Origin of the sequence: Alcaligenes sp. SDU_A2 (assembly GCF_038237375.1) — a bacterium.
Lineage (GTDB): Bacteria > Pseudomonadota > Gammaproteobacteria > Burkholderiales > Burkholderiaceae_B > Alcaligenes.
In genome coordinates, this window is record NZ_CP151273.1 from 1,824,435 (window position 1) to 1,937,890 (window position 113,456).

The 113,456-nt window shown below is 59.6% G+C and carries 106 protein-coding genes, 2 tRNA genes, 1 pseudogene and 4 riboswitches (2 of these 113 cut by a window edge); of the genes and pseudogenes, 60 read left to right on the forward strand and 49 right to left on the reverse strand.

Going from position 1 to position 113,456, the window contains the following annotated elements; genetic code table 11:
• Nucleotides 1–469: the 5' portion of a YggS family pyridoxal phosphate-dependent enzyme gene (locus AADW57_RS08550; protein ID WP_341669677.1), read on the reverse strand. The gene continues 332 nt to the left of window position 1, outside the view; the window shows 469 of its 801 coding nt (coding positions 1–469); its start codon is at nt 467–469; its stop codon lies beyond the left edge, outside the window.
• Between the two features lie 73 nt (nt 470–542).
• On the opposite strand from AADW57_RS08550, the gene AADW57_RS08555 reads away from it, so the two are divergent.
• The 3 genes and pseudogenes from AADW57_RS08555 to AADW57_RS08565 all read left to right on the forward strand — a co-directional run.
• A complete protein-coding gene (locus tag AADW57_RS08555; RefSeq protein ID WP_341669626.1) occupies nt 543–1,850 on the forward strand; it encodes an aminotransferase class I/II-fold pyridoxal phosphate-dependent enzyme in 1,308 nt (435 codons plus the stop codon).
• A 148-nt stretch (nt 1,851–1,998) separates the two neighbouring features.
• On the forward strand, nt 1,999–3,672 hold the full coding sequence (locus AADW57_RS08560; RefSeq protein ID WP_341666475.1) for a VRR-NUC domain-containing protein: 1,674 nt from the start codon (nt 1,999–2,001) through the stop codon (nt 3,670–3,672).
• Between the two features lie 731 nt (nt 3,673–4,403).
• A pseudogene (locus AADW57_RS08565) lies at nt 4,404–5,843 on the forward strand (ATP-dependent DNA helicase); the annotation flags it as partial.
• On the opposite strand, the gene AADW57_RS08570 reads toward AADW57_RS08565, so the two are convergent.
• From AADW57_RS08570 to AADW57_RS08595, 6 genes are all read right to left on the reverse strand, one after another.
• Nucleotides 5,788–7,149: a D-amino acid dehydrogenase gene (locus AADW57_RS08570; protein WP_341666476.1), complete on the reverse strand. Its 1,362-nt coding sequence runs from the start codon at nt 7,147–7,149 to the stop codon at nt 5,788–5,790. The pseudogene AADW57_RS08565 and the gene AADW57_RS08570 sit on opposite strands and share 56 nt — an antisense overlap.
• A gap of 45 nt (nt 7,150–7,194) precedes the next feature.
• Nucleotides 7,195–7,281: riboswitch (glycine riboswitch) on the reverse strand.
• A 1-nt stretch (nt 7,282) separates the two neighbouring features.
• Nucleotides 7,283–7,370, reverse strand: a riboswitch (glycine riboswitch).
• 82 nt (nt 7,371–7,452) lie between these two features.
• Entirely contained in the window at nt 7,453–8,928 is a 1,476-nt protein-coding gene (gene nadB, locus AADW57_RS08575) for an L-aspartate oxidase (RefSeq protein WP_341666477.1), read from the reverse strand.
• Entirely contained in the window at nt 8,928–10,070 is a 1,143-nt protein-coding gene (gene nadA / locus AADW57_RS08580) for a quinolinate synthase NadA (protein ID WP_341666478.1), read from the reverse strand. The genes nadB and nadA overlap by 1 nt, the downstream gene beginning before the upstream one ends.
• A gap of 128 nt (nt 10,071–10,198) precedes the next feature.
• On the reverse strand, nt 10,199–10,357 hold the full coding sequence (locus tag AADW57_RS08585; protein ID WP_341666479.1) for a hypothetical protein: 159 nt from the start codon (nt 10,355–10,357) through the stop codon (nt 10,199–10,201).
• Nucleotides 10,358–10,527: 170 nt separating this feature from the next.
• The gene (locus AADW57_RS08590) at nt 10,528–11,574 is read right to left on the reverse strand and encodes an NADP(H)-dependent aldo-keto reductase (RefSeq protein ID WP_341666480.1); all 1,047 of its coding nucleotides are present in this window, start codon (nt 11,572–11,574) and stop codon (nt 10,528–10,530) included.
• A 923-nt stretch (nt 11,575–12,497) separates the two neighbouring features.
• Entirely contained in the window at nt 12,498–12,992 is a 495-nt protein-coding gene (locus AADW57_RS08595; RefSeq protein ID WP_341666481.1) for a YkgJ family cysteine cluster protein, read from the reverse strand.
• Nucleotides 12,993–13,363: 371 nt separating this feature from the next.
• Here AADW57_RS08595 and AADW57_RS08600 point away from each other — a divergent pair.
• The 3 genes from AADW57_RS08600 (at nt 13,364) to AADW57_RS08610 (ending at nt 14,915) form a co-directional block, all read left to right on the forward strand.
• A tRNA-Val gene (locus AADW57_RS08600) sits at nt 13,364–13,440 on the forward strand.
• A 497-nt stretch (nt 13,441–13,937) separates the two neighbouring features.
• The gene (locus tag AADW57_RS08605; RefSeq protein ID WP_341666482.1) at nt 13,938–14,486 is read left to right on the forward strand and encodes a hypothetical protein; all 549 of its coding nucleotides are present in this window, start codon (nt 13,938–13,940) and stop codon (nt 14,484–14,486) included.
• A 135-nt stretch (nt 14,487–14,621) separates the two neighbouring features.
• Nucleotides 14,622–14,915: a hypothetical protein gene (locus tag AADW57_RS08610; RefSeq protein WP_341666483.1), complete on the forward strand. Its 294-nt coding sequence runs from the start codon at nt 14,622–14,624 to the stop codon at nt 14,913–14,915.
• Between the two features lie 272 nt (nt 14,916–15,187).
• On the opposite strand, the gene AADW57_RS08615 is transcribed toward AADW57_RS08610, so the two are convergent.
• The 5 genes from AADW57_RS08615 to gcvA all read right to left on the reverse strand — a co-directional run bounded on the left by AADW57_RS08615 (nt 15,188) and on the right by gcvA (nt 19,221).
• Entirely contained in the window at nt 15,188–15,370 is a 183-nt protein-coding gene (locus AADW57_RS08615; RefSeq protein ID WP_341666484.1) for a hypothetical protein, read from the reverse strand.
• 176 nt (nt 15,371–15,546) lie between these two features.
• Nucleotides 15,547–15,864, reverse strand: a complete 318-nt coding sequence (locus AADW57_RS08620; protein WP_341666485.1) for a hypothetical protein — start codon at nt 15,862–15,864, stop codon at nt 15,547–15,549.
• A 192-nt stretch (nt 15,865–16,056) separates the two neighbouring features.
• On the reverse strand, nt 16,057–16,635 hold the full coding sequence (locus AADW57_RS08625; RefSeq protein ID WP_341666486.1) for a tetratricopeptide repeat protein: 579 nt from the start codon (nt 16,633–16,635) through the stop codon (nt 16,057–16,059).
• A gap of 138 nt (nt 16,636–16,773) precedes the next feature.
• Entirely contained in the window at nt 16,774–18,186 is a 1,413-nt protein-coding gene (locus AADW57_RS08630) for a hypothetical protein (protein WP_341666487.1), read from the reverse strand.
• 156 nt (nt 18,187–18,342) lie between these two features.
• The gene (gene gcvA / locus AADW57_RS08635; protein ID WP_341666488.1) at nt 18,343–19,221 is read right to left on the reverse strand and encodes a transcriptional regulator GcvA; all 879 of its coding nucleotides are present in this window, start codon (nt 19,219–19,221) and stop codon (nt 18,343–18,345) included.
• Between the two features lie 109 nt (nt 19,222–19,330).
• On the opposite strand from gcvA, the gene AADW57_RS08640 reads away from it, so the two are divergent.
• From AADW57_RS08640 to AADW57_RS08655, 4 genes are read left to right on the forward strand one after another with little or no spacing between them, the layout of a single operon-like run.
• Nucleotides 19,331–20,308 (forward strand): tripartite tricarboxylate transporter substrate binding protein, encoded by a 978-nt coding sequence (locus AADW57_RS08640; RefSeq protein WP_341666489.1) that lies wholly within the window; start codon nt 19,331–19,333, stop codon nt 20,306–20,308.
• 30 nt (nt 20,309–20,338) lie between these two features.
• The gene (locus AADW57_RS08645; protein ID WP_341666490.1) at nt 20,339–20,635 is read left to right on the forward strand and encodes a UxaA family hydrolase; all 297 of its coding nucleotides are present in this window, start codon (nt 20,339–20,341) and stop codon (nt 20,633–20,635) included.
• A complete protein-coding gene (locus AADW57_RS08650; RefSeq protein ID WP_341666491.1) occupies nt 20,632–21,816 on the forward strand; it encodes a UxaA family hydrolase in 1,185 nt (394 codons plus the stop codon). The genes AADW57_RS08645 and AADW57_RS08650 overlap by 4 nt, the downstream gene beginning before the upstream one ends.
• Nucleotides 21,813–22,871 carry an Ldh family oxidoreductase gene (locus tag AADW57_RS08655; RefSeq protein ID WP_341666492.1) on the forward strand — a complete coding sequence of 353 codons (1,059 nt, stop codon included), beginning with the start codon at nt 21,813–21,815 and terminating at the stop codon, nt 22,869–22,871. The genes AADW57_RS08650 and AADW57_RS08655 overlap by 4 nt, the downstream gene beginning before the upstream one ends.
• On the opposite strand, the gene AADW57_RS08660 is transcribed toward AADW57_RS08655, so the two are convergent.
• Nucleotides 22,868–23,128, reverse strand: a complete 261-nt coding sequence (locus tag AADW57_RS08660) for a hypothetical protein (RefSeq protein WP_341666493.1) — start codon at nt 23,126–23,128, stop codon at nt 22,868–22,870. The genes AADW57_RS08655 and AADW57_RS08660 overlap by 4 nt on opposite strands.
• A 199-nt stretch (nt 23,129–23,327) precedes the next feature.
• Here AADW57_RS08660 and AADW57_RS08665 point away from each other — a divergent pair, with 199 nt between their 5' ends.
• From AADW57_RS08665 to AADW57_RS08675, 3 genes are read left to right on the forward strand one after another with little or no spacing between them, the layout of a single operon-like run.
• Nucleotides 23,328–24,251, forward strand: a complete 924-nt coding sequence (locus tag AADW57_RS08665) for an SPFH domain-containing protein (RefSeq protein ID WP_341666494.1) — start codon at nt 23,328–23,330, stop codon at nt 24,249–24,251.
• Nucleotides 24,252–24,274: 23 nt separating this feature from the next.
• Nucleotides 24,275–24,718 carry an NfeD family protein gene (locus AADW57_RS08670; protein WP_341666495.1) on the forward strand — a complete coding sequence of 148 codons (444 nt, stop codon included), beginning with the start codon at nt 24,275–24,277 and terminating at the stop codon, nt 24,716–24,718.
• Nucleotides 24,719–24,776: 58 nt separating this feature from the next.
• Nucleotides 24,777–25,532, forward strand: coding sequence for a class I SAM-dependent methyltransferase (locus AADW57_RS08675; protein WP_341666496.1), 756 nt, complete (start codon nt 24,777–24,779; stop codon nt 25,530–25,532).
• A gap of 9 nt (nt 25,533–25,541) precedes the next feature.
• On the opposite strand, the gene AADW57_RS08680 is transcribed toward AADW57_RS08675, so the two are convergent.
• Entirely contained in the window at nt 25,542–26,297 is a 756-nt protein-coding gene (locus AADW57_RS08680; protein WP_341666497.1) for an SDR family NAD(P)-dependent oxidoreductase, read from the reverse strand.
• A 173-nt stretch (nt 26,298–26,470) separates the two neighbouring features.
• Here AADW57_RS08680 and AADW57_RS08685 point away from each other — a divergent pair, with 173 nt between their 5' ends.
• A complete protein-coding gene (locus AADW57_RS08685; protein ID WP_445819136.1) occupies nt 26,471–27,796 on the forward strand; it encodes a serine hydrolase domain-containing protein in 1,326 nt (441 codons plus the stop codon).
• 275 nt (nt 27,797–28,071) lie between these two features.
• Here the strand turns inward: AADW57_RS08685 and AADW57_RS08690 are convergent, their stop codons facing one another.
• On the reverse strand, nt 28,072–28,365 hold the full coding sequence (locus AADW57_RS08690; protein WP_341666498.1) for a hypothetical protein: 294 nt from the start codon (nt 28,363–28,365) through the stop codon (nt 28,072–28,074).
• Nucleotides 28,366–28,508: 143 nt separating this feature from the next.
• On the opposite strand from AADW57_RS08690, the gene AADW57_RS08695 reads away from it, so the two are divergent.
• Both AADW57_RS08695 and AADW57_RS08700 read left to right on the forward strand, forming a co-directional pair.
• Nucleotides 28,509–29,444, forward strand: a complete 936-nt coding sequence (locus tag AADW57_RS08695) for a carbohydrate kinase family protein (RefSeq protein ID WP_341666499.1) — start codon at nt 28,509–28,511, stop codon at nt 29,442–29,444.
• A gap of 23 nt (nt 29,445–29,467) precedes the next feature.
• A complete protein-coding gene (locus tag AADW57_RS08700) occupies nt 29,468–29,638 on the forward strand; it encodes a hypothetical protein (RefSeq protein ID WP_341666500.1) in 171 nt (56 codons plus the stop codon).
• A 9-nt stretch (nt 29,639–29,647) separates the two neighbouring features.
• On the opposite strand, the gene AADW57_RS08705 is transcribed toward AADW57_RS08700, so the two are convergent.
• Nucleotides 29,648–29,920 carry a hypothetical protein gene (locus AADW57_RS08705; RefSeq protein ID WP_341666501.1) on the reverse strand — a complete coding sequence of 91 codons (273 nt, stop codon included), beginning with the start codon at nt 29,918–29,920 and terminating at the stop codon, nt 29,648–29,650.
• A 620-nt stretch (nt 29,921–30,540) separates the two neighbouring features.
• Between AADW57_RS08705 and AADW57_RS08710 the strand changes: the two genes are divergently transcribed.
• From AADW57_RS08710 to AADW57_RS08825, 24 genes are all read left to right on the forward strand, one after another.
• Nucleotides 30,541–30,783 (forward strand): putative hemolysin, encoded by a 243-nt coding sequence (locus AADW57_RS08710; RefSeq protein WP_341666502.1) that lies wholly within the window; start codon nt 30,541–30,543, stop codon nt 30,781–30,783.
• 228 nt (nt 30,784–31,011) lie between these two features.
• A complete protein-coding gene (gene thrS, locus AADW57_RS08715) occupies nt 31,012–32,934 on the forward strand; it encodes a threonine--tRNA ligase (protein ID WP_341666503.1) in 1,923 nt (640 codons plus the stop codon).
• 47 nt (nt 32,935–32,981) lie between these two features.
• The gene (gene infC, locus AADW57_RS08720; RefSeq protein WP_341669679.1) at nt 32,982–33,506 is read left to right on the forward strand and encodes a translation initiation factor IF-3; all 525 of its coding nucleotides are present in this window, start codon (nt 32,982–32,984) and stop codon (nt 33,504–33,506) included.
• 129 nt (nt 33,507–33,635) lie between these two features.
• Nucleotides 33,636–34,598, forward strand: coding sequence for a glutathione synthase (gene gshB, locus AADW57_RS08725; protein WP_341666504.1), 963 nt, complete (start codon nt 33,636–33,638; stop codon nt 34,596–34,598).
• Nucleotides 34,595–34,996, forward strand: coding sequence for a PTS sugar transporter subunit IIA (locus tag AADW57_RS08730; RefSeq protein ID WP_341666505.1), 402 nt, complete (start codon nt 34,595–34,597; stop codon nt 34,994–34,996). Before gshB ends, AADW57_RS08730 begins: the two co-directional genes overlap by 4 nt.
• Before the next feature lie 36 nt (nt 34,997–35,032).
• A complete protein-coding gene (locus AADW57_RS08735) occupies nt 35,033–35,302 on the forward strand; it encodes an HPr family phosphocarrier protein (RefSeq protein WP_341666506.1) in 270 nt (89 codons plus the stop codon).
• Between the two features lie 81 nt (nt 35,303–35,383).
• Complete coding sequence (gene ptsP, locus AADW57_RS08740) at nt 35,384–37,072, forward strand: phosphoenolpyruvate--protein phosphotransferase (protein ID WP_341669680.1); 1,689 nt, start codon at nt 35,384–35,386, stop codon at nt 37,070–37,072.
• A 320-nt stretch (nt 37,073–37,392) separates the two neighbouring features.
• On the forward strand, nt 37,393–37,836 hold the full coding sequence (locus AADW57_RS08745; RefSeq protein ID WP_341666507.1) for a hypothetical protein: 444 nt from the start codon (nt 37,393–37,395) through the stop codon (nt 37,834–37,836).
• A 106-nt stretch (nt 37,837–37,942) separates the two neighbouring features.
• Nucleotides 37,943–38,233, forward strand: coding sequence for an accessory factor UbiK family protein (locus AADW57_RS08750; RefSeq protein ID WP_341666508.1), 291 nt, complete (start codon nt 37,943–37,945; stop codon nt 38,231–38,233).
• A gap of 19 nt (nt 38,234–38,252) precedes the next feature.
• Nucleotides 38,253–39,479, forward strand: coding sequence for an MFS transporter (locus AADW57_RS08755; RefSeq protein WP_341666509.1), 1,227 nt, complete (start codon nt 38,253–38,255; stop codon nt 39,477–39,479).
• Complete coding sequence (chrA, locus tag AADW57_RS08760; RefSeq protein WP_341666510.1) at nt 39,472–40,677, forward strand: chromate efflux transporter; 1,206 nt, start codon at nt 39,472–39,474, stop codon at nt 40,675–40,677. Before AADW57_RS08755 ends, chrA begins: the two co-directional genes overlap by 8 nt.
• Nucleotides 40,678–40,697: 20 nt before the next feature.
• Entirely contained in the window at nt 40,698–41,405 is a 708-nt protein-coding gene (locus tag AADW57_RS08765) for a pentapeptide repeat-containing protein (protein WP_341666511.1), read from the forward strand.
• Between the two features lie 107 nt (nt 41,406–41,512).
• Nucleotides 41,513–43,033: a YifB family Mg chelatase-like AAA ATPase gene (locus AADW57_RS08770; protein WP_341666512.1), complete on the forward strand. Its 1,521-nt coding sequence runs from the start codon at nt 41,513–41,515 to the stop codon at nt 43,031–43,033.
• A 126-nt stretch (nt 43,034–43,159) separates the two neighbouring features.
• Nucleotides 43,160–43,699 (forward strand): iron transporter, encoded by a 540-nt coding sequence (locus AADW57_RS08775; RefSeq protein ID WP_341666513.1) that lies wholly within the window; start codon nt 43,160–43,162, stop codon nt 43,697–43,699.
• The gene (locus tag AADW57_RS08780) at nt 43,699–44,040 is read left to right on the forward strand and encodes a cupredoxin domain-containing protein (RefSeq protein ID WP_341666514.1); all 342 of its coding nucleotides are present in this window, start codon (nt 43,699–43,701) and stop codon (nt 44,038–44,040) included. The genes AADW57_RS08775 and AADW57_RS08780 overlap by 1 nt, the downstream gene beginning before the upstream one ends.
• A gap of 9 nt (nt 44,041–44,049) precedes the next feature.
• A complete protein-coding gene (locus tag AADW57_RS08785) occupies nt 44,050–44,886 on the forward strand; it encodes an FTR1 family iron permease (protein ID WP_341666515.1) in 837 nt (278 codons plus the stop codon).
• Nucleotides 44,883–46,274 carry a 4Fe-4S binding protein gene (locus AADW57_RS08790; RefSeq protein ID WP_341666516.1) on the forward strand — a complete coding sequence of 464 codons (1,392 nt, stop codon included), beginning with the start codon at nt 44,883–44,885 and terminating at the stop codon, nt 46,272–46,274. Before AADW57_RS08785 ends, AADW57_RS08790 begins: the two co-directional genes overlap by 4 nt.
• 179 nt (nt 46,275–46,453) lie before the next feature.
• Entirely contained in the window at nt 46,454–46,651 is a 198-nt protein-coding gene (rpmI, locus tag AADW57_RS08795) for a 50S ribosomal protein L35 (protein WP_341666517.1), read from the forward strand.
• Between the two features lie 16 nt (nt 46,652–46,667).
• Nucleotides 46,668–47,027: a 50S ribosomal protein L20 gene (gene rplT, locus AADW57_RS08800; protein WP_341666518.1), complete on the forward strand. Its 360-nt coding sequence runs from the start codon at nt 46,668–46,670 to the stop codon at nt 47,025–47,027.
• A 69-nt stretch (nt 47,028–47,096) separates the two neighbouring features.
• On the forward strand, nt 47,097–48,119 hold the full coding sequence (gene pheS / locus AADW57_RS08805) for a phenylalanine--tRNA ligase subunit alpha (RefSeq protein WP_341666519.1): 1,023 nt from the start codon (nt 47,097–47,099) through the stop codon (nt 48,117–48,119).
• A gap of 77 nt (nt 48,120–48,196) precedes the next feature.
• On the forward strand, nt 48,197–50,602 hold the full coding sequence (gene pheT / locus AADW57_RS08810; RefSeq protein ID WP_341666520.1) for a phenylalanine--tRNA ligase subunit beta: 2,406 nt from the start codon (nt 48,197–48,199) through the stop codon (nt 50,600–50,602).
• A gap of 9 nt (nt 50,603–50,611) precedes the next feature.
• Nucleotides 50,612–50,935, forward strand: a complete 324-nt coding sequence (locus tag AADW57_RS08815) for an integration host factor subunit alpha (protein ID WP_341666521.1) — start codon at nt 50,612–50,614, stop codon at nt 50,933–50,935.
• A gap of 76 nt (nt 50,936–51,011) precedes the next feature.
• Nucleotides 51,012–51,416 carry a MerR family transcriptional regulator gene (locus AADW57_RS08820; RefSeq protein WP_341666522.1) on the forward strand — a complete coding sequence of 135 codons (405 nt, stop codon included), beginning with the start codon at nt 51,012–51,014 and terminating at the stop codon, nt 51,414–51,416.
• Nucleotides 51,417–51,483: 67 nt separating this feature from the next.
• Complete coding sequence (locus tag AADW57_RS08825) at nt 51,484–52,293, forward strand: ferritin-like domain-containing protein (RefSeq protein WP_341666523.1); 810 nt, start codon at nt 51,484–51,486, stop codon at nt 52,291–52,293.
• Here AADW57_RS08825 and AADW57_RS08830 read toward each other — a convergent pair.
• The gene (locus AADW57_RS08830) at nt 52,271–53,950 is read right to left on the reverse strand and encodes an anti-sigma factor domain-containing protein (protein WP_341666524.1); all 1,680 of its coding nucleotides are present in this window, start codon (nt 53,948–53,950) and stop codon (nt 52,271–52,273) included. The genes AADW57_RS08825 and AADW57_RS08830 overlap by 23 nt on opposite strands.
• A 199-nt stretch (nt 53,951–54,149) precedes the next feature.
• Between AADW57_RS08830 and kynU the strand changes: the two genes are divergently transcribed.
• From kynU to sufT, 9 genes are all read left to right on the forward strand, one after another.
• Entirely contained in the window at nt 54,150–55,388 is a 1,239-nt protein-coding gene (gene kynU, locus AADW57_RS08835) for a kynureninase (protein WP_341666525.1), read from the forward strand.
• A 57-nt stretch (nt 55,389–55,445) separates the two neighbouring features.
• Nucleotides 55,446–57,215, forward strand: a complete 1,770-nt coding sequence (locus tag AADW57_RS08840; protein ID WP_341666526.1) for an ABCB family ABC transporter ATP-binding protein/permease — start codon at nt 55,446–55,448, stop codon at nt 57,213–57,215.
• Nucleotides 57,216–57,282: 67 nt separating this feature from the next.
• Complete coding sequence (locus AADW57_RS08845) at nt 57,283–57,777, forward strand: SUF system Fe-S cluster assembly regulator (protein WP_341666527.1); 495 nt, start codon at nt 57,283–57,285, stop codon at nt 57,775–57,777.
• Nucleotides 57,774–59,222, forward strand: coding sequence for a Fe-S cluster assembly protein SufB (gene sufB, locus AADW57_RS08850; RefSeq protein WP_341666528.1), 1,449 nt, complete (start codon nt 57,774–57,776; stop codon nt 59,220–59,222). Before AADW57_RS08845 ends, sufB begins: the two co-directional genes overlap by 4 nt.
• 13 nt (nt 59,223–59,235) lie before the next feature.
• On the forward strand, nt 59,236–60,015 hold the full coding sequence (sufC, locus tag AADW57_RS08855; RefSeq protein ID WP_341666529.1) for a Fe-S cluster assembly ATPase SufC: 780 nt from the start codon (nt 59,236–59,238) through the stop codon (nt 60,013–60,015).
• On the forward strand, nt 60,012–61,319 hold the full coding sequence (gene sufD, locus AADW57_RS08860; RefSeq protein WP_341666530.1) for a Fe-S cluster assembly protein SufD: 1,308 nt from the start codon (nt 60,012–60,014) through the stop codon (nt 61,317–61,319). The genes sufC and sufD overlap by 4 nt, the downstream gene beginning before the upstream one ends.
• A complete protein-coding gene (locus AADW57_RS08865; protein ID WP_341666531.1) occupies nt 61,316–62,563 on the forward strand; it encodes a cysteine desulfurase in 1,248 nt (415 codons plus the stop codon). The genes sufD and AADW57_RS08865 overlap by 4 nt, the downstream gene beginning before the upstream one ends.
• Nucleotides 62,564–63,016 carry a Fe-S cluster assembly sulfur transfer protein SufU gene (gene sufU, locus AADW57_RS08870; protein WP_341666532.1) on the forward strand — a complete coding sequence of 151 codons (453 nt, stop codon included), beginning with the start codon at nt 62,564–62,566 and terminating at the stop codon, nt 63,014–63,016. It begins immediately after the preceding gene.
• An 11-nt stretch (nt 63,017–63,027) separates the two neighbouring features.
• Nucleotides 63,028–63,588, forward strand: coding sequence for a putative Fe-S cluster assembly protein SufT (gene sufT, locus AADW57_RS08875; RefSeq protein ID WP_341666533.1), 561 nt, complete (start codon nt 63,028–63,030; stop codon nt 63,586–63,588).
• A gap of 18 nt (nt 63,589–63,606) precedes the next feature.
• On the opposite strand, the gene AADW57_RS08880 is transcribed toward sufT, so the two are convergent.
• The 9 genes from AADW57_RS08880 to pgaA form a co-directional block, all read right to left on the reverse strand.
• Nucleotides 63,607–64,371: a response regulator transcription factor gene (locus AADW57_RS08880; RefSeq protein WP_341666534.1), complete on the reverse strand. Its 765-nt coding sequence runs from the start codon at nt 64,369–64,371 to the stop codon at nt 63,607–63,609.
• A 394-nt stretch (nt 64,372–64,765) separates the two neighbouring features.
• The gene (locus AADW57_RS08885) at nt 64,766–65,875 is read right to left on the reverse strand and encodes a curlin-associated protein (RefSeq protein WP_341666535.1); all 1,110 of its coding nucleotides are present in this window, start codon (nt 65,873–65,875) and stop codon (nt 64,766–64,768) included.
• 89 nt (nt 65,876–65,964) lie between these two features.
• A complete protein-coding gene (locus AADW57_RS08890) occupies nt 65,965–66,933 on the reverse strand; it encodes a CsgG/HfaB family protein (protein ID WP_341666536.1) in 969 nt (322 codons plus the stop codon).
• A complete protein-coding gene (locus AADW57_RS08895; RefSeq protein ID WP_341666537.1) occupies nt 66,930–67,364 on the reverse strand; it encodes a curli assembly protein CsgF in 435 nt (144 codons plus the stop codon). Before AADW57_RS08895 ends, AADW57_RS08890 begins: the two co-directional genes overlap by 4 nt.
• 15 nt (nt 67,365–67,379) lie before the next feature.
• On the reverse strand, nt 67,380–67,865 hold the full coding sequence (locus tag AADW57_RS08900; protein WP_341666538.1) for a curli production assembly/transport protein CsgE: 486 nt from the start codon (nt 67,863–67,865) through the stop codon (nt 67,380–67,382).
• Between the two features lie 136 nt (nt 67,866–68,001).
• Nucleotides 68,002–68,535 carry a poly-beta-1,6-N-acetyl-D-glucosamine biosynthesis protein PgaD gene (gene pgaD, locus AADW57_RS08905; protein WP_341666539.1) on the reverse strand — a complete coding sequence of 178 codons (534 nt, stop codon included), beginning with the start codon at nt 68,533–68,535 and terminating at the stop codon, nt 68,002–68,004.
• The gene (pgaC, locus tag AADW57_RS08910; protein ID WP_341666540.1) at nt 68,532–69,860 is read right to left on the reverse strand and encodes a poly-beta-1,6-N-acetyl-D-glucosamine synthase; all 1,329 of its coding nucleotides are present in this window, start codon (nt 69,858–69,860) and stop codon (nt 68,532–68,534) included. Before pgaC ends, pgaD begins: the two co-directional genes overlap by 4 nt.
• A complete protein-coding gene (gene pgaB / locus AADW57_RS08915; RefSeq protein WP_341666541.1) occupies nt 69,857–71,875 on the reverse strand; it encodes a poly-beta-1,6-N-acetyl-D-glucosamine N-deacetylase PgaB in 2,019 nt (672 codons plus the stop codon). The genes pgaC and pgaB overlap by 4 nt, the downstream gene beginning before the upstream one ends.
• A 12-nt stretch (nt 71,876–71,887) precedes the next feature.
• Nucleotides 71,888–74,371, reverse strand: coding sequence for a poly-beta-1,6 N-acetyl-D-glucosamine export porin PgaA (gene pgaA / locus AADW57_RS08920; protein WP_341666542.1), 2,484 nt, complete (start codon nt 74,369–74,371; stop codon nt 71,888–71,890).
• A 220-nt stretch (nt 74,372–74,591) separates the two neighbouring features.
• Here pgaA and AADW57_RS08925 point away from each other — a divergent pair.
• A tRNA-Pro gene (locus AADW57_RS08925) sits at nt 74,592–74,668 on the forward strand.
• A gap of 429 nt (nt 74,669–75,097) precedes the next feature.
• Nucleotides 75,098–75,331 (forward strand): hypothetical protein, encoded by a 234-nt coding sequence (locus AADW57_RS08930; RefSeq protein WP_341666543.1) that lies wholly within the window; start codon nt 75,098–75,100, stop codon nt 75,329–75,331.
• A gap of 88 nt (nt 75,332–75,419) precedes the next feature.
• Here the strand turns inward: AADW57_RS08930 and AADW57_RS08935 are convergent, their stop codons facing one another.
• From AADW57_RS08935 to AADW57_RS08960, 6 genes are all read right to left on the reverse strand, one after another.
• A complete protein-coding gene (locus AADW57_RS08935; RefSeq protein ID WP_341666544.1) occupies nt 75,420–76,319 on the reverse strand; it encodes a spermidine synthase in 900 nt (299 codons plus the stop codon).
• The gene (locus AADW57_RS08940; protein WP_341666545.1) at nt 76,306–77,271 is read right to left on the reverse strand and encodes a formylglycine-generating enzyme family protein; all 966 of its coding nucleotides are present in this window, start codon (nt 77,269–77,271) and stop codon (nt 76,306–76,308) included. The genes AADW57_RS08935 and AADW57_RS08940 overlap by 14 nt, the downstream gene beginning before the upstream one ends.
• A gap of 101 nt (nt 77,272–77,372) precedes the next feature.
• The gene (locus AADW57_RS08945) at nt 77,373–77,576 is read right to left on the reverse strand and encodes a hypothetical protein (protein WP_341666546.1); all 204 of its coding nucleotides are present in this window, start codon (nt 77,574–77,576) and stop codon (nt 77,373–77,375) included.
• 183 nt (nt 77,577–77,759) lie between these two features.
• Nucleotides 77,760–77,951 (reverse strand): hypothetical protein, encoded by a 192-nt coding sequence (locus AADW57_RS08950; RefSeq protein ID WP_341666547.1) that lies wholly within the window; start codon nt 77,949–77,951, stop codon nt 77,760–77,762.
• A gap of 130 nt (nt 77,952–78,081) precedes the next feature.
• Nucleotides 78,082–79,449, reverse strand: a complete 1,368-nt coding sequence (locus AADW57_RS08955) for a TrkH family potassium uptake protein (RefSeq protein ID WP_341666548.1) — start codon at nt 79,447–79,449, stop codon at nt 78,082–78,084.
• Between the two features lie 2 nt (nt 79,450–79,451).
• Nucleotides 79,452–80,105: a potassium channel family protein gene (locus AADW57_RS08960; protein WP_341666549.1), complete on the reverse strand. Its 654-nt coding sequence runs from the start codon at nt 80,103–80,105 to the stop codon at nt 79,452–79,454.
• Nucleotides 80,106–80,258: 153 nt separating this feature from the next.
• On the opposite strand from AADW57_RS08960, the gene AADW57_RS08965 reads away from it, so the two are divergent.
• On the forward strand, nt 80,259–81,359 hold the full coding sequence (locus tag AADW57_RS08965; RefSeq protein WP_341666550.1) for an alkene reductase: 1,101 nt from the start codon (nt 80,259–80,261) through the stop codon (nt 81,357–81,359).
• Nucleotides 81,360–81,446: 87 nt separating this feature from the next.
• Here the strand turns inward: AADW57_RS08965 and AADW57_RS08970 are convergent, their stop codons facing one another.
• Genes AADW57_RS08970 through AADW57_RS08990 form a run of 5 tightly spaced genes read right to left on the reverse strand, consistent with a single transcriptional unit; the run spans nt 81,447 to nt 87,579 of the window.
• Nucleotides 81,447–81,866 (reverse strand): PaaI family thioesterase, encoded by a 420-nt coding sequence (locus AADW57_RS08970; protein ID WP_341666551.1) that lies wholly within the window; start codon nt 81,864–81,866, stop codon nt 81,447–81,449.
• Nucleotides 81,863–82,324 (reverse strand): GatB/YqeY domain-containing protein, encoded by a 462-nt coding sequence (locus AADW57_RS08975; RefSeq protein ID WP_341666552.1) that lies wholly within the window; start codon nt 82,322–82,324, stop codon nt 81,863–81,865. Before AADW57_RS08975 ends, AADW57_RS08970 begins: the two co-directional genes overlap by 4 nt.
• A gap of 53 nt (nt 82,325–82,377) precedes the next feature.
• Nucleotides 82,378–85,578, reverse strand: coding sequence for an error-prone DNA polymerase (locus AADW57_RS08980; RefSeq protein WP_341666553.1), 3,201 nt, complete (start codon nt 85,576–85,578; stop codon nt 82,378–82,380).
• A complete protein-coding gene (locus AADW57_RS08985) occupies nt 85,575–86,867 on the reverse strand; it encodes a DNA polymerase Y family protein (RefSeq protein WP_341666554.1) in 1,293 nt (430 codons plus the stop codon). The genes AADW57_RS08980 and AADW57_RS08985 overlap by 4 nt, the downstream gene beginning before the upstream one ends.
• Complete coding sequence (locus tag AADW57_RS08990) at nt 86,818–87,579, reverse strand: hypothetical protein (protein ID WP_341666555.1); 762 nt, start codon at nt 87,577–87,579, stop codon at nt 86,818–86,820. Before AADW57_RS08990 ends, AADW57_RS08985 begins: the two co-directional genes overlap by 50 nt.
• A 182-nt stretch (nt 87,580–87,761) precedes the next feature.
• On the opposite strand from AADW57_RS08990, the gene AADW57_RS08995 reads away from it, so the two are divergent.
• On the forward strand, nt 87,762–88,442 hold the full coding sequence (locus tag AADW57_RS08995) for a tRNA-uridine aminocarboxypropyltransferase (protein ID WP_341666556.1): 681 nt from the start codon (nt 87,762–87,764) through the stop codon (nt 88,440–88,442).
• On the opposite strand, the gene AADW57_RS09000 is transcribed toward AADW57_RS08995, so the two are convergent.
• The 3 genes from AADW57_RS09000 to AADW57_RS09010 form a co-directional block, all read right to left on the reverse strand.
• Complete coding sequence (locus AADW57_RS09000; RefSeq protein ID WP_341666557.1) at nt 88,429–88,848, reverse strand: carboxypeptidase regulatory-like domain-containing protein; 420 nt, start codon at nt 88,846–88,848, stop codon at nt 88,429–88,431. The genes AADW57_RS08995 and AADW57_RS09000 overlap by 14 nt on opposite strands.
• The gene (locus tag AADW57_RS09005) at nt 88,845–89,753 is read right to left on the reverse strand and encodes an NRDE family protein (RefSeq protein ID WP_341666558.1); all 909 of its coding nucleotides are present in this window, start codon (nt 89,751–89,753) and stop codon (nt 88,845–88,847) included. Before AADW57_RS09005 ends, AADW57_RS09000 begins: the two co-directional genes overlap by 4 nt.
• 184 nt (nt 89,754–89,937) lie before the next feature.
• On the reverse strand, nt 89,938–91,110 hold the full coding sequence (locus AADW57_RS09010) for a zinc-dependent alcohol dehydrogenase family protein (protein ID WP_341666559.1): 1,173 nt from the start codon (nt 91,108–91,110) through the stop codon (nt 89,938–89,940).
• Nucleotides 91,111–91,293: 183 nt separating this feature from the next.
• Here AADW57_RS09010 and AADW57_RS09015 point away from each other — a divergent pair, with 183 nt between their 5' ends.
• Nucleotides 91,294–92,211 (forward strand): LysR family transcriptional regulator, encoded by a 918-nt coding sequence (locus tag AADW57_RS09015; RefSeq protein ID WP_341666560.1) that lies wholly within the window; start codon nt 91,294–91,296, stop codon nt 92,209–92,211.
• A gap of 129 nt (nt 92,212–92,340) precedes the next feature.
• Here AADW57_RS09015 and pbpG read toward each other — a convergent pair whose 3' ends face one another.
• Entirely contained in the window at nt 92,341–93,345 is a 1,005-nt protein-coding gene (pbpG, locus tag AADW57_RS09020; protein ID WP_341666561.1) for a D-alanyl-D-alanine endopeptidase, read from the reverse strand.
• 277 nt (nt 93,346–93,622) lie between these two features.
• Here pbpG and AADW57_RS09025 point away from each other — a divergent pair, with 277 nt between their 5' ends.
• The 3 genes from AADW57_RS09025 (at nt 93,623) to AADW57_RS09035 (ending at nt 95,794) form a co-directional block, all read left to right on the forward strand.
• On the forward strand, nt 93,623–93,973 hold the full coding sequence (locus AADW57_RS09025; protein WP_341666562.1) for a hypothetical protein: 351 nt from the start codon (nt 93,623–93,625) through the stop codon (nt 93,971–93,973).
• 139 nt (nt 93,974–94,112) lie between these two features.
• On the forward strand, nt 94,113–94,928 hold the full coding sequence (locus AADW57_RS09030; protein WP_341666563.1) for a motility protein A: 816 nt from the start codon (nt 94,113–94,115) through the stop codon (nt 94,926–94,928).
• A 5-nt stretch (nt 94,929–94,933) separates the two neighbouring features.
• Nucleotides 94,934–95,794: an OmpA/MotB family protein gene (locus tag AADW57_RS09035; protein ID WP_341666564.1), complete on the forward strand. Its 861-nt coding sequence runs from the start codon at nt 94,934–94,936 to the stop codon at nt 95,792–95,794.
• A 125-nt stretch (nt 95,795–95,919) separates the two neighbouring features.
• Here the strand turns inward: AADW57_RS09035 and AADW57_RS09040 are convergent, their stop codons facing one another.
• Nucleotides 95,920–97,365 (reverse strand): sodium:solute symporter family protein, encoded by a 1,446-nt coding sequence (locus AADW57_RS09040; RefSeq protein WP_341666565.1) that lies wholly within the window; start codon nt 97,363–97,365, stop codon nt 95,920–95,922.
• Between the two features lie 132 nt (nt 97,366–97,497).
• A riboswitch (TPP riboswitch) is annotated at nt 97,498–97,641 on the reverse strand.
• A gap of 68 nt (nt 97,642–97,709) precedes the next feature.
• Nucleotides 97,710–97,807, forward strand: a riboswitch (TPP riboswitch).
• Between the two features lie 48 nt (nt 97,808–97,855).
• Between AADW57_RS09040 and AADW57_RS09045 the strand changes: the two genes are divergently transcribed.
• The 3 genes from AADW57_RS09045 (at nt 97,856) to AADW57_RS09055 (ending at nt 100,766) form a co-directional block, all read left to right on the forward strand.
• Nucleotides 97,856–98,638: a 3-oxoacyl-ACP reductase gene (locus AADW57_RS09045; RefSeq protein WP_341666566.1), complete on the forward strand. Its 783-nt coding sequence runs from the start codon at nt 97,856–97,858 to the stop codon at nt 98,636–98,638.
• A complete protein-coding gene (locus tag AADW57_RS09050) occupies nt 98,635–99,930 on the forward strand; it encodes an LLM class flavin-dependent oxidoreductase (protein WP_341666567.1) in 1,296 nt (431 codons plus the stop codon). The genes AADW57_RS09045 and AADW57_RS09050 overlap by 4 nt, the downstream gene beginning before the upstream one ends.
• A gap of 86 nt (nt 99,931–100,016) precedes the next feature.
• Nucleotides 100,017–100,766: an SDR family NAD(P)-dependent oxidoreductase gene (locus tag AADW57_RS09055; protein ID WP_341666568.1), complete on the forward strand. Its 750-nt coding sequence runs from the start codon at nt 100,017–100,019 to the stop codon at nt 100,764–100,766.
• 558 nt (nt 100,767–101,324) lie between these two features.
• Here AADW57_RS09055 and AADW57_RS09060 read toward each other — a convergent pair.
• The 7 genes from AADW57_RS09060 to AADW57_RS09090 all read right to left on the reverse strand — a co-directional run.
• Nucleotides 101,325–104,450 (reverse strand): tetrathionate reductase subunit A, encoded by a 3,126-nt coding sequence (locus AADW57_RS09060; protein WP_341666569.1) that lies wholly within the window; start codon nt 104,448–104,450, stop codon nt 101,325–101,327.
• A 35-nt stretch (nt 104,451–104,485) separates the two neighbouring features.
• Entirely contained in the window at nt 104,486–105,517 is a 1,032-nt protein-coding gene (gene nrfD / locus AADW57_RS09065) for an NrfD/PsrC family molybdoenzyme membrane anchor subunit (RefSeq protein ID WP_341666570.1), read from the reverse strand.
• 9 nt (nt 105,518–105,526) lie between these two features.
• Nucleotides 105,527–106,285 carry a sulfate reduction electron transfer complex DsrMKJOP subunit DsrO gene (gene dsrO / locus AADW57_RS09070; RefSeq protein WP_341666571.1) on the reverse strand — a complete coding sequence of 253 codons (759 nt, stop codon included), beginning with the start codon at nt 106,283–106,285 and terminating at the stop codon, nt 105,527–105,529.
• 175 nt (nt 106,286–106,460) lie between these two features.
• Nucleotides 106,461–106,673 (reverse strand): hypothetical protein, encoded by a 213-nt coding sequence (locus tag AADW57_RS09075; RefSeq protein WP_341666572.1) that lies wholly within the window; start codon nt 106,671–106,673, stop codon nt 106,461–106,463.
• A gap of 45 nt (nt 106,674–106,718) precedes the next feature.
• Nucleotides 106,719–108,257: a type VI lipase adapter Tla3 domain-containing protein gene (locus tag AADW57_RS09080; protein ID WP_341666573.1), complete on the reverse strand. Its 1,539-nt coding sequence runs from the start codon at nt 108,255–108,257 to the stop codon at nt 106,719–106,721.
• 107 nt (nt 108,258–108,364) lie between these two features.
• Nucleotides 108,365–110,548 (reverse strand): T6SS effector phospholipase Tle3 domain-containing protein, encoded by a 2,184-nt coding sequence (locus AADW57_RS09085; protein WP_341666574.1) that lies wholly within the window; start codon nt 110,546–110,548, stop codon nt 108,365–108,367.
• Nucleotides 110,549–111,248: 700 nt separating this feature from the next.
• A protein-coding gene (locus AADW57_RS09090; RefSeq protein ID WP_341666575.1) for a TonB-dependent siderophore receptor crosses the window boundary here: on the reverse strand, nt 111,249–113,456 show its 3' portion. 84 nt of this gene lie beyond the right edge of the window; 2,208 of the gene's 2,292 nt are visible here — the last part of the coding sequence; its start codon lies off the right edge, out of view — the gene reads right to left on this strand; the stop codon is at nt 111,249–111,251.

Here is a 113,456-nt window from a genome sequence, read left to right on the forward strand (position 1 = left end):
CGAATTTGCTGGCTTCCCCGGACGTATTCACTTGCACGAAAACATCCAGGCTGCGTCCTTCGATCTGTAGGCGTCGATCCAGGGTTTCGGCTGTTTTGAGCTTGTCCAGTGCCTGGAACTCGGCCGCGAAACGCGCCACCGATTTGGCCTTGTTGCTTTGCAAGTGTCCGATGACGGACCACTGCAGGTCCGGCAATTCTTCGTGCAGTTCTTCGTATTTGCGTTCGGCTTCTTGGACTTTGTTTTCGCCCAGCAGGCGGCACCCGGCCTGATAGGCCAGGCGAATACGGTCGGTGCCGAAGGTTTTGCTGACCACCAGCAGCCGCACATCGCCGCTGGCTCGGCCGTTGCGCAGGCAGGCTTGGTCGATTCGCTGTTGTACCAGGGCAATACGATGACGAAATGCATCTACACTGGTAGAGGTGGGATAATGTTCGTTATGCAGCAGTACAGGAGCGGATTCGGACATGGCGCACCAGAAGGGAAAAGTGAAATCGGGCGCGACCTTGATGGCCGCATTAACCATTATGTCATAGGTCAAAATGAATATCCAGGGAAGCAATGCGAAGGAACTGTTCGACGATATCCGCCAGCAAGTGGCCTTGGGGCAGATTGCGCCGGGGCAGGCTTTGCCGCCCGTGCGGGAGTTGGCGCAGACACTGGGCCTGAACCGCAATACGGTGGCGTTGGCGTATAAGCGGCTGGTATCGGCCGGCGTGGCCGATGCGCAGGGTCGGCGCGGCACGCGCATACGCGAGTCCATTCATCAACTGGCCCGCGAAGGGCACGGGGTCAGCTCGGTGTTGCAGGATCTGGCCAGCGGCAATCCGTCGGCCCAGTTGCTGCCTTCGCCGGCGCAACTGATACAGGGCGTGCGCGGTAGCGTGCAATCGCTGTATGGGGTCGATCCCTTGATGCCGGAGCTGCGCGCGGTTTGCCGGCAGGTTTTTCATAAGGACACGCCGGTCAATACGGCCTATCACGTCAGCTACGGCGCGGTCGATGCCATCGAGCGTTTGTTGCAAGCCTTTCTGTTGGCGGGCGATAGGGTGGGCATCGAAGACCCGGGCTATCTCAGCAGCATCAATTCGGTGCGTACCCTGGGCCTGAAGCCGGTAGGCATTGCCGTGGACCCCGAGGGCATGGTGCCGCAGTCGCTGGAACAGGCCTTGGCCGCCGGTGTGCGTGCCTTGATCCTGACGCCGCGCGCGCACAACCCCACGGGGTGCGCGCTCAGTCGCGCGCGGGCGCGGCAGATCGAACATATTCTGGCTAATTACCCCGAAGTTCTGCTGATGGTGGACGACCACTTCTGGATGTTGGCCAACAGTCCGTACCGCAACGTCATTCCGGCCGGGCATCTGCGCTGGGCGCTGATCCGTTCCGTGTCCAAGGGGCTGGGTCCGGATCTGCGGGTGGCTCTGATGGCCTCGGACCAGCAAACGGCCGAGCGCCTGTCGCAGCGTTTGGCCTCTGGGGCGCAGTGGGTCAGCCACTTGCTGCAGCAGATGGTGGTGCATGGACTGACCGACGCGACGTTGACCGCGCAGACCCGCGCCGCTCAGGCAGCGTATGTTCAGGCTCGCCTGCAGCTGATGCAGGCCCTGAAAAAGCATCGCATCCCGTTCTGGGATAGCGAGGATGGGTTCAATCTGTGGGTGCCTTTGGATCGCGACGCCGAACCCGTGCTGGCCGGGTTGGCGGCGCGCGGTTGGCTGGCCCGCTCGGGGCAGGTGTTTGGCGTGGATCAGCCGGCTCAGGGCCTGCGCCTAACCTTTGCCAGCCTGGGGGCCGAGCAGGCGCAACGCTTTGCCGCCGACCTGGCTCAGGTGCTGGGCCAGGCGCAGTAGCCTGGCCCGCGCGAACAGGTGTTTTGGGCGGACGGGTGGCCGCCAGATGGTGTGGTCGGTTCCTTGCACAACGAGGGGGCGTTCGATGTTTCCGTCGTCTGCCGCATGTGCAGATGGTAGAATGGCTGGATAAACAACCAGTTTATCTATGGCTGCTGCGGAACTTCCTCTTTTTTATTATCTGCATAATTTCCATCGGGTGTTGCGGTGGGTGCAGCAATACAGTGCCGACCTGCTGGAGGCCGAGCAGGTCGCGTGCGGACATGTGTTTTGGGGTTTATCCGGACCAGCCCAGGCTTTGCTGGTGCGTCTTGTCATGCGCAAAGGTAGCTTGTTTCGGGTAAGCAAGCTGCGTTATCCCGAAATTGCCGACATCTGTGCAGCGACACAAGAGCTGGCTCAGGCAGGCTTGGTCTGTCTGGCACCGCCACTGGACCTGGACGGTGTCTTTCATCTGCATACGCTTGCGCAGTTGCGTGCCATGTTCGCACCTTTGCCAGCGGGCGCGCGCAAGCACGAATGTCGCGCGCAAGTAGCGCTTCGGCATGGAGATCAGCTTCGGCCCTGCGCCGATTGGCCAGGTCTGGCGGCGGAGCAGAGCGATGTCCTGCGGCTGTCTGAGAGCGTCACGGCATGGGCGCAGCGTCTGCAACTGCTGTTTTTCGGCAACCAGTACCAGGACTGGTCAGAATTTGTACTTAGCGATCTGGGTCTATACCGCTACGAAACGCTGATGCTCGATGCCGCTAGTCGTGCTTTCCGTCATCTGGACGATGTGCGGCTGTACGAAACGCTGTCCGGGTTGCGCGAAGCGCCGGACGTGCCAGATCGCGCGCAATGGCAAGCGCGTTTGCAGGCGGTGTGTGCCATCGTGACCGATAGCGACTGGTTGCAGCGCCGTCGGGACAAAACGTTGTTTTCACTTGGGCAAGAGGCCGAGCGCCAAGCCTGGTGGGAGTTGGCCGACCAGGCCTATTGCCGCAGCACCTGGCCCGGTGCCCGGCAGCGTCGTGTGCGGGTGCTGGAGAGGCAGCAGAACGGGCCTGATGCCTGGGGCCTGTTTTGTCAGGCCTGGGAACGGCCCGAAAGCGAAGCCGAAGTCCAGAAGCTGGCGCGCATGCTGCCCCGCTTGCGTAAACTGGCTCCCAAGGCCAGGTGGCCTGAACAGCCGGTGTCGTTGGAGCGGGCGCAGGCACGCACCCAGCTTAGCCGCTTGGTGCTGCCCGATGACGGGCAGCGCGTGGAGTGGCAGGTCATGGCGCATTGGCATACCGAACTGGCACCGGTTCAATATGTGGAAAATACGCTGCTGCCGGGCTTGTTGGGGCTGCTGTGCTGGGAGGCCATTTTTGCGCCTTTGCCCGGTGCGTTCTTTCATCCCTACCAGAGCAGCCCTGCCGATTGGAGCAGTCCGGATTTCGTGGCGCGGCGCCGGCCTTTATTCGATCAGGCGCTGGCCTTGCTGGATGGTCCCGGCTACAAAGAATGCATACGGGCTCGCTGGCGCGACAAACAGGGTATGCAGTGTCCCTTGCTGTTTTGGCCGGCTTTGGGGGAAAACACGCTGGAGCTGGCTTTGCGCTGCATTCCCCCGCAGCATCTGCACGCGATTTTCCGGCGTGTGTTGCAGGATTGGCGCGATAACCGCGCCGGTCTGCCGGACCTGATCCGTTTCCTGCCTGCGCAGAATTGGTACGAGCTGATCGAGGTCAAGGGGCCGGGGGATCGTCTGCAAGATAATCAGCGACGTTGGCTAAGCTATTTCGAGCAGCAGGGTATTCCGGCGCGGGTCTGCCATGTCAGCCGGGAGCCGCTTGCATGAGCATGACTGTAGGCGTGCGTACCTTGTGCGAATTTACCGCCCGCAGCGGCGATCTGGACTTGCGCTTTACACCCGCACCCAGCGCCCAGGAAGGCATGTGGGGGCACGATCAGCTGCGTTTGCAACGCCCGTCGCATTACGAATCCGAGGTGTCTCTGGAATCGCAGTTCCAGGACTTGCGGGTACGTGGGCGTGCCGATGGTTTCGACCCTCAGGCGCTGCGGCTGGAGGAGATCAAGACCTACCGGGGGGCATTCGAGCGTATTCCGGTCCATCATCGTCGTTTGCACCAGGCCCAGGCCATGATGTATGCCGCCATGCTATGCCAGGAGCGCGATCTGCCCGGCCTGACGGTCAGCGTGGTGTACTTTCAGGTGGACAAGCATACTGAAACAGCGCTGGCCGAATATAAGGACCGGGCACAGTTGCAGGCGTTCTTCGAGCAGCAATGCCGTCTGTATCAGATCTGGGCGCAGCAAGAACAGCAGCATCGGCAAACGCGCGACCAGGCGTGCCGGCACTTGTCGTTTCCCTTTGCGGGTTTTCGGGCCGGCCAACGGGAGCTGGCCGTGGCCGCCTACCGGGCACAGCGCGATGCACAGTGCCTGATGGCGCAAGCTCCTACCGGCATAGGCAAGACCTTGGCCGTGCTTTTCCCCGGGCTGAAAGCCATGCCCGAGGCCGGTCTGGATAAGTTGTTTTATCTGACGGCCAAAAATTCCGGCCGGCAAATGGCATTGGATGCGCTTGATCGCCTGGCAACGGCCGGGCCTGCCCCGTGGCGCGTGCTGGAACTGGTGGCGCGCGACAAGCAGTGCGTCCATCCGGACAAGGCCTGTCATGGCGAGTCTTGTCCCTTGGCTCACGGGTTTTACGATCGCTTGCCTGCTGCCCGGGCCTGTGCCGTGACCCAGCCCCAACTGGACAGCCATACTTTGCAGGCCGTGGCGCGGGATCATGATGTCTGTCCTTACTATTTGGGACAGGAAATGCTGCGCTGGAGCGATGTGGCGGTCGGCGACTATAACTATTATTTCGACACGTCGGCCATGCTGCATGGTCAGACGCTGTCCCAGCGCTGGCGCAGCGCCGTGGTGGTGGACGAAGCCCATAATCTGTTGGATCGGGCGCGCAGCATGTATTCAGCCGAACTGTCGCAGGAGCAGTTGCGCGGCGCGCGCAAAAGCGCGCCTTCAAACTTGAAACGCTACCTTAGTCGCCTTGTACGGGTCATGGACGACTGTCTGGGCGAGGAAGGCAGCACGCAAATGGGGCAGGAAGCCATTCCCGCGTCCCTGCTGCAGGAATGCGAGCATCTGGCGGCACGACTGGGCAGTCACGTGGCCGACCACCCCTTGCCGCAGAACAGCGCCTTGTTGCAGGCGTATTTTTCTGTGCTGTATTTTGCGGATCTGGCTGGGTATTTCGGGGCGCATTCCTTGTTCGATGCGGTCGCCGGGCGTCAGGGTATGACTGTGCGCATCCGTAATGTGGTGCCGGCACCGTTTTTGCAGGAGCGCTATGGTGATGCGCACGGCGTGGTGCTGTTTTCCGGCACGCTGACCCCCACCGATTTTTACCGCGATCTGTTGGGCGTGCCGCCATGCAGTCCGGTGTTGGATGTTCCCTCGCCATATCGTACCGAGCAATTGCAGGTGCGCCGGTATGCGGGTTTGTCCACCCGCTATGCCGATCGGGCCGCCAGTCTGAGCAGTGTCTGCGATATTGTCGCGCACGCCTATGCGGCGCAGCCGGGCAATTATCTGCTGTTTTTAAGTAGTTTTGATTATCTGGAACAGGTGTATGAAGCGCTGGCACAGCGCTATCCCGAACTGCCGTTATGGCGGCAGACCCCGTCCATGAATGATACCCAGCGCGCTCAGTTTCTGGCGCATTTTACGCCGCAAGGGCAAGGCATCGGCCTGGCCGTCTTGGGCGGGGCGTTTTCCGAAGGGGTGGATTTGCCCGGCAAGCGTTTGCTGGGGGCCTTTATCGCCACACTGGGTTTGCCCCAGTTTAACGAGGTCAACGAGTCGGTTCGGCAGGTAATGGCCCGGCTGTTCGGGGAACGCCGGGCCTACGACTACACCTATTTGTACCCTGGCTTGCGCAAGGTTATACAGGCCGCGGGCCGTGTGATTCGCGATGAACAGGATCGGGGCTATGTGTATCTGCTGGACGAGCGCTATGGGCAGCGGCGGGTGCAGCAGTTGTTGCCGCCGTGGTGGCGGATCGAAGCGGCTCGGCTTCCCGAGTGCGCTGCACAATCAGCTCGGTAATGATTTGCGCCGTGGCGGCCGACAGCGTCCAGCCCAGGTGGCCGTGCCCGGTGTTGTAGTAGACGCCGGGGCGGCTGCCGGCCTGTACGCGCGGCATCATGTCGGGCATCATGGGACGCAGGCCCGCCCAAGGCACGACACGGTCGGTGGCGGCGTCGTGGAAATTGCGGCGTGTCCAGTTCACCAACGGGGCGATGCGGTCGGCGCGTATGTCTTTGTTTTCGCCGTTGTATTCGGCGGTTCCGGCCACGCGCAAGCGGTCATTGCCCAGGCGGCTGGTCACGATCTTGGCTTCCTCGTCCAGCAGGCTGACCCAGGGCGCGGCTGCCTGGCTTTCAGGTGTATCCAGGTAGGCGGAAATCGAGTAGCCCTTGACCGGATAGATATTGATGTAGTCGCCCAGCAGCTTGGCCAGATGGCGGCTGCCGACGCCGGCGCACACCACCAGCGAATCGACTTGCAGGCTGTGGGTTTGCGCGTCCGTGCCGGTGCCGGTACGCAACTGGATCTGGTGCGGCGGGCCGCAGCGCACGCCCAGCACTTCGGTGTCTTGCAAGAAGCGCACGCCGCGCTGTTCGCAGGCGCGGGCCAGGCCGCGCGTGTATTTATGGATGTCGCCCGTGGCGTCCGAGGGCGTAAAAAATCCGCCGTAGTAAGTGCCTTGCAGCGTAGGTTCGATCTGGTGGATTTCTTCGTTGGTGACGGTGCGGCGCTCCAGGCCGCCGCGTTGCAGCAACTGGCTGACGCGCTTGCCCGATTCGAATCCGTAGGCGGTATGGTAAATGTGCAAAATGCCGCGCTGTTCCAGGTCGAAATCGATTTGTTCGTCCTTAGCCCATTGAAACAGGTTTTCGCGGGCCGTGATGGCCAGCTTCACGGTTTCGATGGTGTTGGTCTCGTAGCCCGAGATGGCGCGCATGAACTGCGCCATCCAGCTGTATTTGTGCCAGCTGGGGCGGGGGTTGAACAGCAGCGGCGCATCTTTGCGCAGCATCCACTTCAGGCCCTTCATGATGGTGCTGCGGCTGTTCCAGACTTCGGCATTGCAGGCCGATAGTTGGCCGCCGTTGGCAAACGAGGTTTCCATGGCAGGATAGCGCAGGCGGTCGATGACCGTAACCTGGAAACCCTGGCGGGCTAGGGCGTAAGCAGTGGTGACGCCGCTGATACCGGCGCCGATGACGGCGATGTGAGACATTTCAGGCTCCAGAGGGATGAATTGCCGCCGGTTGGCGACAATACCCCATCTGTCCTGTGACCTGAGAGTTTATCTGGCCGCGTGCGGACCAGGCTCCTTCGGTGGGCGCGCTATGCGCCGCTCTCCAGATTGTCGGGCTGGTACGATCCTTTGGCCTGAGAGTTTCCGGGGTGGTTGCTCCGTCGGCGCCTGAGTGAACAGGTCTCTTTCATACCGCCTGCAATGACAGGCACACCATACTGTTAATAGGGCTATAGAGCAATCAGGGAAAACCTAGGGATCTGTGAGCGGCGTGCCATTTGCTCAGTCCAATCGATAGTGAGCGCCCAGGCTGTGTTCACGCGCCAGTGCGGCTTGCGTCAGCAGCCAGGCGGTATCCACGCTTAAACCCAGTGCTGTTCTGGCGGGACTCGAATCGCCGCTGGCCAGGCGCGTGCGCCAGTCGGCCAGAGTGTGTGCGGCTTGCGTCAGACCCTGGTGATGGCGGCGCAGGCCTACCTGAGTCTGCATCACAGTCTGCAGTTCGGGCAGGCTGGGATCTGGCCGGGGCAGGGCGGGTTCGGCGACAGGCAAGGGCTCCAAGCTGGCACGGCGGGCAGGCGGTGTGTCGATAATGGCGCGCGCGGCGGCCCGGCCCATGATTACGCATTCCAGCAATGAATTACTGGCCAGTCGGTTTGCTCCGTGCAGGCCGGTGCAGGCGACCTCGCCCACGGCATACAGTCCGGCAATGCTGCTATGGCCGTGTAGATCGGTCAGCACCCCGCCGCAGGCATAGTGTGCGGCTGGAGCCACGGGTAGGCAGTCCCGACGCAGGTCGAACCCGCGTTGCAGGCACTGTTGCAGGGCGCGTGGGAACTGGCGCTGCAAGGTTGCCGAGCCCAGATGGCGGGCATCCAGCCAGACATGTGGCCGGTCTTCGCGGCGCATCTGTTCGTCGATGGCGCGGGCCACGATATCGCGCGGTGCCAGCTCGGCGCGGGGATCGTGTGCCGGCATGAAACGCTGTCCGTGGGCATCGAGCAGGTGCGCGCCTTCGCCGCGCAAGGCTTCTGTCAGTAAAAGAGGTGGACCGTCCTGGCGCAGGCAGGTTGGGTGGAACTGTAGGAATTCCAGATCCTGTATGGTGGCCCCGACACGCCAGGCCAGCGCCACGCCGTGGCCCAACGCGCCTTCAGGATTGGTGCTGTGCGCATAGAGCCGTCCCAGACCGCCGGTCGCCAGCACGACATGATCCGCCTGCAGGGTCTGGTGCGCAGCACGACGATGATCGTACAGATCCACCCCGGCTATCGCGCCGTGCCTGTTGCGGCGCAAGGCCAGTACCTGGCATGGGCTGCGCACCTGTATATGGCTGGCCTTGGACAGTCGTTGTGTTAATGCCCGCATGATAGCCTGCCCGCTGGCATCGGCTGCATGGACTATGCGGCGCTGCCCGTGGCCACCTTCGCGGGTCAGATGCAGTGCGCCGTCGGCCGTACGGTCAAAAGCGACATGCTGTTCCAGCAGCCACTGCACGGCTTCTGGTGCCGACTGCAAAATAGCCTGCACCCGTTGCGGGTCAGCGTGCTGCGCGCCGGCGTTCAGCGTGTCCAGCACATGTTGTTCCAGGCTATCTTGCGGGTCTATCGCGGCGGCAATGCCGCCGAGCGCGCATGGGCTGGCACCGCCGGGCAGGGGGACGTGGCTGATGATTGTTACCGTCAGCGTTCGGGGCAGGGACAGGGCCAGGGTCAGGCCCGCCAGTCCTGCCCCCACAATCAGCACGTGCGTGCTCATCAGGCGGCTCCGACGTGCTGAAACAAGGCGGTATGCTCGGCCATATCCGCCTGGACACGCAGCGCGGTCTGACGCTCTGCCGCAAAATCCAGCATGCGTTGCAGGGAACGGCGGGCTTGCGCCGCGATGTTGGCGTCGATCTGCACGCCGGGGCCGTCTTGCAGCAGGCTGTCGCGCAAGGCGTGCAAGGCGTGCAAGGAGTTCAAGGCCATCCAGGGGCAATAGGCACAGCTTTTGCAGGTGGCGCTTTCACCAGCCGTGGGAGCGGCCAGAAATGTCTTGCCAGGTGCTTGTCGTCGCATGGCGTGCAAAATGCCTTGGTCTGTCGCCACGATAAAGGTGTCGGCCCGGTCCTGGCAGGCAGCTTTGATCAGTTGCGTGGTCGACCCCACTACATCGGCCAGGGCAATGACGCCAGCCGGGGATTCGGGATGTACCAGTACCCGTGCTTGCGGATGGGTTTGCTTCATGGTTTGTAGCGCGTCGGCCTTGAATTCGTCGTGAACCAGGCAGGAGCCTTGCCACAGCAGCATGTCGGCCCCGGTCTGCTGCTGGATGTATGCGCCCAGGTGGCGATCCGGAGCCCACAGGATTTTTTTGCCTTGCTCATGCAGGTGGCGCACAATATCCAGCGCAATCGATGAGGTCACCACCCAGTCGGCCCGGGCTTTCACAGCGGCGCTGGTATTGGCATAGACCACCACGCTGCGATCGGGGTGGGCGTCGCAGAATCGGGCAAAGTCCTCGGGAGCGCAGCCCAGGTCCAGTGAGCATGTGGCCTGCGCATGTACGGCCAGTACGCGTTTGTCGGGACTTAGGATTTTGGCCGATTCGGCCATGAAACTGACGCCGGCCACAACGACGGTGCGCGCGGCATGTTCTTGCCCGAAACGTGCCATTTCCAGCGAGTCGCCCACGCAGCCTCCGGTCTCCAGGGCCAGGTCCTGTACATCCGGGTCTGTGTAGTAGTGCGCCACCAGAACGGCGTCCTGCTCACGCAGTGTCTGGGCCAGTTCGGTGCGCAACTGCCGGGCGTCGGCAGGAGCAGCACTTTTACCGGGCACAGCTTGCCAGGCAATATGGTGGGATAGTGCTGCGTTGTCGCGGGGCTGGCAAACGTCGATAGGAAATTGCGTAGGCATGGCCTTCCTTATTGCTCAAATTGAGTATAAATGAATCAAAAAAAGCCGGCAGATGGGATGTGTCTCCGGTTTATTATGCTTTTTTTGAGCATAATAGGAAAAAACAGCCTGTGCAAGCGATGTTTTATTTAGCCGCCTGATGACTTATGTGTTTTTCTGGCGTTGGCGTTGGCGTTGGCGTTGGCGTTGGCGTTGGCCGCGGCGGTGCTTGGAGCCGGGACGGGCTGCGTGCCCGAGCGGTCTATCTGGTTGTCCGCATCGTTTGCACGGTTTGTCTTGTTGCCCATGTTGGTCCCTTTGCTGGCACTGTCTGGCTTCCGTAGTCCGGTCTGCCCGGAGTGACAGCGTAGCCAGACTCTCCGGGCAGACCGATCGGCCCGCCCGGTGTTGTTCCAACGGTGTCGCTCCAAGGTAGCGCCTGATCGGCTTTTACGTGCGCGATCAAGCGCCTTGACCATCAGGGAGCTGGATTGGGGTAGCGGCGATGGATCTCGTTGATGGCGGCAATCAGTTCGTCGTCCAGCGTCACATTTACGCTGGCGATGTTCTCGCGCAGTTGTTCCAGGGTCGTGGCTCCGATCAGGTTGCTGCTGGTGAATGCTTGTTGGTTTACCCAGGCCAAGGCCAGTTGAGCGGGAGGGATGCCGTGGCGGCGGGCCAGATCGTTATAGGCCAGGCCCGCTTCGCGGGCATTGGGGCCATCGTAGCGCTTAAAGCGTTCGTAGACGGTCAGGCGGCCATCGGCGGGCCGGGCACCGTGGTCGTACTTGCCGGTCAATACGCCCATCGCCAGCGGCGAATACGCCAACAGGCCCACGCCATCGTAATGACAGAACTCCGACAAACCTTCTTCGAACACGCGGTTCAGCAGATTGTAGGGGTTCTGGATGGTGGCGATCAGGGGTAAGGACCTGTGCCGGGCCAGTTCCAGGTAGCGTGCCACGCCCCACGGTGTTTCGTTGGATACGCCGATATGGCGCACTTTTCCCTGGCGTACAAAATCATCCAGCACCTCCAGCGTCTGCTCGATCGGTACGGTGTATTCGTCTTTCCAGGGGTAGCTGCGCTGGCCGAAGGTGACGGTGCTGCGATCGGGCCAATGCAACTGATACAGATCCAGATAGTCTGTCTGCAGGCGGCGCAGACTGTCGTGCAGGGCTTGCTCCAGATTTTTGCGATCCAGGTGAGTCGCGCCGTCGCGGATATGCCCTGGGCGCTGCGGATCGCGCTGCGGGCCGGCGATTTTGCTGGCCAGCACAATATCCTGACGGCGTCCACGGCTGGCCAGCCAAGTGCCTATATAGTGTTCAGTCCGGCCCTGGGTCGCGGCCGATGGCGGCACCGGGTACATTTCGGCGGTATCAACCAGATTCACGCCCAATTCCAACGCCAGATCCAGTTGCGCGTGGGCGTCGGCCTCGCTGTTCTGTTCCCCATAGGTCATGGTGCCCAGACCGATCACGCTGACATCCAGGTCCGTATTGCCCAGCTTGCGGTATTTCATTACATCAACTCCCGAAAACGCAGGGCCGGGCGGCCCTACAAGAGCAGCATGGTAGCGCGTTTTACGGCCCTCGCTGAGAGCGACTTTTGTCTATGGTGGTTCTGGCGCATGTGCTTGTGCGCCCGGGTAATAAAAAGGTTCTTCGCTCAATACCGGGGATTGCTTCGTATGGGGTGGGCTGTTTGGGTCAAGCAGGCCGGTGCTGTTCTCGCCAGGCCGGCCATAGCAGGCCGGCTTGGCTGGGGCCTTCGTCCGCGCTGCGCGCGGGTTCCCTGGTCAGGATACTGGATCGGGCGGGGCGTGAACTCGCAGTGTGATTCGTCCACCGGACGAATCACACGCGCCCTGCTCGAACAGCACGCCCCTTGCCTCCCGCCCCAGTATCCCGCCTGCGGCGAAGGCCCTGACTCGCCCACCGGCCTGCTATGGCCGGCCTGGCGAGAACCCGAGGTTCTCTCTGTTTGGCCCAAATGGCGCGACGTCCGCGTGCGTTGAATAAGATATCAGCCATACGCTCAATGTTCTGTTGGGTATGACTATGTATGGCCGGGGCTATGTCACCTGTGTTTTGAACCGTTCAAGGCGCAGCACGCTCGAAAGGGGCGGGTCGAATGGGCTTGCCGGGGCGATGCGCTGGGATATGGGGACGGGGTGTAAGCGTCGTTCTGTTTGATGGCGGCGCTTGTTGATTGTCCGGTGGACAAGCAAGCCGCCGGAGTTAAGGACGCACTCGGCTATGTGGCCCAACCAGGGCACCGGTGCGTCGGTAAGTCATCAGCCTTGCTCGAGTTTGCTGGGCCTTGAATGGCGTCTTCAAAAAGCCAGTTTGTCATCAACTGGCTAAACTGGCTTCCGGAACTCGTCGAAGAACCAATAAAAAAGCCGGTTCACGACAAGCCGGCCAGTTGATGAGCTAGTCCTTGCTAGGCCGCTTTGTCGTGTTCCGGCGTGGCCGGCGTTTGTGGATCGGGACGGTGGGGCAGGGGCGGCAGGCCATGCTTGGCGCGCAGGCGCTGGCAATCTGGATTGGGGCTGCCGTCCGCTTCCCAGATTTGATAATCGCGGCACGGGTTGGGGCGATCCAGGTAAATGGCGCAATGGATGCCAGGCTGACCCAAGGTGCCCCGAAGTGCAATACAGCGCCCCCCGCCTTGCTCCGTGCCTTTCATGCACGCACGCAAAGGGCCGATCTGGGTTGTCAGCTCTACAGGCACCGTGCCGCCGGTCTCGCCTGCCAGCTCGCCGCTGTAAAACGACACCCGGAAGTGGGCGCAGCACACACCACAACTTAAACAGGGATTATCGTCGAACACCTCGTCATTGGGCGGATCATAACGAACAGGGTCCAGCGGACTTTCCTGAACACCGGGCAGATCACGCAGATCGGTCGGTGCAGGCGTAAGGTGAGAGAAAGACATGATGGAGACGATCCCAGAGCCGATGCGCGGCCCCGCCGCGCATCCAGAGCCTAAAGCAAATATTCTATTTTTGTGCTTGCATCCTGAATAGAAAAATTTGCGTGCTTCACAAAACGATGATGCAGCGCAGAGACACCCTTTGTGTATCTATATGTATCAATCTTCCCGAAGAAGGTTGCACTGCGATTTTTTCCGTCTGCGGCATGGCCGACTATTACCTATTAAATAACAATAACTTAGGTGGATGTTCAATGATTTTTTTGTATCTTGTCAGGCCATCTAGAAGAAAAAAACTCAATTTCTTAAAGAAAATCGCACAAAAGTGTTGACAGCTTCTCTGTAGAAGGACTATTATTTCATTTCTTCACCGCAGGCGGTTAGCTCAGTTGGTTAGAGCGCTACGTTGACATCGTAGAGGTCGCTGGTTCGAATCCAGTACTGCCTACCAGAATACATGCACACAGCACCAAGCTGTGCCAAGAAAAGCCCCAAAGATCAATGCTTTGGGGCTTTTTTGTTGCTCAGCGTTCCAAGCTGCGCCAAGCCAGTCCCAGATCGTTTTGGGGTGTGGGCACGGACAAAACGAATGGGAGCATGGCTATTTGGGCGCTTCCCACGTTGTTCATCCTGGTAGTCCGACCATCATTGCATCAGATCATGACGCTTTGCTGTGGGCGACGCACCTTGTTTTTATCATGATCTGTCAAGGGTGGCTCAATCGTATCAGCCAGAGGTCGTCGTGCAGGTTCATGGTGTCGCTGCTCATGACGGCACCGTGGTGCGTGTGGATATTTTGGTGCAGTTTTTTTTGAGCCTTTTTTTATCGAGTGTTACTTGTTTTTTTAGGTTAGGAAAGAGTATTACCTGTTTGGCTATACAATGCGCCTCAGTTCAAGGCTTGGTCCTGACAAAATCATTTGCAACCTATTTGCGCAAGGTGGTCGTATGAAACTGCTGGCTGGTGATTTTCCTAAAAACATAGAATTTCGTGCTGGGGACAGGGCTTTTTTGTTTGGAAGCGGCGAGAAGGTTAGTTGTCTTCTCTTTGAGGAAGTAGAGATTATTGAGGTGGAGTCGGAAGAAACCAAGCAAGCCGGAGGGCTTGCGGCGGCAGCTGTGGGGGGGCTGACATTTGGTGGGGCTGGTGCTGTGGTCGGTGCCTTGGTTGGGCGCAACAATCAGACCACCAGTGTGGTGCGAATTACATTTTTGGATGGTAGGCGTCTGATGGCTGCCTTACCTTACGAGGTAGTCGTTGATATTAAGGCTGCCTTGTTCGGTATTGAAGGCAAGAGCCTAGAGGAGCGCCGTCTGAAGATGCAAGCACGTTTCAAGGCTGTGGAGCAGCAAAAACTGAAGGCAGCGGCCAGGAAGAAGTGGTTCAATATCGCGTTTGCGATTTTTGCTTTGATCGTTGCGGCTTATGGAATTTCCGTTAAGGAGAAAAACGCCGCAAAGGCACTTGAATCCCCTTCGGCGGCGGCGACAAAATAAAAGATCTGGACTCTGGGCCGCTCGTGCGAGCGGTTTTTTTTATGTCCTCGCCAAAAGGTGCGGATTGATTTGGCCGGTTTTTTATCGTTTTAATCTGTTAGCATCCGGGGTCCGATTACTGCTGGGGAGATAGGAATGAGCAAGGGCGTATTCTCGAAAGGTTTGGCGGTTCTTATGTTGGCTGGATTGTTGGCTGGATGTGATAATCCCCAGAAAACGGTCATTCCGGCGGATGCAACGACATGGAAGGCCGTATTAGATCCGGTCGTCGATGCTTTGCCTGAAGGCGATCGCGCTTTGCTCGCTGGGTATCTGTTGCGTTCACAGCTGCGGGCTGGGGGTGCGGTAACGGGTGTTACTGTCGAACAAGCCATTAAGAATCAAAAAGCGTGGCTAAAAGAACAAGAGAAACATAAATCGGCACAATAAGCCCGGAACTGGCATGCTTGAATTTTTGGGTAAGACTGGCCAGGCGTTGATGTTGCTTGGTCGGGAGCATTGAGCAAATCTGATGTCCAAGGACCAGCCATTGTTCTGTAAGCCATGAATGGCAGAATGCTGTCTTTGATGCCGGAATATGCTTCACTGGATCAGTGAGTCACGCTTGGCATTGCCTGTCTCAAGATTAGTTTTTATGCTTGTAAAAGAGCCCTGTGCCGCTACGGTGGCAAGGGCTCTTTTTTTTGTCTTAAAACGCTTTTTTATCTCCGGCGTTTGTCTACTTCCTTGGCGACACCTTTAAAGGGGCCACCACTGGTTTTTTGTTCAATGAACTGACCAGTCGTGGTGTCGCGTTTGGTGAAGTTGTTGTTGACTGGGTTGGATACCTGCGTTCGGTTCTTGACCGATCCGTCGCGGTGATTATCACCGGTATTTTTAGCCATCGTCTTTACATTTCCACTCTTTCCGACGGGGGGCGTCGTCCCTATGCGCTCTGCACGCATTAAAGCAATGTATGGACGATGCTGGGATATTCAAGTTTTTTAATGGGCTGGGGTTTTTAAAATACAGTTTTAGAGTGCGTTCTTTACGATTGTTCTGTATTTATACCTAGCCCTCTTTATTTTCTTTGATAGCGCTTACCGCCCGTACTGGTTTCGCAGTAGCGTCCACCGCGCGGTCCGGTGCAGTAGGTGCCGCTGTCGCAGGAGCAGTGGCGGCTGGCACCCAGGGCGCGGGGGGTGACGGCAGGGCGGGAGCTGCTGCCGGTGTAGGCGGGGCAGGAGCGCTTACTGGCGCTGGCGGAGCCGTCGTTGCAGACAAAGACCTGGCCTTCGCAGTGCGAGATGCCGCCTTTTTTTCCGGAGCAGGGTGCGTTGCGGGCCTGCGCCGGGAGCGTGACCAGCGCCAGGGCAAGGCAGGCGATCAGGGCTTTCATGCGGCTCTCAGATTTTTACAATAACGCTTAAGTTTAGTTGCTTTTTGCGCCGGCGGTCGTCGCCATGGCATTTAGGTAGGCCGATGGATGCACGTACACCGTTGTGTCATGGACAGCGCTTTTAACGCAGCAGGGGTGGCGCAACACGCCGTTTTTTGTGGACGCTCTGGCCTGGCTTTTTGACCAGACGGCTTAGTGTTGACGCTCTTGTTCGACTTGCAGACGCCGGTCGGCGGCTTCTTTCAGGCCCTGGCGTTCGGCCAGCAGAAAGTGCTGTATGGCGCGTTCCAGGTCTGGCGTGACGCCACGGCCTTTCCAGTAGGCCATGCCCAGATTGTAGTTGGCGTGCGGCAGCCCCAACGCGGCGGCGCGTTCGTACCAGCGCAGCGCTTGCTGCATGTCGGCAGGCACGGCCCGTCCGTTCTCGTAAAGACTGCCGATATTGTTGATCGCGCCTGCATGGTCCTGGCGGGCAGCTTGCAGGTACCAACGCAGGGCGGCGCGTTCGTCGCGGGGCATCCCCATGCCGCGCTCGAGCATGACGGCCAGTTTGTACTGAGCTTCGGCATTGCCTTGTTCGGCGGCCAGACGAAACAGTGCGGCGGCTTGCTGGTCGTCTTGAGTGACGCCGTGACCAAACGCATAGCGTTCGCCCAGGCGCAATTGCTCGACAGGCGTGTCGGGGATGGTGGGTTCTGCTTTAAGCACTGCGCAGACACACACGAAGGGCAGGATCAGCCAAGGCCTTGGGCGGAGCGGGCAAGCACGCATAAGCGCTCTCCTGAGCACGAGGCAGGCGTGCCCCTGCCTGTCAGGAAACCGCCTCTCTGTGCGGTTTGAGCGTACTGCGCCAGCGTGCCGGGCGCTATCGGCCACATGGTTTATAGGCGGCGTTTCAGGGGCCAGGAGTCAGGGGCGGCTCAGTTGCAGTTCATAGACGGCGGGCAGTTCCACGGAATCCAGGCTTTTGGCCAGCAACTGGTACTGGCCCGGCGTCAGAAAAGCTTCCAGACGGGCGTGGTAATCGCCGCCGCTGTCATCGTCGTGGTATAGCTCCTGGCCGTCGCGGCGCAGTACCAGATAACTGTCGAAGACCTCCGAACGCATATCCATCACGTAATGGCCTTCTTCTTCTATGGTCAGCGTATATAGCTCGGTGCGCACGCCGGCAGGTAGCACGACGCGGCGGGTCTGACCCGGTCGCAGGGTGCCGCCCCCGGCATTGGCTGGGGCCGGTTCGCTGACCAGTTGCAGGGTGAACAGCCCGCCCTGGGCGTGCCGGGGAAGGGTAATCGTGTGCGTGCCGGCCTGGAGCACGGCGCGCAGTACCTGCGTGTGGGGATGGTCGTTGCTGGGTACGGACTCGAATGGGCCGCTCTGCAAGGCACCGAAACCGCTTTGTGTGCTCAGTGTCAGGGTCAGCAGCGTGGGATGTGCCAGATCTAGGTCAAAATTCTGTTCTTTACCCGTGACCAGGCCTGCATAGCGTGTTTTGTCCAGCGACAGGCGGGCTCCGTCTTGCAGGTCCAGATTGTCGGGCAGGGAGTCTGTCTGGATGCGCAGTGTAAAGGCACCTTGGAACGCGGAGTCGTTCATGGCGGAGCTGACATGCACAATGTAATCGCCGGCCAACAGGTAGTTGACCAGGCGCGCTCCTTGGCCGGAACCGTCGTCTTCCGCTTGGATATCCAGGCGTTCGTGGCGCTTGCCGGGTCCGATCAATTGCAGCAAGGGTGTCATGCCGGCGTTGGCTGTGTTCAGGCTGATGCTATAGAGGCCGTCTTGGGCAATCGTCAGCCGGTAGGCTTTTAAGTGGCCCATGGCCAGATCGGTCAGCGTCCGTCCGGGTACCAGCGGTTCGCCGTCGTAGGCGGGATAGACCTGGGCCCTGAGTTCAAAGGGGCCGAAGGCGCGGGCATCCGCACCGGTGACGGCTATCAGATACGAGCCGCTATGGTCGGCACGAAAACCTACGTTTGCGCCGAGCACGGAGGGCTCTGTGGTGCAGTCGTCGCAAGGCTGCTCGCGGGCGATCAGTCGGCCATCGCGCAGCACGCTGATATCGGCGCGTAATGGTCCTGTGGTGTTCAGGGCGACCAGTTGGCCGGCTTGGGCCTGCAGTTCAAAGCCGGTACTGCGCAGGCCATCGCTCAGGTTCAGGCGGCTTTGACTGGTCAGCTCGCCGCTCTGGGGGTGATCGGGCGCCAGCAAAGGCAGTCCCAATGTCGGCGTGGATGTGGAGGCGGGCAGGTGGCTCAGGGCGACGCCGCCGGCACCGGCAAGGGCACCGATCAGGGCGGCAAATAGAATGGCAGGCTTCACAATAATCAAATCGTCTGTCGTGTGTGGTCGAAGGTGTTTGCAGGGCGGCGGACAGTGTAGGCCAGGCAGTGAGACGGGAAAATGGAATAGGGCACTGGATCGGTAAGCAGATGATGCGGACTGCTGCAAATTAATTCGACCCCGGCGCGCTGAAAATCAGGACGTGACCTGTTCCAGCAGCCAGTCTCGGAAACAAGTCGCTTTATGAGGCAGGCGTCCTCGGGGGGCGACCAGATACCAGGTGCGTTCGGTCTGCACCGTATCGGGAAAGGGGGCCATCAGCTTGCCGGTGTCTATCATGTCTTGAATAAAGGGAGTCAGGCCCATCAGTGCGCCTAATCCGTTGATGGCCGCCTGCAAAGCGACGGCGTGGGAATCGAACAGCATGCCCTGGGCCGGGTATCGGTCCTGCAAGCCGTGCGCGCCCAGCCAGCGGGGCCAGTCCTGCGGCGAGTGGGTGATGTGCAGCTTGGGCGCGGCCTGCAGATCGGCGGGGGTGCGTATGGCATGGCGGCGGGCAAAAGCCGGACTCATCACGGGCAGCATATCGGCCCCGCAGATATGGTCGAACTGAAATTCCGGTGCGTTTTGATAGGGGCGTATGGCCAGGTCGCAGGATTCGTAGAGTTGCTGCAGCGGCACCGTGCCCGAGAGCAGGCGCAGGCGTATGTCGGGATGGCGTTGCTGGAAACCAGGCAGACGCGGCACCAGCCAGTGCAGGGCGAAGTTGGGCAGGACACTGAGTGTCAGCGTAGTGTCGTGGCGAGTGCTTTGCAGGTTCTGGGTGGCAATGTCGATGGTGTCGAGCGCCTGGCGCAGTTCCAGCAGATAGGCGCGACCCTTGTCGGTCAAGACCAGTGTGCTGTTCTGGCGCAGGAACAGGTGCATGTCCAGCCATCCTTCCAACTGCTTGACCTGCTGACTGATGGCCGAATGGGTGACGTGCAACTCTTGGGCCGCGGCGGTAAAGCTCAGGTGGCGGGCAGCGGCCTCGAAGGCGCGCACAGCATTCAAAGGGGGCAGGCGACGTTTCATGGGTGGCTTATGCTCAATAGCTTGTTAGTTATTCTAACGGCAAAGCGTGTGGCCTGTTGTTTTTCCGGGGATAGAATGAGGACATAACAAGACCCGATCCGGAGACATCATGAAACATGTTGCACAGGTACTGTCCTGCTGCGCCTTGGCTGTTTTGACTGCCAACGGCGCATCGGCCACGGCGCAGCCCCCTTATCCGCAGGCACCGATTACGGTCGTGGTTTCCTACGCGGCCGGGGGGACGGCCGATCTGGCTACACGCATCGTGGCCGAAGCCATGAGCCAGGAGCTGAAGGTGCCGTTCGTGGTCGAAAATCGACCCGGCGGCGGAGGAGCCGTCGGGGTGCAAGCCGCCCTGCGGGCCAAACCGGACGGCTATACCTTGATGTCGGGCAGCTCCGAAATATCATTGGCGGCGACCGGCAAGACCCCTGCGCCGGATGATGTGTTGGAACGCTTGAATCCATTGGCGCAGGTGGCGGTGGCCCCGATGGTCATGGTGGCGCGTGCCGATCGTCCTGAAAGTGTGCAGCAGTGGCGACAACGCAGTCGCGACCCGAACGACCGCGTCACATATGCAACGCCGGGCGTCATGACGCCTATGCACTTGATCATGACCAAGCTGGGTGCGCAGGCGGGCATGTTGGCGCAGCATATTCCCTATAACGGCGGCGGCCGGGCGGTGGCTGATTTGATGGGAGGCCAGATCGATCTGGTGGTGGTGGCGCTGGGCAGCGCGATGGGGCAGATCCAGGCGGGGCAGGTCAAAGCCTTGGCCGTCCTGAACCCGGCCCGTTCCAGTCTGCTGCCGCAGGTGCCCACCATAGGCGAGGCCCTGGATCAGTCCTTTGGGGCCATTCCCTTGACCTGGTTTGGCTGGCTCGCGCCAGTGGATACGCCGGCACCGACCCAGGCCCGTTTGGCGGCGGCCTTGAAGGCCGTGATGAAGCAGGAATCGGTACGCGAACGTCTGTTGCAGGCCGGATTGGAACCCCGCTTTCTGGATGCGGCGGCGTTTCGCAGCGAATTGGCCGCCGAGGCGGATTACTACCGGGAAGCGGCCGAACTGGCCGCGCAGACACAATAAGACGCCTTGGCGTCAGCAAGGAGAGGTGGCATGAATTCAGGTTTTCTGGTGCTGGACGAACACGATAATGTGGGCGTGGCTTTACAGCACCTGCCGGCGGGCGCTCGGCTCCTGTTGGAAGCAGGCGCGTCCGGGCGGGAGAGCGTGTTGACGCTGGTGCAGGATATTCCGATGGGGCATAAATTCGCGCTGACTGAACTGGCCGACGGCGCTGCGATCCTGAAATACGGGGCTGTGATCGGCGCGGCGACGGCGGCGATCCAGGCCGGTGGGCATGTGCATATTCATAATGTAGAAAGCTGTCGCGGTCGGGGGGATAGAGCATGAGCGAAACGACTTTTCTGGGCTTTGCCCGTCCCGATGGCAGCGTGGGCATACGCAATCACGTGGCTGTCATTGCCGTTATGGATAATGTAAATCCTGTGGTGCGCCGCATTTGTGCGCAAGTGGCAGGCACGGTGCCGGTTTGCGCGGCCTATGGCCGCGGGCAGTTTGGCGCGGATCTGGAGCGCCACGATCGCGTCCTGATCAACTACGGCGCGCACCCTAATGTGGCCGCCGTGCTGGTCATCGGTCTGGAGGGCGTGACCACCCGGCGCATCGCCCAGGCGATTGCGCAGACGGGGCGTGCTGTGCGCAGTCTGGATGTGCAAAGCGCGGGCGGTACCGTGCAGGCCGTGCAGCGCGGCGTGCAGCAGGCTCTGGAATTGGTGATCGACGCCTCTCATCTGCGTCGCGAGCCGTTTCCGGTCAGCGAACTGGTCATGGGGGTGGAGTGCGGGGCCTCGGATGCGACGTCGGGGCTGACCGCCAATGCGGTGACCGGTCTGGTGTCAGACTGGCTGGTTGCGCAGGGCGGCACGGTCATCTTGTCCGAAACGGACGAGATCGTGGGCGCGGAGCATGTGCTGGCCGAACGCGCCGCCAATGCTCAGGTGGCTGAGCAGTTGCTGGGGGCCGTGCGGCGGCTGGAAGCCCTGTCCGCTTTTCAGGGGCTGCAACTGTGGCCTCTGGGTGAAGATAATATTGCGGGCGGCTTGACCACCGTGGAAGAAAAGTCGCTGGGGGCGATACGCAAAGGCGGCACCAGTCCCGTGATGCAGGTGCTCGATTACGGCCAGAAGCCCGACTGCAAGGGGTTGGTGTTCATGGACGCGCCAGCACCCGGCGTAGAGAATGTCTGCGCCATTGCGGCGGGTGGCGCGCACTTCATTTTGTTCAATACCGGTGTGGGCAATCCTATCGGCCATGCCTTGAGCCCGGCGCTCAAGATCACCGGCAATCCGCAGACTGCGCAGGACTTCAGCGACAATATCGACGTGGATGTCAGTGCCGTACTCAGCCAGGGGCAGGCACTGTCCCAGGCTGCGCAGCATCTGCGGGCAGCGGCCATGCGGGTCGCCAGCGGTAGCCTGACGCGCAGCGAGGTGCTGGGCGATACGGAAATCTCTATTTCCCGCATCGAACTCGGCTTTGCGCGCCAGTATGGCGACAGCGCGACATCATGAGTGCGATTTTCATTAATTATGCGTCCCTGCGCGATTGGTGCGCAGCCATGTTGCAGACGGCAGGCGTTGCGCCCGAGGCCGCAGCGGTGGCGGCCAGCTACATGTTGCGCACGGATGCGCGGGGTATCCGCACTCACGGCATTACACGTCTGGCCTCTTACCTGGACAAACTGGCCTCCGGCGAGGTCAATGCTGGGCCTGATGTGCGCGTGCATCAGGATACGGCCGGCCTGACGGTGCAGGCAGATGGCGCACTGGGGCAATACGCAATGCACTCGGCGTTGGAGCACGGGCTGGCGCGACTGCGTGAACAGGCGATGGTGGCTGTGCGCATTCAGGCCTGCGGACATTTGGGGGCCTTGGGCATTTACGCTTTGGAAGCAGCCGAACAAGGTGCCTTCTGCCTGCTGGCGCAGCGCACGCCGCCCCTGATGGGCATGCCGGGATTCAATGCGCCGGTCATCGGCAACAACCCGTTTGCCTATGCCAGTCCCGTGGCCGGTGGCGCGCCGCTGGTGTTTGATATGGCCTGCAGCGTGGCGGCGCGTGGTCACATACTGCTCAAGGCCCGGCAACAGGAGCCGATCCCGTCGGGTTGGGCGCTGGACGAGCAGGGCGAACCCACCACCAATGCGGACGAGGCCTTGCGCGGCTCTTTATTGCCCAGTGCCATGCACAAAGGCATGGGGCTGGCCATGCTGGTCGAGTGCCTGGCAGGCGCGATGGCGGCCAGCCCGGACAGTCTGGCGGCGCTGGAGCAGCCGGCGTCCATTCCGACCGCCGGTGCCATGGGGCGGCAAAGCGCCTTGATGCTGCTGATCAATCCACAGACGCTCAGTCAAGGATTGTTTGGTGATTACATGGCGAGCTGGTCGCGTCATTACCGCAGCCGGGGCGGAGATTCGGCACGGCTGCCGGGCGAGCGCGGCGCGCAACTGGAGGCACAGGTGCAGACAAGCGGGCTGTTGCCGCTGCATCCCAGCCTGTGCGCGGAGCTGATGGGCTTAGGGCAGGCCCGCGATCTGCCGTTGCCGGCCTGTGAGTCAGTGGTCTAGAGCTTGGGATGCCAGGTGGACACATAGCGCGGCAGGGGCGTGCGCAGCAGGCGGTGTTCGTCTTTATCCATGTCCAGATCCAGCTGGGTGTTGCCGCATAGCGCATGCCCGGTGTGGTTCCAGCGTATGGCCAATCTGCCTTTGGGTTGCGGCAGGTAGCCGTCTATCGGTCCTTCCTGACGTCGGGTGATGGCCGTCACAATGACCTTCAGGCCTCCTTTTGTGACGGTCGTAATCGGTGCTCTAAGTTTGGCCATGGTTCTGTAATCCACGATCTGGTTTGGGGACGAACTATGCCATTCTAGGCAGTGCAATGGCGCTGTCCACGTTTTCATCCCCCCCAAATGGGGTAGATGCGTCTTTCCGAACTAATCAGGAAAAGATGCCGTTGTCGCTTATTTTTCATATGGGGTGGGCTAGAATCAGCGCTTTATCGGTGTATTCAAGGATAGAGGCATGAGTGTTTTTACGATTGTGGTGGCCTTGCTGGCTTTGCTGATCGTGAAGTCTGGATTGAAAGTGGTGCCGCAGGGGCAGCAGTGGACAGTGGAGCGTTTTGGTCGTTATACCCGCACCCTGACACCTGGCCTGTCGCTGTTGGTGCCGTTTATTGATCGCGTGGGCAAGAAGCTCAAAATGATGGAATCCGTGCTGGATGTGCCGTCTCAGAATGTCATTTCCCGCGACAACGTGGCCGTGACCGCCGATGGCGTGGTGTTCTACCGCATCGACAGCGCGGCTCAGGCGGCGTACGAAATCGACAATCTGGAGCTGGCCATTGTCAACCTGACTACCACCAATCTGCGTTCGGTCCTCGGTTCGATGGAACTGGATAATATGCTGTCTAATCGCGAAACGATCAACGACCGCCTGCTGGCCGCCGTGGATGCCGCGACCACGCCGTGGGGCGTGAAAGTCACCCGTATCGAGATCCGCGACCTGAACATGGCACCCGAGTTGCAGGAAGCCATGAATCTGCAGATGACGGCCGAACGGCATCGTCGCGCGGCGGTGACTAAAGCCAGCGGCCAGAAGGAAGCCGAGGTCTTGCAGGCCGAAGGCGAAAAGCAGGCCGCCGTGTTGCGCGCCGAAGGGGAAAAACAATCGGCCATTTTGCGTGCGGAAGCGCGCGAACGGGAGGCTCAGGCCGAAGCCCGCGCTACCCGCGAAGTGTCCGCCGCCATCGGCGAGGGTGATGTGCAGGCCCTGCAGTATTTCGTGGGCCTGAAGTATGTAGAAGCCCTGAAAGAAGTCGGCAGCGGCCCCAATAGCAAGCTGGTGTTGATGCCGCTGGAGGCCAGCGGCATCACGGGGGCCGTGGCCGGGGTGACCGAACTGCTCAAGGCCACAGGCGGCAAGTCCAGCCTGGGTCAGGGCTAAATCCGGTACGGGAGGGCACGGCCTTGGGATTTGTCTTTGATTCTTTCTGGCATTGGCTCGTGGCGGGCGTGCTGCTGATGGCCGCTGAAATTGTCGTGTCCGGCGTGTACCTGCTCTGGCTGGGGCTAGGGGCGCTGACGGTCGGGCTGTTTGTGGCGGCCTGGCCCACGGCCCCGGCCGGACTGCAATGGCTGGTGCTGGCAGGCGCTATGTTGGGATGGGTGGTGGTAGGGGTGCGCTGGCAGGTACGCAGCCGCGTGCGCGGGCCCGATGTCCTCAATACGGGGCTGGCGGCTCATATCGGCGCGCATGCCGTGGTCAGCGAGATCTTTGTGGGCGGACGCGGGCGTATCCGCCTGAATGACAGCTACTATAGCGCCAGCGCTGCCCAGGATCTTCAGGTTGGCCAGAGCGTCGTGGTCCGTTCCGTTCAGGGGACGGATCTGTTTGTCGAGCGCCAGGGTTGAGCCTGTTCCAATCCGGGCGGCAGCAAGCCTGTCGCCCAAACAGTAGATGCAAAAAACAATGAACAATCGTTATGGCAAACTGGCGTCCCTGGTGTATCACCTGGACAAGCCGGTGGGACGTTCGTTTGGCGACGTCGAATATTACCTGGAGCGTCTCCAGGGGACGGATGGCCCCATTCTGGAGCCGGCCGTAGGCACGGGGCGGTTCTTGATTCCCTTGCTGCAAGCGGGTCTGGATGTGCGGGGTTTTGATCTGTCGGTGGAAATGCTGGATTACTGCCAGCGCGAACTGGAGCATCGTGCCTTGACGGCCAGCGTCCAGCAGGCCGGATTTACCGACTATGTCCTGGATCATCCGGTGCAGGCCATCGTCGTTCCGGCCGGCTCGTTTCAGTTGCTGGACTCATTCGAGCAGGGCATGGTGGCGCTGCACCGTTTTCATGCCAGTTTGTGCAGCGGTGGGCGTTTGCTGCTGGATGTGGACCCGGTCCACAGTATTGTCAATTCCAGACCGGGGCTGCGCACGTGGTCGGCACCGTCCGATGGTTTGATTACGTTGAATGCCACTGCACTGTCCACGGATTTTGGTGCCCAGGTCTATCGGGAAATGCATCGTTACGAGCTGTGGGAGCAGGGGGTGTTGCTGGAAACTCAGCTTGAGCAGTTCTCGCTGCGTTGGTGGGGCATACAAGAGCTGCGCATGGCGCTGGAGCAGGCCGGTTTTGTGGATGTCGTGGTATCGGGCGCGTATCAGTATGGGAAAGCACCGCACAGTGATGATGACAGTATTTCTTTTGAAGCGCGCAAGCCTTAAGGCGCGGCGCTAGAGGCCACCTGATACGGTCAGAACGGACCCGGTCACGTACGAAGCCTGCTCCGATAACAGCCAGGCAACGGCCTGCGCCACCTCCTGTGTCTGGCCGGGGCGCCGTAGTGGTATCCGGGCCGATACTCGTTCGGGCCGTCCTGGCTCTCCGGCCCGGGCATGAATCGAGGTCAGTATGGTGCCCGGTGCCACGACGTTGACATGGATATTGTCCGTTGCCAGTTCCTTGGCCAATCCGGTGCTGAATGATTCCAATCCGCCTTTGCTGGCGGCATAGGCCACGTATTCGTGTGGCGCACCCAGGCGGGCGGCAATCGAGGAAATATTCACGATTGTGGATCGATGGCTGCGGCCTTGCCAGCGGCGGGCGGCTTCCCGGCATAGCCGTATCGGAGCCTGTAAATTAATCTCCAGAATGTGTTGCAGATCAGTGTCGGACAGATCGCGCAGCACACCCAGCGGGCCGGTGATGCCGGCATTGTTGACCAGGCCGGTGACAGTGCCCAGGGATTGGGCAGCATCGAAAATACGGGCGGGCGCATCATTCTGGCGCACATCGATGCGCAGGGATACGCATGCCGGACCGTGCGTGCTCAGGCTATCGGCCAAGGCGGGGCCGTCGCTGTCCGGGCTTGAGTGAGTGAACAGAATCGGATGTCCTTGACCGTGCAAGGTGGTGACGATGTCTGCGCCTATGCCGCGGCTGCCGCCAGTAACGATAATGACCGATTGGCCCGGTTCCAGTAGATTCAAAATCAGCTCCCAGTAATGTACCCGTGATGTGGCAGAATTAACGCATCGGGTCGTGCAGCGCAAGCCGCTCTGTCCGCCGCTTGGACTGGATGGGTGTGCAGCAAGGCAAGATGGCATCAAGCAAAAATGCGTCGCGCGGATCGCGCTCACTCATCAATTAGGAGGCCAGCAGTATGACGCTCGTTTTAACGACGCCTTTGAAAGCAATCCTAGTCGCCGCATGCAGTCTGTGCGGTTTGCAAAGCGTTTGGGCTGCGTCCGGTTTTCCTGATGCCGCTGCCAGCGACCCGGTGCGCATGGGTTGGATGCAGGGCTTTCCGCCGCCCGCCGATCGGACAGTCCGGTTTGCCGATGGCAGTTTTTCGCAGTTTCCCGCCTGGCGCTGGAGCGTGTCACACTTTCGGGAATTGATGCCGACTGTGAATGTGTCGCGGGGAACGGGGGGCGTCATACCACTGCCACGCGCCGAGCTGTCTGCCATCGATGCTCTGACTTTTACGCCCTTAGGGGCGACCGAACCCATGAGTTGGGAGCAGTCGCTGGCGGCCACCTATACCGATGGGATTGTCGTTTTGCACCGGGGCCGCATTGTCTACGAGCGATATTTCGGTTCGCTGACCGAATACGGACAGCATGCCGCTATGTCGGTCACCAAGTCTGTCATGGGGACGCTGGCGGCGTCGTTGGCCGCGCAAGGGCAATTGGACCCAGACCGCAAAGTGACCGATTATGTACCCGAACTGGCCTCGTCCGCCTTTGGTTCGGCAACGGTCAGACATGTTATGGACATGACCACGGGCCTGCTCTTTAGCGAAGATTATGCCGATCCGAATGCCCAGGTGTGGGCCCATGCGCGGGCGGGCAGCCCTACGCCGCCTGCCGATACCCAAGGTCCGCGCTCGTATTTCGAATTTCTTCAGACGGTTAAGCCGCAAGGGCGGCATGGCGAGGCCTTTGCTTACAAAACCGTGAATACCGATGTATTAGGTTGGATCATGGCGCGGGCGACCGGCCGCAACGTGGCGCAGTTATTGTCCGAGCAGATCTGGTCGCGCCTGGGGGCCGAGCAGGATGCCTACATGACGGTGGATTCCATCGGCACTCCTTTTGCCGGGGGCGGCTTGAATACCGGTCTGCGCGATCTGGCCCGGTTTGGGGAAATGATGCGCAGGCAAGGGCGTTTCAATGGCCAGCAGATCGTGCCCGCGCAAGTCGTCAGGCAGATTCAGGCTGGCGGCGATCGGACGTTGTTTGCCAAGGCCGACTATCCATTATTGAAAGGCTGGAGCTACCGGGACATGTGGTGGGTGTCCGATCAGGCCCGCGGCGCATTTAGTGCGCGCGGCGTGCATGGGCAGCGTATTTATATAGACCCGCAGGCAGAAATGGTGATTGTGCGGTATGCCTCGCATCCGGTTGCGGCCAATGCCGCCAATGACCCGATTACCTTGCCGGCATTTGACGCCTTGGCGCAGTATTTAAAACAGCAGACGCCGTAATGGTTGCGAACGCCGTGTACGCCTTGTTACTTGCATGCGTTTCTGATCTGGCAGAATCAGCGCCTGAACAGGAGAATGGCATTATGATCAAAAAATCGATAGCAGTTTTTGCCTTGTTGGCCTTGAGTGCCTGTGCGGTGCATACGCCGCATGGTTCCGTCGTGGTGGACCCGGACCGTTCGCACGGCAATGGTACCTTCTGTCCTCCCGGACAGGCCAAGAAAGGCAGGTGCTAGGCGGCTTTGTCCGGCCGCCTGGCGGGCAAGACAGCAATGTCAGCGTTCAATGCGCACTTCGAAATAGGCTTCGGATTCGCCCAGTTCCCGAAAACCTTCGGTCATGGCCCGACTGGCGGCTGCAATCCATTGTTTGGCCAGGGCGATGTCGTCGGCCGACAGTTCTGTTTCGGCGGTCTCTTCAGCTAGTTGCCAGGCGCGATACGCCAGAACAACGGCTTCGGGGCCTTGCAGGACTTTTTCCAGAGTGCGGCGAAAGCGGTTTTCCGCTTCGTGCCGGGCGCGCTCGGTAATGTCGGACGGCGCATCGTGCAAGGTAATGCTGTAGGACATACGAAAATCCTTTATGCTGTATGAATAAACAGTAATTTAGCATGTGCCTGTGTGCTTGACGAGTATTTTTTCATAGGAATCTGGCGGGCTGCGTATACTGCACACAACAAAGCAGCCCCATCGCCGGGCGCGGGAGGTGTGCAGTGCAAGTAGCCGTCGTGGGCAGTATCACAGTGGACATTGTGGCTTCGGGCATGCCCGTGGATCTGGTGCGCGGCGACAAACAAGAAGTGCTCGCTATCGATCTGTATCCGGGGGGTGGTGCCATTAACGCGACCGCCATGTTGCTGGACCAGGGCGAACAGGTGCGCTTGCTGGGCACGGTTGGGCAAGATGCGCTTGGCCTTGGGCTGTGCGCTTACCTGGACGCAATGGGAGTGGATACCCATGCTGTGCGCAAATTGGCCGGGCAGCAGACTGGCAAGGCGGTTGTGCTGGTTGGCCCGCAGGGTGATGCCTCAGTGTTGGCCCGACGCGGTGCCAATGCATACACACAGATCCACCCTCAGGATCTGGATGTCGATCTGCTGTATGTGGCACCTCTTGGCGCGGCCCCGATGGACAGTCTTGCCCAAGCCTTGGCGCACGGCGCAAGTCGTGCCGCCTGTTGGGCCGTCAATCCCAGCGTGGCATGCGTGCGCCAGCCTGACGAAGCGTTTCGGTGCGTTTGGGATCGGGCCGATGTGCTCAGCTTAAATGGCGTGGAAGCGCAGATGTTGGCGGCGGTGCCCGCCGGCCAGATTCTGGCCGACCTTCCCGTTGCCCAGGCTACGGAACTGGCTCAGCATTTGCAGCGCCGGGCCGGGCAGGCTGTATTGATTACATTGGGGGCGCAAGGCGCGGTGCTGGTCATAGACGGTCAGCCTTACTTCGAGCCTGCCCGACGGGTGGCGGTACGCTCCACGGTAGGCGCGGGCGATGCCTTCAATGCCCGTTTCGCCCAGTCCTGGTTCCGTCGTCGCGACCCTGTGCTTGCCTTGCGGCAGGCGACGCAGGCGTCGGCGCAGATCCTTGGGCAATGGGCCGGCAATGCTTGGGCGCCGATGTGGCAGGATGTGGATTCTGGCGTCTGGCCCTAATCGTCTTTTACTGCGAGGCCGTCATGGCGCACATTGCGATTATCGTGGGGTTGTATGTACTGATTGCAGGCATGTTGGGGCTGGTTTTGTATCACACGCGACCGGCAAGCTGGCGGCGCGATACGGCGTTGCTGATGATTACGCCGTTGGCGGTGCCGCTGTTCTATGCCGCCATCGTTCTGCTCAAGGGCTAGATAGCGTGTTCAGGCGTGATTCTGATCGCGCATGCGGCGCAAAATGTATTGCTGTATTTCAAAACGCGCCTGCTCCTGGCTGACCCCATGGCTGCAGTAGGCCTGCCAGTGCCAGTGCCCGCCTTGCGGCGTGCTCAGTTCCACGCGCGTCAGCGCATATTCTTGTTCTTCCTGCAGGCCATGAAGGTTGGCGGGTAAAGGCGAATGGGACGTCCACGAGGCGTAAATGGGCACGCCAGCCAAACTGCCGCCTATGTAGAAACGGTAAAGCTCGTTGGGCATGGTGGATCTCGTCAAGAAAGGTCGGAACGGGCAGGGCGCAGTGTCTTGTTACGACTTTATTTAACGTGATTCGCGCTTGCCCCACATCTGCTGCTTGGATGGCAAGCACCTAGGCCAGATGGCGTAGTCGGGCAGGAGTGTTGCCGCCACAGGAAGTGTGTTTGCCCTTGCACCCCTGAGTGTGACTATTCTTGACAATCGTTGACTTCGTATTCGACGCTCAGGGCTCTACCATGTCCGGGATATCGTTTTAATTGTTTTTCCTGGATGTACTCATGATTCATGCGCCCCTTTTGATCGACTATGCTCCCTTGGCCTTGATGTTGGCCGGCGGCGGTATCTTGGGCGGCGTTCTGGCCTGGACCTGGTCTCAGCCTTCCTGAATCCCGCGCGCTTGGTGGTGTTGCAGGACGCAGGCAGGCAGAAGTGTTGCTTTTTTTGCTATTTTGTATACGGAGACTTCATAGTTCAAACAAGTGTAGTAAGCTGTTTTTCACGATTGGGCTCCAGCCCTTGGCTTTGCCCGGATCGACCGTTTGCTGAATACGGATTTCGTACGTGCTCAGCCCCGTCTGGGGATAGGCCGTGTTCGGTGCTTGGAGTGACCGGGAAAGGAAATCATGTTTTACCGCTTGTTGTCGGTGTGTGCCGGCTCTATGTTGTTAGCGGCTTGCGCCTCTTCGGATCAACGTTCCAAGACCTTGTCTCAGGTCAATCCCGCATCGGCGTTTTGTCAGCGCATGGGTGGGCAAAGTGTGTTGCATCAGGGGCCGCGTGGGGCTTATGGCACCTGCTTGATGCAGGACGGCTCTGAGACCGAGGAATGGGCGTTTTACCGTACCTGGTTTCCGCGTCAGGACTGATTACGGGCGGTTTGTGGTGTTTGTAGTCACATTTTTATCGCCTGGCCAGACGAAGGTGATAAACTTAAGCAATCAAAAGTGTTGTTTGGGAAGCAGAATCTTATGAAAACCACGCGAACTACCCGTCGGCAAAACTAGCCGTGGCCGCGTAGCGTTTCGTTTTCTTTCCAAGAACGTTCAATTCAAAAGCGCGGCTTCAAAGCCGCGTTTTTTATTTCAGGAAGTGTTATGGTCCGAATCACACTGCCCGATGGCTCCCAGCGAGAGTTCCCGGGTCCGGTTTCCGTCAGCGATGTGGCGCATTCCATCGGTACTGGCTTGGGGCGTGCCGCCCTGGCTGGCCGGGTCGGCGGGCAAGGGACCGAGTCGCGGCTGGTGGACACCTCCTACGTGATCGAGCAGGACAGTGATCTGGCCATTATTACCGCCAAGGATGCCGACGGCCTGGATTTGATTCGCCATTCCACCGCCCACCTGCTGGCCTATGCCGTTAAAAGCTTGTTCCCCGATGCCCAGGTCACCATAGGTCCGGTCATCGATAACGGCTTTTATTACGACTTCTCTTATAAGCGCGCCTTCACGCCGGAAGACCTGGAAGCCATCGAAAAGAAAATGGCCGAACTGGCTAAAAAAGACGAAATCGTGACCCGCGAAGAATGGTTGCGCGACGATGCCGTCGAGTTTTTCAAGAGCATAGGCGAGGCCTATAAGGCCGAGATCATCGCTTCCATCCCGTCGAACGAGCCCATCAGCCTGTATCGCGAAGGCGATTTCATCGACTTGTGCCGTGGTCCGCACGTCCCGTCCACGGGTAAGCTCAAGGTGTTCAAGCTGATGAAGGTGGCTGGCGCGTATTGGCGCGGCGACAGCAACAACGAGATGCTGCAACGCATTTACGGAACGGCCTGGGCCACCAAGGAAGAACAGCAAGCCTATCTGACCATGCTCGAAGAGGCCGAGCGTCGCGACCACCGCAAGCTGGGCCGCGAGCTGGACCTGTTCCATTTTCAGGAAGAAGCGCCCGGCCTGATCTTCTGGCATCCCAAAGGATGGGTAGTCTGGCAGCAGGTCGAGCAGTACATGCGCAAGATCTATCAAGACAACGGCTATCAGGAAGTCAAGGCCCCCCAGATTCTGGACTTGTCGCTGTGGAAAAAAACCGGTCACTGGGACAACTACGCGGACAATATGTTCACGACCGAGTCCGAAAACCGTGTCTATGGCCTGAAACCCATGAACTGTCCTGGTCACGTGCAGATCTTCAATTCCGGCCTGCATTCGTACCGCGAATTGCCCATCCGCTATGGCGAGTTCGGCCAGTGCCATCGCAACGAACCCTCCGGTTCTTTGCATGGCATGATGCGCGTGCGCGGCTTTACGCAGGATGACGGCCATATTTTCTGTACCGAAGATCAGTTGCAGGACGAGTGCGCTGCCTTCACGGCCTTGCTGCAAAAAGTCTACGCCGACTTCGGTTTTGGCGAGATTCTGTACAAGGTCGCCACGCGCCCTGAAAAACGCATCGGCGACGATGCCGTCTGGGACAAGGCCGAACAGGCCCTGATCGAGAGCCTGCGCCGCACCGGCTGTGAATTCGAGATTTCCGAAGGCGAGGGCGCTTTCTATGGTCCCAAGATCGAGTACACCCTGAAAGACGCCATCGGTCGTCACTGGCAGTGCGGCACTATCCAGGTGGATTTTTCCATGCCTGCCCGTCTGGGGGCCGAGTTCGTCGATGCCCAGGACCAGCGCCGTGTGCCTGTCATGCTGCATCGCGCCATTCTGGGGTCCTTCGAGCGCTTTATCGGCATGCTCATCGAAAACCATGCCGGTGCCTTGCCCGCTTGGCTGGCACCCGAGCATGCCGTGGTGTGCTGCATCTCCGAAGGCTCGGCCGATTATGCGCTGGCGGTGACCCAGGAGCTCAAGAAACAAGGGCTGCGCGTATCGTCCGATTTGCGCGGCGAAAAAATCACTCGTAAAATCCGGGAGCATAGTATGCAGAAAGTGCCCTATATCCTGGTCGTAGGTGAAAAAGAACGCGAAAATGGCACGGTCGCTGCGCGCGCGCGCGGCGGCGTGGATCTGGGCGTCATGCCTTTGTCCGACTTTTCTGCACGATTGAAGCACGAGATCGATAGCCGCCAATAAAAGGCCGGACGCTATCGTTTTTATCGACATTTTTAGGAGTTTTCGACATCGCAACCGAGAAAAAACATCGCATCAACGGCGAAATCCGTATCCCAGAGGTGCGACTCATTGGAATCGAGGGTGAGCAGTTGGGTATCGTCAAGGTTCCCGATGCATTGATCATGGCCGAACAGAACGACGTCGACCTGGTGGAAATTGCGCCCGCCGCGCAGCCGCCCGTCTGCCGTCTGATGGACTATGGCAAGTTCCGCTACCAGGAACAGAAGCGCCAGCAAGAAGCCAAGGCCAAGCAAAAGGTCATCCAGATCAAGGAAGTCAAGTTCCGTCCCGGTACCGACGAGGGCGATTACCAAGTCAAGCTGCGCAACGTCAAACGCTTTATTGACGATGGCGACAAGGTCAAGGTAACGCTGCGCTTCCGTGGACGCGAAATGGCGCACCAGGAATTGGGTATGCGGGTTCTGGAACGTGTTCGCGACGATGTCAGCGAGTTGTGTCAGGTCGAAGCCATGCCCAAGCTGGAAGGCCGTCAGATGGTCATGGTGCTGGCTCCTCGCAAGAAGGCCTCCTGATCGTCCGTCTTTCAGTGCGCCGACCGTTTGGCCGGCTGACGCTGTCCGCCTCGTCTGCCCATCTTTGGCAGGCGAGGCGCAACCGCCTTTGCAGCCTGTCTGCAAAGGCGTTTTTCTCTAGGTGTGAGCATGCACGTTCTGTTCATCATTGATCCTTTGCCCGGCCTGTCGGCGTACAAGGATTCTTCCGTTGCCATGATGCGTGCCTTCATGGCGCGCGGCCATCAGGTCAGTGTGGCCTTGCAGTCCGAGCTGTACATTGCCGACAGCCGGGTGCGCACTGCGTATCAGCCTGTGGCGATCGCAGCCGATGCTGACTTGCGCGGCAAGGATTGGTGGACGCATCCCGGCCCGACGCAGGACGACGAACTGAATGTGTTCGATGCGGTCATCATGCGCAAGGACCCGCCCTTCGATATGGAATACGCCTATTCCACGCATCTGCTGGGCTTTGCGCAGGAACAAGGCGCGCGTGTCTTTAATGCCGGCTCGGCCATCCGCAATCACCCGGAAAAGCTGGCTATAACCGAATTTCCCGAATTTACGCCCACCACGCTGGTTACTCGGGATATGCAACGCTTGCGTGCTTTTTATCACGAGCACAAAGATGTCATCGTCAAGCCCTTGGACGGCATGGGCGGCATGGGCATTTTTCGTCTGCGCGACCCGGAAGCCAACCTGGGCGCCATTCTGGAAACCCTGACCGCCAATGGCAGCCAGACCATCATGGCACAGCGTTATATTCCCGAAATTGTGCATGGCGACAAGCGTATCCTGATCATCGGCGGCGAACCGGTGCCTTATGCGTTGGCCCGTATTCCGCTGGCCGGCGAAACCCGGGGCAATCTAGCTGCCGGCGGGCGTGGCGTGGCGCAGGCCTTGTCGGACCACGACTGGCATATCGCCCGCACGATAGGCCCCAAGCTGGCTGCGCGCGGTCTGATGCTGATCGGCTTGGATGTGATCGGCGATTACGTCACCGAAATCAATGTCACCAGCCCTACCTGTTTTGTCGAGATCACCGAGCAGACCGGGTTTGATGTAGCCGAATTTTTCGTGAAGGCCGTCGAGAACGCGACGGGGCGGTCGTGATCCGCCTGGCCTTGATCATGCACGAGCCGCTGGCCAGCGCCTTTGCCAGTTGTGCGGAGCATGTGCTTGGAGAGCGGCCCGACCTGTTTGTCTTTGACATCCAGGCTGATGAATGCACCGATACGGCGGTAGAGCGCTTGCTGGCGCAATTGCAGACCCGTGTCGAACCGGCCACGCTGATTCTGTGCGATCTGTACGGCGCCACGCCGTTCAACGTGGCCCGGCGGGTGCAGCAGCATCTGCAAGAGCAAGGGCAGGCCGTACACCTGCTGACCGGAACCAATATGTGCATGGTGCTCAAAGCCTTGACCGAGCGGCGCGACAATCCGGAACGCCTGGCTCAGGATGTCATGGAAGGGGCCATGCGCGGCATTGTGGACGCCGATTGCCATTGCTGACGCGTACTTTTATTGTTTCTTTTTCAGATTGACCTTATGCCTACTGTATCGATCGTCATCAGCAACAAGCTGGGCTTGCATGCCCGGGCGGCCGCCAAGCTGACTCAGCTTGCCGGCCGGTATGCCAGTGAAGTGTTCATCGCCCGCGGTTCGCAGCGCGTCAACGCCAAAAGCATCATGGGCGTCATGATGTTGGCGGCCGGTCTGGGTGTGACCGTCGTGGTCGATGCCCAGGGGCCCGATGCCGAGCAGGCCCTGAATGACATCCAGGCCCTGTTCGATGCCAAGTTTGGTGAAAACGAATAAATAAAGTTGTCTGATATGAATTCTGCCTCCCGTCCTTCCGCGCCTGATTTCACCGCCATGTTCACGGCCCAGGGCCAGGCGGTGGTCAAAGGTTATGCCATTGCCAAGGCCGCCGTGATGAGCGCGGCGGCGCTGGAAGTGCCGCACTACCGGATCGGGGCCGAAGATGTGGATTCGGAATGTCAGCGTTTGCTCAGCGCGATGGCGGGCACGCGCGACGAACTCAAGTCTCTGGTGGATCATCTGCCGGCCGATGCGCCGCGCGAATTGGCACCGATTCTGACCGTGCACAGCCTGCTGCTAGACGATCCCATGCTGACGCAGCAGACCTGCGCCATCATTGCCGAGCGCCAGTACAACGCCGAATGGGCCTTGACCACGCAGGGGCAGTTGTTGGTCGAGCAGTTTTCCCAGATGGAGGATGCCTATCTGCGTGAGCGTGGTGCCGATGTGCGCCAAGTTATCGAACGCGTTTTGCGTGTCCTGGCGGGCAAGCCGGCCATGCTGCCCGGTTTCAGCGCGACCCAGGACGAAGCGTTGATCGTGGTGGCCCGCGATATCTCTCCGGCCGATATGCTCCGTTTGCGTGGCGGGCAATTCGCCGCCTTTCTGACCGATCTGGGCGGGCCGACCTCGCATACCGCCATTGTGGCGCGCAGCATGAACGTGCCTGCCGTCGTGGGCCTGGGAGGCTTTCGCAGCCTGGTGCGCGATGGCGACTGGCTGATCGTGGATGGTTTTACCGGTGCGGTCATGGTCAACCCGTCGCAGGCGGTGTTGGACGAATATCGCCAACGGCAGCAGGCCTATTTGCTGGAGCGCGCAGAGCTGCAGGCCTTGCATGACGCTCCGGCGGTGACCCTGGATGGTATTCCCATCCGTCTGGAAGCCAATATCGAACTGCCCGACGAAGCAGAGCTTGCGCTTAAAGCGGGTGCCGACGGCATAGGCCTGTTTCGCAGCGAGTTCTTGTTTATGGGGCGCAGCGATCTGCCCTCCGAACAAGAGCAGTACGAAGCTTATGCCCGCGTGGTCAAAGCCATGAATGGCAAAGTGGTCACGATACGCACGCTGGATATCGGCGCCGACAAGACCTTGGACGGCGATGCCACAGTGGCCACGAATCCGGCGCTGGGGCTGCGCGCTATCCGCTATTGTCTGGACAAACCCGAGATGTTCGCCACCCAGTTGCGCGCTTTGTTGCGTGCCTGTGTGCATGGCCAGATTCGCATTCTGATTCCCATGATTTCGTCCATGAGCGAAGTCTATGCGACCCGCCAGGCCATTGAATCGGCGGCGCGCGAACTGGAAAAATCGGGTACGCCGTTCGCCCGCAATTTTTTACTGGGGGCGATGGTGGAAGTGCCTGCCATTGCCATTGCGATCGATCCCTTTGTCGAAGAGCTGGATTTTCTGTCCATAGGTACCAACGACTTGATCCAGTACGTGTTGGCCGTGGATCGGGGCGATGCGGAGGTCGCCGATCTGTATGATCCCATGCATCCGGCGGTACTGCGCCTGATCGCCCACACCATCAACGCAGCCGATCGGGCCGGTAAGCCGGTGGCCGTGTGTGGCGAGATGGCCGGTGACGCATCGGTGACCCGCATGTTGCTGGGTCTGGGTCTGAAAGAGTTTTCCATGCATCCGCAGCAGTTGCTGGATGTCAAAAAAGAAGTGCGTCTGTCCCACTCCAATGCCTTGCGCGTCAAGGTGGCCAGCGCCTTGAATCGGGCCGAACGTATCGATCTGGCGACGCTCGCTGCTTAAGCATGTGAAATAGCGGTTGTTTTTAGCCCCTAAATTGTAACTTGTCGGGGCATCTACTTTTCCGATGATTCTATCTGTAACGTCCCACTTAGCAAGGCTTACGATGCAGATGCTTGCCAGCAAAGGCTTTTCTGCGTTTGGCAGGTTCTTGGCGGAAGAATATTGAAATCAGGATTTACACTAATAGGGTAGTCGAGCACGGTCGTCTGGCTAGAATGGCGTTTAGGGGAGTTGTAACAAACCCGCTGCCAAGCCGGAAGTCGCACCAGGCCTTGGCATGATCTTATTAAGCGACCTTGGATTAGTAGGAAGGAAATCTTATGAAACTGACTCGTGCTCATTTTGCTGTGATGACCGCTGCTGCTTCGATGGCTCTTTTGGCGGCATGCTCCAAAGGAGACGATACGGCCGCGCCTGCCAGCAACGCGCCTGCTCCTGTCACTACTCCAGAATCGTCCACTTCTGTTGCGCCGGCACCGACTGCCGAGCCGTCCACGACCGACAAGATCAAGGAAGAGGCTCGTAAGGCCGAGGAGGCCGCCAAAGCCAATGCCGCCAGCCTGAAGGAAGATGCCAAACAAGCGGCCGATACCGTAGCCGAAAAGGCCGGTCAGGCCAAAGATGCCGTGTCCGATGCCGCTTCGCGTACCGGCGCTGCCATCAAGGAAGGCGCGGCCAAGGCCGACAGCGCAATCCAGGAAAAACTGGGCAATGGCGTAGATGCTTCCCCATCGAGCGTCCCATCCGAGCAGTCCAAACCATAATGCGTTAGCCTGTATCGATTTCAGGCGGTTTTGACGAAAAGCGGGTGCCTTTGGTGCCCGCTTTTTCTATACTGTTTGCATTGTGTCTGTTTTACAGGAGAAGGTCATGATCAATCGCAACGATTGGCTGGAAGATCTGCAGAAAAATGTGTCCGAACTGATTGCTAAAAGTCCGGCCGCCGACATCGAGCGTAATGTCAAAGCCTTTATGGGCCAGACCTTCAATCGCATGGATCTGGTCACCCGGGACGAATTTGATACCTATAAAACGATGCTGGAACGCGCTCTGGCGCGTGTGGCGGCCCTGGAAACCCGTTTGCAGGCCTTGGAGGGGCGCCAGACTCCCGTCGTTCAGCCCGCTCAGAACAGCGATCAGGAGCCGGGTCAGCAGGCTTGATCGGCCGCGCCCCGCTTTTATGGTTCTTGTCTGTGGCCGCTCAACATCCGCACGCTACCGTTCGCTGTTTTTGGTGCTGACCGGGGTCTGTGCGGCCCTGCATATCTGGAAGCTGCCGCCGGCTTTGCCGGCCATGCAGCGCGAATTGGGTCTGGACCTGGTGCAAGCCGGGTTTTTGTTATCCAGCGTTCAAATGGCCGGCATGTTGCTGGGGTTGCTGATCGGCATGGTGTCCGAAAAAATCGGCTTGCGACGCTGCATTCTGATTGGCCTGGCTATTTTGTCCTTGATGTCTGTGCTGACACCGTGGACTAGCCACGGTAGTGTGATATTGCTCAGTCGGGCCATCGAAGGTTGTGGCTTCTTAATGGTGGTGCTGCCTGTGCCCGCTTTGATCAAGCGCATGACAGACCCTGCCGGGCTGAGCCGTATCATGGGCTTGTGGGGCTGTTATATGCCGGCCGGCGCGGTTTTGATGCTGTGGGCGGGCGCTGCTTGGCTCGATATTGCCTCCTGGCGCAGCCTGTGGCTGCTGTTGTCTGCCCTGACCGGCGTGGTGTTCTTGCTGACGCTGTGGCTGGTTCCCCCCGATCCTGTACGTGCTCGCATCCAGTCAGTTCAGCAAGAGGCGGCGATGTCCCTGTCTGATCTGGTGCGCACGACGTTGCGATCGGGGCAAGTGTGGCTGGTGGCGTTAAGTTTTGGCGTATATGCGGCCCAATGGGCAGCGGTGGTGGGTTTTATGCCGACCATCTACAGTCTGGTCGATGTCTCTATGTCGACGGCGGGCTTGTTGACTGCGCTGATTGCCGGGGGCAATGTCATCGGCAATTTGGGGGCGGGTCGCCTCTTGCATCGAGGCCTGCCGGCTCCCCGTTTATTGCAGATTGGTTTTGTGTGCATGATGGCCGCCGCTATCGTTGCGTTTGGTCTGGCCCAGGATATTGCCGTTCAGTTCCTGGCGATTTTGCTGTTTTCTGTTACCGGCGGCTTGATTCCGGCTACGCTGTTTTTCCTGGCCGTGACGGTGGCCCCGTCGCCGCAGACCACCTCTTCCTCGGTGGGCTGGGTACAGCAGTGTTCATCGTTGGGGCAATTTGTCGGGCCGCCAGTCGTGGCCTGGGTGGTCCACCAGTTGGGCGGCTGGCAGTGGGCCTGGGTGGCGACCTGTGCGTTTGCTATTGTCGGGTTGCTGATGTCGGTGTGTTTGACCAAGGCATTGGCGGGCGGAATGCGTCATGACTGAGCGCGTTGGCTACAAGGTGTCGAACTGGCAGCGCGCGCTGGAGGTGTTCTGGGTTTTTTTGCGTCTGGGCTGCACCTCTTTTGGTGGGCCGTTGGCCCATTTGGCTTTTTTTCGCCAGGATCTGGTGCAGCGGCGTCAATGGCTGGACGACAAGTCCTACACCGATCTGCTTGCTTTATGCCAGTTTTTGCCTGGCCCTACCAGTAGCCAGGTAGGCATGGGCATTGGGTTGCGCCGGGCAGGCTTGGTCGGGGCACTGGCGGCCTGGGTCGGCTTTACCTTGCCTTCGGCTGTGCTGATGATCGGACTGGCCTGGGGGTTGGATTCAGCCTCCGAGCGGGTGCCGACCGGACTCATACATGGCATGAAAATCGTGGCGGTGGCTGTGGTGGCCCAAGCATTGTGGGGTATGGGGCGCAGCCTTTGTCCTGATCGCAGCCGTCTGACCTTGGCCGTTTGCGCTGCGCTTTTGGCCTTGGCAGTGCCGGGAGCCTGGGGGCAGTGGCTGGTCATCGTTATGGGGGCGACCGCGGGTGGACTGCTTTTTTCGGCCGACCCACAGCCTGCGGTTCAGGATCAGCGGCAGTCCACGGGTCGTTGGGGGTGGGTTGCGGGGGCTGTGTTTCTGCTCTTGTTGCTGATGCCAATGTGGCTGGCGTCAGGGCAGGGTGCTCAGGCGTGGTCGCTGTTCGATGCGTTTTATCGCAGCGGTTCGCTGGTGTTTGGCGGCGGCCATGTGGTGCTGCCTTTGTTGCAGAGCGAATTGGTCGGTCCTGGCTGGGTGGACGAGCAAACCTTTCTGGCTGGATACGGCATGGCGCAGGCCATGCCTGGGCCTTTGTTCTCTGTGGCCGGTTTCTTAGGGGCGTCAGCCTCGGTCGGCCCGGGAGGGGTTGCTGGCGGTCTGCTGGGTTTGCTGGCGATCTTTCTGCCGGCGCTGCTGCTGGTGTTGGCCGTCTGGCCGTACTGGGAACGCCTGAGCCGGGCATCCTGGGCGCAGGCTTTGCTTAAGGGCGTGAATGCAGCGGTAGTCGGTTTGTTGCTGGCCGCCTTTTACGATCCGGTCTGGAGCAGTGCCATCGGCGGCACCACCGACTTTTCGCTGGCCCTGATTGCCTTTATCGCCTTGACGCAGTGGCGTGTTCCGCCGTGGCTGGCCGTGCTGGGCGCAGGCGTGTTCGGCTGGTATTTTTTATAGAGACAAGACGATGGAGCAGGATGCGGCATCGGCACGGACAAGAGGCCATCATGCGGGTCAGTGATGCGCGGTTGTCGCGGCAGGCCTTGCTTGAGTTGCTGGCGCAGCCGCAGCCCCTTACCGTCCTGGAACGCTGTTGCATGGATGGCGAGGACTTGTCCGGCCTGGACATGAATGGCGTGCGCTTTCTGGGCTGCTCGCTGCTTCAGGCAAAACTTACCCGCGCTAATTTAAGCGAGACGGTCTGGGAAAAATCCCGGGCAGGCCGCGCAGATTTTCGACTGGCGGATCTTTCGGATGCTCGATTCCAGGGGTGCGATCTGCATGTCACTGTCTGGGCGCGCGCCCGGCTGGCCGGCGCATGTTTTCAGGACTCCAAGCTTAGTGGTGCAAGCCTGGTCGATGTGCAGGCCTTGGGCATCGAGCTGCATCAATGCCTGCTGGTGGGCAGCACGTTACGCGGTCTGGTATTGCGTAAGCAGAGGCTGGTGGGCCTGGATTGTACGGATGCCGACCTGGGCGGCTGCGATTTTTCCGATGCGATCTTTGAGGGCGGCAGCTTGCGCGGGGCCAGTCTGAAAGGTGCTGTTTTTCAAGGGGCGGACCTGCGTAGCGTGGACGTGGGCGAGATCACCTTGCTGGAACTGGCCACCTCGTTCAAGGGTGCCTATATCTCGACTGAGCAAGCGGCCCAACTGGTCGCTGCACTGGGCGTACACGTGCTATGACGGTCTGATCCATACGTATAAGCGCGCTGGACTTTCCAGCGCCAATCGCATGGTTGGCATTCGGGAGACAGGGCACACTGACAGCGTGTGAACAACAAGGAAGGGCTATGTCCCTGGCCGTGCTGAACAGTTGTGCCCTGTCGGGGCTGGATTTTATCGATGTGCGGGTAGAAGCGCATGTGGCACCGGGTCTGCCGGCTTTTCATATTGTTGGCCTGCCCGATGCCGGCATACGGGAAAGCCGCGAACGGGTGCGCTCCGCGCTACAAGCCAGTGGGTTCGACTTTCCGGCGGCCCGTCTGACCATCAATCTGGCCCCCGCCGATCTGCCCAAGGATTCGGGCCGTTTCGACCTGCCAATCGCCCTGGCTATTTTGCTGGCCAGTGGCCAGATCAGCCGGCCTGACGCCCAGGGGCGCGAGCGCGCCGTGCCCAATCTGGACCGTTACGTCTGGGCGGGCGAATTATCCTTGACCGGCGCAATCGTACCGGTGCAGCACGCACTGATCATCGGCCTGGGCATGGTCCGCCGTCGTCCGGAACATTGTCTGATGCTACCTGCCGACAGCGCGGCCCTGGCAGCCCATGTGCCGGATGTGCTGGTCAGGGGTTTGGCCAGCCTGTCTGATGCCGTGGCCTATTTGCGTGGCGAGCTGGATGTGCGCAACGCCAGTCCGGGGCCGTGGGAGCAACCCGATGTCGGTCCTGTTTCTTGTCTGTCTGATGTCGTGGGCCAACCGTTGGCTTGTCGTGCGCTGGAAGTGGCGGCCGCCGGAGGGCATAGTCTGCTGCTTAGTGGTTCGCCCGGCGTGGGCAAGACCATGCTGGCGCAGCGCTTGCCAGGCTTGTTGCCGCCTTTGGATAAGCAAGCCTGTCTGGAACTGGCGGCGCTGCAATCGCTGGCCTTGTCGAACCCTTGTTTCAGCACCCGACCGCCGTTCAGGGCACCGCATCATAGTGTCTCTGCGCCAGCCATGATCGGGGGAGGCATGCGACCGCGCCCTGGGGAGGTCTCTTTGGCTCACCACGGCGTGCTGTTTTTGGACGAACTGCCCGAGTTTGACCGGCGTGTGCTCGAAGCCTTGCGCGAACCCCTGGAAGAAGGATGCGTGCGTATCTCGCGGGCCCATCAACAGGCAAGTTACCCGGCGCGCTTTCAGTTCGTGGCAGCCATGAACCCGTGTCCTTGCGGATGGGCCGGACATCGACATCATGCCTGTCGCTGTTCGCCGCTGCGCCGCGAACAATACCGTCAGCGCCTGTCCGGTCCCTTGCTGGATCGTATCGACTTGTGCGTTCTCATGACCGAGCCATCGCAGGACGGCGGGCAGAGTGGCGATCCGTCCGATCAGGTCCGCGAGCGTGTCCGACTGGCACGGGACCGGCAATCGGCGCGTCAGGGCTGCTGCAATGCCCATCTATCTGCTGCCGGTTTGGCAAGGCATGCCGGCCTGAGCGCACAGGCGTTGCAATTGCTGGCCGATGCGCGTCGGCGCTGGCATTGGTCCGAGCGGGTGCATAGTCGCTTGTTGCGTGTGGCGCGTAGCGTGGCCGATTTGGCGGGCGAGGCATCCGTGTCACGCGAACATGCTGCCCAGGCCTTACAGTTTCGGCCTGTTTTGTCCTAAATCAACAGTCAACGGATCAAGGCGCGTGCTTGTTAAGCCGTTTTTCAGGTCTTTTTTTGTATGCTGTCATGCAGGCCTGAATAAGAATCAGTCTTATACGTTTCTTCTGATACGAGCGAAAAAAACATGATCCGTCGCCCCCTTTTGCTTACCGCACTGACAGTGATGTTGACCGGCACAGCCTTGGCCGCCGAGTACCCCATTGGTCAGCCCGTCCAAAAGAACGGTCTGGAAGTGGCCGCTGTTTATCTGCAACCCGTCGAGATGGACCCGCCCGGCATGATGCGTGCGGCGGCCGACTCCGATATTCACCTGGAGGCCGATATTCATGCAACGGCAGACAACCCCAACGGCTTGCCCGAAGGGGCCTGGGCTCCTTATCTGAACATTCGATATGTGCTGCGCAAGCAGGGCAGCGATACCGTCATTGCGGGCGACATGATGCCCATGGTGGCCAACGACGGCCCGCATTATGGCGATAACGTCAAATTGAATGGACCGGGCAAATACACCCTGGTGCTGACGATTGCCTCGCCCGAGAGCGGCGGCATGAATCACTTCGGTCGTCATGTGGATAAGGAAACCGGCGTCGCTCCCTGGTTTCAGACGTTCGAGCATCAGTACGAATTTGTTTTTGCAGGCACCGGCAAAAAGGGAGGGTACTGATGATGCAGCCATTACGCTGGCTGGTCGCCGTCCTGTTGGGGGGCGTTGTCGTTGCCCCGGCTTGGGCGGACATGCCCGTGCATACGCTCACATTCAAGTCCGGCGGCGTGTTGGAGCCGGCGGTGCTACAGGTGCAGGCCGGACGATTCAAGATCGTGCTGGTCAACGATAGCCAAGAGGCCGTGGAGTTCGAGAGCCTGCCGCTGCGCAAAGAAAAAGTCTTGGGTCCGGGTGTCACCTCCTTTGTGGTGCTGACCGTCTCCCGACCTGGCGACTATCCCTTTTTTGACGACTTTCATCCTGCCGCGAAAGGCATTTTGCGCGTTCGTCCCGCTCCGTGAGTCTATATCGTGGAACAAGTGCTATTTATTGTTTGGCGTGAAAGCGTGGAAGCCCTGCTGGTGGTCGGCATTCTGTATGCCTGGCTGGGCCGTTCCCCGCAAGGGCGCAGGGGTTTGCCCTGGCTCTGGGGTGGAGTGGCGGCTGGCGTCTGTCTGGCTGTGCTCTTGGCCTTGGTGTTGCTGGGTCTGGCCAGTTGGCTCGATGACAGTGGCCAAGAGTGGTTTCAGGCCATCATGAGCCTGATCGCCTGCGCCTTGGTGGTGCAGATGGTGGTCTGGATGCGCAGGCATGGTCGCCGCTTGCGGCAGGACCTGCAGCAGGGCGTATCCGACCAATTGGGGCAAGGACGGCAATGGGGGGTGTTGGTGCTGGCCATGATAGCCGTGGCGCGTGAAGGCAGCGAAACCGTGGTGTTTCTGTATGGTGCCTTGTCTGCTGTCTCTGCAGGGCAGAATATCGGAGCTTTAGTCTGGGCCGCTTTGGGCGGTTTTTTTGCGGCTTTGTTGACCTTTATGGCCTTGCAATGGGGCGGGCGCATCATTACCTGGCGGCGTTTTTTTGCCTTTACCGAATGGCTTTTGCTGATGCTTGGCGCTGCATTGCTGATATCGGCAACCGACCGCCTGATTTCCCTGGGGGCGCTTCCGGCACTGGTGGACCCGGTCTGGGATTCGTCCTGGCTGCTGGGCACCGATTCGGGGCTGGGCAAGCTGTTGGCTGATTTTGCGGGATATCGGGATTTCCCGGCGCTCAGCCAGGTATTGATCTACGTCGGATATGTTGCCCTGCTGTTTTATTTCTTGCGTGCGCCTCGGTCTGTCACGACGCTGAAGGCGGCGTCATGACGGTGCTTGGCGAACCCAAACGCGACTGGCCGGCACGCCTGGGCGATGCTCTGCGCGATCATCAGCGGGCCATTGCCCGCATTCAGTGGCTGGTCGTGCTGGTGTATGCGGTATTGCTGCTGGTGCCTGTCTTTTTGCCTTTGCCCGATCGCAGTGCCTCGGTCTTGAACAATTTGACGGTGCTGGCGCAGTTTGCTTTTTGGGGAGTCTGGTGGCCGTTCGTGCTTTTGTCCATGCCATTGCTGGGACGGACCTGGTGCGGCGTCTTTTGTCCGGAAGGTACGCTGACCGAATGGGCCAGCCGGCATGGGCGGGGCGGGGCGATTCCGCGCTGGTTGCGCTGGGGCGGTTGGCCTTTCGTGGCGTTTGCCTTGACCACGATTTATGGGCAGCTGATCAGCGTCTACCAGTACCCGTGGGCGGTGGCCCTGATTCTGGGCGGTTCTACCGTAGGGGCAATGGCCGTGGGGTGGCTGTACGGTCGGGAAAAGCGCGTCTGGTGCCGCTATCTGTGTCCGGTCAATGGTGTTTTCAATCTGCTGGCCAAGCTCTCGCCTTGGCAGTTCCAGGTAGATGCGTTAGCCTGGCGACAGGCATCGCGTCGCACCGCTGGCATTAATTGCGCCCCCTTGTTGCCGCTGCGCACCATGCAGGGGGCGGGGGACTGCCATATGTGTGGGCGCTGCAGCGATTATCGGGGGGCAATCCATTTGCAGTTGCGCTCGCCCGAACGCGACATCATGTCAGACTCGCCCGGCAGCGTCTGGCAGACCTTGCTCATCACCCTGGGCTTGATGGGGTTGGCGGTCGGAGCGTTCTTGTGGAGCGCCAGCCCCTGGCTGATCGCCGTCAAGCAGGCCATTGCCCTTTGGTTGGTCGAGCACGATGTCGTGTGGCCTTTACTCGATACGGCTCCCTGGTTTGTGCTGACCCACTATCCGCAGGTCAACGACAGTTTTAGTTGGCTGGATGGCACCGTTATCCTGGCCTTTATAGGGGCGGCCTGCCTAGTGTGCGGCGGAGCCGCTTTATTGTCTCTGTTTCTGGCGGATCGCCTATTGCCGGGCGTGCGGACGGCAGGGGCGAGCTGGGCGGGAGTCAATAAACTGGCGCTGGGATTGATTCCTCTGGCCGGTACCGGCGTGTTTCTGGGTTTGACGGCCACAACCTTGACCTTGTTGCAGCACGAAGGGCTAAGCACCACTTGGGCGGGGCCGGTGCGCCTGGCGATGCTGGGCCTGGCGCTGGCCTGGAGCCTGCGCTTGCTGTGGCGTCTGACAGGACTGAGGTCTGCCGGGGCACATCCCCGCCGAGTGGCTTTGGCTTGTTTGGCGATCGGCCTGCTGCCTTTCTTGGGGGCGTGGCTGCTGTTTTTCCTGTGTTGGTGAAAACGCACTGCGCAACTGGACAATTTTTAGGGAATCACTCTATAATCAATGGCTTTTCCACGTTCTGGCTTAGCCTTTGCGTTGGGAAAGAAAAAAAACAAGTGCCTGTTTTTGGGTCATACAAGTGCAGCCTGATTGTTGGGCGGCCACCCACAGACATAAATTAATCGAGTAATTTCATGCCTAAAATGAAAACCAAAAAAAGCGCCTCCAAGCGCTTTGTGGTTCGTGGTAGCGGTTCCATCAAGCGGGGCCAAGCGTTCAAGCGTCACATTCTGACCAAGAAAACGACCAAGAACAAACGCCAACTGCGTGGTGCCGTCGAAGTGCATAAAGCCGACGTCGCTGCCGTTAAGGCCATGATGCCTTTCGCCTGATCACGGAGAACTCAACATGTCTCGAGTAAAACGCGGTGTAAACGCTCGCGCCCGCCACAAAAAAGTCATTGCCCAAGCCAAGGGTTTCCGCGGTCGTCGCGGCAATGTATTCCGGATTGCCAAACAAGCCGTCATGAAGGCAGGCCAGTACGCCTACCGTGACCGCCGCAACAAGAAGCGTGTTTTCCGCGCACTCTGGATTACACGTATCAACGCTGCATGCCGTGAACTGGGCATGAGCTACAGCCAGTTCATCGCTGGCCTGAACAAAGCCTCCATCGCTCTGGACCGCAAGGTTCTGGCCGATCTGGCAGTTAACGACAAGGCCGGTTTTGCCGCTGTTGTCGCACAGGCTAAGAACGCTTTGGCTGCTTAAGCGGTATCCGACTGTATAGTTCGCAAACGGGGCCTTGGGGCTCCGTTTGTTTTTGGAAAGTAACACGTCATGACTTCCTCCCACGATGATCTGATCGCCCAGGCACGGGCTTTGTTCGAGCAGGCCCAGGACGCTGCTTCGCTGGAAAATGCCAAAGCCCGTTTTCTGGGTAAGCAGGGTGCCATCACCACGCTCATGAAGGGCCTGGCGCAACTGGACCCCGAACAGAAAAAGGCGGCTGGTGCCAGCATTAACGTGCTCAAGCGCGAAATCGAAACCCTGCTCAATGATCGTCGCGCCGCGCTGGCTGCCGCAGAACTGAACCAGCGCCTGGCACAGGAGAAGATCGACGTCACCTTGCCGGGCCGAGGCCGTGGCACCGGCGGCATTCATCCGGTCATCCAGACCTGGCAGCGCGTGGAAGCCATCTTTCGCTCCATCGGCTTTGATGTGGCCGACGGCCCCGAAATCGAAAATGACTGGACCAACTTCACGGCCCTGAATAACCCCGAGAACCATCCGGCGCGCTCCATGCAGGACACGTTCTATGTGGACATGCAGGACGAGCAGGGCTTGCCGTATTTGCTGCGCACGCATACCAGCCCCATGCAGGTGCGCTATGCCCGCATGAACCAGGCCCCCATCAAGGTCATTGCGCCCGGTCGTACCTATCGGGTGGACAGCGATGCCACCCATTCGCCCATGTTTCATCAGGTCGAAGGCCTGTGGATTGCCGAGGACATCTCCTTTGCCGATCTGAAAGGCGTTTATACCAATTTTCTGCGTGCCTTCTTCGAAAGCGACGATCTGGTCGTGCGCTTCCGTCCTTCTTTCTTCCCGTTCACCGAACCTTCGGCCGAAATCGACATGATGTTCACCTCCGGCCCGAACAAGGGACGTTGGCTGGAGATCTCCGGCTCCGGGCAGGTTCATCCTGAAGTAGTACGCAATTTTGGTCTGGACCCAGAACGCTACATCGGCTTTGCCTTCGGCTCGGGGCTGGAGCGTCTGACTATGTTGCGCTATGGTGTCAATGATCTGCGCCAGTTCTTTGAAGGCGATCTGCGCTTTCTCAAGCAGTTCAATCGCTGATTCCTCATTCGCGCCGCCCGTACGCAAGGCGTTCGGCGGCTCTGGTATACGCCGTTTCATCTTTCCCTTTCTGCATCATGCTATTTTCCGAATCGTGGCTGCGCCGCTTTGTGAATCCCCAACTGGGCACCGAAGAATTGGGCCACCAACTCACCATGGCCGGCCTGGAAGTCGAAGATATCCAGGCGGCCGCCCCTGCTTTTGACCATGTGGTGGTGGGCCTGATTGCCGCTATCGAACCTCATCCGGACGCCGATCGCCTGCGCGTGTGCCAGGTGGACGACGGCTCTGGTCAGTTGCTACAGATTGTCTGCGGTGCCCCCAACGCCGCCCAGGGAATCAAGGTGCCGGTCGCGCGCATCGGCGCGCAACTGCCGGGCGGCATGAAAATCGGGCCGGTCAAGATGCGTGGTGTGCAGTCCGGCGGCATGTTGTGCTCTGGGCGCGAACTGGGCCTGTCCCAGGACCACGACGGCCTGCTGGTGCTCGATGCCGATGCGCCGGTGGGGCAGTGCCTGCGCGAACTGCTGGATCTGGACGACCAGATCATCGAACTGAAATTAACGCCCAACCGCGCCGACTGCCTGTCGGTGTTGGGCGTGGCCCGCGAAGTATCCGCCTTGACCGGTCAGGCGCTGACATTGCCGACCTTTGATGTTGCGCCTGTCACCATACAGGACCGGGTGCCTGTTACGGTGCACGACGCCGATCTGTGTGGTCGTTTCGGTGGGCGCGTCATCCGTGGCGTCAATGCCCGTGCCAAGACGCCGGACTGGATGAAGATGCGCCTGGAACGCAGTGGTCAGCGCTCAATTTCCGCTTTGGTCGATATTTCCAATTACGTCATGCTGGAACTGGGTCGCCCTACGCACGTGTTTGATCTGCAGCATGTGCAGTCCGGCCTGGATGTCCGTTGGGCGCGTAAAGGCGAGCAGCTCGAGCTGCTCAGTGGCTTGAACGTAGAGTTGGATACGGACGTAGGCGTGGTCGCCGTCAACGATGTGCCCCAGAGTATGGCCGGCATCATGGGCGGCGAACACAGCGCCGTCACCCTGGATACCACCGATATCTATCTGGAAGCGGCGTTCTGGTGGCCCGAGGCCATCATGGGCCGTGCCCGCCGCTACAAGTTTTCGTCCGACGCCAGCCATCGCTTCGAGCGCGGCGTGGATTTTGCCACTATCCCGGAACACCTGGAGCGCACGACGGCGCTGATTCTGGACATCTGCGGCGGTCAGGCCGGTCCGCTGGATGATCAGGTCATCGCGCTGCCCAAGCGTAACCCCGTCAAGCTGCGTCTTGATCGCTGCCGCCGCGTATTGGGTATTGCGCTGGAACAAGCGCAGGTGCAAGAGATCTTTCATCGTTTGGGGCTGGAATTTACCGTGGCCGATGACGTCTTTACGGTGACGCCGCCCAGCTTTCGCTTTGACCTGAACCTGGAAGAGGATCTGATCGAAGAGGTGGCACGCATTTACGGCTTTGAGAACATTCCCGATCTGCCGCCGGTGGCCCCGGCGCAGATGCGCGTCTCGCCCGAGGCACTGCGTGGCCCGCATGCCTTGCGTGCCGTGCTGGCCGCGCAAGACTACCAGGAAGTCATCAATTTTTCCTTTGTACAAGAGTCTTGGGAAAAAGAGATCAATGGTCAGGCCGACCCCATACGCTTGCTCAACCCCATCGCCAGCCAGTTGGCCGTCATGCGCTCCAGCCTGATTCCCGGCTTGTTGGCCAATATCGAACATAACGCCAACCGTCGACAGTCGCGCGTGCGCGTGTTTGAGCTGGGCCGCGTGTTCATGCGCGATGCCGCCCAGGAAAACGGTGCCTTGACGGTGGCCGGCATTCACCAGCCTAATCGAATTGCCGCCGCAGCATGGGGTTCGGCCGTGGCCGAGCAGTGGGGGCAGGCCGACCGTGACGTGGACTTTTTCGACGTCAAGCGCGACTTGGAAACCTTGTTGGGCCGTCGCAGTGCCGACGCTCGGTTCCAGGCGCAGGCCCATCCTGCTTTGCATCCAGGGCGCAGTGCCTGCGTGGTGCTCGACGGCCAGCCCATAGGCTGGATCGGTGAATTGCACCCCCAATGGCTGCCCACTTTCGGGCTGAGCAAAGCGCCGGTCGTATTCGAGCTGGATTTAGAGGCCATCTCCAGCGAGGCGCTGGTGCAGGCCGTGGAAGTGTCCAAACAGCCCGTGGTGCAACGCGACCTGGCCGTTTGGGTGGGTAACGAGGTCAGTTACCAGTCCGTGATGGATACCTTGAATACGGTGCGCCGGTGCGCGCCGCAGGCTGCGATTGTTAAAGACATCCAGCTGTTCGATGTCTGGCGCGACAAAAACGACTCGGCCGAAAAGAGCCTGGCCATCCGCTTCTGGCTGCAGGACAGCGCCGCCACGCTGGATGAGTCCCGAGTCGAGCAGTGCATGCAGACACTGCTGGAGGCATTGGTGTCCGCGCATGGTGCGCGGGCGCGTGCATAAGGAGACAGCATGAACGTAGAACGCACACTGACCAAGGCGGACCTGGCCGAACTGCTGTTCGAGCGCGTGGGTTTGAACAAGCGCGAAGCCAAAGATATTGTCGATACTTTCTTTGCCGAAATCCGGGATTCCCTGGCCGATGGCGTTGAAGTGAAGCTTTCGGGCTTTGGCAACTTCCAGGTGCGGGACAAACCGCCGCGTCCGGGCCGCAATCCCAAGACCGGCGAGGTCATCCCCATTTCGGCGCGCCGCGTGGTTACTTTTCATGCCAGCCAAAAGCTCAAGAGCGTGGTCGAAGGGGTGCCTGTCGCTCCCGAGGACGAGCAGGACTGATGCTGGTACGTTTACGTACAGTTTCCCCTGCTTGAACGTGTAAAATCACTCCTATTGTTGACGAGCATCAGTGACCATGAGCACGAACGAAAAGACGGTTTCCCTTCCTCCGATTCCCGCCAAGCGTTACTTCACCATTGGCGAAGTCAGCGAGCTGTGTCTGGTCAAGCCGCACGTGCTGCGTTATTGGGAACAGGAATTTACCCAGCTCAAGCCAGTCAAGCGTCGCGGCAATCGACGTTATTATCAGCATCACGAAGTGCTGCTGATTCGCCGCATACGCGGTCTGTTGTACGACGAAGGCTTTACCATCAGCGGGGCGCGTAATCGCCTGGGCGATGGCCCCGATGTGCCATTCGATCAGGATGCCGCCGTACGTCTGACAGGGCAGGAACTACAGGCCTTGCGCGCCGAGCTTGGGCAGCTTCAGTCCATGCTGGACAAGGCCCTGGAGATGACCGCTCCGGATTCTGCTGCGTAAGCAGATGCCGTGGGTAGGGCGATCAGGCCGGCCGATGCGCCGGCCTTTTTCATGCGGGATATAAAACGTGAACTTACGTAGTCAGGCCTTGCAGGCACTGCTGCTGCAAGAACCAGCCGCTAAAGTGGCGGCCGTGCGCGCGATTGGCCATGCTTTGCCTGTAGGCGCGCAGCAGATTCTTGCCGAACCGCCAGGCATTCCGGGCAGGCCTGCCAGCCTGCGCTTTGTGCCGCCCCAGGACGTTCCCAAGCGTTCGGTCAAGTCGGCGCAGGGGCGGGCCGCCTTGCTGCATTCTTTGGCTCATATCGAATTTAATGCCATTAATTTGGCGTTGGATGTTGTGTGGCGCTATCCCGGCTTGCCCGATGCGTTTTATGCAGGCTGGTTGCAAGTCGCCGTGGAAGAAGCCTTGCATTTCGAGCTGCTGAACGAGTATCTGGCTACGCTGGGCCTGCAGTACGGCGATTTGCCAGTGCACGATGGCCTGTGGGAAATGGCCGAGCGCACCCGTTCGGACTTGCTGGCGCGTTTGGCACTGGTGCCGCGCACGCTGGAGGCGCGCGGACTGGATGCTTGCCCCATTGTGCGCCGCAAGCTGGACGAGGCGGGCGATGCCCGGGCTGTCGCTATCATCGATATTATTTTGCGCGACGAAGTCGGCCACGTGGCGTTGGGCAATTATTGGTACAGGCAGTTGTGTCGCGAACAGAGCCTATCGGATTTTGATACCTATGGTGTCCTGGCCCGGCAGTACCGCGCGCCGCGCCTGCGCGGCCCGTTCAATCGCCCGGCCCGCCTGAAGGCGGGCTTTACCGAGGCCGAGATCGACGAGCTGGAGCGGCTGGACGCCATGTTCAGGAATGGGCGGCAGGTCTAGCGTCCTGCTGAGTCGGCAAAGAATCGAGCTGTCCGAAGCTGACGACACTGCCTATATACAGCACGGGGCCTTCAGGGCTGCCGCTGTCCGATCCGCCGTCCGACTCCAGTGTCATCTCCAGAATCTGTTCGTCCTCCAGTGTGCCGATCAGGCTCGCCGGTACGGTAATGGGGCGGTTGGGGTCGATCAGGCCAAGGGAGCGGATCTGTGCGGCACGTGGGGAGTGGGTCCACAGTTGAACGGCCTGACCTTGTTTAACTTCGGTTCGTACCTTGGGGATCAGCAGCATATTGCCTTGCGGATCTACCGTGACGATCCAGGCCGGGGTGGATGACTGGCCAGGTGCCTGAAGAATCGCGGCCTGGCGTGGTTTCATCTCGATGACGGTGACAGGCGGTTCGGCGTTGTAGGCGAACGCCAAGGCAATGCCCAGACCGATGGCCACCAACAGAGCAGCGCAGGCCACCATGACGGGTAAGGAAAGGCGGGAGCGCCGGCGAACCGGTTCTTGTTGGGCGGCCGGCTGCGTGTTGGAGCCGTTCGTGGCTTGCGGCGCGGCCTTGCGGTTGGTGTCGTATGCGCGTTTGTCGACCGTAGCTTGGCTGACCGTGGGAGCATCCGGTTTGCCGGGTTTGTCCGAAGACGGCTGGGTCGCGGAAGGTTGGGGCTCGGGGTCGGCGCGCAGCAAGGTGGGGAACGGGGGGGTGTCCACGGCAGGGAGCTGCGCCTTCGCCGCGCCATCCCAGCGCGGCTCGGCCCGCTCTTTAGGAGCGGGGGCCGGTGTGGCTTGCGCGGATGGCTTCTGCGCGATGGACGGCTCCTGTCGGCTTGCCGCCGGCGTGGCGTTTAAGGACGTCGCTTTAGCAGCAGTGGTTGTATTGGACAGATCTGCTTGACCGGCGGGGCGTCGCGGTGCAGGCGGCGGCAGGCCCAGGGTCTGGTGGATATGGGCCAGGCTGGTAGGGGCGGGCGATACGGGTGTCAGGCAATCGACCAATTCCAGCCAGGCCTGTTCCCAGGCCAAAGTCAGGCGGGCGGCATCATCGTTTTCCTGCATCAAGGTGTGTGCCTGGGCCAGTTCGTGCTGGCTGAGCAATCCCAGCGTGTATTCCCCGATCAGCAGAGCATGACGCGGGTCCAGCGCGCCGTCTACGCCCAGAAACGGGCTGAGCTGCTGCAGTCCCTGCTGAACCAGAGCGCGCAGTTGGGCGGGGGAGCGATTCAAACTCGCTCCGAGCTGCTCGTAATGGTTGCCGTGCAGATACGCGCAGATCATGGCGCGTTGGGTGGTGCCGTCCAACTGACCCATGGCGGGAATAAAAACTTGTCCCGCGCGCGGCTGTATGGCGGGCAGGGCGGTGGCAGCCTCTTGTCGGTTGCTGCGCTGGCGTAGACGGGCAATCAGGCGAAAACGCAGAATGCTGTAGATCCAGGCGCGTGCCGGACCCAGATCGGGGTCGTAGCTGGCCGCATTTTTCCAAAGCAGCACAAAGGTGTCGCGCAGCACTTCTTCGGCATCGATGCGTCGGCCCAGCACCGTCTGCCCCAGGGCCAGCATGGGCGGTGCTTCCTGGTCATAGAGCAAGTCCAGAGCCAGCGCGTCCTGAGCGGCAAGCTGGGTTAAGGAAGAAGAATAGGAAAACGTGGAAGACGGCATGTATGGGTTCTGCTGGATAAGGGTGGCCGTGGGCCGGACACTGGCCTTCGCGACAGGTCCGGGCTGGCGTGTTTGCGTGTGTCGGCAAGGGGGAAAGCCCCCTTGGGGACAAGAACGTATTGTATGCTTTTCGTTTGAAGCCCGAAGGTAACAAAGTGCAGAAACGGTACGGGCAACCGAACTACCCAGGAGAGAGCGTGTGATAGACCTAGAATATTGTCGCCAGTTGGACGGCCAGGACGAGTTGGCGGCCTTCCGTGACGAGTTTCAGTTAAATGAAGGGCAGATTTATTTGGTAGGTAATTCCCTGGGGGCCCAGCCCAAGGCCGCCGCCCAGCGCGCCGCCCAGGTGGTTGAGCAGGAATGGGGACGGGATCAGGTGCGCAGCTGGAATACGGCCGGCTGGTTCGAGCTGCCTTTACGCCTGGGAGACAGGATCGCGCCCTTGATCGGCGCGGCTCCCGGCGAAGTGGCGGTCACCGATTCCACCTCCATTAACCTGTTCAAAGTGCTGGCGGCAGCCTTGCACATGCAGTCGGCCCAAGCCGAGCGGCGCGTCATTCTGACCGAGCGCAGCAATTTCCCCACCGACATCTATATTGCCCAGGGTCTGGCCCGTTGGCTGGAGCAGGGGTACGAGGTGCGTCTGATCGACGATCCGGATGATATCGCTGCCGCGCTAACGCCGGATGTGGCGGTCATGATGCTGACCCATGTGAACTATCGTACGGGACGTTTGCTGGACATGCAGGCGCTGACCCGTCGCGCCCACGAGGCAGGCGTTCTGGCCATCTGGGATCTGGCGCATTCGGCCGGTGCCGTGCCAGTGGATCTGAACGCCTGCCAGGCCGACTTTGCGGTGGGCTGCACGTATAAGTATTTCAATGCGGGGCCTGGCGCGCCGGCCTTTCTGTGGGTGCCCAAGCGGCATCAGGCCGCCTTCCAAAGCCCATTGACCGGCTGGTGGGGGCACGCCCGTCCCTTTGCCATGGAACCGGGTTTCCAGGCCAGTCCGGGGGTGCGGGCAGCCTTGTGCGGCACGCAGCCTATGGTGTCGCTGGCGCTGGTGGAAGTCGGCGTGGATATGTTTGCGCGGGCGGGCATGGCGGCTGTGCGACGCAAGTCCTTGGCGCTGACGGATCTGTTCATGGCGCTGGTCGAGCAGGAGTGCGGCGTGGAACTGGCGCTGGTCAGCCCACGCGACCATGCCTTGCGCGGCAGTCAGGTCTGCTACGCGCATCCGCATGGCTATGGCCTGATGCAGGCCTTGATCCAGCGCGGCGTGGTGGGCGATTACCGGGAACCGGATATACTTCGTTTCGGCTTTACGCCTTTGTATACCCGTTTCGAGGATGTCTGGCAGGCCGTGCGTATTTTGCGCGAACTGCTCACACAGCGTGACTTCGACCTCGACCCGCAGCGCGCCGCTGTAACCTGATCTTGAATTGTCCGGTGGCCGGGTAGTCAGACTACGCCCGCCGCCGGCCTTGTAATCGTGCCTCCTCGACCTCCTTCGCCGGATGGTGCCCCCGGTAATTTCGGCACCCTGAAGTCTCTGTTTCCCTACGTCTGGCGTTTTAAAAAACGGGTCTTGCTGGCCCTGGCCTGTCTGGTGCTGGCCAAAGTGGCCACCGTCATGATGCCGATCTACCTGAAACAGGTGATCGATGCCTTGAGCCTGCCGGCCACCGCATTGATATTGCCGGTGGCGGCGCTGCTGGGCTATGGCGCGGTGCGGCTGGCCTCCAGCGCCCTGGGCGAATTGCGCGACGCTTTATTTGCGCGCGTTACGCAAGGTTCGGTGCGCTTGATCGCCAATCACGTGTTTCAACATCTGCTGGCTCTGTCGCTGCGTTTTCATACCGAACGCCAGACGGGCGGACTTAGCCGCGATATCGAGCGCGGCACCAAGGGCATCAGTTTCCTGCTCAATTTCCTGGTTTTCAACATCCTGCCCACCTTGCTGGAGATCACGCTGGTCTGCGGTATTTTGCTGTGGCGCTACGATTGGGATTTTGCTCTGGTGACGCTGGGCACTATTGTTTGTTATATCGTTTTTACGCTGCTGGTGACCGAATGGCGCATGCGCTACCGACGCGCCATGAACGAGTTGGACAGCCGCGCCAATTCGCGGGCCATCGATGCGTTGCTGAACTACGAGACGGTCAAGTATTTTGGCAACGAACAGTACGAAAAAGACCGCTACGACCAGCACATGGGGCAGTGGGTCGATGCGGCCGTGCGCAATCAGGTATCGCTGAATATGCTCAATATGGGGCAGGCCGCCATCATCAGCGTGGGGGTGACCGCCTTGCTGTTCATGTCGGCCCAGGGGGTGCTGGCGGGCACCATGACGGTGGGCGATGTCGTGCTGGTATCGGCGTTTCTGACGCAACTGTACGCGCCGCTTAATTTTCTGGGCTTTGTGTACCGCGAAATCAAGAACTCGCTGGCCGATATGGAGCGTATGTTCGCCTTGCTGCGCCGCGACCAGGAAGTGCGGGATGCGCCCCAGGCCCACGAACTTGCCTGTGCCCAGGCCAGCGTGCGTTTCGAGGATGTCAGCTTTGCCTACGACGCACGCCGCACGGTCATCGAGCATCTCAGCTTTGACATTCCGGCAGGCAAGACAGTGGCGGTGGTGGGCTCGTCGGGGGCGGGTAAATCCACCTTGTCGCGCCTGCTGTTCCGTTTTTACGATGTGACGGCCGGCCGCATTCTGGTCAACGGTGTGGATATACGCGCCTGGAGCCAGGAGAGCCTGCGCCGCCATATCGGGATCGTGCCGCAGGATACGGTGCTGTTCAACGATACTATTTTGCACAATATCGCCTATGGGCTGCCGCAGGCGAGTCGTGACGACATTGTGGCCGCTGCCCGCGCTGCCAGCATCCATGACTTTATTGAAAGTCTGCCTGACGGTTACGAAACGGTCGTGGGCGAGCGTGGCCTGAAACTGTCCGGCGGCGAAAAACAGCGTGTGGCCATTGCTCGCACACTGCTTAAAAATCCGCCCATCCTTATTTTCGACGAAGCCACCAGCGCACTGGATACCCGCACCGAACGGGCGATTCAGGCGCAGTTAAGCGCGATTGCGCGTGACCGTACCACCTTGATTATTGCGCATCGCCTGTCCACGATTACCGACGCAGATCGCATCTTGGTGCTGGAGCAGGGCCGCATCGTGGAGCAGGGCACGCATGCCCAGTTGCTGGAGCGGCAAGGCACTTACGCGCGCATGTGGCATATCCAGCAAAGTCTTTAGGGGATAATTTGACCATATAGTACCAAAGCGGTACTATATCCCTACATGACCAGTTCAGAGAGAGTGCATGCTGCGGATCAGCAAGATCATTGATTACGGCACCTTGGTGCTGACACACATGGCCGGGGAACCGGACCGTGTGTTCAGTGCTTCCGATCTGGCCGCCATTTTGGGCCTGGGCCAGCCTACGGTCAGCAAGGTGCTCAAGTTGCTGGGCCAGCACGAACTGGTCATCAGCAGTCGCGGCGCGCGCGGAGGGTATGCGCTGGGTCGCCCCGCCAAACAAATAAGTGTAGCGCAGATCATCGACGCACTGGAAGAACAGCCTTTCGGCCTGACCGAATGCGTAGCCAGTCCCGGTGCCTGTTCTGTGGAGTCCGACTGCCATATACGTAGTAATTGGCAGCGGATCAACGATATTGTCCGGCGCACACTGGAAGAAGTCAGTGTTGCAGACATGATACGTCCCGCGGTCACCGAATTTCCCCTGACCCACAAGCCGGGCCCTGAAATGAAAACCAGAAACAAGGCGAGCACCTCCAACGTGGAGTTAACCGAATGAGTACCGTCAACGAACACCTGGACACCTTCCTCGATCGCGAGTACGAGGCAGGTTTTGTCACAGAGATCGAATCCGAAACCATCCCGAAAGGCCTCAACGAAGACGTCATCCGCTTCCTGTCCGCCAAGAAGCGCGAACCGGAATTTATGCTGGAATGGCGTCTGGCCGCCTATCGGCAGTGGCTCACCATGAAAGAGCCAACCTGGTCCATCGTGAAATATCCCTCTATCGACTTCCAGGACATCAGCTATTACTCCGCGCCCAAAAGCAAGGCCGATGGCCCGAAAAGCCTGGACGAGGTCGACCCCGAGCTGCTGCGCACCTACGAAAAGCTGGGCGTGCCACTGCACGAGCGCGCCCGTCTGGCCGGCGTTGCCGTGGATGCGGTGTTCGATTCCGTATCGGTGGCCACCACGTTTCGCAAGCAACTCGAAGAAGTCGGCGTCATATTCTGTTCTTTTTCGGAAGCGGTGCGCGAACACCCCGAGCTGGTCAAAAAGTATCTGGGTACCGTCGTGCCGCCCAGCGACAACTTCTATGCCGCGCTTAACTCCGCGGTTTTCTCCGACGGCTCGTTTGTGTTCATTCCAAAGGGGGTGCGTTGCCCCATGGAGCTGTCCACCTATTTCCGCATCAATGCCCGTGATACCGGCCAGTTCGAGCGCACCTTGATCGTTGCCGAAGAAGGTGCCTCGGTCAGCTATCTGGAAGGCTGTACGGCCCCAATGCGGGACGAAAACCAGCTGCATGCGGCGGTCGTGGAGCTGGTCGCATTGGACGATGCCAAAATCAAGTATTCGACCGTGCAAAACTGGTATCCCGGCGACAAGGACGGCAAGGGCGGCATCTATAACTTCGTGACCAAGCGCGGCGAGTGTCGCGGTGCCCGTTCGCATATCTCCTGGACTCAGGTGGAAACCGGCTCGGCCATTACCTGGAAGTACCCCAGCGTGGTGTTGCGCGGCGACGATTCTCAGGGCGAGTTTTACTCCGTGGCCCTTAGCAATCACCGTCAGCAGGCCGATACCGGCACCAAAATGATCCATATGGGCCGCAATACCAGCAGCACCATCATCTCCAAGGGTATTTCGGCCGGTCACGGCATCAACTCCTACCGGGGACTGGTGCGCATCACGCCCAAGGCCGAAAACGCCCGTAACTATACCCAGTGCGACTCCTTGCTGATCGGCAAAAAGTGCGCGGCCCACACCTTCCCGACGGTGGAAGTGCAAAATCCCACGGCCAGCGTCGAACACGAAGCAACGGCGTCGCGCATCGGCGAAGACCAGTTGTTTTATGCCATGCAACGCGGTCTGAGCGCTGAAGATGCCGTTTCCATGATCGTGAACGGTTTTTGTAAAGAAGTGATCAAAGAATTGCCCATGGAGTTTGCAGTCGAGGCACAGAATCTGCTCGGCGTCAGCTTGGAAGGCAGTGTCGGTTAAGGAGAATATGAAAATGCTGACGATTAAAGATTTGCACGCCTCGGTTGAAGACAAGCCCATTCTGAAAGGGTTGAATCTACAGATCAACCCCGGCGAGGTACACGCCATCATGGGTCCGAACGGTTCGGGTAAAAGCACCTTGTCCCAAGTGTTGGCCGGTCGCGAAGACTACACCATCGAAAGCGGCTCGGTGCAGTGGCTGGGCCAGGACCTGCTAGACATGAAGATCGAGGATCGCGCTCGCTCGGGGCTGTTTCTGGCCTTCCAGTACCCCATCGAGATCCCCGGTGTTTCTAATGCCTATTTCCTGCGCGCGTCGGTCAATGCCGTGCGTCGTCACCAGGGGCTGCCCGAACTGGACGCCATGGATTTCCTCAAGCGCGTGAAAGAGGAAATGAAGATTGTTGGGATGCGTGAAGAGTTTCTGTACCGTTCCGTGAACGAAGGCTTTTCCGGCGGCGAAAAGAAACGCAACGAAGTCCTGCAGATGAGTCTGCTCGAACCCAAGCTGGCCATTCTGGACGAAACCGATTCGGGGCTGGATATCGATGCCCTGCGTGTCGTGGCCGACGGCGTCAACCGCTTGCGTTCGCCCGAGCGTTCCTTGCTGGTCATCACCCACTACCAGCGTCTGTTGGACTATATCGTGCCAGATTTCGTGCATGTGTTGGCCGGCGGACGCATCATCCGTTCGGGCGGTCGCGAACTGGCCCTGGAACTGGAAGAGCGCGGTTACGGCTGGGTCTTGGAGCAGGCTGCTGCCGAACAGGCCGCCAAAGGAGCTGCGGTATGAGCCTGCCGGATTGGGTCACTGATTTCGCCACCCAGGCCGCTCAGCGGCCCGGTGCTGCGCTGCCTTGGCTAAGTGCCTTGCGGCAGCGGGCGCTGGACCGTTTCGCGCAGGAAGGCTGGCCGACCACGCGTATCGAAGCCTGGCACCATACCTCGCTGGCACTGTTGGAACAGCAAAATTTTGCGCCGGCCGCTCAAAGCGAGGCGGCGGATCTGGTCAATACGGTGCGCCAACAGGAAGACGGCCATTTTCTGGCATTTGTCGATGGTCGCTACGACGCCGCTTTGTCGACCGTCGGGGCTTTGCCGGCCGGCGCACGTTTGGGGGCGCTCAGCGCCTGCATCGAGCAGGACGCTGATTGGGTACAGAGCCAATACGGCGATGAAACGCTGGGCGCCGCGACCGCTGCCCTGAACTTGGCGCTGGCCTCGGATGGTGCCGTGCTTAGTGTGCCTGCCGGCACGCAGCTGGATCAGCCTGTGCATCTGGTATTTGTCAGCACGCAGGGCGGCACTGCCAGTTTCACCCGTAATCTGGTGGTGCTGGAATCTGGTGCTAGTGCAACCGTGGTGGAGCATTATGTAGGCCGCCATGCCGAACAGGCCTCGCTCAGCAACGCGGTCACGCGCCTGAATGTCGCCCGCGATGCCAACCTGACCCACCTGAAACTGCAACAGGAAGCACCGCAGGACTTTCACCTGGCCAGTATCGATGTGCAACAAGGTCAGGGTTCGGTCTTTAATTCGCATTCCTTGTCATTTGGCGCGCGACTGGCACGCAACGACATTGCCACCGTCTTTAACGGCCAGCGTTGCGAAACCTTGTTCAACGGCCTGTATTTCGTCGATGGCCGTCGTCATGTGGATCACAACACGGTCATCAACCATGCTCAGCCCAACTGCCAGAGCCGCGAGTACTACCGTGGCATTTTGGCTGATACGGCACGTGGTGTGTTTTGTGGCCGCGTGCTGGTGGGCGAGGGTGCCGACGGCACTGATGCGGTGCAGCGCTCGGATAGCCTGCTGCTGTCCAAACTGGCCCGTGCCGATTCCCGTCCCGAACTGGAAATCTATGCCGACGACGTCAAATGCGCTCACGGCGCTACGGTCGGTCAGTTGGATGCAGACAGCCTGTTCTATCTGCGTTCGCGCGGCATGACTCAGGAAGACGCGCGCAATATGCTGATCTATGCCTTTGCTGCACAGTCGCTGGAACGCATTGCATCGGACGGCTTGCGCCGTCGTGCCACGGCGGGCATCAGCGCTTTGCTGCCCGGCGGTCTTGCCCTTGGAGAGCTTGCATGAATGCCCCTATGCCCGTAGCTGAATCTGCCTTGTTGGATCATCGCGCCGATTTCCCTATCCTGGCCAGGCCTGTGCGCGGTCAGCGCCTGTCTTACCTGGACAATGGTGCCACCACGCAAAAGCCACGCTCTGTCATCGAAGCCGAGGCGCGTTTCTACGAACAGTCCAATGCGAATATCCATCGCGGCGTACACTGGTTGTCCCAGCAGGCCACGGATCTGTACGACAAGGCCAGAAGCACGGTACGGGCATTCCTGAATGCCGCGCGTGACGAGGAAATCGTCTTTACGCGCGGTACCACGGAGTCCATCAATCTGGTGGCCTACAGCTGGGGTATGGACAATCTGAAGGCGGGTGACGAGATCCTGCTGACCGGCTTGGAACACCATTCCAATATCGTGCCCTGGCAGTTGGTCGCCCAGCGCACGGGCGCGGTCATTCGCGTGGTGCCGGTGCTGGATAACGGCGAACTGGATCTGGACGCGTACCGCCAGTTGCTGGGCGACAAGACCCGCTTGGTGGGGCTGGTGCATGTGTCCAATGCTTTGGGTACCATCAATCCGGTCACCGAGATGACACATCTGGCGCATCAGTACGGTGCCAAGGTGCTGCTCGATGGTGCTCAGTCCGCGCCGCACGGTGTCGTGGACGTGCAGGCATTGGACTGCGACTTCTACACTTTTTCCGCCCACAAGCTGTATGGTCCCACGGGCATGGGCGCACTGTATGTGCGCTACGACATTCTGGATCGCATGTCCCCCTGGATGGGTGGCGGCGACATGATCACCACGGTCAGCTTCGAGCGCAGCCAGTATGCGCCGGTACCGCAGCGTTTCGAGGCGGGTACGCCCAATATCGCCGGTGCCATCGTCATGGCGGCGGCTATCGATTACCTGACGGCCATCGGCATGGAACGCATTGCCGCCCACGAAGCCGTCTTGCTGGACTATGCCACCGAAGCCTTGCTGTCCATGTCAGGCGTGCGTATCGTGGGCACCGCCCGTCATAAAGCCGGCATCGTCTCTTTTCTGGTCGATGGCATTCATCCGCACGATCTGGGCACCATTCTGGACATGGACGGTGTGGCCGTTCGCGCCGGGCATCATTGCGCCATGCCGCTGATGACCCGATTCGGCATCCCCGGCACCGCCCGGGCCTCGTTTGCCTTGTACAACGACTTTGCCGATATCGACGCTTTGGTGGCCAGTTTGCGCAAGGCACAAAAATTATTTGGAGTTGGCTGAATGAGCCAGGATTTCAACGGGCTGCGTGACCTCTATCAAGAGGTCATTTTTGATCACAACCGCAGTCCTCGCAATTTTGAAGTGATTGAGGACGCTACCCATCACGCCAATGGACACAACCCGCTGTGCGGGGACCAACTGGCGGTGTATGCAGTGGTGCAAGACGGTATCGTGCAGCGGGTCAGTTTTATTGGCCACGGCTGTGCGATTTCCAAGGCATCGGCTTCGCTGATGACCGAAGCCGTCAAGGGCCTGACCCTGGCCGAATTCGAGTCTTTGTTTGCAGACATGCATGCCATGCTGACCGAGGCTCATCCCGACCGCGATCTGGGCAAGCTTGAAGTGTTGTCGGGGGTGCGCGAGTTTCCGGCGCGCGTCAAATGTGCCACCCTGGCCTGGCATACCCTGCATAACGCTATCCATCAGGCCAGGGAAACCGCGCAAACCGAATAAAGGCGCAAGGCATGAGCTACTTTGAACGACAAGATGTGCTGGTCAGCCGGGATTGCCCCGCCGTCAGCATCCCCTACGGCGCGCCCGTCACGATCGAAAAAGGGTGTACGGCCACCATTACCCAGAAGTTGGGTGGCAGCTACACCGTCATGGTGGAAGGCAATCTGTACCGTATCGAAGGGGTGGACGCCGATGCTTTGGGTTTCGAGGCCCAGGATAAGCCGGAAGAGTTCGTCCCCGAACTTCCCCTGAGCGAGAAAACGGTTCAGGATGCGGCCTGGATTGTGTTGGCCAGTGTTTATGATCCGGAAATCCCCGTGGACATCGTCAACCTGGGCTTGGTGTACGACTGCCATGTTACCCAGACAGGCCCTGACGCGTTTTCCATCACCATGAACATGACGCTGACCGCGCCGGGCTGCGGCATGGGCACCATGATTGCTGACGAGGCCCGTTACAAGCTGCTGACCATACAAGGCGTGGAAGAGGCCGTGGTCGATCTGGTCTGGGACCCGCCATGGAGCCGGGAACGCATGAGCGAATCGGCACGCCTGCAACTGGGTATGTTGTAATCCTGAAAAAGCCTGCGATCAGCAGGCTTTTTCGATGTGGGTGTTGGGCATCCCTAGCCTGGCCCCTTTGGAGACCGCGTGGTAGACGGCCTCGTTGCGGTTGTGTACGTTCATTCGCATATACAGGGTTTCGGCATGCGCCTTGGCCGTGGCCGACGAAATATTCAACTGCCGGGCCACGCCCTTGATGGTCATGCCGCGCGCCAATAGCACCAGCACTTCGTATTGACGCGGCGTCAGGCCCAGTAGCCGCGCTTCGTCAAGATGATCGGTGTCTCGATTGGCGGGCGGCCAGCGTACGGGCTCGTAGGATGTAATCAGCCTGTCGGGTTGCGCCTGAAATGGCAATGGACTCGATGGCTGGGTGGCAGGCGTGGCCATTGTCGTCGTTTGGCGCTGGGGCGCAGGCGATGGAAAACAGGAGCCGCCGGCCAACACCAGATTGATGGAAGCCGCCATCAATTCCGGTGTGGCGGTCTTGAGCAAATGTCCCATGACGCCGGCAGGCATGTCCTGCAGCGCAGGTAAGGCGTAATGGGATTCGGCCATCAGGAGTACGGCGCTGGGTTGCAGGCTGCGGTGCGCATCTGCCAGCAGCTTCAGACAGGCCTCGGCGGATGGTACCGACAATAGCAGCAGCTCACAACGTCGTGTCTGCAGACCTGTTTCCAGTGACTCGTAGTCCATGCTGAGCAATTCCGCACTGGGCAGGGTGTCTGCCAGCAGCCGTACAATGCCCAACCTGAATAAGGTGTGTGGTTCCACGACGATGATTGTTGTCATTTTAGGTCTCCCTCGCTGCGTTATATGGGCTCTATGTCATTACGGGCACTAAGCCTTTTTGTTGCTTGTTGGTGTTTGTCATTGTCTTTGGCAGCTATTGTGTTTTCGCTTCGTCCTCCCAGCCATGCGGCCTCATTATCCGGCGGTGAGCTGCATTCAGGGCTGACGAATTATTTGAAATTGTTAACCGATCATTTGCATTTGTTAAAACTTGATGTTTGAAACGTCATACTGTGCCGCAAACTACTGATTTGGTATCTGGACAAGCCTTATAAACTCGGGTTACTCCTACGCTCCATAACCCTTAAAGCGTTTATTTATCAATAACTTGGAGATTGTCAGCGGCGCCTACTATATAGCATGACACCGCTGACATATGGCTTAAATTAGCCGGTTAATGTTGGTTGACATACGCATTGTTGAAATTACCCGTCTGGGTGACGGTGCTGTTGTGGTTCAGGCCGCTTTGCACCACTTGGGCGCGGTTGCCCCAACCGTTCTGCGTGACCGACGAATCCAGGTTGAAACCGACCTGGGTGACCACGGCCTTGTTATAGCCGCCGCCCTGGCTGATGTAGGAATCGTTGCCGATACCTGCTTGGGAGTTGTAGGCGTCGTTGCCCAGGCCGCTTTGGATGATGTTGCTGTCGTTGCTGTAGCCGGTCTGTTCCGTAACGGCTTTGTTATGCGAGCCGCTCTGGACAATACTGGCGTGCAGGCGATCCGAATTGCCCCACCACGTGCCGGTTTGGCTGATGGTGGCATCATTCTTGTGACCGCCACCCTGGACGATGGAGGCGTTCGAGTTGGAGACATTCCACTGATCGATCACGCCCTTGTCGTACTTGCCGCTGTCGGTGATGCTGGCGGTCGAGCCCGTGCTTTTGTATTGATTGATGTATGCATCTCCTTTGTACCCCGATTGGGTAATGAAGGCGTTGACATGGCTGCTGTTGTTCTGCTCGATGACCGAGTCGTTGCGCTCGCCGCTGTCGTTGATGACAGCCAGTGCGTCACGGGTTCGGTATTGATTCACATAGGCGTCGCCATTTTGGCCCATTTGGTTCACTGTGGCCTGGTCGCCCGTGCTGTGAACCTGCTCAACCACTGCCTTATTGTCCGAACGTAATTGCTTGATGTTGATTTGCGATCCGTCGGCGCGGTACTGACTGGCAAAGGCGTCGTTGCGGTTGCGCGACTGGGTGATGTTGATCGTGGAGTTGCCGCCGCTGCGACTTTGTTCCACCACGGCTTTGTTGTCGTTGCCGTTGATGACCTTCACGGTGGCGCGAACCGTACCGTTATCCCACTGATCGATGTAATCGTCGTTGCGGTCTCCCTTCACGTCGATGGTAGCGTTGGCGTTGGTGTTGTGGTTTTGAAGAACTACGCCTTTGTTGAAGCTGCCGGTCTGCGTCACGGTGGCGTTGTCAGCCAGCGCCAGTGTGGGCAGGGCCAGCGCGGCGCCCAGGGCAATAGCCAATGTGGACAGTTTGCCGTTCATATACTTCTCCTCAGTGCATGTCGAAGACCGTTGTTAGGAAAGAGAGCGGCGGCCGGTCTTCTCGGAACCACCGCGCTGTCTGCTCGTGTTCAACTGCCAGTGACCGGTGCGGTCTGCACCTCGTCGCTTGTGGCTTCATTGGCTTGCGTGGCCTCAGGATCAGCCACAGCGGCCTGGGTACGAAGGCTGCGGTAGGTTTCGTTTTGCTTCATGTAGTTCTGCACAATGGGGTTGTTACGGTCAGCCTCGTTTTGCAGTCGCCATTGGCCTTCCTTCATGCCTTGCACGATCAGATGCACCACCGCCGACTCAATGGCCTCCTTGACCGATAGCTGGGCCGGCTCGTTGTTGGTCACGCCGGCCTCGATTTCCAGCAGGTCTTTGAAGTTCACGAACTTGTAGACGCTGGGCCGTACTTCGTAGGAAAAGATGGTTTTGGTGGTGGACACGCTTTGCAAAATATTGCCGGTGCGCACATCGATGGCTCGCAGGTTGACCGTGACCTGGTCGACCCGATACTGGGTAGACAGACCTACGCCCAGAAAGCGCGCGCCCGCGCCACCCGTGCGTACATTGCTTTCATAGGAGATGATGCCTCCGTCCATCATGATTTCAGCCGGGGCAAGCGGCGGGATGTTGATGGAGGTGCGCTGGCCGTTTTCCTGCGATCCGTCCAGGGCACGCACAATGCGCCGCTCGGTCAGCAGTTCCTGCAGGCTTTCGCGCTCGACCGGGGTGAACCAGCGCGAATCGCGCAAGGCTTTGACCAGCAGGGCGGCGGCTCCTTGGGTGACCGAGGTGGAAAAAGAGCTGTCCGGATTGGGTTTGTACTGCCCGGTCTGATCCCGGAACCCATAAACCGCCACAGTCAGGCGCTGGGCGGGCGCGGGCAGCTCGAGAAGATCGTGCGTGGCCGGCGAGGCGGGCGTCAGGTAGGCCGAGCTTTTGACATCGGCCGGAGTGGAGGGCATGGCGCAGGCAGCCAGGGCCGAGGTCAGGGCCAGCACGCTCAGCAGGCGCGTTGGGCGCGCGTTCAGGATGGTCAATGTGCTCATCATGGTTGCATCACCCGGAAAGTAGTGGAAGCGCCGGTGATCCGGTCCGTGGTGGTGATCGTCAGTGCCCCTCCGCCGACATCGACGACGCTGACCGTAAAGCTGCCGGTCTCGAAGGTGCCGGGTACGAATTTGCCGTTGCTGTCCACGAACTGCGAGGACGCGGCCGAGGCCAGGCGGCTGAGTACTGAGCGTTCCAGCTGATCGTTGAAGTCCTGGAAGGGCGTGCGCTGCTCAAAGGACGAGCCCAGGTCTTCGGCTTCGGGGTCCGTGTGTTTGTTGGTGACCTGGGCCGAGTTCAGCAGCCACTGCCCATTGAGCGGGCTGCCGCCGAAGTTCGGATTGACGGGGGTATATATCAGTTCGGTCGCATGGACGGGGGCAAATAGCGCACCGGCCAGCAGAGCGGAGGCAAGGGGCAGGAAAGTCTTCACGTTATGTCTCTCTTATTAAAGTTCGTCCGGAGCCAGGTCCGGGTTGTTGGTGAGTACGCGTTCGATTTCGCTTTTATTGACGTTTTCCAGAACCAGATCCACGGCCCGCTCACTGGCCTTCTTTGTGCCGGAGCGCGCGGGCGTGAGAAAAGCGTGATACATGCGCTGGCGGCGGTATTCGACCCAGATTTCGCTGCCCCAGCGGGCCGACGGGCGCTCCACCACCGTCAGGGTGAAGGGGCTGGCCCCGCTCAGCTCGCGCCAGCGATTGCTGAAGTAGCGGTAAAAGTCTTGTCCTTGCACCGTGACGGTGCGGTTGATGACGATGCCCGAGAGCGGATCGTCAAACAGGTTCTTGCGAACCACTTCAGCCTGTCGGATGGCTTCCATGAAGTTGGCCGGTTTGGGCTTGCCGGTGTCTCTGCCCGGTTGTGCGGCGGCGCTGCCCATGACACACAGCATCGCCAGCAGCACGGCCCCTTGTTGGTATGGTTTTGTCATTGCAGCACCTGTTGTTCCCTCGCCTTACGGCTTGATACATCGGCGTTACTGACTATGGTAGAGACGGCCATCTGCATTTACATGAGCCGCATTCCCTAGGCTGTTTACCCTTGTGCAGGGCTGTTTTGCGTCGGTACTACTGATTCGGCGTAGGCTGTTTGGGGTAGGCGCGCGGATGAAAGATCAGCGGTGCCAGTGGTTTTGCGTCGTGGGTGCCGGTTGCTTGCCGCATGGGCAGCGGATCGGCGGCTTCCACATGCTGTACCGCGCCGTCCTGGGCGTTGTAGAGCACGACGATGCGGCTATGGCGCACGGTATCGATCTGCTCGTGGTCAAAGTGCGGCAGGGTTGTCTGCTTGGCGCGATGCGAGCGGCTGCGTTGGCGGTACAGGGCCTGGCGCAGGTGACGCTGCTGGCGCTGGTGTCGCCGCCAGCGTGACCAGGCCAGCAGCAGCAAGCCGTTGGTCAGCAGTACCGCCCCGTAGAACAGAAAGGTGGTCAGGGTTGGGAAGATCGGGTCTATCTGTTCGTAGCCGGCTTTGTCCATGGTGTGATCGATCAATAGGAGCAAGCCTTTGGCGATCAGGTAACTGAAGGCGAACCAGCCAGCGATGGTCAGTAGGCGGTCTATCCAGCGGGTGACGGGATGGCGTTGGGTCGTGATGATCATGACAGCTCCTTGATACCCCGGTCAGGACTGCTCCAGCGGGCGCGTTTGCGACGCAGGCGCAGCATGACCATGGGGAAACTCCACAGAGTGGTTAAAAAATTGATCAGCCAGTAGACAAATGGGTACCAGATGATCCAGAACATCGACAGGGGCAGATCAGGCTCGTAGCGACGGTCTATCCAGATGCTGACGGCGAACTGCAACAGGCACATGCCGGCCAGCACCATACCGGTGAACGAGGGTGGGAACAGGCCGTCGATCTGGGTGGCAGCGGGCAAGTGGAGTACTTGTCCAAGCAACCAGACCAGCACCGCCACGCCCAGGGCGAAACTCCATAAGGTCGAGCACAGGTATTCCAGGGTCAGGGGCCACATGCCGCGGTTTTCCCAGCGCAGCACCTGCGGGGTGTATTTCAGGAAGGTTTCCGCACCGCCCTGAGCCCAGCGCAAACGCTGCTTGAACAGGCCTTTCAGTGTTTCGGGCATCAGCACCCAGCACAGGGCACGCGGCTCATAGAACACCTGCCAGCCGGCCAGTTGCAACTTCCAGGTCACATCGATGTCCTCGGTGATCATGTCCAGACTCCAGTAGTCCACCTCGTCCAGGGCCTGGCGACGAAAGCCTGCGATCACGCCGGAAATCGTGAAGATCTTTCCGTAGACGCGCTGCGTGCGCTTGATCAGCCCGATGATCGAAGAGAACTCGCCTACCTGGATGCGGCCGATCAGGGTGGAGCGCGTGCGGATGCGCGGGTTGCCGGTAATGGCACCAACCTCCGGGTTGCGCAGCATGGGGGCGATCAGATAATTCACGCCCTCCGGGTCCAGGTAAGCATCCCCGTCTATGCACACGAAGTAATCGCCGCTGGCGCTCATGGCTCCCATGCGCAGGGCCAGCGCCTTGCCCTGGTTCTGGGCCAGGTGGATGACGCGCAGCTTGTCGTGCTCCTCGCTCAGTTCATTGAGCACTTGGGCGGTGCGGTCGCTGGAGCCGTCGTTGATGGCGATGACTTCAATGTTGGGATAGACCTGGTTCAGCGCGGACAGGATGGTATGGCGGGCGTTGGCCTGTTCGTTAAAGCAGGGGATCAGGATGCTGACCAGCGGCATGCCTTCCAGTTCGGGTGGCGCGTGTGGTTTATAGGTCCAGCGGCGTTCATGCTGAAACCAGAAGATCAGACCCCCGCCTATCCATATGCCCGACATGAACAGCGGGTACATGAAGATGAAGTAGAGCAGCAGGTGGCTGGTCAGGGCGACGGTGATTCCCAGAGGAATACCGACGATCAGGCACAGGGCCAATAGGGCGATCAGTCGTTCAATCATTTTTTTGTTGGATACCAGTCAATCGTGATTTCCGGACGAATCACGTTCATCTTGGGCTGATTGTTGACAAAGTCGTCTGGGTAATAGCCGACATGTCGCGCCCCTCTTGCCGTCAGTGCATTGAGCCAGCCGGCCACCAGGCGGGAGTCCAGCGGACGGGATGGCTGACCCTGGCCGGGCCAATCTACGGATTGCACTTCGAACACGGTGCGGCGCAGGCCTTCTGGGTGGCTGGCCACCGTATCGACCAGCTCGTTCAGCCAGGTCACGGCATGCTGATCGTGGATGTCTTCCATGCGGGGCATGGCCATCACGGCAGTCCAGTCGTAGGCTTGCAGGAAATCGTTCAGGTTCTGGGCGAACCACTGTTCGCTCTGGGGCTGCAGAACCGGCAGGGCATACATATTGCGGGCTGTGCTGATCTGTGGGCCGCGCTGCTTGCGCACGCGATCCGCCAGCTCCCGGGTCAGGTCGATCAGGGCTTGTGACTTAAAGCGCGTCCAGCGCTCAAGCTGCTCGGGATTGGCGCGTATGGCCCCTATGTCCCTGCCAAAACCGGCTTTTTCGTAGGCGTCCAAGGCGGCGGGCGAGGCATCTTCAAAGTCGGTCAGGGTGGCATCGTCATGGAACACGACACCAAAGAAGATGGCGCTGCGTCCCAGGTCTTCGTACAGATCGCCCATGATCTGGCGGGTGCGCGGGTCAAAGGGGGACAGGCGGCGGTAGCCTTGCGTGGGCAGGGAAGGCGCGCTGCCGTCGGCATGCCATTGCAGCACGCGTTGCGCCGGCTCGGACGTGTCGATGGCAAGCACGGGCATCCATGCAAAGACATTGACGTGGGCGCGCGAACTTAATTGCCAGGCCGTGCGGTTGAACAGGTCGGCGCGCATGGGCAGGTGGCGGTTGGGGAAGTAGACCGAGCGCACCAGGCCATCGCCTGTGGGGTCGGCGAAGGCTTGCAGATAGACACTACGTGGTTTCAGGTCTGCGATGCGTTGCACCAGGGCGCTCAAGTTACGCTCCATCTGTGCCGGATCGGGGTCGTACACATAGTCCAGATCCACATGCACCACGCGTTCGGCCTCACGGTCTTCACGGGCGGTGATAAAGCCTGCAAAGGTGCTGATGTCCGGATCGTTATCCACCAGATAGCGCGGCATGTTCATCAGGTCGTGGACATTGGCCACGCCGTCGGTCAGTGTCAGGGCCATCTGGTAGCCTTCTTCTTCCAGGATCTTCAGACCCAGACCGCTGATCCGGCCATAGGGCCAGACCCAGACGCGCGGCGTTTTGCCGGCATGTTGTTTGACCCGGGCACTGATGGCGCGCACATCCTCGCGAAAGCGGGCGGTGTACTCGGCATCGGTTTCGTAGCGTTTCTGATCGGTCAGGTAGCGATGGGCGGCGGCGACCGGCTGGATATTGCCTTGTGGATTGGCAATGGCACCGTAGTGCATGTTTTGTGTGTGCGCACCAACTTCCACCAGGCCGGAGCGGGCCATTTCTTCGACTTGCGTCCAGTGCAGAAAGCGGTTGCGTTCAGTGAGCAGACCGCCAAAGTCCACTTTCTGATTGTCCGGGGTGTCCAGCCATTTGCCGACCGGAGCCAGCAAGGCATGCCAGTTATAGGCTTTGAGCAGCGGGAAGACACGGGTATAGAAGCTTTGGTAGCCGTCGTCAAAAGACAGCAGCACTGCTTTTTCGGGCAAGGGCTCCAGGCCCTGGCGGGCACGCAGGATCTGTTCTACGCTGACCGGCACATAGTTGTTTTCCTGCAGCCAGGAAAACTGCTGGCGCAGATGTTCGGTGCTGACGCTGAGATAGGCCTGGTTGGGGTCGCGGTCTTCGACGTCGTGATAGGCGATGATGAGCAGTTCATCGTTGCGCCAGGCTTGTTCCTGTTGTTCGATACGGCGCTGCTCGGGCGGCACGTACCGGGCCGGCGGGCTGACGCTGCAGGCGGATAAAAGAGTGCTGAAGGCCAGCATCAGAAGGGTCAGGATTCGAGTGATCATTGTCGTGGCCGCTTAGAATTTGATCTTGAGTTCAACCATGCCGCTGTACTGCTGTTCGCGTTGGCCGTCATAGGGGCGGGACAGCGCTTGCAGGCGCAGGCCCACTTCCAGGTTGCGATCGTGCTGGTAATTCAGTTCGTAGGTGGCCGCGCCGACGGCACCACTGCCGTAGCCGCTTTGGTGGTGTATGCCCACGCCTAGCGTCAGCGCCTGGGTCAGACGCTCGTCGTAGTGCTGGTAGATCAGGTGTTCCAGGCGCAGGGCCGGCACCGCCATGTATTCGCGCCGTGGGCTGTAGTAAGGTCTGTCTTCGTCTTTGTTGCCGGAAGCCCAGAGTTCCAGCTGGGCGTCGGCCTTGATGCGCGGGCTGGTGTAGATGCGTTGGTTGCCGGTGATCTGCAGGCTCTGGCGTACGTTGTCGTCAGAAAACTTTGTCGCGGTGTAGGCGGCTTGCACCCACTGCTCGGGGCCGTTTTGCCAGCGCAGCCGCACTTGTCCCTGGTTGGCCGTGATGCCGGCGGCCAGGGCGCGATTCGGGATATCCAGGGTGCGATAGTCCAGGGTGCCGCCGATGCTCCAGTGATCGCTCAGCTCGTGATCGACCTGCAGGCTAGCTCCCATCTTGTTGCCCTGACCCCAGTTCTGGTTGTTGATCGTCAACAGCGATTGCCAGTCGCGACCGCGGTATTCCAGGCCGGCTCCCTGCCAGTTCACGTTGTGTCCAAGTTCGTCGCTGGTATCCAGATGTCCGGCCAATGCGGTGACGCGCCAGTTGTAGTCGATGGGGGCGCTGTACCATTGCGCCTCGGTGCGGATGCCGTCATTGCCCGAGACATCTCCGCCGTTGCTTGTTTCAAAGCCGCTGCGCAGGATCAGTTCGTTCTTGCGGTAGGACTGCCAGTCTTTTTCCAGTTCCGCGACCCGCATATTGGTGGGGTAGTGCTCTTTGGCATACGCCAATAGCTCTTCTGCCTGGCGGTATTCGCGCAATTCCAGAGCGGTCTGGGCCTGACTGATGATGACGTCTTCTTGGCGTGGCGCGTAGGTTTCGGCAATCTTCAGATTGTGTTCGGCCGCCCTTGGCATGTCCGACATGCGCAGGGCATCGGCCAGCGGCACACGCAGGTTCACGTTGCCCGGAGCCTGTGCGCTGGCCTTGGCCAGATTTTCGCGCGCGTCCTTGAGCAGGCCCGTATAGGTGTAGAGCGAATTTTTCAAGATCAGGGCGTCGGTATACCCTGGGTTGGGCTGCGGTATCGGATTGCCGCGCAGCCGACGGGTGGCGGGTGTGTCCTTTTCCATGCGCTCGGCCAGTGCCAGTGCCTGATCCTCATGGCCAGACTCCAGCAAGGAAAAGGCCAATCCGGTTTGATAGCGTGTGCGTGTTTTTTCGTCCAGCGACGGTTCGGCCAGCGCCTGCTCGTAGCTGGATACAGCTTGATCGGGATGACGGGCGCGCAGTTGCAGGGCCCCTAGTGAGGCGTAGGCATAGCCTGGGTACTGGGCAGCGCGTTCGGGGGCGGTGTCTACCGTAGAGGGGGCGTCCTCGCGAGCGTCTACTGCGATCAGGCGGTCCCCGCGGATGCGGCGGGCGAAAGCCGGGTTGCCCAGAAAGCTGGCGCTGTCGGCCAGCTTGTCTTGCAGCGCAATGGCCCGGTTGGCGACCAGAAAACGTTCGGGCAGCGTGCGTGTGGGCTGGGGAGACAGCCGGGTCAGTTCAGCGGCATAGTCGGCTTGACGGTCGGCCTGGTCTGCGTTTGAGAAGATGCCGGGATGTTGCGTTTGCCATTCCATCGCCTGGCGGTGCAGACCGGCGGCATGCAGGGACTGGTCATAGTCCCGGATGACATCGGTTTTGTCTGGCTGGGCGGCCAGGGCGTCCTGGCTGACGCGCAAGGCTTCATAGTTCTGGCCGGCAGCGCGGTAGATGTAGCTGCGCGTCAGTAGGTAATTGGTGTTCTGGCGCGTGGCCGGTTGCAGTTGCTGAGCGCAGCTCAAGGCCTGGGCGGTCAGTCCGGCATCGGCCAGGCTCATGCACAGGCCCATCGTAAAGGCAGCTTGCTGCGGAAAGCGCCGCATTCCTTCCCGATACAGGTTTTGGGCCGGTATCCATTGGCGCGCATCTTTGTGGGCGCGTGCCGTCAGCAGCAAGACATCGGCCGGCAAAGGCTGGCTGGTCGGCCAGCTTTCGTACAGACGGATGACCTCTTGCGGTTGGCCTGCCCAGGCGTGAATGCGCATCAGATCAAGCTGGACGCGCGTATCTTGCGGATGTTCTTGCCGGTACTGCTGCAAACCCGCGATGGCGGATTGGTACTGGCCTTGGCGGGCCTGCTTGATCCAATCCTCGTAGGAGGCGGCATGCAAGCTGGTGCTGCACGCGGTCAGGACCAGTAGGGTGAAGGAATCCAGCCAGAACCGGCGCAGAAACGAGGTTCTGGCTGGAAAGCGGCTGACGTTTGATGTGACACGCCTTTTTATTGATCGCCTGGACACTTCTCATCCCCTGGTTATTTGTATATACTCCTGCCCACTGTTTGTTACTGAGCGGTCAGAAGGGTCTTGAGGGGTATCCTAGGAGCCTGGGTCTTTGCCAGTAATTGGCCTTTTGATGTAAACCATCTGGTTTTTTGTAGTAAGCCACTTGGCCTAAGCAAAACGCTTTTTAAAAAAAAGCTTGCACAACAAAAAAAACAGGGTTATAGTTTAATTCTTTCGGGGCGTAGCGCAGCTTGGTAGCGCACTTGCATGGGGTGCAAGGGGTCGAAGGTTCAAATCCTTCCGTTCCGACCAAATTATCAAAAAAGCCTTCAGCGATTTGCTGAAGGCTTTTTTGTTTTTTGTGCCGCCTTTTTGGCCTAAGCCATCGGACTAGGCCATTTGGCGACGAGCTGGGTACAGGCGTTACGATTGGTGTGTTTTTAGTTGCGATTGCCATTTATTGGCGCAGCTACGCATTGTTCATGAAGGGCAAACCGATCCATAAGGCGTTGATCCATTGTTTTTGCCTTCAAGAATCCGTTCACTGTATACGAGTGCATCGAAATGATGCCTTCGTCTGGGATCATGTGTTTCAAATCATGAATTCAAACACAAGGGTGTGCGCAGCCGCTGTCCAGGGTATGGTGGACGTCAGGGTAACTTTTGCGGACGACAATCCCTCTTATGAGCGTTGCGACTCTCTATCATGGCGTGGACTCAATAACGCAACAGGAATACCCCATGATTCAGGTTACTTTATTCCACGATGGCTGTAGCATCTGCCTGGGCATCGAGTCCAGTATGGCAGCGGTATTTGCCACGCCCTTGCATCACTACGAATCGGTCAATCTGGCGCTGCAATCGGAACGAGGAGCCGACGCAAAGGCCTTGGGCATTACACGCCTGCCTTCGTTGGTCATTGATGGCCGGGTGCTCAGGCTGGAGGATCATTCGCCCATCGAGCATTACGCCTGATGCGAGGCAGCTTGGTCGACTTAGGCGGGTAAACCGGCTGCTCGCAGGTATCGGCGGCGGTTCTGGTCGCAGGGCTCAGAACACCGCGTTAATCACGCAGCACATTTGCGCCGTTTGCTGGCTTTTTGATCGATGAGAAACGGGCCAGGGCCTGGTCCGAATCGATACCCAGGCGCGCCAGATGCGATTGCCAGGTTCGGGCGTTGTTGGTCAGGACGGCAGTTTCGGGTAGGGTTTTATTGCTTGCGATAATGACCCGGTTACCGGATTCCAGGTTGAAAAAATCACCAAATACCGCTGCGTAGGTAGCGGATTCGTGTTCATACAGTTCGCTGTTTGTGAAGGTATTGGCCACGACTACGGCACCGGGGGCAAGAATGGCGCGTACATGCTGCAGAAATTCGAGCGTCATCAGGTGTTTGGGCACGTAGTCCACATCAAAGGCGTCCAGCATCACCATATCGTATCGAGTGCCTTCCCGTGCTGCGCGCTCTACGTAATTGCGTCCGTCTTCCAGAAAAAGGCGTTGTCGGGGACCGGGCCGGTAGCCGAAATAGCGTTGGGCGACGGTGCCTACGGCGGGGTCGATTTCGACCGAGTCGATGATGGCGTCCGGCAGAGCTTTGGCCAGTGCGTTTTGCAGACTGGCTCCGCCCAGGCCGATGATTAGAATGTGCTTTGGCTCCGGGTTCACGTACAACGCCGTCATCATCATCTGCGTGTAGTCAAAGACCAGTTGCTCGGGGTGGGTGAGACTCATGCACGTCTGGCGGCCCAGGTCATTGATCGAGTTGAAATTCATGCACCGTTCGTCCTGCTCCTCGAAAACCAGCAGCGTGCCGAACCGGGAGGGTTCGCTGTGCAGCAATACAGGCGTGTTTTTGGCCGGCACAAGCCACAGTGCGGCGGCCAGCAGCGCGATCAGGGCTATGCCGAGGCCGATATGACGCAGAGAAAAAACGCGGGGGCTGGGGCTAGGGCGTGTCATCTGGCGTATCAGGGGTAGCCGCCGACTGCACAGAGGCTTGGTCGAAAGCCACAGGCAGGGCGGGCATGGGCCTGGGTGGCGTTCCGATGCCATCGCCGGTTTTGGCGGTGGCCACGCAGCGCGCGGTGGCGTTGGCCATATAGACGGCACCCTGGGCTTGTTTACGCAGCCGCTCCAGGTGCGGCAGGGTTTGGATCAGCTCTTCGGACAAGGCGGGTGTGCTGCCCCGGGTCGGGATGGTCTCGAAGGGGGAGTGACTGGTGTCGCTGCCTCCTTTGAAAATCCGTTCGTTGGTCGGATCGCGTTCGGGGTCGGCAATCACCCATTCGTACAGACCGTTGGCCATATCCTGGATGCCCAGCGGATTAGGCGGGAAAGAGGCGATCTCGTGCCGGAGCTGGCCTGAGCTGGCGACTCCTTGTTCGGGAAGGTTGCGCCCAGGTTGCCATTGTCCGTTGTCGGTCGCCCAAGGCGTTGCCAGGCCCCGACTGCGGGCCGCATATTCCCATTCTGCTTCGGTGGGCAGGCGCATGGCCAGTCCCTGCTGCTGCCCCAACCAGATACAAAATGCCTGCGCTTCGTGATAGGGCATGTCGGCCGGGTGCAGGGCATCGTTTTTTTGGGGTTGCCAGCGTGGCGCGCGCTGGGTCTGCGCCAGAAAGCGGTCGTACAGACGGTTGCTTGCTTCGGTTTTCATGATGGCAAAGGCGCTGACGGTGACAGGATAAGGCGGCAGGGTATCCAGGGCTTGGGTGCCTGTCCATGCTGTGCTGATCTGGCCGTCCGGGGCGCGCCAGGCCACTTGGAAGTTGCCGGCCAGGAAAGAGCCACCTTCCACACGTATCAGTTCCGGCGATGCCTGCGGCTTGTCCGGTAGGCCGTAAAAGACGGCCAATACCAGCGCTGTTGCTGCCAGTATAGATCCGCTCATCCAAAGGGGAGTGTGACGCACGTGCAATTCCTGTAGTCCGTATCCGGCCTGAAGGCGGGACGCAGGCTGTATTGTAGGGGATTTGCACTGACCGGTCGGGCCGCAGCCGTCTTATTCGGTGTTTAGATGAATAGCTCGGATTCCGGGCAGGCCTGACGCAGATGGCCCAGGCAAAATTCGATGGCTGATTGCCGTATTTGTGCAATGGTCCAGGTGTCGGGCTCGCCAGCTGGAGCGGGCAGTACCGCCAGCAGGCGCAATTGCGGGCCGGCGCTCAGGTGAACGGTCAATTGTTGATCCTGGATGCTGAACGAATGCAGCTGCATGGAGAGGGGCCTTTACAAGATATGCGTAGTGCGCAGCTTGTTCCCCGTGACGTCAAATAATCGTTCAGTACATGATGATCCGTGCCTGTCCTGGTGGCGGTGTTTGCCAGGTGCTGGATAGGCAGGTTCAAGAATCCGGCACGCAGGTGGCCGTCGGATTTAAAAAAACGGCCCAAAGGCCGTTTACTTGCGTGTTGTTTTCTTGAGGTCGTCGAGTTCTTTACGCAGGGCCAGGACTTCGTCATTGAGTTGGCCGATAAGGCTCATCTGGCTTTGGTACATTTCGACTAGCGGGTGGTAGCTCATGCCACGGCTGGTCAGCTCGCGACACAAGGCGCTCAGCCCGGTGCCGGCGCGCTTGGTCAACGTGGCCATCTTCCTGTGATCCATACGCCTGCGTCCTGATTGTTGGTTGATCGTGGACTACATCCTTTAACCATACCAAAATTCGATGACAGCTGTATTTTTTATTTACCTTTCTTGTCGAAATAGGATTGTTGGGTCTTTAGCCGACCTGAAAGTTACCTTCCGGGTAGCGGATACGGCTGCGTTTGCGGGTGGCCAGGGTGTAGACCAGTGTCAGGGGACCCAGCCGCCCTGTGAACATCAGGACCATGATCAGGAATTGGCCCGGCATGGATAGCTTGTCGGTGATGCCGTGGCTCATGCCGGTGGTGCTCAGGGCCGAAGCTACCTCGAACAGAATGCTGACCAGCGGCAAGTCTTCGAGCAGTGTCAGCGCCAGCACTCCAGCAAAATACAGTGCGCCGGTAATCAGAAACAAAGCCAATGCTTTTTGCACGGTTTCAGGGGCGACGGTACGTTCCATGAGCACGACTTCCTGGCGTTGCCGTATATAAGAGCGTACGGCGGCCAGCAGCACGATCAAGGTGCCGATCTTGATTCCCGAGGCTGTACTGAGCGAACCGCCGCCGATCAGCATGAGCAGGATCAGTATCAGTTGGGTGGGGTCGCGCAGGTATTGAACATCCATTGTGGTGAACCCGGCGGTGCGGGTGGCTGCGCTTTGCATCCAGGCGGCCAGAGCCTGATCGCCCAGCCCTAGCATGCCCAGCGTCTTGGTATTGTTGGCCTCCAGTATCCACAGGGCGGCAAAGCCGATCAGGTTCAGCACTAGCGTGCCGATCAGAATCAGCTTGGTATAGGCCAGCAGCGTGTGCCAGCGTTTTTTCTGGCCCACATCGGCCAGCACCGAAAAACCGATGCCGCCCAGAATGATCAGGCCAGACAGCGTCATGACCACGGTGAAATCGCCCGAGATAGGCAATAGCGAATCGTGGAACAGGGAGTAGCCGGCATTGTTGAAAGCGGTGACCGCATGAAACAGGGCACGGTACAGCGCCGTGGTCCAGGGCATTTCGTTCAGCCAGCACAAAAACAGGATCAAGGCGGCGCTCAGTTCGATCAGGGCGGCGATTTTAAAGACATGCAGGGCGGTGCTGCGAATGCGCGACACGCTGGTCTGGTTAAAGGCTTCCAGGGCCAGGGCTTGCTGGTTGACACTGATGCGCTTGCGCATGGTGATGGCGGCAATGACGGCGAAAGTTACAAAGCCCATGCCGCCTATCTGCACCAGTACTGCCAGCGTGATCTGGCCGAAATGGGTCAGTTCAGAGGCCGGGTCCACCACGGTCAGGCCGGTGACCGTGACGGCCGAGGTCGCCATGAACAAGGCCTCGAAAAAGCTCATGGGCTCGAACGCGGCCTGCGGCAGGCTCAAGACCAGGGCACCGATAAAAATCAGGACCAGAAAGCCCAGTGCCAGCACCAATGGCGGGCTGGCACTGAGAGTACGATTGCGTTGCACGGTCCCCGGCAGGCGGGGGATCAGGGTGGGCAGCCAGTTGCGCATGCTCAGACCAGCTTGGGGGCTGCCGTGCGCAAGGCCTGCAACTGGCCGAACAGGATCAGCAGATCCTTGGCGTGCAGGGCGTAGTCGGCATCGGGTTGCAGAATGGTTTCGCCGCGCCGCTTGACCAGCAGCACTTGCACGTCCCGCATCTGTTCGCGCAGGACATCGCGTATGGTCTGGCCGTTCAGGCTCTCGCTGACAGTTACTTCGACCAGATAGTCGCCGTTACCCAGGGTGATGTAATCGTTGACCATGGGATAGCTGAGCATCTGCGCCACGCGTATGCCCATTTCTTCTTCGGGGTGGATGATGCGGTTGACCCCGATCTTGGCCAGAATCAGATGCTGGGCGTGGGAGATGGCTTTGGCCCAGATGGTGGGCACGCCAAAGCTTTTCAGGTGTACCACACAGACCAGACTGGCTTCGATGTCCGCGCCTATGGCCACCAGCACCACATCGTAGTTGTCCAGCCCCAGTTCTTCCAGAGCCTGGCGGTCGGTCACGTCGGCGATGACGGCACGGCTGAGTTGGTCGGCGTACTTGTCTACCAGCTTCGGGTTGGTGTCGACGCCCAGGACGGAGTGCCCCATCTTTATCAATTCCAGGGCGGCTGCCGACCCGAAGCGGCCTAGCCCAATGACTGCAAACTGTGCCATCGCTTAGTGATCCGATTGAGGCTTGAAAGACGTGTGAGTCAAATTAAGCATTGGTGGTATAAAGGAAAATCTGGTAAAAACCCTTATCGGGTAATCCCTTGGCGCGCGTGGCGCAGGCCTTGCGGAAACATCAAGAGTGGACAGTGTAAAACAATGGTTAGTTTGTTTGACCCTATCAAGCTGGGTGATATCGAGCTTCGCAATCGCGTCATTATGGCGCCGATGACCCGTGCCCGCGCTTCCGAAGGGCGCATGCCCAACGACCTGATGCGTATCTATTATTGCCAGCGCGCCAGTGCCGGATTGATTGTAGCCGAAGCCACCTCGGTCTCGCCCCAGGGTGTGGGCTATGCGCATACGCCAGGCATCTGGAGCAGCGCCCAGGTCGAGGCCTGGCGTCATATTACCGAGGCGGTGCACGATAAGGGCGGGCGCATCGTACTGCAGCTCTGGCATGTGGGGCGCGTGTCCGATCCCGAGTTCCTGAATGGGCAAATGCCGGTCGCGCCCAGCGCCATTGCGTGCCAGGGCAAGGTCAGCCATGTCGAGCCCGAGCGTGCTTTTGTCGTGCCGCGTGCCTTGCATACCGAAGAAATCGCCGATGTCGTGGACGACTTTGCCGTGGCGGCGCAGAATGCGCTGAGCGCCGGTTTCGATGGCGTGGAAATCCATGCCGGCAATGGCTATCTGATCGATCAATTCCTGCACGACGGCTCCAATGTGCGTACGGATGCCTACGGTGGCTCAATCGAGAATCGTTCGCGGTTTTTGCTGGAAGTGGTCGATGCCTGTGTGGCCATCTGGGGGGCCGGACGGGTAGGCGTGCATCTGTCGCCGCGCGGTGGCTTGCACAGCATGAGCGACTCCGATCCGCAGCGCCTGTTTTCCTATGTGGCGCGCGAACTGGATCGGCGCGATATCGCCTTTATTTTTCTGCGCGAAAGCCCGGCTTCGGATAGTCTGTTGCCCATGATCAAATGCCAGTTCGACGGAGCCATTATTGCCAACGAGCACTTTGATTTGCCCACGGCACAGACCACTTTATCCAAGGGCATGGCCCATGCCGTGTCGTTCGGTAAGGCTTTTCTGGCCAATCCCGATTTGCCCTTGCGCTTGCAGATGCGTGCGCCACTCAATGCTTGGGACAGCGCCACCTTTTATACGCAAGGCCCCAAAGGGTATACCGACTATCCGTTTCTGGAGACGGCTCCCGAATGTGAGCAGCAATCGGGCGTCACGCTGCCGTCGCACTGATAGTGTGTTGCCGCCATTCCTATGCAAAAGGCCCGCCAAAAGCGGGCCTTTTGCATAGGAATGGCGGCAGATCAGTCAGTTCCCGTCTTAGCTGCCACGCACGATTCTGAAGGTGGCCGCAGCCTTGACCAGCAAGCGATCTTTATCGTCGTAGCCGCCGCCCTCGCAGTAGGCAGTGTCGCCTTCCAGAAACAGGCACTGGGCGCGGAACCAGACATCGCTGCGCGCTGGCAGCAGGAACTGGGTGTTCATGTCTATGGTCGCCATGCCGCTGCCGCTGCGACAGGCACGGGCAGCGGCACTGAGCGTGAAATCCAGCACTGCCATTAGGGTGCCGCCATGCACATCGTCGCGTGCATTGGCGTTGCAGGCCTGCCAGGGCAGAAAGGTCTGCACCCCTTGCGGACTGCTGGACATTGTTTGCAGGCCCAGGTGCTGCATCAAGGGAATGTGGGTGCCGAAAAAGTCGTGCTGGCGCAGCGGCAAATCAACCTGCAAATCCGTCATGGGTTCAGCATTTGCTTGACCTGGGCCGAGACGGCGGACATGTCGGCGCGGCCGGCCAGTTGCGCTTTGACCTGTCCCATGACTTTGCCCATCAGGGCTGGTCCCTGGGTGCCATCGGCCTGTGCCTGGGCGATGGCCGCAGTGATGATGGCGTCGATTTCGGCGGCCTGGGCTTGCTGGGGGAGATACTGCTGCAGCACAAGCAGTTCGGCTTTTTCTTTGTCGGCGCTTTCGGTGCGACCGGCCTGCTCGAAGGCCTGGATGGATTCGCGGCGCTGCTTGACCTGTTTTTCGATGATGGCGGTGATTTCGGCATCGCCCAGTTCGGTGCGTTCATCGACTTCGCGCTGTTTAACGGCCGCCTGCAAAAAGCGCAAGGTGCCCAGGCGTTCGCTATCGCGAGCGCGCATTGCGGTCTTGATGTCGTCGGCTAAACGGGTCTTGAGTGTTTGACTCATGGTGATTCCTGGTTGAACGGGCAAAGCCGGTATTTTAACTCAGCCTGGAATGTTTACTGAAAGTCCCGGCTGCGGGCCGCCAGTTCGCCCACCAGGTGGTTCAGTTTGACCAGGCGGCGCGCGATCAGGTGGCAGACCTGGCCTTCGCGCTGCCAGATGCCGTATACGCCCAGTAAGCGTGACTGCAACAGAATCGAAGATTGCTGCTGGGCCAATTCGTCGCGCACGATGACATTGACACTGCCGGTTTCGTCTTCCAGAGTGACAAAGATCGTGCCTTTGGCTGTGCCAGGCCGTTGGCGCGTAGTGACTAATCCGCAAGCGCGCGCCAGACGGCGATCGGGGTAGTCGGCATTGAGCTCGCAGGCCGGAACAAATTTCAGCTCCGCGAGCTGGGTGCGCAGCAAGGCAAGAGGGTGCGGGCCCAGCGTCAGTCCCAGGGATTGATAATCGCTCAGGGTTTCCTGGCCGGCCGTTGCCGTTGGCAGTTCGGGTTTGATATTAGGCGTTTCTGCCTGGCTGAGCAGGCCGGGTTGGGCCGGGCGGCGGGCTTCCCACAGCCCTTCGCGGCGTTCTCTATAGTGGCTGCGCAGCGCGTGGGCCTGTGCCAGTGCTTGCTGCTCGTGAGGCGACAGTCCTAGTGTTTGGCGCAGCACGGCCAGGTCCAGTGCTTGCTGTGGATGCGCGTGTCGATACGCCACAATGGCCCGGGCGCTGGTCAGGCTCAATCCTTTGATCATGTGCAGGCCCAGGCGTACCGCCCGGGTTCCGTCGGGAGTGTGGCCGGCCGTGCTGTCCACTTCGCTGTGCATGATGTCTGCCGGCAGCACTTGCACGCCGTGGCGACGCGCATCCTGTACCAATTGGCTGGGACCGTAGAAACCCATAGGCTGGGCATTGAGCATGGCCGCCAGAAAGTGATTCGGGTAGGTGCATTTCAGATAGGCGCTGAACCAGGCCAGCTTGGCAAAGCTGGCCGAGTGGCTTTCGGGGAAACCGTACTCGCCAAAACCGCTGATCTGGTCGAACAGACGTTGGGCAAACTCCGGACAATAGCCTTTCTTTTGCATGCCTGCTTTTAGCTGATCTTCAAAGGGGCCCAGGCCGCCGCGCCGCCGCCAGGCCGCCATGGCGCGGCGCAACTGGTCGGCCTGGTCGGCAGAAAAACCGGCTGCTTCCATCGCCAGCTCCATCGCCTGTTCCTGGAAAATAGGCACGCCCAAGGTGCGTTCGAGCACATGTGCGATTTCAGGGGCGGGGTAGTCTACTTTGCTCGGATCGCGGCGTCGTTCCAGATAGGGGTGTACCATGCCGCCCTGGATGGGGCCTGGGCGCACGATAGCGACCTGCACCACCAGATCGTAGAAGCAAGCTGGCTTTAAGCGCGGCAGCATGCTCATCTGGGCGCGTGATTCGATCTGGAAAACGCCTATGGTATCGGCTTGCTGGATCATGCGGAATGTGTCGGGGCAATCCCGGGGGATGTCCTGCAAGGCATACGGTGTGCCGCGCGCGTGGCTGATGCTGTCCAGGCAGCGGCGCAGCGCGCTGAGCATGCCCAGAGCCAGAATATCCACCTTGAGCAGCCCCAAGGCGTCCAGGTCGTCCTTGTCCCATTGTACGACGCTGCGGCCCGGCATTGCGGCGTTCTCGATGGGCACCAACCGCAGCAGGGGCGCTTGGGAAATGACAAAACCGCCTGGATGTTGGGACAGATGACGGGGAAAGCCGATGAGTTGACGAGTCAGCGACAGCCACTGCTGCGCCAGCCTGGGCGGACATTGCGGAAAGCGCGCCAGAATGTCTTGCTGCACGCGCTTGTCTTTAAGCCAGCTGCGGTCGCACTGGATCAGGGCGTCGATCAGGGGCGGCGCAATGCCCAGGGCTTTGCCTGTGTCGCGCAGTGCGCTGCGCCTGCGGTACGTAATCAGCACGGCGGTCAGGGCGGCGCGGTCGCGGCCGTATTTACGGTATATGTACTGGATGACTTCTTCGCGGCGCAGGTGTTCGAAGTCCACGTCGATATCGGGCGGTTCGGCCCGTTCACGGCTGATAAAGCGCGCGAACAAGGTATGGCTGCTGGCCGGATCTACTTCGGTAATGCCCAGGCAGTAGCAGACAGCCGAATTGGCGGCCGAACCGCGTCCCTGGCACAAAATGCCCTGGCGGCGGGCATAGTCCACGATGTCGTAGAGGGTCAGGAAATAGGCTTCGTAGCCCAGGTCCTGGATCAAGGCCAGTTCCTCGTCCAGGCGCTGGCGCAGTGCGGCGTCTATGCCTTGCGGATAACGGCGCTGTATGCCGCGTTCGGTTTCCTGGCGCAGGTATTGCGTGGCATTTAGGCCCGCCGGCACGATTTCCACAGGGTATTCGTAACGGATCTGGCTGAGTGAAAACTGACACAGCCGCTGTATCTGGTCTGTGGTTTCGCGCAGGTCGGCCGGGTAGATGTTGGCCAGTTGCAGGCGTGTGCGCAGATGCTGTTCGGCATTAGCGGCCAGCGCCCAGCCGCAGTCCTGGATAGGGGTTTTGAGTCGTATGGCCGTCAGGGCATCGTGCAGGGCCTGACGTGAACGCACATGCATCTGCGCACCTCCCAGTGCGGCGCAGCGCAGGCCCGCCTGCTGCGAAGCCTGGCGCAACTGCTGCAAGTGCAGGGCGTCCTGGTCGCGGCGATGCAGACTGATGCCCAGGAACAGCCGGGCAGGAAACCAGGCCTGCAGGCGGCGCGCCAGGGGGACGATGTCTTGCGCGGGCAGGCCGTAGGCCGGTTTATAGATAATCAGGCAGTCTTGCAACAGTTCGGTGTCCGATCCGAAGCGGGCGCGTTGCAGCCAAATGCCGGGAATGTCGGCGTGCGAGTTCAGGTCCAGCGATTGGCGCAGTACGGAGATGAACTGACACAGATTGCCGTAGCCGTGCTGGTTGCGCGGCAGCACCAGCAGTTCATGCGCTGTCCCGGCTTCTCGGGCGCTGGTGGGCGGGCTGGCGTCCCAGGGGGTGACAAAGCGAAAGCGGCTGCCTACCAGCAAGCGTAAGTGGGGGTGTTGCTGGGCTTGTGCATAGGCGCGCACGACGCCGGCCATGGAGGCATAATCGCACAAGGCCAGGGCCTGGTAGCCCAGTTCGGCCGCACGAGTGACCAACTCTTCGGGGTGCGAGGCTCCAGTCAGAAAGCTGTAGTTGGACATGCAGTCCAACTCGGAGTAGAGCAGGCCGGTATCGGGGGTGATGCCACTGGCGGCGGGTTTCATCCAAAGACTCCGTGCAGATACCAGGCGTGTTCCTGGGTCAGGTCGCGGTAGACCCAGTAGCGCTGTCCGTGCCTGTCTTGTGCCACGAAATAGTCACGTTGCTGATGTCCTGTATCTGCCCACCAACCGCTTTGAATGCGTTCGGGGCCTTGCAGCAGGCGCAGACGGCGGCCATCCAGCCACAGACGCTGTGAATCGTGTTTTAAGGGGCGGGCATGTTCAAGCAGCCAGGCCGGACGCTGTAAGGGCGGTGTCTGGACGGGCGCGGTGGAGGTGGGCACCAGAGCGGGCTGCCATTGATTGGCCTGTTCAGGCAGGTAGCTGGCCTGCGGAGCCGGACGCAGGACGTATGCTGTTCCCAGGCGTGCCTGCAGGCGCTCGAGCAGGCGCAGGTCTTGATCCTGCCAGTGCCGGGCATCGGGGAACAGGCTGCTGGGTTGGCTTTGGCGGGGATGCAATTGCAGCGCATGCATGTCCAGGCGCAGGATAGGGGCGGGCAGCGACAGGGATTGCAGACGTTCTTGTATCAAGAGCAGAAAATCGGCGCAGCGCCAGCAGGGGCGTGCCATTTGAATGTTCAGGCTGGCAGGAGGGGCGGGGCGACGGGGGCTGTCGGCATGCAGCACAACCAGTATCTGGCCGCAGGCTAATTGACCTTGTTCCAGCCAGTGCTCTAGTTTGCTTAACAAGATGCGTAGACCATGCAGCAAGGGGCCGCTGGCGCGGGACGGTGTATCCAGTTCCAGACTGTGCTGGTAACTGAGAGGCGCTGGCAGCCACTCCAGAACCAAGGCCTGTTCGCCATAGGCCTGATCCAGGCGCAGCAGCAGATCGCGCAGGCCGCGCTGTGCCAGACCGTCGCGCGGTAGTTGTCTTAATGCCCCCAGGCTAAGGCAACCCAGGCTGTGCAGCCAGCGTAATTGATCCGGCAAGGGGTTCAGCAGTTCAAGGGGCAAGGTGTCCAGAAGAGTAGGCAGGCGGCGCAGGCAACGGCGCTGCCGATTGCCTGACAGTGCCAGCAGCCAGGCAGCACGGGCCGTGGGTGCCAGCGCCAGGTGTGCTGTAGGCAGCAATGCTTGCAGATCGTGATGCAAGCGGCGGTAGAGTGGGCGCAGACCACCGAACAGCATCAGGCTGGCACCGAGGTTGAGCAACAGCACGCCGGGGCATGGCTGCGCCAGTTGCGGGCTGTAGCTCAGCAGCAGGGGCAAGAGGGTTTGGGCTTGCTGCTTACAGGCATCAGGCTGCTTGTCGTGATCGGGCAGGAGCAGACACAGGTAAAGAAGCATGGCGGTGTGCGTCGGGGGTAGAGGCGGCAAGACGGTGTGGCGGGCGTAGAGCGATGGGCTGGAGGCAAGGCGGACCGCGCCGTTTGCGTATATGTACATCCAGCCAGGCTTGGCCTTGTGCGTCCTGGCGGGTGTCCAGCTGAAGGCGCAGCAAGGCAGGGCTGGGTGCATGTTGGGCAGCCAGTGGCCGCAGACAGACAAACAGGCTGTCGCTTTGGCTGGCCAGCAGTTGTAGCTGGCGTAGCGCTGCGGGTGGAACCTTGGTTGGCAACCAGGCCAGGATGGCGGCGCAATGACCGTGGCGTAGCGCTTGTGCGCACGCCCAGACCGTATCGCTGGCGTGTTGGCAACGTATCCAGAGCAGCGGAGCAGGGGACTGGGAAGGAGGCATGCCATCCGGGGATGCGCCTGCGCCCATTGTGCTGTTCGGAGCTTGCCAGAGGCTGTGGACGGGTTGATAAGGGGGGGCGATCAGTACGCGTAGGCGCTGGGCATCGATGGTATTGATGGCCGGCAGCAGCAGAGACAACGGGCTGCAATCGGCACTGCATAGCAGTTCGATCAGATGGCCGGTTGGCCAACCTCCGTCCGGCAGTTCGGCATCCAGGACGGGAAAGCCGCTGGGCAGGCAGGCGCTGCCGGGCCGCGACCAGTGCTGGGCTGTCCACAGTGAAGGGTGCAGGTCCAAAAGAGGGCGCAGAGTCGCGTTCATGGTCAATCTCCTTTTGCTGTATAAATATACAGTATTCATGGGGATTCACCAAGCATGCGAATAAAAAAATTCGCTACCGTGGCTGTGTCGTTTGCAGTAACAGGGCGCTGTGGCGCGCAATCGCGGAACGGGCCAGTGATAAGGCTTTTATAATGCGCGGGTCTTTTCTTTTTTGTGCCGGCATGAGTTCTTCTTCTCGACGCTGCTCCCGCTGCCAACGACCTTTGTCGCGTTGTTTGTGTCCTTTGATACCGTCTTTGCCGCAGCCATGTCCCGTGCTGATCCTGCAGCACAGCTCGGAAGCGAGCCATGCGCTTAATACGGCGCGTCTGGCGCATTTGGGCCTGCAGGAAACCGAATTATGGGTGGGCGAAAGTTTCGAGTCCTTGCCGATGCGTCTGGCGCAAGCGCATCGCCCGGTGCTGCTTTTTCCAGGGCCAGACGCTGTGCAGGCAGGTTTGCCTGTTGCTGCGGGTTCGTGGTCTGCGTGCAGTGATGCCTATTCTGAACGCACGAGCGCAAGGCATAAGCCTGCGCTAAACATGCAGACCGGCAGCCCTGACCTGATCGTGGTGCCGGACGGCACCTGGCGCAAGGCGCGACGCATCTTGATGGTCAACCCTATCTTGCAGGCTCTGCCGCGCTGGGTTCTGCCGCCCGGGCCGCCATCGCGCTACCGTTTGCGCAAAGCGCCCGATCCGCAGGCGGTATCCACGCTGGAGGCGATTGCGCGTGTTTTACAGATTCTGGCTCCGCAGCAGGATTTCAGCCCTTTGCTGCGGCCTTTCGAGCACTTGATCGACGAACAGATCCAGGCGATGGGGCCGCAGACCTACCTGCGTAATTACCCTACTGCCACATGAAATTGATTTCGAGCGCTTGGCCATCCACGATCTGCGCGCTGCGCTCTTGTGTCTTGCCCTGGTAGGTAGCGAATACTTTGTATGCGCCAGGCTGCAGGCGTATCAGGCAATAAGGCCCATCGATCAGGTTGTTCAGTACGGTTTGGTCCTGGCTGTTGCGGATGACCAATTGCACATCCGATACGTAGCCGGCACGCTCGCCCACATTGGCCGAAAAATTGATCGACAGCGGATAGGTCTTGCGGGCCAGGCGAAACAGCGCCGCTTCATCGCTGCCAATGCCGCCGCTGATGTATTCCGTAGAACCGTAGTATTGGCTGGCGGGCAGAGCCTGCGCCTGGATGGACGGAGCAGCCAGCAGCGCCAGTGTCAGACTTGCGATGGCCAAAGAAAGACGAGAGCTCATAAGGTTTCCTTGCGGATGGAGGATGGCTTGCGGACAGGGTCGGGCTTTGGTGCGATCCCTGTCGTGACGATGGATGACGCGCCGCTCCAGTTTGCCTCTGTTGGCGTGGCCGGCCATTGGAAATACCAATCGTGTTGCCGGGTCAGGGTGGCATCGGGGGCGAAGCTGCGTTCGCGCAGCAGGCCGCGGCCATGTTTGTCCACAACAATCACGGTGGAACAGCGTGTGCCGTATTCCGGACTGATAATGAAGGGGCTGCTCAGCAGGCGCTCACGCTCCAGGCTCAGTCCGGTGCGTGGCAACTGGGCATCGGGGGCGGGGCGGTCGTGTCGCAATGCATCGAACAGCGCTTCTACTGCTTGATCCGAACCATCGAAGCGTGATGCATCCAGCGTGTTTTTCAGGTATTGGCTTTTGGGCCAGGGGCTGTCCAGCCATTCATTGCTCAAGACCCGTGTGCCGGCATCCAGTTGCATGGGGTGGCCTTGTGGATGCCGGTTGCTGTAGTAGCCGGCCAGCATCGGGCTTGATGCCGTCGGCCATTGCAGCACGAACAGGTTGAAACCGGCGTAGTGCTGGTCTTGCGCGTGCAGCTCCTGCAAGAAAGCGGCCGGTGGCCGCCGTTCGCGCAGAAATTGCGGGATCAGTTCGCCACGCGAACGTCGCCCCGGTTCGGGGGCGGCCAGCGGTTCGCGGTAATTGGTCAACAAGGCCAGCCGGCCATGTTCGCGCTCCAGGCCCAGCCACGTGCCCCCCGCCCGTACATCCAGACCGGCCAAAATAGCGGGCTCGTTGGGCCAGGGCCGTGCCGCCAGCGCCGGGCGGGCATGAAATTCGTCTCGGTTGGCCGCGACGATCAAAGGCCAGTCCGTATTGACCCCTAGGGCGATGTAAGCGATGCACATAGAAGAATTGTACTGAAACTGGGCAAAAAGGGGCTGGTGTTAAGTCTTTCGTGCCAGTCACACAAGATTTGAAAATCGATACAGGGCAATGACTTATCGATCACGGAAATTACTGAACCCCATCCCGCTCCAAAGCAGAAATTGCCAATGCCGCTGGGTCTCCTAGCCAGTTTTGAGGAAACTCTTACGCACTGCTGGAACCGAATTCGATAACGACTTTCCCAAAGGGGCCGCAGCCCAAGCGATCCAATGCCGCATGCAGATCGCCGAACCCGTAACGGCTATCCACGACAGGCTTGATGCCCATGCTGTCGATGGCGCGCACGAGCGCTTCCAATCCACGACGATGCCCTACGCCTATGCCTTGCAGTGAAACTTGCTTTCGCAACAAGGGGCCTGTCGGCCCAGAGAAAGCAAATCCTTCGAATACGCCGATGACGGAGATGCGACCTTGGACGGCAACGGCCTGCACCGAGCGCCCGAGGTTGGCCCCGCCAGCCATCTCCAGCACATGATCCACACCGCGATCATGCGTAATCCGATAGACCGCTTCCACCCAATCTTCGTTCATGCGATTGATGGCATGCCTTGCGCCCAACTGCTTGGCGCGCTCCAGTTTTTCGTCGCTGGAAGAGGTGACGATGACCGTGGCCCCATGCGCCACGGCAATCTGCAAGGCAAACAGCGACACGCCGCCTGTGCCCTGTACCAGCACGGTCTGACCGGCATGCAAGCGTCCATTGTCGATCAAGGCGCTCCACGCCGTCAGTCCCGCGACCGGTAGCGTGCTTGCCAATGTATCATCCAGGCTATCTGGCGCAGACACGAACCAATCCTGAGGAAAGGCGACATACTCGGTCAGCACGCCAGGCAGCGCGCCGCCCAGCGTTCGATAAGGGGGATTGCGCGCAGTACCCATGGGCCTGCCATCCAGCCACTCGGCTTCAAAGTTTGAAATCACGCGCTGGCCGACGTGAAACTTCTGCACACCCTCGCCGACGGCGATGACCTCGCCTGCAAGATCCGATGCGGGGATGATGGGAAGCGCCGATGGCAAACCTGCGCCATCCTCGATGGCCATTTTGTCGCGGTAGTTGAGAGAGACAGCATTGACCTTGACGAGAACTTCGCCTGCCTTTGCTGTCGGTATGGGCACGTTGACAAGCTCAAGATTCTGGCGACCAGGTGCTGTCAGGCGCCACTGTTTCATGGTTTTCACGGACATAGGTTCTTCCATGCATTCATGCAAAACCGCTATGTTGGCAATATCCACTTGCACGGCGATGGCCTGTCCCCCTTCGCGCATGATCGCCTCCACTACATCGTCGGCATCTTGTTTGCCGCTTGCGTCGTTCACGACCACAGCAGTTTCCTCTGCGGCAAGCTGCTTTGCGATCGATGCACCTGTGACGACTGCCGCTTTTCCAGCCAATGTGTTCATGCCTGCCTCTGAAAATGTTCGTTATTGATAAGCTTAATTCAAGATTATTTGTATGATTAGATGGTTTTTGTTCACTTCATTTTTTCCTATAATTCTTGAATGACAGCCATTCTGGAAAAAACATCGGGCCTGCTTGCCTTTGTGCGCACCGCCGAAACCGGATCATTCAGCCAAGCAGGCCGCTTGCTGGGTGTCAGTCCATCCGCGGTCTCCAAAAGCGTGGCACGCCTGGAACAGCGGCTGGGCATGAAGCTGATCCAGCGTTCTACACGCGCGTTAAACCTGACGGAGGAAGGGGCGGTGTACTTCGATCGTGTCGCGCCACTACTTCAAGGCATTGAAGATGCAGAACAGGCTTTGCATGCCACTGATGACGTGACAGGATTGCTTCGTGTGACGGCACCGGGCGATCTGGGTAGGACCTTGTTCGCGGGTTGGGTGCGGGATTTTTCCGCCAGATATCCGGGACTGAAGCTGGAACTGGGCATCGACGACCGCTACGTCGATCTCATCCGGGAAGGCTATGACCTTGCAATTCGTATAGGCGACTTACAGGACAACCGGCTGACCGCTCGTAAGCTGGCCAATCTGCGCACGGTACTTGTCGCCTCACCTGCTTATCTGAGTGAGCATGGCATGCCAGCGCACATCAACGATCTTCGCCAGCATGCCTGCCTACGCTATGTCACACCACGTGGCCCGTATCCCTGGACATGGGCGGACGGCACCCGCCTGGTCCCTGATGGCCCTTTTGATACCAATGACGGCTCCGTTCTGAAATATGCGGCGCTAAGCGATGCGGGTATTGCGCAACTGTCGGAAGTGGCTGTAGCCGCAGAGATCGAGTCGGGAGCGCTGCTTGTCGTCTTGCCCGATCTACCTATGCCCAGCTTGGAAATGCATGCTGTTCATGCGTACGGACGGCAGGTGCCGGTTCGTTTACAGGTCTTCATGGAATTTTTGCAACAGCAGTTTTCTCCCGTTCCAGGTAGAACAAATAAAAAGCTCAAGAAATAGACAGCCCTTTTTGTCGCCCAATCTCCCAGTAGCTGGCCGTCATCAGCACATGTCATCGTGAAACAAAAAAACACCCCGCCAAAGCGAGGTGTTTTCGGGGCATGTCGTGCGACTGGACGGCGCTGCTGTCTACAGCATCGCCAGGCCATTGGATTTTTCGACCAGGTTCCGAATCCGCACGGCATCGCCGATGCGCGAATAGCGCCCGGAGGAGTTCAGCAGGACGATAGCCACTTCGCGGTCTTCGATTTTGGTCAGCATGACCAGGCATTCGCCGGCTTCGTTGATAAAGCCGGTTTTGGAGACCTGGATATCCCAATTGGCATTCTTGACCAGACGGTTGGTGTTGTTAAACGTCAGTTGGCGACCACGGGCAAGTTGCACCGAGTACTGGTCGTTGGTGGTGTATTGCTGGATGCGCGGCTGTTTGCTGGTGGCGGCCAGCAGTTTGACCAGGTCACGGGGGCTGGATACATTGTCGCTGGACAGACCCGTGGGCTCGACAAAACGGGTATTGCGCATACCCAGGGCGCGGGCTTTGTCGTTCATGGCGCGCACAAACGCGGTCAGTCCGCCCGGGTAGTTGCGGCCCAGAGCGTGGGCCGCGCGGTTTTCCGAGGACATCAGGGCCAGGTGCATCATATCGGCGCGGCTTAAGGTGGAGCCTACGCTCAAGCGTGAACTGGAGTGTTTGACGCGGTCCACATCCGCATCGATGATTTCCAGCATTTCGTGCATGGGCTGGCCTGATTCGGCCACGACCAAGGCAGTCATCAGTTTGGTGATCGAAGCGATGGGGCGCACGGCATCGCTGTTTTTTTGGTACAGCACCGTGGCCGATTCCAGGTCTTGCACAAAGGCGATTTCCGAACGCAGGGCAGCGTTCTGGATCAAGGCGTCATGCTTGAGGCTGTTCAATGCCCGTTGGGTGTCGTTTTCGGTATAGGTAATGGGTTGCAGATTGCTTTTGTACACCAAGTGCGGCGTGTTGTAGCTGACGGCCGATGCCGGCTCGACAGCGATGGATTCGACCGCCAAAGCGACCGTTTGCGCCAGGCTCGTCGCCGAAAATGGAAGTAAAAGCAGTGCGCCCAGAGCGGCGCGTATAAAATTTGTTTTTCTGTGCGGTTGCATCTTCAGTTTCCGGGAACGAGAAACAGAGTCTGTGATCGAATTTATGTGCTAATCCTACCAGAAAAATGTTCAGTTATATTAGGCCCTTACGTGTGTAAGTTGAAAAAATATTTAAGTTACGCGGCTTTTTCATTAAGGCGCTAACTTTTTCTGTATAAAAATACAGTGAAATAAATCCGGAAATGCTGTGAAAAAGAATATTGCTGGTTTTTTAAACAGTTTTTTAAAAGCCGGGCTTCTTGCATGCATGTTGATGCCTTCGGTTCAGGCGGCTTCTTTGTCTTGGAATGCCCAACAGTCAAGTGCCGCCATTACCACGGCTTCAGCACGCACGGTCCAGGTCTTTACGCCGCCGCAGACGCTGATCGACTCGCATCGGTCGGCGACGCTGGGCCGGGTGCATATCAGTTATCGGCATGGCGGCAGAGCCGTGCTCAAAAGCCGCTTGTGCCTGCAGGGGGGCGGTCCTTGCGTGGACATGAACGGTGCTGTCCTGAATACGGATGCGTTTGCCGGTCAGGATGCCCGGCGCGGCTTTGTCCTGCAGCACGAGGTCTGGAGCTGGGCAGGCAGCGTTTTGCCGGTCTATGTGCAGGCGCATCTGCAAGTGTGGTACGAGCAGCCCTGAGGGCGGCGGGGTGGAGATCGAGGTATAGACGGAATTGCCACTTGTCTTTGATCTGAATCAAGTCTTTGGCCTAAAGAAAGCCTGAGTTCTGCCGATATGTAGTTTTGATGGCCATCGGGCCCGTAACCAGGACTTGTGCATGAACCCCTCTACCCTGATCGGCATCGTGGCCAGCGTGCTGCTGTTTGCCGTCATTTTATTTTTTACCGCCGAAAACCCCGCCCTTTTTGTGGACTTGCCCAGCCTGGCTGTAGTGTTGGTCGGTACCTTGGCGGCGACGTTCATCAGTTACCCCTTGAGCGAGGTGGTACGGATATTTGGGCTGATCGGCACGGTGCTGCGCAATGAGCGCCTGTATACCCAGCAGGATATGGACGAGCTGATCAATATCTCGCGGCTGTGGATGATGGGCGATATTCGCGCCGTGGAAAATGCGCTGGAAAAAGTGGCTAATCCGTTCCTGAAAACCGGCGTGCAGTTGGTGATTGACCGGGCCTCGGAAGAGGACATTCAGGACTTGCTGCAATGGCGCATCAACCGTTTGCGGGCTCGCGAGCATGCCGAAGCTCAATTGTTTCGCGTGATGGCCAGCTTTGCGCCCGCATTTGGCATGGTGGGTACGCTGATCGGCCTGGTCAACTTGATGTTTTTGCTGGGCGATGGCGATATTACGTCGATCGGTCAGCAGATGGCACTGGCGCTGATGACCACGTTCTATGGCGTGCTGCTGTCTAATCTATTGTTCAAACCCGTGGCCGTGAAACTGGAGCGCCGCACCGAACAGCGCGTGGTGCTGATGAATATGATCATGCAGGGCGTATCCATGATGAGCCAACGCCGGGGCCCTGCTTTGATGCGCGAAACATTGAACTCTTTCATGGCGCAGTATCAAGACGAAATCAACGACCGGGGCGGACGCGATGATGATTCCGATCCGGCACCCGAGCGAGGGTGAGCGACATGGCCCGCATCGATCAGGATGTGACACTGGGTGAGTTGGCGGATCGCCAGAAGGCGGTCCAGAAAGAACTGGAAGAGGCGCGGCGCGGCATGGCCGAGCAGCAACTGGCCAGCAATCTGGGTTCGCGCCGCAGTCGGCGCTGGGATCAACCGGTATTGGCGGCAGCGGAAGAAGAAGAGTCCTGGCTGACCACGTATCTGGACATGATGACCTTGCTGCTGGTGCTCATGATCGTCATGTTGTCCTTTGCCGGTAAGCGGGCGCAGTCCGATGCCGGTACCGCGCAGGGGGGGGCCACGACTGTTGCCCAGGCAGGGGCGGCCGGAGCCGGAGCCGGCTTGATGCCTGCCGGCGCGGGCCTGCTGCCGGAAAGCGGCAAGGCAGTGGGGCAGGGGGGACAGGACCACGGATTGCAACTGGATGGCTTGGGTGACGATATCGATGTCGTGGTCAATGATCAGTCCATCAGCTTTCGCATCAATAGCGAAATCCTGTTTTCGTCCGGGGGGGCGGATCTGGGCTTGGAAGGTTTGGCCGTGTTGCGCAAACTGGTGGCCGTGCTCAATACATCTCCTCATCAGATTGTGATTGAAGGCCATACCGATTCGGTGCCGATACGCAGTTACCGTTATCCCTCGAACTGGGAACTGTCCGGGGCACGGGCGGGCAGCGTGGTGCGCTATCTGGAGTCCAATGGCGTGCTGAGCCAGCGCCTGAGCGCAGTCGGCTACGCCGATACACGACCGTTGGGCGACAACGGCACGTCCGAAGGGCGGGCCAGCAACCGTCGTGTGGAGTTGATTCTGTTGACGCCTCCGAAGGAACAGGGGGCGCAGCCCCAGCCCCAGCCCCAGCCTTGAGCGGCGCGGCAACTGTCAATGACAAGGGGCACCTGGCGGTGCCCCTTGTTGCGTAAATCGCTGGCAGGCGCTGGTCCTGGCGTATCCGCCTGGACAGGATGCGTGTGTCCGGGCCTGGGTTTAATTTAGTTTTTATCCAGCACGCGTGTGGACCGGGCCAGCGAACCCAGATCGAAATGGGGCAGGCGACGACGCAGCGGCATGACCAGCACCGTCACCACGACGGGTACAACGGCGGCCAGCAGGAATGATTCCAGCAGATAATCCAGTGGGCCGTCAGGGCGCGGGAAAATAGCCAGTCCGGCAATCAGACCAGCCACGGTGCTGAGCGTGGCCGTAAAGCCATCATAGCGGCGGCTGTACAGACCGAAGAATACTGGAAACGCGGCTGCCGAGCACAGCAGATCGGCCAGCAGGAACAGGTACAGCACGCTGTAGCCTTGCGAGGAGGCGATCAGCACCGGGATGGCGCACAGCCAGACCAGCCAGCGGGCCAGACGCATCATCTGGGCGGAATTGCGTTGCGGCATAAGCCGGCCCAGATCCACGGCGACCATGCTGGAGACGGCACTGATGACGGTGTCCGCGCTGCTCATGACCAGGGACAGGCCCAACGGGATCAGCAAGACCAGGAACCAAACCGGCACCTGTGGCAGGATCACATTGAACAGAGCCACGGAGCTATCGCCCTGGCCGCCCAGGCCGACAAAGGCCAGACCGAACAGGCCCATCAGGAATATAAAGGGAGCCACGAACAAGCCGCCCAGCAGAAAGCCGTTGCGCATGGCTTTGTCGCTTTGGGCCGCGTAGATGCGCTGCCAGTTGCCTTGATGAAACAGGCCGGTCAGCAAGATGGCCACAAAAAAAGTGATGCCGGCCTTGATGCCGACCGGATCGCCCAGATCGATCAGGCGCGGTGCCTGCAATTGAACGGTGTCCAGCATGTGTGCCGGGCCGCCGACGGCCTGCCAGCCGAACCAGACGATCAGGCCTAGCATCGGTATGATGACCAGCATCTGTACCTTGTCGGTAAAGATGGAGGCGCGCAGGCCGCCATACGAGGTGTAGATCAGGGTCGCCAGCAGCACCACACTGGCAGTCACCCAAAGCGGAATGGGGGCGATCAGGGTGATCATCTTGGCCATGGCGGTGATCTCTGCTGTCATGGCGATGAACATATAGAACAGGATGATCAGCAGGGTCAAGGCATACATGGGCCGGCCATAACGGGCAATGACAAATTCGCTCAGGCTGTGGCCGCGCGGCAGCAGCTCGCGCATGCGTTTGCCCAGTGGAATCATGGCCAGACGGGGCGACATAGAGCCCAGCGCGTAGCCGATGACAGCCGACAGGCCGCCCCAGGTAGCGGCCTGGGCAGGGGAAAACAGAATCCATGCGCCCAGCGACGAGGCCAGCAGAGTCAGGATGGTGGCTGTTGCGCTTTGGCTATTACGCGCTACGACAAAGTCTTCCAGGGAACTGTTCTGGCGGCGTGCATACAGCACGCCGGCCACGGCGAACACGGTTGAAAAAGCAATCAGCCACAGCAGCGTGGCGGTCTGGTCCAGCATGGTTTCTCCCCAAGCCTGCGGGCGCAGGCATAATCCGCCGTCTATGCCTTCTTGGGCTGTGGGCGGACACTATCGAATGGAGGGATTGAAATGGGCTTTGTTGTGTAGAGCGCTGCCTTGCGCCGTGCAGGCAGAGAGCCGCGTTTCCTTCCCTTCGCCGGCATGATCCGGATCAGGTTCTAAGGGTTACCGCATGGCAGCGGAGTCTCAGCCCGGTGGGCGCGTATTTGTTTATACATAAACCAATAGGCACCCAGGACTCCCCCAGGAACTGCGCAAAGCTTAGGAGAGCGTCGACCGAAAGTCAATAAAGACGCTGTCGCAGGTTCTGTGATATGGTCTGCCCTTGCGGCACGGGGTGTCCTTTTTGGCAAGGGCTGAGATAAAACCCGTCGAACCTGATCCAGCTCATACTGGCGAAGGGATGTCCGACATGCCTTTACTGTCCGAACAGGGCCGACATCCTCGCCGAATTTATTTAAGGAATGTCATGTCCCTGGAAAACGCTTCGGAATTGTCACAACAAGTCGTTCTTGTCACCGGCGGTGCGCGGGGGCTGGGCGCTTGTCTGGTGCGCGCGTTCGCGCGCCAGGGCGCACGAGTAGTCATCAACTATTTGAACAGCGCGCAAGCCGCCCACGATCTGGCGGCCGAGTTTCCGGATCAGTGCCTGCCTGTGCAGGCAGACGTGACCGACGCGCAGGCCGTTCGTGCTTTGTTTGCCTTGGCGCAGGATCATTTCAATGCGCCGGTCACCACTGTTGTCAATAACGCCTTGCCGGCGTTCAGTTTCAATGGCGATGCGCGTCCGCATGCCGACACCCTGAGCTGGGCCGATCTGAACCAGCAATTGGAAGGGGTGGTGGGCGGAGCTCTGAACACCACGCAAGCGGCCTTGGCCGGCATGCAGCAGGCTGGTTTTGGTCGCATCATCAATATAGGCACCAATCTGTTCCAGAATCCGGTCGTGCCGTATCACGACTACACGGCGGCCAAGGCGGCACTGCTGTCCTTGACGCGCACCTTGTCGCAGGATCTGGGACCGCAGCAGATTACGGTCAATATGATCTCGGGCGGGCTGCTGCGCACTACTGATGCGTCAGCCGCCACCCCGCAGGCGGTATTCGATCTGATCGCCGCCAGCACGCCGCTGCGTCGGGTGACCACCCCCGAGGAGTTCGCGGACGCGGCTCTGTTTTTTGCCGGGCCGTGGGCGCGTGCCGTGACGGGGCAAAATCTGGTTGTGGACGGCGGATTGGTGAAAAACGGATGAGACAGCTGCATTTCAATCTATTTATCATGGGCTGCGGTCATCACCGCGCCGCTTGGCGTCATCCCGACTCGCAGGTCGAGCGACTGGGTGATCCCCGCTATTACGAAGAACTGACCCAGATCGCCGAGCGGGGCAAGCTGGACGCGATCTTCTTTGCCGACGGACAGTCCACGGACAATGTGGCCGATGGTCCACGCTGGTTCCTGGAGCCCTTGACGCTGATGTCCGCTCTAGCGCGGGCGACCGAGCGCATCGGCCTGATCAGCACGGTTTCCAGTACGTTCTATACGCCGTTTGTCGCGGCGCGCATGTTGTGTTCGCTCGATCATGTGTCTCGGGGGCGCATGGGCTGGAATGTGGTTACATCCATGTTCGATGTGGAAGCGCGCAATCACGGTTATGCCGCCATGCCCGATCATGCCTGGCGCTATGCGCGCGCCGAAGAGTTTGTGGACACGGCCCTGAAACTGTTCGACTCCTGGACCGACGATGCTTTGAGCTTGGATCGTCAGGGCGATTATGCGCGGGTGGACAAGGTGCGCCCCATTCACCACGAGGGCGAACACTTTCTGGTGGACGGCCCCTTGACCCTGCCGCGTTCGCCGCAAGGGCAGCCTGTGCTGTTTCAGGCAGGCGCATCCGAGCCGGGTCGTGATTTGGCGGCCCGCAAGGCCGAGGCCATTTACGCGGTAGCTTACGATTTGCCGTCTGCGCAGGCCTACTATCGCGATATGAAACGCCGCGTGCAGGCGACCGGACGTGGCGTGCCACTGCCCATCATGCCGGGCCTGGTCACGTACGTGGGTTCGACGATGGACGAGGCGCGTCGCAAGCAGCGGGAACTGGACGAATTGTTGCCGGCGCAAACCTCGTTGCGCCAGTTGGGCACCTTTATCGGCCAGGACTGCATGGATTGGGAGCTGGATGCGCCTGTACCTGCCTTGCCGCCTCTGGAAAGTTTCAAGGGCCCGAAAGGGCGCTATGCCACGGTGCTGCGCATCATTCAAACCGAACAACCTACGGTGCGCGAACTGTTGGGGCGCCTGGCGGCCGGGGGCGGGCACTGCACGATGGTGGGTACGCCCGAATCCATTGCGGATCAGATCGAGCATTGGTGGCGCAGCGAGGGTGCGGACGGCTTTAACCTGATGCCGCCATCTCTGCCCAATGGTGTGCGCGACTTTGTCGAACAGGTGATTCCGGTGCTGCAAAAGCGTGGCTTATTCCGCCGCGATTATGAGCATACAACCTTGCGTGGGCATTTGGGCTTGGAGCGTCCGGCCAGCCTCTGACCGGTGACGGCTTTTTTGCTATTCTGTGTGCTTTCTCTGTCTGCCGAAAGGACAGACATCAGCCTGCAGCATAGGAACAAAGCAACATGAAAACCGCAGTCGTTACGGGTGCATCGTCTGGATTCGGGGCCGCCATTGCCCGTCAATTGGTGGCCCAAGGGCATACTGTTATTGGTCTGGCCCGGCGTCAGGACAAATTGCAGGCCTTGGCCGACGAGTTGGGCGAGCGTTTTGTGCCGGTCAGCGTGGATCTGACCGATCGTACTGCCGTAGACCGTGCGCTGGGCGATATCTTGCGGCGTTTTCCAGTTATTGATGTGCTGGTCAATAACGCCGGTCTGGCCTTGGGAGTCGCGCCGGCGCAGCAGGCGCAATTGGCAGACTGGGATACAACGGTTGCGACTAATATCAGCGCCTTGCTGCACATGACCCATGCGCTCTTGCCCGGCATGGTGCAGCGCAACCAGGGGCATATTATTAATCTGGGTTCTACGGCGGGGGCCTACGCCTATGCCGGGGGCAATGTCTATGGTGCCAGCAAGGCCTTTGTGCATCATTTCAGCAAGAATCTGCGCGCCGATCTGGCGGGGACGGCGGTGCGGGTATCCACCGTGGCTCCGGGTTTGTGCTCGGGCACGGATTTTTCCAAAGTGCGTCTGGGCAGCGATGAAAAAGCAGCAGCTTTGTACCAGAACGTGCAGGCACTGACGCCCGACGATGTGGCGGGCACCATTGCCTGGATCATGAATGCGCCCGCGCACATGAATGTGAATTACATCGAAATCATGCCGGTGGCGCAAAGTTTTGCCGGATTGAGCGTGCATCGCAGCGCGTAAACGATAGGGCCTTGATGGGACTATGATGGGATGGGCGCTGAATGCGCCCATTTTTGCGGCCGGGATGTCAGAAGAGTCGCTTGGCAGTTCGGGGCAGGGTCGTTGCGCCGGGCGTCGGCCTTGCTTCAGGGTCTTAAGGAAATCTTGGGGGGGCTGGGATATCTTGGGATTCCCATGGGTGCCCGATGCCGATCAGCAAACTGGGATGGATGCCATTGGATGCAGGAACATGTCAGGGCAGACGATAAGGATGCCGGTTTCCCGAGGATTTCTGGGGTGTCTGTGAGTTTTTTGTCTTGGGTGGATCTACTCAGAATAAAAATGCAATTAACGGAAATGATTTTTAGAACTTGAAAAAATCCGTCTACAGACAAAGAAGGGCATTGCCGGATAGGCTTTGGGCCAAGCCATGACCGATGCGAGCCAAAAATACGTCCGCCGACAGTCAGGCGACACTGACTATCGGCGGAGAGGGTGCGCTGCCTTGGGCGAAGGCGGCGCGGGGGGAAATAGCCCGCCGCTGCGCATCGGCAAACGGGCGGGTGTGGCACGAAGCGATCAGACCTGACGCTTTTCTATCCGGGCGGGCAGGCCTTGACGCACGGCTGCGCCCGATACCCAATCAATCCATACATTGTCCTGACCGGGGGCGCGAGTCGGGTCTGCAAAACCCAGTTCGTTCAGATTGACGCCGGCGGCAAAGGCAGGCTGATGGGGCATGGGCTGGCCATCGATGGTATGCGAACGGGCACCCAGCTCGGTGTGGCCAAAGCCGTGTTCAATGGCAATGGCCCCGCGCATGATGCCACCGCGCACCAAGGCCACGCCATCGACCGAACCGCCGGGCGTGCTGACACGGATAGGGTCGCCATTGCGTATGCCCAGCTTGCCGGCATCGTCCTGATTCAATGAAATCGGATTGTGCGGATGGACTTGGCGCAACCTGTCCATGCCGATGGACATGGAGCTCATCAGGTTGGACTTGTAGGAGCTCATCAAGAAAGGCCAATCCTGCTCGTTGAAATGCTCGCGCATGTCGCTGCCGTCGGCCAAACGGGTGGGGTACCAGCTGGGGCAGCCGCTCAGACGCTCACCGGTCATCGAATGGCGCATGCGGGCCAGATCTTCGTTCCAGACCTGCAGAGCGATGTCGTGGCGTTTTTTAAGCTGATCGCCTTTCCAGGCGTTGTCGACACGATCAAAACGGCCGCCGCGTGACAGCAGCATGGCGACTTTGCGTTGTTCTTCCGGGTGCAGACGTGCCTGCAGCTCCGGATACAGGCGATCTACGCCTGTCATGCGCATATCGTCGTCCGAGGCGTTGCCGACCGGACGACCGGCACCAAACGCGATATTGGCCATGCCGCGCAGGTAAAAATCTTCAGCGCACAGCAGATCGTGGGCTTGGCCGCTCTTGTCCTTGAGCACGCCTTTGCCGAATCCGGGCAGCGCCAGGCGCAGAGCCACAGCAAACAAAAAACTTTCCAGATTAATCGGCTGGCCGTCGGCGGTACGCTCGACGCGTGGCTGCACCACGGGCCAGCGCAGCGTGGAGGACTTGGCAATGACGTCTGCCCAAGGGGCTGATACGCCCCAGCTTTCGTAGGTGACCGTGTCCGGAACGATGTAGTCCGCGTAGGCGTTGGTCTCGTTGATGAATGGATTGATGGAAATAGACAGCGGCAAAACTGTCGGGTCTTTCAGCTTATCCAACATCGCGTTCTTGAAACCGGCAATAGCATATACCGGATTGCTCATGTGATTAATCCACACTTTGCAGGAGTACGGATAGCCATTCAGGCCGGAGGCGATCATCTCGCTGCTCAGGCCGCCTACCGCGGGATACCAGGGAGCCGGCGCAGGGTACAAGGCTTCGCCTTTTTCCTTGCGGCGCTGGTATTCGCTGGATTTCTCGTAGGCAAAACGGTGGCGGGACAGGGCGACGCCCTTGGCGGCGACTTTGCCCGGAAACTGGGCAAAATTGTAGCGTGGGCCGGGGCCGAAAGGGCCAAAAGGGCCAGCATCCAGAACCAGACCGCCTTTCACATTCAGGTTGCCGACCAGTGTATTGAGCATGGCAATGGCATAGGCGGTATAAAAGCCCGAGCCATTCATGGTCCCGCCGTGGGCATCGGCAACGGCTTGACGGCCGTGGCTGGTAAATTCTCGCGCCAGTTCGATTAGTTCTTCTTCTTGCAAGCCACAACGCTGCGCGTAATGCTCCAGGCTGTGTTCTTGCGTGCGTTCGCGCAGCATATGCAACGCCGTGCAGACTTGGACCTCCTGGTCGTCCAGCAGAACCTTGCGTTCCACAAACAGTTCGGCCTGTTCCAGATCGGTATGCGCCCGCAGTTCTCCTTGCTCGTCCATGACGATAAAGGCAGCGTCGCTTCCCTGCGGCACTTCCCAGCCCAGATCAGTAGCGCGTAGATAGCGGCCAAATCCCGGATGTTTGGGATCGGCAATCAACAGGTGCGTGGCATTGGTCCAGGATGCGGTCTGTTCGTCTGCATCGCCGGGTGCGTGCGGACGGGCCAGGTACTGCCGGTCAAAGCGTTCCTGCTCCAGAATCCAGCGCAGCATGCCCATGACCAGCGACAGGTCGCTGCCGGGCAATACGGGTTGCCAGCGATTGCCGCTGCCCGAGGCCAGGCTGGACGAGGTAGGCAGAATCGGGGAGACGACCACATAGCGGAAGGTGTTTTCTTTGCGCGCGCGCGCCTCGGCCAGTTCGCGACCCTGACGCTGGAATGGGTTGCCGGACTGGGCTGGCGCGGCACCGATGAACAGGCCGAAACGCGCATTTTTCCAGTCCGGTTTGCCGTGCGGCATGCCTTTCAAATCGCCCAGGGCCGCACCGGTGCCCACACGAAAGCTTTGGCCGCAGTACGAGCCGTGGTTGCTGACGTTGACGGTCCCAAACGCCTGTTCGGCAAAACGCTTGACCAACGGCGTGCGTCCTTCGTTGGCGGCGTCCGTGAATAGTAACTGGTTAGCCAGGGGACCGAACTCGGGGTTTTGGGGGTCAATCGGTGTGTTGTGATCCCAGATGGCGCGCAAGCCGTCCACCTGGCCTTCGCCGAACAGATCGCCGCCGTCACAGACTTCGGCGATCAATTGTTCAAAACTGATGCGTTGCCATTGGCCTGAACCGCGTGGTCCCACTCGCTTGAGCGGGGCCAGGACACGGTAGGGGCTGGCATGCTGAGCCAGCATGGATGCGCCCCGCGCGCAGGCGCTGGCTCGGCCTTCCAGGCCGTTTTCTCCGCCCAGCATGGCATACACCTCGCGCACGGGCTGATCCATGGCAGCCGGTTGCGTCGTTGCCAAAGGATGATAAGGGTTGCCGGCAATGCGCAAAATCGTATTGTTTTCGGTATCGATGCGCACCCGCACGCCGCATTGGGTCCAGCAGCCCAGACAGCTGGAGGGGCTGACGACCTGGCCGGGCTGGGTATCGAGCAGGCCGGTCATGGGATCGATGCGGAACTCGGCTTGCAAAGAATTGCCGCGTGTCGCATGGGCGGTGGGCACGCCCGCCGTTCCCTGGCCAAGGCCTTGGACTGCTTTGACGACCGTATCGCTGTAGCCTGCCGCAAAAGCAGCCAGACCGCCGACGGCGACGCCGCCTCGGGCCAGAACTTGCCGACGGGATAGATTAGGAGTTTCGTTTTTCTTGCTCATGGCTCAAACCTGAATTCAAAAAGATCGGTGCGAACTTAAGCCGCAACAGCGTGACGGCGGGCCGGGAAGTAAGAGAGCAGGGTGGTGCTCAACATCAGCAAGGCCACGCACAGGCCCAGCACACCCAACATGCCCAACAGGCCATCGCTGCCCAGAGGCATGGTGTACAGATACAAGCCGGCCCCGTACTTAGGCACACCTTGAACAGCCATGAAAATGATCCAGCGAAACACCCAGGCCGAACCCAGCATCAACACGGCGCATAGCAGGCTGTAGGACTTGCCGTGCAGTGTTTTGGCCGGTCGGCTAAGCAAGAACAGGATTAGCAGGCCAAAGACCATCGAACCCAGAAAGCTCAGACGCCAGACGGGATAAATCTGAAACAGTTCGGCTGCGGCTTGGAAGGAGCGGCTGTGGCCCAGCAGTCCGGTGGCAACCCATAGCAGCGCACAGATCATGAGCGCCAGCACGGTGCCCAAGGACCAGCGGCGTAGCGCAGCAACGGGCAAGGCAGCCATGCCACCGGGTAGCCAGCGGGCTGTCAGCAGGATGGCACCCAGGCTGGCCAAGGCGGCTGTCAATGCAAAGTTAATGGGCAGGAATACCGTGTTCCATAAAGGGCGGGAGCGCAGCACCAGGACTTCGGCACCGCTATAGACCAGAACCGAGACGGCCGATGCCAGCAAGGCCAGGCTCAGCCAGCGCCACAGCGTGCGGCGATCCAGCCACCAGGCCAGGACATTGGCCAGGGACAGGCCGACAAAAACCGGCAGCAGGACGGCACCTAGCGACATCCAGGACCAGGGGGTGAAGTGGGCATAAAAATGCCAGAAACGACCGGGCTGGTGCAGGTCGGCCAGCAGCGAAATAGGCGCGGCCACGCTGCTGCACAGCAGCACGATCATCAGGGCCGGTTCCAGAGCGCGTAGCGAGGCGTCCTTGGACCAGGCGCAGCGCCAGACCCAAATGGTACTGGTGGCCGCCAGGCCGACCAGAAAGAAATACTGTACCGCCCAGGGTAGCCAGGCGACGTCGTAAGCGGGGGTCAGCAATTCGATGATGGTCATGGGGGGCTCCTAGAATTGCGTGGTCAGGCGCACGCTGGCCTGGCCATCCACGCCATCGACAAACTCGTCGGGCAGACCGAGATAGAACACATGGGGATTGGTATTCATGGCGGGCTTCAGGACCCGGATTTCGTCTTTGTGTTCGTCCATCAAGCGCGAGATGGTGCTGTTCTCGTCGTTCAGATCACCGATGATGCGGGCCCCTCCGACACAGCTTTCCACACAGGCCGGCAACAGGCCTGCCTCCAGACGATGTTCGCAGAAGGTGCATTTGTCGGCGGTCTGAGTTTCGTGATTGATGAAACGGGCATCGTAGGGACAGGCCTGGACGCAATAGGCGCAGCCTACGCAGCGTTCGTTATCCACCAGGACAACACCGTCCTCGCGCTGGAAGGTGGCCTGTACCGGGCAGACCGGCACACAGGGCGGGTTGTCGCAGTGGTTGCACAGGCGCGGCAGGCTCAGCATGGCGGCTTGCTGCTGGCCGTCCAGTACTTCGTATTGCAAGACGGTGGTTCGGAATTGGCCGATAGGCGGCGCATTTTCGATGGAACAACTGACCGTACAGGCTTGGCAGCCGATGCATTTGCGCAGGTCAACAAACATACCGTAGCGGGCCCCTTCGGGGCCACCCGGACGGCGTTCGGGCTGGCTGTTCATGGCAGCCTGAACTGGCTTGATAGGGATGATGGTGGCGCTGGCGCTTAGGCCCAGCAGCTCTTTCAGGAAACGGCGCTTGCCTTTTTGGGGCACGGCGGGGGGGAGCATGTTTATACCTCGTTATGCCTGGGTAAAACCCGTTTAAATTATCTATAGTTATAAGCATATTAAGGAATACCCGATGACTCTTTGATGAAAGTCAAAGTTGATCGCTTAAAGGTTGAAATATTCAATCCCGATTAATTCAGTCGGGTTTTAGGTGGTAGAGAAGTGGTCGTTCCTGTTACATCCCCATCCCACGCACTTCCAGTACATAGTCGGCACCGGTCCGTGCCAACATGGCGGAAGAGCCGTTAAAGTTTTTGGGTTCGGTCGGCACGGATGGGGCGACCTGTGTTGGGGCGGGCGGGCTTGATGAACTAAGACCGTGCAGGCCATAGCCCAGCAGGCCGATGGCCACTATTACCAAGGCTCCGTTACGTATCTGTGCTCCCATCTGCGTCAGCTCCTCGTGCCTGAATAGCTCCGTGAACACCCATACTTATCGGAACGGATTGCTGTTGTTCGTCTTGGCCGCCCAAGCGGCTTTGATTTCGTCTTCAGGTGGGCTGACCATAATGAGGGTGGCGGTGCCGTCCGGGCGGCGGTGTACCGTCGCGCTGACTCCGCCTTGCTGGTAGCTGGCCACCAGCCCCAGCCCGATCTGCACCAGGGGGGAACTGATGCCTGTATTGCCGATGCGTCGGCCTATGTCGTAGCCTTCTTTTACATGGTTTAGATCCGGTGCCTGCGGGCCGATCTGGGCCAGCGCCTGATTCAGGGGGATGACCGAACGCGCATCGCCTGTAGTGTCGTAAAACACCCGCGCCGGCTCCTGCCTCGATGGCAGGGCCGCTACCGCTTGCTCCCAGCCGGCCTTGATCGCGGCGGCCTGATCCGCCTGAGGCAGCGGTTGGCCATCGTCTTTACTCAAGGATACGGTCACGGGTCGATGCAGATAGCCCAGCAAGGGTGCCCGGTCGAATTGGCGCACCTGCCAGGTGGTCCAGCGCACGGGGATGTAGGGCGAGGGCGTAAATTCGCCTGGGCCGTCGTTGCTCAGGGTCGCCCACAAGCGGGGCAGGATGCCGTGCCACCATTCGGAGGACATAAAGCTGGCGGCCTGCGGCATATCGGCACCTGTCGCCGCGGCTTGGGCTTTGGAGTATGCCTTGAAGCTGCCTGGCCCCCGATCTTTATTGTTTTCCCAAAAGAAGTTCCATAAGCGCGTAATGTCCAGGTCTGTGGTGTTGCGATTGACCGGTCCGCTCTGCTCGAATGCGTAGGGTCGGATACGCGCATCCACCCGGTCCGAGCGCGCCACCAATAAGGTAGCAATGCTGTCGGGCATGGGCGGGATGACTTTGCCCTCATCCGGCAGACTCGTATGCCCAGGGGTGCGCATCAAGGAACGCGCCATAGAGCCGTCCAAGCTGACCAGCAAGGCCTCGGGCACGTCGGGATGCGCATCAAAAAACGCAAACACTCGCTCCAGCATCAGCACCCCGTCTTCGGTATTAGCGTCCTCTTCCCACAACAGCAAATGCACGCCCAGGCTGGCTCCCTGCCGCAAGCTGGCCAAGCGAGCAGCAGGCCGCTCTGTATCCACGTGTTTAGGCGGCTCCCAGATCAGCACCGGTACGGGCCAATGGCTGACGGCGTGTTTGGCACCCTCTTCAAAGCTGGTGCCTTCTGATACCCTCAATTCTGAGAGACGACGCATATCAGTTTCAAAATAATCATCAATATTTTGCGATATATAGGTGGCGAAATTGTCCGCCTTGGCTTCGATATCCCGCCAGGTCTCGTGATTGGTGGTCGTTCCTGTTACCACCCCCATCCCACGCACTTCCAGTACATAGTCGGCACCGGTCCGTGCAAGCATGGTGGGAGAGCCGTTAAAGTTTTTGGGTTCGGTCGGCACGGATGGGGCGACCTGTGTTGGGGCGGACGGGCTTGATGAACTAAGACCGTGCAGGCCATAGCCCAGCAGGCCGATGGCCACTATTACCAAGGCTCCGTTACGTATCTGTGCTCCCATCTGCGTCAGCTCCTCGTGCCTGAATAATTCCGTCCATATCCATACCCCGATGGCCCAAGTCAGACACGCCAGGATAAAAAAAAGTACATACAGCCGTAAGCGTGGCCTCATGGCTGGCCGCCCTGTGTAGGGACGCCTGCTTGCGCTTGCAAGGCTTGACCATGCGCCGTCAGTTCGTAATCCACCAAGGGCGGTGGCGAAACGGCCACAAGGGTCTCGTCAGGGAAAACGCCCTCTTGGTAGTACAACACGCAGGCTTCCATTAACGCCCTTGTGTCAGGCGACAAGTGCTTAAAATATGGATTTTTACTAAAATCCCTCTGATCCTTAACTCGCCAATCCGCCATTAAATACAGCAGTTTTCGCCAATTCTCGTCATCCATCGTGATCGCCTGCCCCAAGGCCACATCCATCGCCGTGACCCAGCGGTGGTTTTCAGGGCTGCGCAAGATGGCGGAATGGTAGTTATTGGTCTCCAATTCATCCGGGTCCTGCGCCAGGCGTAAACGTGCTTCGTTAGGCGTTTCCTCTCGCTCGATCATGCCGCCGGTGGGCCGTGGCGTAAAACGCCAGTTGTGCGCCTGATCGTCCCGAGCTTTGCCTTCGTTGAAGGCGGTTTTGTACGACGTCAGATCCCAAGGGTAGTCACTGACTCTCTGAACGAACAGCCACTCAAACGAGGCATACTGATTGCCCAGCGCCACGTTCTGACCTACCTCGTCCAGCCGCAACTGGCCGGCCACGTCGGCAAGCCCGGGACGCTGCCCGCCGCGCACCACTTCACCCCCATGCAGCTCGGGTTCGTGCGGCGGCGTCAAGGCCTCGGCATTGATGTGGCGTTCGCTGTTCTGCTCGAACGAGGTCTGCAAATATGCGGCCTTGATACTTTCAGTCAAGGGGCCCCATATCGTGCCGTCTGTTTCAGGGCCGGGTGTGCGACGTTGATACCGATTACGTGCCTGAATCCGGCCCGGAGTCAGACCAACCTGCACGGTATGATCCTGGCCCGCATTGACATCCCAGTCCCAACGCCGCAAACGCGTCCACATCCGTTGGAAAAATCGTCTTTTTTCGAGCACCGACATGGCCTCCAACTGCTCGTCCGTTTCATTCTGCACCGTGTCGGGCACCCCAAAAGTGCCGATGCCCTGTATTTTTCTCATGCCGGTGACCGTATCCTCGGGGCAAAAGTACAGATAGACCTTGCCGCGGTTGTCACGCTCCTTGAAGGTAATCCATTCCTGGCCGCTCTTGTCCAGGCGTTCGCCCTGACTCGCACTCCAGCGCGGCCCGGAGCGCCCGCAGGACCGTCCCGAGGACAGCATCAGATCGGCCAAGGCGGGCACATCGTGGGGACTAGCGGTAACCGCATTGACAATGCGCACCAATGTCTTGAGTTTGCTGCGACCCGTCAGATGACCATCGCCGTCCGTAGCATGCAGGCTGTAGGGCGTATCCACCATGATGATGCAATCGACGCAGCGCTCGCCCCAACTCTTGAGCAAAGCCTGGGCCAACAAGGTAATGATGCTGCCCTGGCTGTGGCCCATGATGGTGATGGTTTCGTTGTGGGGGCTTTGGCCCGAGCGCAGTTCCAGCTTGGCCTGGCGAATCGTCTTGATCAGATGTGCCAGGCGAGTAGCAGCCAGCACAAAATAGCGTCGATCGGGGGCCGTGCCGGCATACACGGCCTTGCCGCCCAAGGCGTTGTGCATAGCAAACTTTTCGATACCCCCAAGCAAAAAACCCGGTTCATACATTTGCGGGATGTTGTTGGTGGCATTGGCAAAGAACCCACCGCCCTTGGCAAAGTTCGCGTCCAGGCGATTGCCATGCACATCCTGATACTGGCCGCGCGTCATCAGCCGGCCATGTTCGTCGGCGTGCCGGCTGGTAATGACCCCGGGATTATCCAAAGTAGCAATGTCCTGGTTATCCGGCCGCAAGCCCCAGTAGAACGGCAAGACCACGCTGGGGCCTGTTTTCCCTGGCTCGCGCTGATAAAGATAGGTGTCTGGATCGTTAAGAATTCTCTCATCGCGTTTTCCATCCATCTGCGCCTGCCGATACTGCCGCCCATACAGGCCTGGCTGCATATCCGTACGTCCCAGGCGCTCGTTCAGCCCCTGGCACAGACCCTGCTCGACCGTGCCATAGTTGGCCCCGTTATCGTTCACCCCGTGAATGAAGATGACAATACCCGGCAGGTCTGCCGGGATCTGCACCGGACACAGGCCAGGGCGGTTCGCCATCGTCAAGGCGCTGGCCTGCGCAATTACGTTATCTGCCATGCTGTTTCTTCTCCCGATTTTCTTCTGCAATTCATTGGCTGGCTCCGCGGTACTTCAGCATTCGATGCGGGCCATGGGCGTGGTGTCGTCCCGCACCGTCAGTGTGTCGTCCTGTGGGTGCAGCCGGCACGACTCCGATTCATACGATACGGCGACAGGGGGAGGCCAAAAAAGCCTGTGTGGGTAAATGATCGATGGCTTTTAAAGAAAGACACGGGTTTTACCTTTCTATCGATGTTGCGTAATGTGACAGCCAGGATGGTTTTCGATAGAAATGCCAGTTTTTTTATGCGCGAAAGTAGGGCGACTTTTTCAGTATAAGTGATGTGGCTTTGTATTGGTAATGAATATTATTTTTGTAAATGTAAGATTTTGAGTGATTGTTGTTATTGCCTTTTGTTGATTTTTATTTAAATTTAAATTTCTTAATCTTTCTTTGATAAAAATTACAATAAAATCAATTGTTTATTTTCTTTTTAATGATCTTTTTGTTTTTTTATTCTATATAATAAATAGCCTTATTATTTATTTATGATGGTTGATTGAATTGATTGTTTTTTTCTGGTGTGGGTTGTGCCTGGGAGGGCATGGCTTTCAAGGCGGGGCATACGCCCGACCGCCTGTAGCGATGCGCTGCAGGCGGTCGGGCGTATTGGATCGGAGGTGTTTCTGTTAAAGGCTATGCTGCTGCCATCGCACCTTAAAACGAACCGGTCAGGCCCAAGAAAAAGGTGCGGCCAGGCTGGTTATAGGTGTGGGCCCCAGCACCATAGATGTAGTTGGGCGTGCCTACATTGACGCCGATGGCGTTACCGCGCCGGAACAGACGCTTGTCGAACAGATTGTCCACGCCGGCATTGACGCGCAGGTGTTTGTTTACCCGGTACTGCGTGCTCAGGCCAAACAAGGCGTAGGGCGACACCTTATCGGTGGCCGACCCTTCCAGCGGTTTGCCGTAGTAATCAAATTTAGGCGGTTTTTGCTCGCCATAAAAGGTGGCCTTGGCGCGTAGCGACCAATCGGCATTCACGGTCCAGTCCAACGTACTGTTGATGGTGTATTTGGGAATCGTGGCGAGCGCTTCGCCGGTGTTCTTGTTCTTGGACTCGATCATGTAAGTAAAGTTAGTCTGCCACAACCAGTCCTGGGCCAGCGGTAAGGTCAGATTGCCTTCCAGGCCGGACACGACCGCCTTGGGAATGTTTTCCCATTGCAGCACCAGTTGGCGGTTGTTCATGGCACGGAAACTGTCCACGGCGGCACGACCGGCTTCTACTTTGTTGCGATAGTCGTTGTGAAAGTAGGTCAGGCTGGCTCCCATGCCTTCGTTGCCCACGAACTCGATGCCCAGTTCTTTGTTGATGCTGGTTTCGGCCTTCAGGTCCGCATTGCCCTGCAAGAAGCAGCCCGCGTCGCTGGCACCGCCGCTGTTGCCCCAGCAGCCGTTGCCCAGGCTGTACAAGGTATAGCCAGCGTTGCTTTGGTACAGATTGGGTGCTTTGTAGGCGCGTGCGATGCCGGCTTTGAGCAACCAGTTGTCTGTGACTGCGTGCGACAGGTTCAGCGACGGGCTCCAGTTGCTGCCGTGCTTGTCGTGATAATCAAGGCGCAGACCCGGCGTAACAGTGGTCTTGTCGCTTGCGTAGATGTTGTCCTCGACAAACACCGAATAAATATTGGCGCGTGATTTCGCTTTGTAGGCGCTGGGCGCGCCGGGAATGCGCGAACGATTGCGCAGGGCCAGTTCCGACGACTGATCGTTCAGCTCCTGTCCTACCCATTCCAGGCCCAGAGTGGCATATTGTTCTATACCGGCGGTGTTGAACTGGTGGCTGGCCTGGGCGTGCGCTGTCAAGGTAGTCAGGTCTATGATGCCCCATCCACCGTCCCGGGCGCGGGCCGGATCGTTGAATGCGCCTTCGGTGCCGCCTGCCAGGCCTTCCAGAATCCGGTAGTTGCGGGTCTTTTCGTACTGGATGTAGGCCAAGGAATCGGTCTTGTCGTTCCAGTCGCCGCGGTGGGTTAGGGAATAACTTTGACGATATAGCGTGTTGGTTTCGTCTCCAAGTCGGCGCTGGACTTCGTCGTTGGTATTGGTGTTTTGTGTATCGCCCGCATAAATATTGCCCTGGCGTCCATAGGCGGCTTCTAGCTCTATCGTGTGGCGGCTGTTGAGCCGCCAGGCCAGCAGGCCGTTGACATCTTTGTTGCGCACGCCTTCGCGCCCGGCTGCAAAAGTGCCTTTATTGGCTCCCCCGCGTCCGGAGGCATGGTCTTTATTGATGTCGTAATCGTCGGCCTCTGTCTTGTTCAGATTGCCGTACAGTCGGAAAGACACGCTATCGGAAACCGGGCCGCTCAGACCGAAGTTGATGCGACGCGACGCGCCTTCCTTGCTGTGCTGGGGCAGGTTGCCATACAGGGATACCGTACCTTGAAACGTATCTGTGCTGGGTTTGGTGATGATATTGACTACGCCGCCGGCGGCACCATTGCCGTAGCGGGCCGCTGCGGGGCCGCGCAGCACCTCGATGCGTTCGATCTGTTCTGCCGGGACCCAGTTGGTGTCGCCGCGCGAGTCACGTTCGCCGCGCCAGCCAAAGCGTACCGCAGAACGCGAACTGACCGGCTTGCCGTCGATCAGGATCAAGGTGTTTTCCGGACCCATGCCACGAATATCGATCTGGCGGTTATTGCCGCGCTGGCCGCTAGCCGAGTTGCCGGTCAGATTGACCCCGGGCATGGTGCGCAGCACGTCGGAAATATCGTTGGCGGGCGGCGATTTTTGCAAATCGTCCTGGGTGATCAGCGATGAGCCAAGGGTTTGTTTCAGCTCTTGTTCAGCTTTGACCACAATGCGGTCCAGCTCGTCTACATTCTGGGCATGTAGCGGTGCTCCAGAGGCTAA

Excerpts from the sequence above, each read along its gene's own strand:
- AADW57_RS08900 (WP_341666538.1), bottom strand. The coding sequence starts at position 67,865 with ATGACAAAACCATACCAACAAGGGGCCGTGCTGCTGGCGATGCTGTGT.
- thrS (WP_341666503.1), top strand. The coding sequence starts at position 31,012 with ATGGTCCGAATCACACTGCCCGATGGCTCCCAGCGAGAGTTCCCGGGT.
- AADW57_RS08590 (WP_341666480.1), bottom strand. The coding sequence starts at position 11,574 with ATGAAATACCGCAAGCTGGGCAATACGGACCTGGATGTCAGCGTGATC.
- sufU (WP_341666532.1), top strand. The coding sequence starts at position 62,564 with ATGAGCCAGGATTTCAACGGGCTGCGTGACCTCTATCAAGAGGTCATT.
- AADW57_RS08845 (WP_341666527.1), top strand. The coding sequence starts at position 57,283 with ATGCTGCGGATCAGCAAGATCATTGATTACGGCACCTTGGTGCTGACA.
- AADW57_RS08930 (WP_341666543.1), top strand. The coding sequence starts at position 75,098 with ATGATTCAGGTTACTTTATTCCACGATGGCTGTAGCATCTGCCTGGGC.
- AADW57_RS08615 (WP_341666484.1), bottom strand. The coding sequence starts at position 15,370 with ATGGCTAAAAATACCGGTGATAATCACCGCGACGGATCGGTCAAGAAC.
- AADW57_RS08640 (WP_341666489.1), top strand. The coding sequence starts at position 19,331 with ATGAAACATGTTGCACAGGTACTGTCCTGCTGCGCCTTGGCTGTTTTG.
- AADW57_RS09005 (WP_341666558.1), bottom strand. The coding sequence starts at position 89,753 with ATGTGCATCGCTTACATCGCCCTAGGGGTCAATACGGACTGGCCTTTG.
- AADW57_RS08965 (WP_341666550.1), top strand. The coding sequence starts at position 80,259 with ATGGTTAGTTTGTTTGACCCTATCAAGCTGGGTGATATCGAGCTTCGC.
- gcvA (WP_341666488.1), bottom strand. The coding sequence starts at position 19,221 with ATGAAACGTCGCCTGCCCCCTTTGAATGCTGTGCGCGCCTTCGAGGCC.
- AADW57_RS08620 (WP_341666485.1), bottom strand. The coding sequence starts at position 15,864 with ATGAAAGCCCTGATCGCCTGCCTTGCCCTGGCGCTGGTCACGCTCCCG.
- AADW57_RS08610 (WP_341666483.1), top strand. The coding sequence starts at position 14,622 with ATGAGCAAGGGCGTATTCTCGAAAGGTTTGGCGGTTCTTATGTTGGCT.
- nadB (WP_341666477.1), bottom strand. The coding sequence starts at position 8,928 with ATGAGCACGCACGTGCTGATTGTGGGGGCAGGACTGGCGGGCCTGACC.
- pheS (WP_341666519.1), top strand. The coding sequence starts at position 47,097 with ATGACTTCCTCCCACGATGATCTGATCGCCCAGGCACGGGCTTTGTTC.
- AADW57_RS08990 (WP_341666555.1), bottom strand. The coding sequence starts at position 87,579 with ATGAACGCGACTCTGCGCCCTCTTTTGGACCTGCACCCTTCACTGTGG.
- nrfD (WP_341666570.1), bottom strand. The coding sequence starts at position 105,517 with ATGACCATCATCGAATTGCTGACCCCCGCTTACGACGTCGCCTGGCTA.
- AADW57_RS09075 (WP_341666572.1), bottom strand. The coding sequence starts at position 106,673 with ATGGGAGCACAGATACGTAACGGAGCCTTGGTAATAGTGGCCATCGGC.
- AADW57_RS08985 (WP_341666554.1), bottom strand. The coding sequence starts at position 86,867 with ATGCTTCTTTACCTGTGTCTGCTCCTGCCCGATCACGACAAGCAGCCT.
- AADW57_RS08700 (WP_341666500.1), top strand. The coding sequence starts at position 29,468 with ATGGCGCACATTGCGATTATCGTGGGGTTGTATGTACTGATTGCAGGC.
- AADW57_RS08890 (WP_341666536.1), bottom strand. The coding sequence starts at position 66,933 with ATGATGAGCACATTGACCATCCTGAACGCGCGCCCAACGCGCCTGCTG.
- AADW57_RS08945 (WP_341666546.1), bottom strand. The coding sequence starts at position 77,576 with ATGCAGCTGCATTCGTTCAGCATCCAGGATCAACAATTGACCGTTCAC.
- AADW57_RS08775 (WP_341666513.1), top strand. The coding sequence starts at position 43,160 with ATGATCCGTCGCCCCCTTTTGCTTACCGCACTGACAGTGATGTTGACC.
- AADW57_RS08735 (WP_341666506.1), top strand. The coding sequence starts at position 35,033 with ATGCCTACTGTATCGATCGTCATCAGCAACAAGCTGGGCTTGCATGCC.
- AADW57_RS08570 (WP_341666476.1), bottom strand. The coding sequence starts at position 7,149 with ATGTCTCACATCGCCGTCATCGGCGCCGGTATCAGCGGCGTCACCACT.
- AADW57_RS08560 (WP_341666475.1), top strand. The coding sequence starts at position 1,999 with ATGGCTGCTGCGGAACTTCCTCTTTTTTATTATCTGCATAATTTCCAT.
- sufC (WP_341666529.1), top strand. The coding sequence starts at position 59,236 with ATGCTGACGATTAAAGATTTGCACGCCTCGGTTGAAGACAAGCCCATT.
- AADW57_RS08935 (WP_341666544.1), bottom strand. The coding sequence starts at position 76,319 with ATGACACGCCCTAGCCCCAGCCCCCGCGTTTTTTCTCTGCGTCATATC.
- AADW57_RS08975 (WP_341666552.1), bottom strand. The coding sequence starts at position 82,324 with ATGAGTCAAACACTCAAGACCCGTTTAGCCGACGACATCAAGACCGCA.
- AADW57_RS08650 (WP_341666491.1), top strand. The coding sequence starts at position 20,632 with ATGAGCGAAACGACTTTTCTGGGCTTTGCCCGTCCCGATGGCAGCGTG.
- AADW57_RS08605 (WP_341666482.1), top strand. The coding sequence starts at position 13,938 with ATGAAACTGCTGGCTGGTGATTTTCCTAAAAACATAGAATTTCGTGCT.
- AADW57_RS09040 (WP_341666565.1), bottom strand. The coding sequence starts at position 97,365 with ATGCTGGACCAGACCGCCACGCTGCTGTGGCTGATTGCTTTTTCAACC.
- AADW57_RS09000 (WP_341666557.1), bottom strand. The coding sequence starts at position 88,848 with ATGAGCTCTCGTCTTTCTTTGGCCATCGCAAGTCTGACACTGGCGCTG.
- rpmI (WP_341666517.1), top strand. The coding sequence starts at position 46,454 with ATGCCTAAAATGAAAACCAAAAAAAGCGCCTCCAAGCGCTTTGTGGTT.
- AADW57_RS08625 (WP_341666486.1), bottom strand. The coding sequence starts at position 16,635 with ATGCGTGCTTGCCCGCTCCGCCCAAGGCCTTGGCTGATCCTGCCCTTC.
- rplT (WP_341666518.1), top strand. The coding sequence starts at position 46,668 with ATGTCTCGAGTAAAACGCGGTGTAAACGCTCGCGCCCGCCACAAAAAA.
- AADW57_RS08830 (WP_341666524.1), bottom strand. The coding sequence starts at position 53,950 with ATGCCGTCTTCCACGTTTTCCTATTCTTCTTCCTTAACCCAGCTTGCC.
- AADW57_RS08750 (WP_341666508.1), top strand. The coding sequence starts at position 37,943 with ATGATCAATCGCAACGATTGGCTGGAAGATCTGCAGAAAAATGTGTCC.
- AADW57_RS08815 (WP_341666521.1), top strand. The coding sequence starts at position 50,612 with ATGAACGTAGAACGCACACTGACCAAGGCGGACCTGGCCGAACTGCTG.
- AADW57_RS08790 (WP_341666516.1), top strand. The coding sequence starts at position 44,883 with ATGACGGTGCTTGGCGAACCCAAACGCGACTGGCCGGCACGCCTGGGC.
- AADW57_RS08585 (WP_341666479.1), bottom strand. The coding sequence starts at position 10,357 with ATGGGCAACAAGACAAACCGTGCAAACGATGCGGACAACCAGATAGAC.
- pgaD (WP_341666539.1), bottom strand. The coding sequence starts at position 68,535 with ATGATCATCACGACCCAACGCCATCCCGTCACCCGCTGGATAGACCGC.
- AADW57_RS08955 (WP_341666548.1), bottom strand. The coding sequence starts at position 79,449 with ATGCGCAACTGGCTGCCCACCCTGATCCCCCGCCTGCCGGGGACCGTG.
- AADW57_RS09080 (WP_341666573.1), bottom strand. The coding sequence starts at position 108,257 with ATGGGAGCACAGATACGTAACGGAGCCTTGGTAATAGTGGCCATCGGC.
- gshB (WP_341666504.1), top strand. The coding sequence starts at position 33,636 with ATGCACGTTCTGTTCATCATTGATCCTTTGCCCGGCCTGTCGGCGTAC.
- AADW57_RS08865 (WP_341666531.1), top strand. The coding sequence starts at position 61,316 with ATGAATGCCCCTATGCCCGTAGCTGAATCTGCCTTGTTGGATCATCGC.
- chrA (WP_341666510.1), top strand. The coding sequence starts at position 39,472 with ATGACTGAGCGCGTTGGCTACAAGGTGTCGAACTGGCAGCGCGCGCTG.
- AADW57_RS08980 (WP_341666553.1), bottom strand. The coding sequence starts at position 85,578 with ATGAAACCCGCCGCCAGTGGCATCACCCCCGATACCGGCCTGCTCTAC.
- AADW57_RS08995 (WP_341666556.1), top strand. The coding sequence starts at position 87,762 with ATGAGTTCTTCTTCTCGACGCTGCTCCCGCTGCCAACGACCTTTGTCG.
- AADW57_RS08685 (WP_445819136.1), top strand. The coding sequence starts at position 26,471 with ATGACGCTCGTTTTAACGACGCCTTTGAAAGCAATCCTAGTCGCCGCA.
- AADW57_RS08660 (WP_341666493.1), bottom strand. The coding sequence starts at position 23,128 with ATGGCCAAACTTAGAGCACCGATTACGACCGTCACAAAAGGAGGCCTG.
- AADW57_RS08675 (WP_341666496.1), top strand. The coding sequence starts at position 24,777 with ATGAACAATCGTTATGGCAAACTGGCGTCCCTGGTGTATCACCTGGAC.
- AADW57_RS09030 (WP_341666563.1), top strand. The coding sequence starts at position 94,113 with ATGAACCCCTCTACCCTGATCGGCATCGTGGCCAGCGTGCTGCTGTTT.
- AADW57_RS08770 (WP_341666512.1), top strand. The coding sequence starts at position 41,513 with ATGTCCCTGGCCGTGCTGAACAGTTGTGCCCTGTCGGGGCTGGATTTT.
- AADW57_RS09055 (WP_341666568.1), top strand. The coding sequence starts at position 100,017 with ATGAAAACCGCAGTCGTTACGGGTGCATCGTCTGGATTCGGGGCCGCC.
- AADW57_RS08765 (WP_341666511.1), top strand. The coding sequence starts at position 40,698 with ATGCGGCATCGGCACGGACAAGAGGCCATCATGCGGGTCAGTGATGCG.
- AADW57_RS08655 (WP_341666492.1), top strand. The coding sequence starts at position 21,813 with ATGAGTGCGATTTTCATTAATTATGCGTCCCTGCGCGATTGGTGCGCA.
- pheT (WP_341666520.1), top strand. The coding sequence starts at position 48,197 with ATGCTATTTTCCGAATCGTGGCTGCGCCGCTTTGTGAATCCCCAACTG.
- AADW57_RS08970 (WP_341666551.1), bottom strand. The coding sequence starts at position 81,866 with ATGACGGATTTGCAGGTTGATTTGCCGCTGCGCCAGCACGACTTTTTC.
- AADW57_RS08755 (WP_341666509.1), top strand. The coding sequence starts at position 38,253 with ATGGTTCTTGTCTGTGGCCGCTCAACATCCGCACGCTACCGTTCGCTG.
- AADW57_RS08880 (WP_341666534.1), bottom strand. The coding sequence starts at position 64,371 with ATGACAACAATCATCGTCGTGGAACCACACACCTTATTCAGGTTGGGC.
- sufD (WP_341666530.1), top strand. The coding sequence starts at position 60,012 with ATGAGCCTGCCGGATTGGGTCACTGATTTCGCCACCCAGGCCGCTCAG.
- AADW57_RS08595 (WP_341666481.1), bottom strand. The coding sequence starts at position 12,992 with ATGTCTTTCTCTCACCTTACGCCTGCACCGACCGATCTGCGTGATCTG.
- AADW57_RS08705 (WP_341666501.1), bottom strand. The coding sequence starts at position 29,920 with ATGCCCAACGAGCTTTACCGTTTCTACATAGGCGGCAGTTTGGCTGGC.
- AADW57_RS09015 (WP_341666560.1), top strand. The coding sequence starts at position 91,294 with ATGACAGCCATTCTGGAAAAAACATCGGGCCTGCTTGCCTTTGTGCGC.
- dsrO (WP_341666571.1), bottom strand. The coding sequence starts at position 106,285 with ATGCTCCCCCCCGCCGTGCCCCAAAAAGGCAAGCGCCGTTTCCTGAAA.
- pbpG (WP_341666561.1), bottom strand. The coding sequence starts at position 93,345 with ATGCAACCGCACAGAAAAACAAATTTTATACGCGCCGCTCTGGGCGCA.
- AADW57_RS08885 (WP_341666535.1), bottom strand. The coding sequence starts at position 65,875 with ATGAACGGCAAACTGTCCACATTGGCTATTGCCCTGGGCGCCGCGCTG.
- AADW57_RS09045 (WP_341666566.1), top strand. The coding sequence starts at position 97,856 with ATGTCCCTGGAAAACGCTTCGGAATTGTCACAACAAGTCGTTCTTGTC.
- sufT (WP_341666533.1), top strand. The coding sequence starts at position 63,028 with ATGAGCTACTTTGAACGACAAGATGTGCTGGTCAGCCGGGATTGCCCC.
- AADW57_RS09035 (WP_341666564.1), top strand. The coding sequence starts at position 94,934 with ATGGCCCGCATCGATCAGGATGTGACACTGGGTGAGTTGGCGGATCGC.
- AADW57_RS08780 (WP_341666514.1), top strand. The coding sequence starts at position 43,699 with ATGATGCAGCCATTACGCTGGCTGGTCGCCGTCCTGTTGGGGGGCGTT.
- AADW57_RS09060 (WP_341666569.1), bottom strand. The coding sequence starts at position 104,450 with ATGAGCAAGAAAAACGAAACTCCTAATCTATCCCGTCGGCAAGTTCTG.
- AADW57_RS09085 (WP_341666574.1), bottom strand. The coding sequence starts at position 110,548 with ATGGCAGATAACGTAATTGCGCAGGCCAGCGCCTTGACGATGGCGAAC.
- sufB (WP_341666528.1), top strand. The coding sequence starts at position 57,774 with ATGAGTACCGTCAACGAACACCTGGACACCTTCCTCGATCGCGAGTAC.
- AADW57_RS09050 (WP_341666567.1), top strand. The coding sequence starts at position 98,635 with ATGAGACAGCTGCATTTCAATCTATTTATCATGGGCTGCGGTCATCAC.
- AADW57_RS08745 (WP_341666507.1), top strand. The coding sequence starts at position 37,393 with ATGAAACTGACTCGTGCTCATTTTGCTGTGATGACCGCTGCTGCTTCG.
- AADW57_RS08690 (WP_341666498.1), bottom strand. The coding sequence starts at position 28,365 with ATGTCCTACAGCATTACCTTGCACGATGCGCCGTCCGACATTACCGAG.
- AADW57_RS08950 (WP_341666547.1), bottom strand. The coding sequence starts at position 77,951 with ATGGCCACGTTGACCAAGCGCGCCGGCACCGGGCTGAGCGCCTTGTGT.
- AADW57_RS08665 (WP_341666494.1), top strand. The coding sequence starts at position 23,328 with ATGAGTGTTTTTACGATTGTGGTGGCCTTGCTGGCTTTGCTGATCGTG.
- AADW57_RS08960 (WP_341666549.1), bottom strand. The coding sequence starts at position 80,105 with ATGGCACAGTTTGCAGTCATTGGGCTAGGCCGCTTCGGGTCGGCAGCC.
- AADW57_RS08820 (WP_341666522.1), top strand. The coding sequence starts at position 51,012 with ATGAGCACGAACGAAAAGACGGTTTCCCTTCCTCCGATTCCCGCCAAG.
- AADW57_RS08645 (WP_341666490.1), top strand. The coding sequence starts at position 20,339 with ATGAATTCAGGTTTTCTGGTGCTGGACGAACACGATAATGTGGGCGTG.
- pgaC (WP_341666540.1), bottom strand. The coding sequence starts at position 69,860 with ATGATTGAACGACTGATCGCCCTATTGGCCCTGTGCCTGATCGTCGGT.
- nadA (WP_341666478.1), bottom strand. The coding sequence starts at position 10,070 with ATGCCTACGCAATTTCCTATCGACGTTTGCCAGCCCCGCGACAACGCA.
- pgaB (WP_341666541.1), bottom strand. The coding sequence starts at position 71,875 with ATGATCACTCGAATCCTGACCCTTCTGATGCTGGCCTTCAGCACTCTT.
- AADW57_RS08710 (WP_341666502.1), top strand. The coding sequence starts at position 30,541 with ATGTTTTACCGCTTGTTGTCGGTGTGTGCCGGCTCTATGTTGTTAGCG.
- AADW57_RS08555 (WP_341669626.1), top strand. The coding sequence starts at position 543 with ATGAATATCCAGGGAAGCAATGCGAAGGAACTGTTCGACGATATCCGC.